The organism is Sphingomonas pollutisoli (genome assembly GCF_029167165.1).
GTDB lineage: Bacteria > Pseudomonadota > Alphaproteobacteria > Sphingomonadales > Sphingomonadaceae > Sphingomonas > Sphingomonas pollutisoli.
Map to the genome: position 1 here is coordinate 173,015 of NZ_JARFNJ010000005.1, position 112,666 is coordinate 285,680.

General features: G+C 65.2%; 109 protein-coding genes and 1 pseudogene (2 of these 110 cut by a window edge). 54 read left to right on the plus strand and 56 right to left on the minus strand.

Going from position 1 to position 112,666, the window contains the following annotated elements; all coding sequences use genetic code 11:
• Positions 1 to 1,168, plus strand: the 3' portion of a protein-coding gene (locus PX554_RS12615) for an outer membrane protein assembly factor BamB family protein (RefSeq protein ID WP_093222183.1). The gene continues 209 nt to the left of window position 1, outside the view; the window shows 1,168 of its 1,377 coding nt (coding positions 210–1,377); its start codon lies beyond the left edge, outside the window; it ends in the stop codon at positions 1,166 to 1,168.
• Between the two features lie 194 nt (positions 1,169 to 1,362).
• Positions 1,363 to 2,721, plus strand: a complete 1,359-nt coding sequence (gene der / locus PX554_RS12620; protein ID WP_275502212.1) for a ribosome biogenesis GTPase Der — start codon at positions 1,363 to 1,365, stop codon at positions 2,719 to 2,721.
• A gap of 146 nt (positions 2,722 to 2,867) precedes the next feature.
• Here der and PX554_RS12625 read toward each other — a convergent pair whose 3' ends face one another.
• Entirely contained in the window at positions 2,868 to 5,168 is a 2,301-nt protein-coding gene (locus PX554_RS12625; RefSeq protein ID WP_275502214.1) for a coiled-coil domain-containing protein, read from the minus strand.
• Positions 5,169 to 5,252: 84 nt separating this feature from the next.
• On the opposite strand from PX554_RS12625, the gene PX554_RS12630 reads away from it, so the two are divergent.
• From PX554_RS12630 to PX554_RS12645, 4 genes are all read left to right on the plus strand, one after another.
• Positions 5,253 to 5,546 (plus strand): Hpt domain-containing protein, encoded by a 294-nt coding sequence (locus PX554_RS12630; protein ID WP_275502216.1) that lies wholly within the window; start codon positions 5,253 to 5,255, stop codon positions 5,544 to 5,546.
• A gap of 113 nt (positions 5,547 to 5,659) precedes the next feature.
• Positions 5,660 to 6,820: a hypothetical protein gene (locus PX554_RS12635; RefSeq protein ID WP_275502218.1), complete on the plus strand. Its 1,161-nt coding sequence runs from the start codon at positions 5,660 to 5,662 to the stop codon at positions 6,818 to 6,820.
• A 35-nt stretch (positions 6,821 to 6,855) separates the two neighbouring features.
• Positions 6,856 to 7,959, plus strand: a complete 1,104-nt coding sequence (locus PX554_RS12640) for a DUF2336 domain-containing protein (protein WP_275502220.1) — start codon at positions 6,856 to 6,858, stop codon at positions 7,957 to 7,959.
• Complete coding sequence (locus PX554_RS12645) at positions 7,956 to 9,311, plus strand: sensor histidine kinase (protein ID WP_275502222.1); 1,356 nt, start codon at positions 7,956 to 7,958, stop codon at positions 9,309 to 9,311. Before PX554_RS12640 ends, PX554_RS12645 begins: the two co-directional genes overlap by 4 nt.
• A 21-nt stretch (positions 9,312 to 9,332) precedes the next feature.
• On the opposite strand, the gene PX554_RS12650 is transcribed toward PX554_RS12645, so the two are convergent.
• From PX554_RS12650 to PX554_RS12675, 6 genes are all read right to left on the minus strand, one after another.
• The gene (locus tag PX554_RS12650; protein ID WP_275502226.1) at positions 9,333 to 9,680 is read right to left on the minus strand and encodes an ArsC family reductase; all 348 of its coding nucleotides are present in this window, start codon (positions 9,678 to 9,680) and stop codon (positions 9,333 to 9,335) included.
• Positions 9,677 to 10,099 (minus strand): GNAT family acetyltransferase, encoded by a 423-nt coding sequence (locus tag PX554_RS12655; RefSeq protein ID WP_275502229.1) that lies wholly within the window; start codon positions 10,097 to 10,099, stop codon positions 9,677 to 9,679. The genes PX554_RS12650 and PX554_RS12655 overlap by 4 nt, the downstream gene beginning before the upstream one ends.
• Positions 10,096 to 10,566, minus strand: a complete 471-nt coding sequence (locus PX554_RS12660) for a GNAT family N-acetyltransferase (RefSeq protein ID WP_275502230.1) — start codon at positions 10,564 to 10,566, stop codon at positions 10,096 to 10,098. Before PX554_RS12660 ends, PX554_RS12655 begins: the two co-directional genes overlap by 4 nt.
• A gap of 143 nt (positions 10,567 to 10,709) precedes the next feature.
• On the minus strand, positions 10,710 to 11,129 hold the full coding sequence (locus tag PX554_RS12665) for a DUF1810 domain-containing protein (protein WP_275502232.1): 420 nt from the start codon (positions 11,127 to 11,129) through the stop codon (positions 10,710 to 10,712).
• On the minus strand, positions 11,126 to 12,763 hold the full coding sequence (locus PX554_RS12670; RefSeq protein ID WP_275502234.1) for an FAD-dependent oxidoreductase: 1,638 nt from the start codon (positions 12,761 to 12,763) through the stop codon (positions 11,126 to 11,128). Before PX554_RS12670 ends, PX554_RS12665 begins: the two co-directional genes overlap by 4 nt.
• A 59-nt stretch (positions 12,764 to 12,822) precedes the next feature.
• Positions 12,823 to 14,157 carry a chloride channel protein gene (locus tag PX554_RS12675; RefSeq protein ID WP_275502235.1) on the minus strand — a complete coding sequence of 445 codons (1,335 nt, stop codon included), beginning with the start codon at positions 14,155 to 14,157 and terminating at the stop codon, positions 12,823 to 12,825.
• A gap of 196 nt (positions 14,158 to 14,353) precedes the next feature.
• On the opposite strand from PX554_RS12675, the gene PX554_RS12680 reads away from it, so the two are divergent.
• A complete protein-coding gene (locus tag PX554_RS12680; protein ID WP_275502237.1) occupies positions 14,354 to 15,283 on the plus strand; it encodes a glutaminase in 930 nt (309 codons plus the stop codon).
• 208 nt (positions 15,284 to 15,491) lie between these two features.
• Positions 15,492 to 15,857: a YciI family protein gene (locus PX554_RS12685; RefSeq protein WP_093222226.1), complete on the plus strand. Its 366-nt coding sequence runs from the start codon at positions 15,492 to 15,494 to the stop codon at positions 15,855 to 15,857.
• A gap of 42 nt (positions 15,858 to 15,899) precedes the next feature.
• On the opposite strand, the gene arfB is transcribed toward PX554_RS12685, so the two are convergent.
• Entirely contained in the window at positions 15,900 to 16,325 is a 426-nt protein-coding gene (gene arfB, locus PX554_RS12690) for an alternative ribosome rescue aminoacyl-tRNA hydrolase ArfB (protein WP_093222228.1), read from the minus strand.
• Positions 16,326 to 16,374: 49 nt separating this feature from the next.
• Positions 16,375 to 17,022, minus strand: a complete 648-nt coding sequence (locus tag PX554_RS12695; protein WP_275502249.1) for an RluA family pseudouridine synthase — start codon at positions 17,020 to 17,022, stop codon at positions 16,375 to 16,377.
• 81 nt (positions 17,023 to 17,103) lie between these two features.
• Between PX554_RS12695 and PX554_RS12700 the strand changes: the two genes are divergently transcribed.
• Entirely contained in the window at positions 17,104 to 17,958 is an 855-nt protein-coding gene (locus PX554_RS12700; RefSeq protein WP_338061592.1) for a M15 family metallopeptidase, read from the plus strand.
• A 53-nt stretch (positions 17,959 to 18,011) separates the two neighbouring features.
• Here the strand turns inward: PX554_RS12700 and tatC are convergent, their stop codons facing one another.
• From tatC to PX554_RS12725, 5 genes are read right to left on the minus strand one after another with little or no spacing between them, the layout of a single operon-like run.
• Positions 18,012 to 18,788: a twin-arginine translocase subunit TatC gene (gene tatC, locus PX554_RS12705; RefSeq protein ID WP_093222233.1), complete on the minus strand. Its 777-nt coding sequence runs from the start codon at positions 18,786 to 18,788 to the stop codon at positions 18,012 to 18,014.
• Entirely contained in the window at positions 18,785 to 19,198 is a 414-nt protein-coding gene (locus tag PX554_RS12710) for a twin-arginine translocase TatA/TatE family subunit (protein ID WP_275502252.1), read from the minus strand. Before PX554_RS12710 ends, tatC begins: the two co-directional genes overlap by 4 nt.
• A gap of 30 nt (positions 19,199 to 19,228) precedes the next feature.
• Entirely contained in the window at positions 19,229 to 19,459 is a 231-nt protein-coding gene (locus PX554_RS12715; RefSeq protein WP_093222239.1) for a twin-arginine translocase TatA/TatE family subunit, read from the minus strand.
• 27 nt (positions 19,460 to 19,486) lie between these two features.
• Entirely contained in the window at positions 19,487 to 20,104 is a 618-nt protein-coding gene (gene scpB, locus PX554_RS12720) for an SMC-Scp complex subunit ScpB (protein ID WP_093222242.1), read from the minus strand.
• A complete protein-coding gene (locus PX554_RS12725; protein ID WP_275502258.1) occupies positions 20,101 to 20,829 on the minus strand; it encodes a segregation and condensation protein A in 729 nt (242 codons plus the stop codon). Before PX554_RS12725 ends, scpB begins: the two co-directional genes overlap by 4 nt.
• 391 nt (positions 20,830 to 21,220) lie before the next feature.
• On the opposite strand from PX554_RS12725, the gene PX554_RS12730 reads away from it, so the two are divergent.
• Positions 21,221 to 22,351 (plus strand): energy transducer TonB, encoded by a 1,131-nt coding sequence (locus PX554_RS12730; RefSeq protein ID WP_275502260.1) that lies wholly within the window; start codon positions 21,221 to 21,223, stop codon positions 22,349 to 22,351.
• Positions 22,352 to 22,377: 26 nt separating this feature from the next.
• Here PX554_RS12730 and PX554_RS12735 read toward each other — a convergent pair whose 3' ends face one another.
• The 5 genes from PX554_RS12735 to traA all read right to left on the minus strand — a co-directional run bounded on the left by PX554_RS12735 (position 22,378) and on the right by traA (position 31,714).
• Positions 22,378 to 24,537, minus strand: a complete 2,160-nt coding sequence (locus tag PX554_RS12735; RefSeq protein WP_275502263.1) for a peptidase domain-containing ABC transporter — start codon at positions 24,535 to 24,537, stop codon at positions 22,378 to 22,380.
• A complete protein-coding gene (locus PX554_RS12740) occupies positions 24,498 to 25,682 on the minus strand; it encodes an HlyD family secretion protein (protein ID WP_275502265.1) in 1,185 nt (394 codons plus the stop codon). The genes PX554_RS12735 and PX554_RS12740 overlap by 40 nt, the downstream gene beginning before the upstream one ends.
• 632 nt (positions 25,683 to 26,314) lie before the next feature.
• Positions 26,315 to 27,685 carry an IS1380 family transposase gene (locus PX554_RS12745; RefSeq protein ID WP_168844338.1) on the minus strand — a complete coding sequence of 457 codons (1,371 nt, stop codon included), beginning with the start codon at positions 27,683 to 27,685 and terminating at the stop codon, positions 26,315 to 26,317.
• A 239-nt stretch (positions 27,686 to 27,924) separates the two neighbouring features.
• Positions 27,925 to 28,689, minus strand: coding sequence for a DUF6118 family protein (locus tag PX554_RS12750; protein WP_275502266.1), 765 nt, complete (start codon positions 28,687 to 28,689; stop codon positions 27,925 to 27,927).
• 16 nt (positions 28,690 to 28,705) lie between these two features.
• A complete protein-coding gene (gene traA / locus PX554_RS12755) occupies positions 28,706 to 31,714 on the minus strand; it encodes a Ti-type conjugative transfer relaxase TraA (protein WP_275502272.1) in 3,009 nt (1,002 codons plus the stop codon).
• A gap of 173 nt (positions 31,715 to 31,887) precedes the next feature.
• Here traA and traD point away from each other — a divergent pair, with 173 nt between their 5' ends.
• Positions 31,888 to 32,193 (plus strand): conjugal transfer protein TraD, encoded by a 306-nt coding sequence (traD, locus tag PX554_RS12760; protein ID WP_275502274.1) that lies wholly within the window; start codon positions 31,888 to 31,890, stop codon positions 32,191 to 32,193.
• Positions 32,194 to 32,230: 37 nt separating this feature from the next.
• On the plus strand, positions 32,231 to 32,461 hold the full coding sequence (locus PX554_RS12765; protein ID WP_275502275.1) for a conjugal transfer protein TraD: 231 nt from the start codon (positions 32,231 to 32,233) through the stop codon (positions 32,459 to 32,461).
• Positions 32,462 to 32,553: 92 nt separating this feature from the next.
• On the opposite strand, the gene PX554_RS12770 is transcribed toward PX554_RS12765, so the two are convergent.
• Both PX554_RS12770 and PX554_RS12775 read right to left on the minus strand, forming a co-directional pair.
• Positions 32,554 to 33,237, minus strand: a complete 684-nt coding sequence (locus tag PX554_RS12770; RefSeq protein WP_275502277.1) for a DUF6624 domain-containing protein — start codon at positions 33,235 to 33,237, stop codon at positions 32,554 to 32,556.
• Positions 33,238 to 33,268: 31 nt separating this feature from the next.
• Positions 33,269 to 33,691 (minus strand): WYL domain-containing protein, encoded by a 423-nt coding sequence (locus tag PX554_RS12775; protein WP_275502279.1) that lies wholly within the window; start codon positions 33,689 to 33,691, stop codon positions 33,269 to 33,271.
• A gap of 103 nt (positions 33,692 to 33,794) precedes the next feature.
• On the opposite strand from PX554_RS12775, the gene PX554_RS12780 reads away from it, so the two are divergent.
• The 3 genes from PX554_RS12780 to PX554_RS12790 all read left to right on the plus strand — a co-directional run bounded on the left by PX554_RS12780 (position 33,795) and on the right by PX554_RS12790 (position 34,918).
• Positions 33,795 to 34,382: a hypothetical protein gene (locus PX554_RS12780; RefSeq protein WP_275502281.1), complete on the plus strand. Its 588-nt coding sequence runs from the start codon at positions 33,795 to 33,797 to the stop codon at positions 34,380 to 34,382.
• A gap of 11 nt (positions 34,383 to 34,393) precedes the next feature.
• Entirely contained in the window at positions 34,394 to 34,585 is a 192-nt protein-coding gene (locus tag PX554_RS12785; protein WP_275502282.1) for a DUF6771 family protein, read from the plus strand.
• A gap of 75 nt (positions 34,586 to 34,660) precedes the next feature.
• The gene (locus PX554_RS12790; RefSeq protein WP_275502284.1) at positions 34,661 to 34,918 is read left to right on the plus strand and encodes a DUF6429 family protein; all 258 of its coding nucleotides are present in this window, start codon (positions 34,661 to 34,663) and stop codon (positions 34,916 to 34,918) included.
• Between the two features lie 4 nt (positions 34,919 to 34,922).
• Here the strand turns inward: PX554_RS12790 and PX554_RS12795 are convergent, their stop codons facing one another.
• The 3 genes from PX554_RS12795 to PX554_RS12805 are packed head-to-tail and all read right to left on the minus strand — an operon-like array spanning position 34,923 to position 37,649.
• Positions 34,923 to 35,510 (minus strand): RNA polymerase sigma factor, encoded by a 588-nt coding sequence (locus PX554_RS12795; protein ID WP_275502286.1) that lies wholly within the window; start codon positions 35,508 to 35,510, stop codon positions 34,923 to 34,925.
• Positions 35,494 to 36,432 (minus strand): HEPN domain-containing protein, encoded by a 939-nt coding sequence (locus tag PX554_RS12800; protein ID WP_275502287.1) that lies wholly within the window; start codon positions 36,430 to 36,432, stop codon positions 35,494 to 35,496. The genes PX554_RS12795 and PX554_RS12800 overlap by 17 nt, the downstream gene beginning before the upstream one ends.
• Complete coding sequence (locus tag PX554_RS12805; protein WP_275502289.1) at positions 36,429 to 37,649, minus strand: M14 family metallopeptidase; 1,221 nt, start codon at positions 37,647 to 37,649, stop codon at positions 36,429 to 36,431. The genes PX554_RS12800 and PX554_RS12805 overlap by 4 nt, the downstream gene beginning before the upstream one ends.
• A 448-nt stretch (positions 37,650 to 38,097) precedes the next feature.
• Between PX554_RS12805 and PX554_RS12810 the strand changes: the two genes are divergently transcribed.
• Positions 38,098 to 38,673 carry a hypothetical protein gene (locus PX554_RS12810; RefSeq protein WP_275502292.1) on the plus strand — a complete coding sequence of 192 codons (576 nt, stop codon included), beginning with the start codon at positions 38,098 to 38,100 and terminating at the stop codon, positions 38,671 to 38,673.
• A gap of 195 nt (positions 38,674 to 38,868) precedes the next feature.
• On the opposite strand, the gene PX554_RS12815 is transcribed toward PX554_RS12810, so the two are convergent.
• On the minus strand, positions 38,869 to 40,611 hold the full coding sequence (locus PX554_RS12815; RefSeq protein WP_275502294.1) for a ParB/RepB/Spo0J family partition protein: 1,743 nt from the start codon (positions 40,609 to 40,611) through the stop codon (positions 38,869 to 38,871).
• Between the two features lie 734 nt (positions 40,612 to 41,345).
• Entirely contained in the window at positions 41,346 to 41,606 is a 261-nt protein-coding gene (locus PX554_RS12820; RefSeq protein ID WP_275502295.1) for a hypothetical protein, read from the minus strand.
• A gap of 202 nt (positions 41,607 to 41,808) precedes the next feature.
• On the opposite strand from PX554_RS12820, the gene PX554_RS12825 reads away from it, so the two are divergent.
• From PX554_RS12825 to PX554_RS12855, 7 genes are all read left to right on the plus strand, one after another.
• Complete coding sequence (locus tag PX554_RS12825; protein ID WP_275502296.1) at positions 41,809 to 42,036, plus strand: hypothetical protein; 228 nt, start codon at positions 41,809 to 41,811, stop codon at positions 42,034 to 42,036.
• A gap of 548 nt (positions 42,037 to 42,584) precedes the next feature.
• Positions 42,585 to 42,932, plus strand: a complete 348-nt coding sequence (locus tag PX554_RS12830; protein ID WP_275502297.1) for a hypothetical protein — start codon at positions 42,585 to 42,587, stop codon at positions 42,930 to 42,932.
• Positions 42,933 to 43,108: 176 nt separating this feature from the next.
• Positions 43,109 to 43,552, plus strand: a complete 444-nt coding sequence (locus PX554_RS26670; protein WP_420833450.1) for an RNA polymerase sigma factor — start codon at positions 43,109 to 43,111, stop codon at positions 43,550 to 43,552.
• Position 43,553: 1 nt separating this feature from the next.
• Entirely contained in the window at positions 43,554 to 44,573 is a 1,020-nt protein-coding gene (locus PX554_RS12840; RefSeq protein WP_275502299.1) for a FecR family protein, read from the plus strand.
• Between the two features lie 96 nt (positions 44,574 to 44,669).
• Complete coding sequence (locus PX554_RS12845; protein WP_275502301.1) at positions 44,670 to 47,324, plus strand: TonB-dependent receptor; 2,655 nt, start codon at positions 44,670 to 44,672, stop codon at positions 47,322 to 47,324.
• The gene (locus PX554_RS12850; RefSeq protein WP_275502667.1) at positions 47,242 to 49,263 is read left to right on the plus strand and encodes an NAD(P)/FAD-dependent oxidoreductase; all 2,022 of its coding nucleotides are present in this window, start codon (positions 47,242 to 47,244) and stop codon (positions 49,261 to 49,263) included. Before PX554_RS12845 ends, PX554_RS12850 begins: the two co-directional genes overlap by 83 nt.
• A gap of 5 nt (positions 49,264 to 49,268) precedes the next feature.
• The gene (locus PX554_RS12855; RefSeq protein WP_275502302.1) at positions 49,269 to 50,672 is read left to right on the plus strand and encodes a multicopper oxidase family protein; all 1,404 of its coding nucleotides are present in this window, start codon (positions 49,269 to 49,271) and stop codon (positions 50,670 to 50,672) included.
• A gap of 70 nt (positions 50,673 to 50,742) precedes the next feature.
• On the opposite strand, the pseudogene PX554_RS12860 reads toward PX554_RS12855, so the two are convergent.
• Positions 50,743 to 50,850: pseudogene (locus tag PX554_RS12860) on the minus strand (zinc-dependent alcohol dehydrogenase); the annotation flags it as partial.
• Here PX554_RS12860 and PX554_RS12865 point away from each other — a divergent pair.
• A complete protein-coding gene (locus tag PX554_RS12865; protein WP_275502694.1) occupies positions 50,851 to 51,423 on the plus strand; it encodes an alpha/beta fold hydrolase in 573 nt (190 codons plus the stop codon).
• A 22-nt stretch (positions 51,424 to 51,445) separates the two neighbouring features.
• On the opposite strand, the gene PX554_RS12870 is transcribed toward PX554_RS12865, so the two are convergent.
• Complete coding sequence (locus PX554_RS12870; RefSeq protein ID WP_275502305.1) at positions 51,446 to 51,985, minus strand: AAA family ATPase; 540 nt, start codon at positions 51,983 to 51,985, stop codon at positions 51,446 to 51,448.
• A 459-nt stretch (positions 51,986 to 52,444) separates the two neighbouring features.
• Here PX554_RS12870 and PX554_RS12875 point away from each other — a divergent pair, with 459 nt between their 5' ends.
• From PX554_RS12875 to PX554_RS12890, 4 genes are all read left to right on the plus strand, one after another.
• Positions 52,445 to 52,684 (plus strand): helix-turn-helix transcriptional regulator, encoded by a 240-nt coding sequence (locus tag PX554_RS12875; RefSeq protein WP_275502306.1) that lies wholly within the window; start codon positions 52,445 to 52,447, stop codon positions 52,682 to 52,684.
• A gap of 228 nt (positions 52,685 to 52,912) precedes the next feature.
• The gene (locus tag PX554_RS12880) at positions 52,913 to 53,197 is read left to right on the plus strand and encodes a toxin-antitoxin system TumE family protein (protein WP_275502308.1); all 285 of its coding nucleotides are present in this window, start codon (positions 52,913 to 52,915) and stop codon (positions 53,195 to 53,197) included.
• Entirely contained in the window at positions 53,182 to 53,535 is a 354-nt protein-coding gene (locus PX554_RS12885) for an HVO_A0114 family putative DNA-binding protein (RefSeq protein ID WP_275502309.1), read from the plus strand. Before PX554_RS12880 ends, PX554_RS12885 begins: the two co-directional genes overlap by 16 nt.
• Positions 53,536 to 53,558: 23 nt before the next feature.
• Positions 53,559 to 55,199, plus strand: coding sequence for a recombinase family protein (locus PX554_RS12890; protein WP_275502310.1), 1,641 nt, complete (start codon positions 53,559 to 53,561; stop codon positions 55,197 to 55,199).
• Positions 55,200 to 55,224: 25 nt separating this feature from the next.
• On the opposite strand, the gene PX554_RS12895 is transcribed toward PX554_RS12890, so the two are convergent.
• The 6 genes from PX554_RS12895 to PX554_RS12920 form a co-directional block, all read right to left on the minus strand.
• The gene (locus PX554_RS12895; RefSeq protein ID WP_275502312.1) at positions 55,225 to 56,232 is read right to left on the minus strand and encodes a glycoside hydrolase family 3 N-terminal domain-containing protein; all 1,008 of its coding nucleotides are present in this window, start codon (positions 56,230 to 56,232) and stop codon (positions 55,225 to 55,227) included.
• 384 nt (positions 56,233 to 56,616) lie between these two features.
• Entirely contained in the window at positions 56,617 to 57,336 is a 720-nt protein-coding gene (locus tag PX554_RS12900) for an SPOR domain-containing protein (protein ID WP_093222249.1), read from the minus strand.
• Complete coding sequence (gene argS, locus PX554_RS12905; protein ID WP_275502313.1) at positions 57,336 to 59,063, minus strand: arginine--tRNA ligase; 1,728 nt, start codon at positions 59,061 to 59,063, stop codon at positions 57,336 to 57,338. The genes PX554_RS12900 and argS overlap by 1 nt, the downstream gene beginning before the upstream one ends.
• Positions 59,064 to 59,291: 228 nt before the next feature.
• Positions 59,292 to 59,987: an HAD family hydrolase gene (locus PX554_RS12910; RefSeq protein WP_275502316.1), complete on the minus strand. Its 696-nt coding sequence runs from the start codon at positions 59,985 to 59,987 to the stop codon at positions 59,292 to 59,294.
• 28 nt (positions 59,988 to 60,015) lie between these two features.
• The gene (locus PX554_RS12915; protein WP_275502318.1) at positions 60,016 to 61,161 is read right to left on the minus strand and encodes a DUF1501 domain-containing protein; all 1,146 of its coding nucleotides are present in this window, start codon (positions 61,159 to 61,161) and stop codon (positions 60,016 to 60,018) included.
• Positions 61,162 to 61,164: 3 nt separating this feature from the next.
• Complete coding sequence (locus tag PX554_RS12920; RefSeq protein WP_093222259.1) at positions 61,165 to 62,583, minus strand: DUF1800 domain-containing protein; 1,419 nt, start codon at positions 62,581 to 62,583, stop codon at positions 61,165 to 61,167.
• A 209-nt stretch (positions 62,584 to 62,792) separates the two neighbouring features.
• Between PX554_RS12920 and PX554_RS12925 the strand changes: the two genes are divergently transcribed.
• Positions 62,793 to 63,080 carry a hypothetical protein gene (locus PX554_RS12925; RefSeq protein WP_093222262.1) on the plus strand — a complete coding sequence of 96 codons (288 nt, stop codon included), beginning with the start codon at positions 62,793 to 62,795 and terminating at the stop codon, positions 63,078 to 63,080.
• Positions 63,081 to 63,677: 597 nt separating this feature from the next.
• Here the strand turns inward: PX554_RS12925 and wrbA are convergent.
• Positions 63,678 to 64,280: an NAD(P)H:quinone oxidoreductase gene (gene wrbA, locus PX554_RS12930; RefSeq protein ID WP_275502322.1), complete on the minus strand. Its 603-nt coding sequence runs from the start codon at positions 64,278 to 64,280 to the stop codon at positions 63,678 to 63,680.
• A gap of 130 nt (positions 64,281 to 64,410) precedes the next feature.
• Positions 64,411 to 65,109, minus strand: a complete 699-nt coding sequence (locus PX554_RS12935; RefSeq protein WP_093222267.1) for a pirin family protein — start codon at positions 65,107 to 65,109, stop codon at positions 64,411 to 64,413.
• A gap of 223 nt (positions 65,110 to 65,332) precedes the next feature.
• On the opposite strand from PX554_RS12935, the gene PX554_RS12940 reads away from it, so the two are divergent.
• From PX554_RS12940 to ctrA, 3 genes are all read left to right on the plus strand, one after another.
• Positions 65,333 to 66,232, plus strand: coding sequence for a LysR family transcriptional regulator (locus tag PX554_RS12940; RefSeq protein WP_275502325.1), 900 nt, complete (start codon positions 65,333 to 65,335; stop codon positions 66,230 to 66,232).
• 4 nt (positions 66,233 to 66,236) lie between these two features.
• Entirely contained in the window at positions 66,237 to 67,277 is a 1,041-nt protein-coding gene (locus PX554_RS12945) for an AI-2E family transporter (RefSeq protein WP_275502326.1), read from the plus strand.
• A gap of 139 nt (positions 67,278 to 67,416) precedes the next feature.
• Positions 67,417 to 68,115 (plus strand): response regulator transcription factor CtrA, encoded by a 699-nt coding sequence (gene ctrA, locus PX554_RS12950; RefSeq protein WP_093222277.1) that lies wholly within the window; start codon positions 67,417 to 67,419, stop codon positions 68,113 to 68,115.
• Between the two features lie 87 nt (positions 68,116 to 68,202).
• Here ctrA and PX554_RS12955 read toward each other — a convergent pair whose 3' ends face one another.
• Complete coding sequence (locus PX554_RS12955) at positions 68,203 to 68,916, minus strand: CPBP family intramembrane glutamic endopeptidase, BDIM_20840 family (RefSeq protein ID WP_275502331.1); 714 nt, start codon at positions 68,914 to 68,916, stop codon at positions 68,203 to 68,205.
• A gap of 266 nt (positions 68,917 to 69,182) precedes the next feature.
• Here PX554_RS12955 and PX554_RS12960 point away from each other — a divergent pair, with 266 nt between their 5' ends.
• The 4 genes from PX554_RS12960 (at position 69,183) to mauJ (ending at position 72,183) form a co-directional block, all read left to right on the plus strand.
• Positions 69,183 to 69,533, plus strand: coding sequence for a DUF3147 family protein (locus PX554_RS12960; RefSeq protein ID WP_275502334.1), 351 nt, complete (start codon positions 69,183 to 69,185; stop codon positions 69,531 to 69,533).
• Between the two features lie 109 nt (positions 69,534 to 69,642).
• Positions 69,643 to 69,909, plus strand: coding sequence for a hypothetical protein (locus PX554_RS12965; protein WP_275502337.1), 267 nt, complete (start codon positions 69,643 to 69,645; stop codon positions 69,907 to 69,909).
• 138 nt (positions 69,910 to 70,047) lie between these two features.
• The gene (locus PX554_RS12970; RefSeq protein ID WP_275502338.1) at positions 70,048 to 70,458 is read left to right on the plus strand and encodes a hypothetical protein; all 411 of its coding nucleotides are present in this window, start codon (positions 70,048 to 70,050) and stop codon (positions 70,456 to 70,458) included.
• Between the two features lie 348 nt (positions 70,459 to 70,806).
• On the plus strand, positions 70,807 to 72,183 hold the full coding sequence (gene mauJ, locus PX554_RS12975; protein ID WP_275502339.1) for a methylamine utilization protein MauJ: 1,377 nt from the start codon (positions 70,807 to 70,809) through the stop codon (positions 72,181 to 72,183).
• 163 nt (positions 72,184 to 72,346) lie between these two features.
• Here the strand turns inward: mauJ and PX554_RS12980 are convergent, their stop codons facing one another.
• The 4 genes from PX554_RS12980 to PX554_RS12995 all read right to left on the minus strand — a co-directional run bounded on the left by PX554_RS12980 (position 72,347) and on the right by PX554_RS12995 (position 76,171).
• Positions 72,347 to 72,637, minus strand: a complete 291-nt coding sequence (locus PX554_RS12980; RefSeq protein ID WP_275502341.1) for a hypothetical protein — start codon at positions 72,635 to 72,637, stop codon at positions 72,347 to 72,349.
• Positions 72,603 to 73,394 (minus strand): serine hydrolase domain-containing protein, encoded by a 792-nt coding sequence (locus PX554_RS12985; protein WP_275502343.1) that lies wholly within the window; start codon positions 73,392 to 73,394, stop codon positions 72,603 to 72,605. The genes PX554_RS12980 and PX554_RS12985 overlap by 35 nt, the downstream gene beginning before the upstream one ends.
• A 55-nt stretch (positions 73,395 to 73,449) precedes the next feature.
• Complete coding sequence (locus PX554_RS12990; protein ID WP_275502345.1) at positions 73,450 to 74,283, minus strand: alpha/beta hydrolase; 834 nt, start codon at positions 74,281 to 74,283, stop codon at positions 73,450 to 73,452.
• Positions 74,284 to 74,524: 241 nt separating this feature from the next.
• Positions 74,525 to 76,171 (minus strand): amidohydrolase, encoded by a 1,647-nt coding sequence (locus tag PX554_RS12995; RefSeq protein WP_093222283.1) that lies wholly within the window; start codon positions 76,169 to 76,171, stop codon positions 74,525 to 74,527.
• 89 nt (positions 76,172 to 76,260) lie between these two features.
• Here PX554_RS12995 and PX554_RS13000 point away from each other — a divergent pair, with 89 nt between their 5' ends.
• From PX554_RS13000 to PX554_RS13015, 4 genes are all read left to right on the plus strand, one after another.
• Complete coding sequence (locus PX554_RS13000; protein WP_093222286.1) at positions 76,261 to 77,514, plus strand: threonine ammonia-lyase; 1,254 nt, start codon at positions 76,261 to 76,263, stop codon at positions 77,512 to 77,514.
• Between the two features lie 181 nt (positions 77,515 to 77,695).
• Positions 77,696 to 78,490: an arginyltransferase gene (locus tag PX554_RS13005; RefSeq protein ID WP_093222290.1), complete on the plus strand. Its 795-nt coding sequence runs from the start codon at positions 77,696 to 77,698 to the stop codon at positions 78,488 to 78,490.
• Positions 78,491 to 79,272: 782 nt separating this feature from the next.
• A complete protein-coding gene (locus tag PX554_RS13010; protein ID WP_275502350.1) occupies positions 79,273 to 80,142 on the plus strand; it encodes a hypothetical protein in 870 nt (289 codons plus the stop codon).
• Positions 80,142 to 80,753 carry an alpha-ketoglutarate-dependent dioxygenase AlkB family protein gene (locus PX554_RS13015; protein ID WP_275502353.1) on the plus strand — a complete coding sequence of 204 codons (612 nt, stop codon included), beginning with the start codon at positions 80,142 to 80,144 and terminating at the stop codon, positions 80,751 to 80,753. Before PX554_RS13010 ends, PX554_RS13015 begins: the two co-directional genes overlap by 1 nt.
• Positions 80,754 to 80,915: 162 nt before the next feature.
• Here PX554_RS13015 and PX554_RS13020 read toward each other — a convergent pair whose 3' ends face one another.
• The 4 genes from PX554_RS13020 to PX554_RS13035 are packed head-to-tail and all read right to left on the minus strand — an operon-like array spanning position 80,916 to position 86,317.
• Positions 80,916 to 81,851 carry an alpha-E domain-containing protein gene (locus PX554_RS13020; protein ID WP_275502355.1) on the minus strand — a complete coding sequence of 312 codons (936 nt, stop codon included), beginning with the start codon at positions 81,849 to 81,851 and terminating at the stop codon, positions 80,916 to 80,918.
• Positions 81,851 to 83,359 (minus strand): circularly permuted type 2 ATP-grasp protein, encoded by a 1,509-nt coding sequence (locus PX554_RS13025; RefSeq protein WP_275502357.1) that lies wholly within the window; start codon positions 83,357 to 83,359, stop codon positions 81,851 to 81,853. Before PX554_RS13025 ends, PX554_RS13020 begins: the two co-directional genes overlap by 1 nt.
• Positions 83,360 to 83,375: 16 nt before the next feature.
• A complete protein-coding gene (gene bla / locus PX554_RS13030) occupies positions 83,376 to 84,281 on the minus strand; it encodes a subclass B3 metallo-beta-lactamase (protein WP_275502359.1) in 906 nt (301 codons plus the stop codon).
• Entirely contained in the window at positions 84,278 to 86,317 is a 2,040-nt protein-coding gene (locus tag PX554_RS13035) for a protein-disulfide reductase DsbD family protein (RefSeq protein WP_275502669.1), read from the minus strand. The genes bla and PX554_RS13035 overlap by 4 nt, the downstream gene beginning before the upstream one ends.
• Positions 86,318 to 86,396: 79 nt before the next feature.
• Between PX554_RS13035 and PX554_RS13040 the strand changes: the two genes are divergently transcribed.
• Both PX554_RS13040 and acnA read left to right on the plus strand, forming a co-directional pair.
• Positions 86,397 to 88,049 (plus strand): alkaline phosphatase family protein, encoded by a 1,653-nt coding sequence (locus PX554_RS13040; RefSeq protein WP_275502360.1) that lies wholly within the window; start codon positions 86,397 to 86,399, stop codon positions 88,047 to 88,049.
• 556 nt (positions 88,050 to 88,605) lie between these two features.
• Positions 88,606 to 91,284, plus strand: coding sequence for an aconitate hydratase AcnA (gene acnA, locus PX554_RS13045; RefSeq protein ID WP_275502362.1), 2,679 nt, complete (start codon positions 88,606 to 88,608; stop codon positions 91,282 to 91,284).
• Between the two features lie 69 nt (positions 91,285 to 91,353).
• Here acnA and PX554_RS13050 read toward each other — a convergent pair whose 3' ends face one another.
• Both PX554_RS13050 and PX554_RS13055 read right to left on the minus strand, forming a co-directional pair.
• Complete coding sequence (locus PX554_RS13050; protein WP_275502363.1) at positions 91,354 to 92,226, minus strand: hypothetical protein; 873 nt, start codon at positions 92,224 to 92,226, stop codon at positions 91,354 to 91,356.
• Positions 92,227 to 92,321: 95 nt separating this feature from the next.
• The gene (locus PX554_RS13055; RefSeq protein ID WP_256326101.1) at positions 92,322 to 93,590 is read right to left on the minus strand and encodes a S8 family serine peptidase; all 1,269 of its coding nucleotides are present in this window, start codon (positions 93,588 to 93,590) and stop codon (positions 92,322 to 92,324) included.
• A 62-nt stretch (positions 93,591 to 93,652) separates the two neighbouring features.
• Between PX554_RS13055 and PX554_RS13060 the strand changes: the two genes are divergently transcribed.
• Together PX554_RS13060 and PX554_RS13065 are read left to right on the plus strand one after the other, a co-directional pair.
• The gene (locus PX554_RS13060; protein WP_275502367.1) at positions 93,653 to 94,141 is read left to right on the plus strand and encodes a sigma-70 family RNA polymerase sigma factor; all 489 of its coding nucleotides are present in this window, start codon (positions 93,653 to 93,655) and stop codon (positions 94,139 to 94,141) included.
• Positions 94,138 to 94,854, plus strand: a complete 717-nt coding sequence (locus tag PX554_RS13065; protein WP_093222324.1) for an anti-sigma factor family protein — start codon at positions 94,138 to 94,140, stop codon at positions 94,852 to 94,854. Before PX554_RS13060 ends, PX554_RS13065 begins: the two co-directional genes overlap by 4 nt.
• Positions 94,855 to 94,877: 23 nt before the next feature.
• Here the strand turns inward: PX554_RS13065 and PX554_RS13070 are convergent, their stop codons facing one another.
• Positions 94,878 to 95,348 carry a DUF1203 domain-containing protein gene (locus tag PX554_RS13070; protein WP_093222327.1) on the minus strand — a complete coding sequence of 157 codons (471 nt, stop codon included), beginning with the start codon at positions 95,346 to 95,348 and terminating at the stop codon, positions 94,878 to 94,880.
• Positions 95,345 to 96,379, minus strand: coding sequence for a bifunctional DNA-binding transcriptional regulator/O6-methylguanine-DNA methyltransferase Ada (gene ada / locus PX554_RS13075; RefSeq protein WP_275502371.1), 1,035 nt, complete (start codon positions 96,377 to 96,379; stop codon positions 95,345 to 95,347). The genes PX554_RS13070 and ada overlap by 4 nt, the downstream gene beginning before the upstream one ends.
• 80 nt (positions 96,380 to 96,459) lie before the next feature.
• On the opposite strand from ada, the gene PX554_RS13080 reads away from it, so the two are divergent.
• From PX554_RS13080 to PX554_RS13110, 7 genes are all read left to right on the plus strand, one after another.
• Complete coding sequence (locus PX554_RS13080; RefSeq protein ID WP_275502373.1) at positions 96,460 to 97,119, plus strand: hypothetical protein; 660 nt, start codon at positions 96,460 to 96,462, stop codon at positions 97,117 to 97,119.
• Between the two features lie 193 nt (positions 97,120 to 97,312).
• Positions 97,313 to 97,867, plus strand: a complete 555-nt coding sequence (locus PX554_RS13085; RefSeq protein ID WP_093222332.1) for a F0F1 ATP synthase subunit delta — start codon at positions 97,313 to 97,315, stop codon at positions 97,865 to 97,867.
• A 32-nt stretch (positions 97,868 to 97,899) separates the two neighbouring features.
• Positions 97,900 to 99,429, plus strand: a complete 1,530-nt coding sequence (atpA, locus tag PX554_RS13090; RefSeq protein ID WP_275502377.1) for a F0F1 ATP synthase subunit alpha — start codon at positions 97,900 to 97,902, stop codon at positions 99,427 to 99,429.
• A gap of 100 nt (positions 99,430 to 99,529) precedes the next feature.
• Positions 99,530 to 100,411, plus strand: coding sequence for a F0F1 ATP synthase subunit gamma (locus PX554_RS13095; protein ID WP_093222336.1), 882 nt, complete (start codon positions 99,530 to 99,532; stop codon positions 100,409 to 100,411).
• A gap of 46 nt (positions 100,412 to 100,457) precedes the next feature.
• Positions 100,458 to 101,912: a F0F1 ATP synthase subunit beta gene (gene atpD / locus PX554_RS13100; protein WP_275502671.1), complete on the plus strand. Its 1,455-nt coding sequence runs from the start codon at positions 100,458 to 100,460 to the stop codon at positions 101,910 to 101,912.
• Positions 101,913 to 102,037: 125 nt separating this feature from the next.
• Entirely contained in the window at positions 102,038 to 102,289 is a 252-nt protein-coding gene (locus PX554_RS13105) for an ATP synthase F1 subunit epsilon (RefSeq protein ID WP_275502381.1), read from the plus strand.
• Between the two features lie 231 nt (positions 102,290 to 102,520).
• Entirely contained in the window at positions 102,521 to 104,047 is a 1,527-nt protein-coding gene (locus PX554_RS13110) for a TadA family conjugal transfer-associated ATPase (protein WP_275502383.1), read from the plus strand.
• 130 nt (positions 104,048 to 104,177) lie between these two features.
• Here PX554_RS13110 and phaR read toward each other — a convergent pair whose 3' ends face one another.
• Positions 104,178 to 104,747 carry a polyhydroxyalkanoate synthesis repressor PhaR gene (gene phaR, locus PX554_RS13115; protein WP_275502384.1) on the minus strand — a complete coding sequence of 190 codons (570 nt, stop codon included), beginning with the start codon at positions 104,745 to 104,747 and terminating at the stop codon, positions 104,178 to 104,180.
• 96 nt (positions 104,748 to 104,843) lie between these two features.
• Between phaR and PX554_RS13120 the strand changes: the two genes are divergently transcribed.
• Complete coding sequence (locus PX554_RS13120) at positions 104,844 to 105,857, plus strand: alpha/beta fold hydrolase (protein WP_275502386.1); 1,014 nt, start codon at positions 104,844 to 104,846, stop codon at positions 105,855 to 105,857.
• Positions 105,858 to 105,893: 36 nt separating this feature from the next.
• Positions 105,894 to 107,066: an acetyl-CoA C-acetyltransferase gene (locus PX554_RS13125; protein ID WP_275502388.1), complete on the plus strand. Its 1,173-nt coding sequence runs from the start codon at positions 105,894 to 105,896 to the stop codon at positions 107,064 to 107,066.
• Between the two features lie 34 nt (positions 107,067 to 107,100).
• On the opposite strand, the gene PX554_RS13130 is transcribed toward PX554_RS13125, so the two are convergent.
• The 6 genes from PX554_RS13130 to petA all read right to left on the minus strand — a co-directional run bounded on the left by PX554_RS13130 (position 107,101) and on the right by petA (position 112,340).
• Positions 107,101 to 108,132 (minus strand): alanine racemase, encoded by a 1,032-nt coding sequence (locus tag PX554_RS13130; protein WP_275502390.1) that lies wholly within the window; start codon positions 108,130 to 108,132, stop codon positions 107,101 to 107,103.
• Positions 108,133 to 108,224: 92 nt separating this feature from the next.
• A complete protein-coding gene (locus tag PX554_RS13135) occupies positions 108,225 to 108,845 on the minus strand; it encodes a hypothetical protein (protein WP_275502392.1) in 621 nt (206 codons plus the stop codon).
• Positions 108,846 to 108,984: 139 nt separating this feature from the next.
• A complete protein-coding gene (locus tag PX554_RS13140; RefSeq protein WP_275502394.1) occupies positions 108,985 to 109,551 on the minus strand; it encodes an adenine phosphoribosyltransferase in 567 nt (188 codons plus the stop codon).
• A gap of 2 nt (positions 109,552 to 109,553) precedes the next feature.
• The gene (locus PX554_RS13145) at positions 109,554 to 110,426 is read right to left on the minus strand and encodes a cytochrome c1 (protein ID WP_093222365.1); all 873 of its coding nucleotides are present in this window, start codon (positions 110,424 to 110,426) and stop codon (positions 109,554 to 109,556) included.
• An 11-nt stretch (positions 110,427 to 110,437) separates the two neighbouring features.
• Positions 110,438 to 111,742 (minus strand): cytochrome b, encoded by a 1,305-nt coding sequence (locus PX554_RS13150; RefSeq protein ID WP_275502398.1) that lies wholly within the window; start codon positions 111,740 to 111,742, stop codon positions 110,438 to 110,440.
• 13 nt (positions 111,743 to 111,755) lie between these two features.
• Positions 111,756 to 112,340 carry a ubiquinol-cytochrome c reductase iron-sulfur subunit gene (petA, locus tag PX554_RS13155; protein ID WP_093222369.1) on the minus strand — a complete coding sequence of 195 codons (585 nt, stop codon included), beginning with the start codon at positions 112,338 to 112,340 and terminating at the stop codon, positions 111,756 to 111,758.
• Between the two features lie 157 nt (positions 112,341 to 112,497).
• Between petA and PX554_RS13160 the strand changes: the two genes are divergently transcribed.
• A protein-coding gene (locus PX554_RS13160; RefSeq protein WP_275502403.1) for a tRNA (cytidine(34)-2'-O)-methyltransferase crosses the window boundary here: on the plus strand, positions 112,498 to 112,666 show its start. Its footprint extends 302 nt past the window's final position; only the first 169 of its 471 coding nucleotides appear in the window; its start codon is at positions 112,498 to 112,500; its stop codon lies beyond the right edge, outside the window.

Consider the following 112,666-nt stretch of genomic DNA (forward strand, 5'->3'; position numbering starts at 1 on the left):
ACAGCCCGGCGGCAGCGCCGCCAAGTCGCTCGGCCAGCTCGCGCTCGGCACGTCGCTGGCGCGGCAATGGACCGCGCAGATCGACGGCGGCTCGAACCGCCAGCGGCTCGGCTCGGCGCCGATCGTCGCCGACGGCAAGCTGTTCGCGGTCGATGTCGATGCGACGATCCACGCCTTCGACGCGGCGAGCGGTGCCAAGATCTGGACCGCAGACATCGCCAAGGGATCGGAAAAGAAGAACCGCTCCGCCCGCTTCGGCGGCGGCGCGAGCTTCGACGACGGCAAGATCTTCGCGACCGACGGCCTCGGCGACGTCGTCGCGTTCGACGCGAAGGACGGCAAGGAACTGTGGCGCGTCAAGCCCGGCGGCCCCTTGCGCAACGCGCCGACCGTCGCGCTTGGGCAGGTCTATGTGTTGAGCCAGGACAACCAGCTTTTCGCGCTTTCGCAGGCGGACGGCTCGATCGTCTGGTCGGGTTCGGGCTCGCTGGAGACGCAGGGCGTGTTCGGCGTGGCCGCACCGGCGGTCGCGCAGGGTACCGTCGTCGCGGGCTTCTCCTCGGGCGAACTGACCGCCTACCGCTATGAAAACGGCCGCACGCTCTGGCAGGATGCGCTGTCGCGCTCGAGCATCTCGACCTCGGTGTCCTCGCTCGCCGATATCGACGCCGATCCCGTGATCGATCGCGGCACCGTGTTCGCGGTCGGCCAGGGCGGGCGCACCGTCGCGATCGAGATCGCCTCGGGCCAGCGCCAGTGGGAGCAGAATTTCGCGGGCATTTCGACGCCGTGGGTCGCGGGCGAGTGGCTGTTCCTGGTCACCGACGACGCGCGGCTGGTCTGCCTCGCGCGCGGCACCGGCAAGGTGCGCTGGATCGCGCAGCTCCAGCATTACAAGAGCGACAAGATCGTCCCCGACGATGCGCCCAAGAAGAAAAAGAAGAAGAAGGAAAAGCACAAGAACCCGATCACCTGGTACGGCCCCGTGCTGGCCGGCGGGCGTCTGGTGCTCACCAATTCGCTCGGCCAGATCGTCTCGGCCGCGCCCGAGACCGGCAAGGTGCTCGCGACGATCAACGCCAAGCAGGGCTTCACCCTGCCGCCGATCGTCGCGAAATCGACGCTCTACGTGCTCGATCAAAAGGGGCACGTGACCGCGTACAAGTGAGCGGCCCCAACACACCGTCCGTGCCGAGCGAAGTCGAGGGACACGCGAGCGCCTCCCACAAGCCGTTCGTGTCGAGCGAAGTCGAGACACCTGCTTTGGGCTGATCCCCCGACTACGATCGGGACGAACGGGGTAGCGGACAAGCATATCGGCACGGGGGTGACGAAACCGCGCGCGTGCCGTAAGGGAGCGCGATGCCCAATCTCCCCGTGGTCGCGATCATCGGCCGGCCCAATGTCGGCAAATCGACTCTGTTCAACCGCCTCGTCGGCAAGAAGCTCGCGCTCGTCGACGATCGCCCCGGCGTCACGCGTGATCGCCGCGAGGGCGATGCGACGCTGATCGGGCTCGATTTCCGCGTCATCGACACCGCCGGCTATGAGGATCAGGACGCCGCCTCGCTGCCCGGCCGGATGCGCCAGCAGACCGAGGCGGCGGTCGCCCAGGCCGATGTCGCGTTGTTCCTGATCGACGCACGCGCCGGGATCGTCCCGCTCGACGAGGAAATCGCGCGCTGGCTGCGCGGATCGACCACGCCGATCGTGCTCGTCGCCAACAAGGCCGAGGGCCGCGCGGGCGAAGCGGGCATCATCGAGGCGCTCGCGCTCGGCTTCGGCGACCCGGTGCAGCTTTCCGCCGAGCACGGCGAAGGCATGGGCGAATTGTTCGAGGCGTTGCTGCCGCACCTCGAACGTGACGAGGAAGCGCCCCTCGAAGAGCCCGAGGATGAAGAATTTTACGAACAAGGCCCGCTCAAGCTCGCCATCATCGGCCGGCCCAACGCGGGCAAGTCGACGCTCATCAACAAGATGCTCGGCGAGGACCGACTCATCACCGGCCCGGAAGCCGGCATCACGCGCGATTCGATTGCGATCGACTGGATGTGGGAAGGCCGCCCGGTCCGCCTGATCGACACCGCCGGCATGCGCAAGAAGGCACTGGTGCAGGACAAGCTCGAGAAGCTCTCGGTCGCCGACGCGCTCCACGCGATCGACTTCGCCGAAGTGGTCGTACTGCTGCTCGACGCCACGCGTGGGCTGGAGGCGCAGGATCTGCGGATCGCCGATGTGGCGTTGCAGGAAGGCCGCGCGCTGATCGTCGCGATCAACAAATGGGACGTCGCGGAAAACGCCAGCAGCCTGTTCAACGGCATCCGCAGCGCGCTCGAAGAGGGGCTCAGCCAGGTCAAGGGCCTGCCGGTGCTCACCGTCTCGGCGGCGACCGGCAAGGGCATCGACACGCTCATCAAGGTCGCGTTCGAAACGCGTGAGGCGTGGTCGCGCCGTGTCGGCACGGGCGAACTCAACCGCTGGTTCGAAAAGGCGGTCGACGCCAATCCCCCGCCCGCCCCCGGCGGCAAGCGGATCAAATTGCGCTATCTCACCCAGGCCAAGACGCGTCCGCCCGGCTTCGTGCTGTTCGGTACGCGCGTCGATCAACTGCCGATGAGCTACCAGCGGTATCTCATCAACGGCATACGGCGCGATCTCGGCTTCGGCGCGGTGCCCGTGCGGTTGACGTTACGCGCGCCGAAGAACCCGTTCGACCGGTAGCCGCGTCACCGTCGCCCCGGGCGCAGGCCGGGGCCGCTGGGCGTTGCGCGACCCGGGTGCCCGGCACGCACCGGCCTGGACCTGCGTCGGGGCGACGGCATCGTGGATATCACGCAGGGCGGGCGGCTGAGGCGACGCGTGGTGCCTCAGCTTCGCAGCCGCTCGATCGCCTGCGCCAGCGCCACATAGAGCTTGCCCATGTCCGACGACAGCAATGTCACGCCCAGCGGCGAGCCATCGCGTTGCGCGAGAATCGCCCGCAGCATAGCTTCGAAATCGTGGATGTAGCGGTTGACGTGGTCGCGGAAGCGATCGTCATCGTCGTAGAGCCGGGCGATTTCACGCGCCTCGCCGCCGTCGAGCAGCCGCACCGCGCGGCGCGTGAACACGCCGCGATCGCCGCGCAGATAGGCGGCCCAGGCGCTGTCGGCGACTTCGGTCGAAAAGGTCTTGGCGATGTCGATAGAGGCCGAATTAAGCGCTTCGATCAACAGCGAGACACGGCGCGCGAAACTTTCCTCCTCGGCCTTCTCGCGCTCGTTGCGCGCCTGTTCGACGCGCGTCTCGACGATCGCGCTCGCCGCGCTTATCGTGGTGATCTGCTCGGCGATCCGCGCGGCGACGCGTTCGGCGACACGCGCCGCCTCTTCCGCCGCCTCGCCGATCGCGGTGAGGTTGAGGTCGAGCGAGGAGGTCGCCGCGCGCTGCATCGCGTCCGCGCTCGCGGCTTCCAGCGCGGCGGCGGCCTCCGGGATCACGCTGGCGAGCGTTTCGCGCGCGCTCGCGGCGGCGGCGTTGGCGGTGTCGCGCACACGCAGCAACGCATCGACGAGGCGCGGCGCGGCATCCTCCGCGAACCGGTTGGCCTGTCCGATCGTCGCCTCGACCGAAGCGCCAAGCTCCGCCGCCTTGCCGGCACTCTCGGCGAGCGTCGCGCGCAGCGTGCCCGCGAGCGTCTCCGCCTGGTCGCGCTGGCCCGAGATGACGAAGGCGACCGATTCGATCGCGTCATGCGTGTCTTCGGCGGCGGTGACGAGCGCGGCCAACTCGGGCCGGGCGTCGCCGACCAGACGGCGGCTCGCGCCGATCCGCTCGTCGAGCCGGGCGAGCGCGGCGGGAACCGTCTCGTCGATCTCGCGCGTCGCCGAATCGAGCGCGACCAGCAGCCGCTCGGTCGTTCCGATCGTCGTCGTGGCGATCTCGTCGCCGGCGCGGACGGTTTCGGACATGCCCTGAGCCGAGGCGCGCAACGCCTCGATCGACACGGCGAGTTCGCGCGCGCGCGCGGCCTGACGGTCATGGAAGCCGTCGAACTCGGCGGACAGATGATCGGCACCGGCACCGAGCGTCTCGACCATGTCGGTGGTGGCGTCGCGCTGCGCCGCCAGCCGCGCGGCGATCCGGTCGATCACGGTCTCGATGTCGGCGATGCGTGCGGCGAGCGCCTCCGCGCTATGCTTGGCGGCATGGTCGAGCGCGGCCTGATGCGTGCCGAGCATCGCCAGCATCGCCTCGCCCTGCGCGCTGATCCCCTTACGCGCCTCGTCGACCGCGCCGGCGGTGCGATCGAGCAGGCCGTCGACCGATGCCGACATCTCCGCGCTCACCTGTTCGAGCCGCGCCGCCGCCGATTCGCTGGTCGCCTTCATCCGCATCAGATTCGCGGCGAGCTTCTGCGCGGCACCGCCCGCGACCTGATCCGCCTCGCGCCCGCGCGCGGCGAGCGCGGCGAGCTGCGCGTCGAGCGCGGTCGCGCTCTCGCTCGCCACGATCGCGGTGTGCTTGAGCTGGTCGGTCAGCGACGCCGTCTCCTCGCCCGCGCGCGGCAGCATCGCGATCAGCGTCTCGAGCTTGGCGCAGGCATCCGCCGAAAGCGCGGCGAGCGACTTGGCGTTGGCATCGGCCCGCGCGATCTCGGCGGCGATGCCGCTGCCGATGCCGCCGAGCCGCGCGGTCGCGGTCTCGCCCAGCATGGTCAGGGTCGCGGCCTGCTCGGCGAGCCGTTCGCGATTGTCCTCGATCGTGCGCGACAGCGCCGCCACCGTGGTTTCGAGCGACGCCGCCTCGGCACGCATCGCGCGCGCGGTGCCGGCGAAGCGATTCGCCTCGGCGCGGCTGGTGCGCAACGCGAGCAACAACCCGATGCCGATCAGCGCGGGCGGCACACACAGGGCGGCGATGAAGACCGCCAGCTCCATCGGCGGCGTCTCCGCGAGGCGGTTCCAGCTCAGCGCGAGCATCGCGCCGATCCAGCCGACCGACACCACCGCGCCGAGCACCGGCAGCACCCGGCCCGATCGTGGTTCCGGCGCCTCGTCGAAATCGAGCAAGTCTTGCGGCGTGTCCGTCAGCGGCTCTTTGATATGCTCTCCGCCTCCGGCGCGGTCGCCGGCCGAAAAATCGCCCGCGCTCGGGCGAAGATCAATGATGCGAGAACCCCCGTTCATTTGCCCGTGTTTACCATGATTCACGCACCGGGGAAGCGAATTGCGAAACCTTGCCTTAACGTTCGTCGTGATATTCGCTCCATTATGGCTTATGATCCCGGAGCAATCGATGCGACCCTGGCGGCGGCGGTGGGCGACGAGCCCGAGTTGATCGCGGAGCTGCGCGGCGCCTTCCTCGACAGCGCCAACCGCGCGCTCGACCAGCTCGAAGCGGCGCACCGCGCGCCGGAATGGCGGCTGGCGGCAAGCCGGCTCAAGGGTCTCGCCGCCAGCTTCGGCGCGGTCCGGCTGATGGCGGTGGCGAACGAAGCCGCCGAGGCTCAGCCGCTCGACATGGCGATCGTGCGCCGGCTGCGCCGCGCGGTGGAGCGGCTCTAACCCCCTCCGTTTGTCCCGGGCGCAGGTGCGTTCGGCCCCGCTCGACATGGGCGGCGCGCCCATGTTTCCGCATCACCTTTGCCTTTGCCGGCAACACCGCCTAATGGCCCCCGATGCTGGCGGGCCTGATTTTTGCGACGGAAGATGCCGAGGATCGTGCGGGGACGCTGGCGGAGACGCTGCCGTTCGGTGGACTGACGCTCATCGAATTCCAGGCGCGGCTGCTGATCGCGGCCGGCGCGACCCAGATCGTGCTCGCGGTCGCGCGCATGACGCCGGGGCTGCTCGGCGCGATCAGCCGGATCGGCCGGCGCGGTGTCACCGTCGATGCGGTGCGCACCGCGGCCGAGGCGGTCGAGACGCTCCATCCGCTCGCGCGCGTCGCGGTGGTCGCGGACGGCGTGGTCACGACCGGGGACACGGTGGCGCTGCTCGCCGCCGAACGGGGCGACACCTTGCTCGTCGCCGATGACGGCGACGACCGGTTCGAGCGGATCGGCGTCTCGACCGCCTGGGCCGGCCTCGCGCTGATCGAGGTCGCGCGGATCAAGGACGTCGCGGCGATGCCGCACGATTATGATTTCCAATCGACCTTGCTGCGCATCGTCGCGCAATCGGGCGCGCGCCAGATCCGCCTGCCGAAGAGCGCGGAGTCGACCCACGGCATCGAGCGCGATTCGCAGGCGCTGGCCCGCTGGGGCAATGCGATCGTCGCGACGCTGATGGCACGGCCCGTGCGGTGGGCCGATCGCTATGCCACCGCCCTACCCGCGCGCCTGTCGCTGCCGCCGCTGCTCGCGCGCGGCGCGCCGAGCTGGGCGTTCAGCCTGGGCGCCGCTGTCGCCGGGCTGGGCGGATTGGCCGCGATCCTGTCGGGCTGGCTCGCGATCGGCCTCGTCGTGCTGCTCGCGGCGATGCTGCTCGCGACGATCGGCCACACGCTCGCCTGGTTGCGCGACGAGGCGTTGCCCGCGCGCCTGCTCGCGGTCGCCGCGCCCGTCATGGCGGCGGCGAGCCTGCTCGCGGTCGGCGGCGCCACGCACTCCGCGCTCGGCTGGGCGCTGGCGCTCGGCGCGGTCATCGCCGGCGGACTGGTCGAGCGGATCGCGCTCGCCGCCTGGCCGCACCGCTGGTGGTCGAGCCTCACCGCCGCGCCGATCGTGATGCTGCCGTTCGCGCTGTTCGGCTATCCGCTGGTCGCGCTCGGCGCCGCCGGCCTATATGCCACCGCGACGCTTGCCGCCGCGATTGAGACGCTGATCGAAAAGCCTTAAGTCCGTCTTAACGATGCCCGGTTAAGCGTGCTGGCATGTCGATCAGCGATCGCGATCCGAATCCCGGCGGAAGGGCCGCCGCCCCCACGCTGCTGGCGCGCGCGGCGGCGGCGGATTTGCGCGCCGACCGGCGGCTCACCACCGCGATCGACGATATCTTCCTCGGCGACGACGGCCGACTCGACGATCGCGCGCGCGCCGCGCTCGCCACCACGCTCGAATCGGTGCTCGGCGCGATAGAGGCCGCGATTCGCATGCATGCCGCGCGCCTGCTCACCGCGCGCGCGCAGCCGCGGCTCGCCGAACTGATCGCCGATGGCGTGTCCGCGCTCGATCGGCTGCGCGCGGCCGGGCTGCTGCGCGACCCGGAGCTGATGCACGAGCTGATCGGCCGCGTGCGCCAGGGCCTGATCGCCGACGCGCTGCCGATCGAACCGCCGGGCCGCGCCGACCAGCCGAGCCTGCTCGCCCGCCTGTCGCGCCATGCCGATCAGCGCGTCGCGCGCGCCGCCGTCGCGCTGCTCGCCGCCGAGGGGCATCGCAAGGCGCCGATCCTCGTCGGCGCGGCGCCGCGCGGCGATCTGCCGGCGCCGATCCACCGCCGGCTGGCATGGTGGATCGCCGCCGCGCTGCGCGCGCGCCCCGCCTCGGGCGACATCGACGCGCTCGACCGCGCGCTCGCCGAGGCGGCGCAGCACAGCATCGCCGCCTATGACGAGAACGATCGCCTCGAAGCGGTCGCGACTCGCCTCGCCGCCGCGCTCGACGCGGGCGCGGAAGAGCTCGCCGCGCTGCTTGGCGATGCGCTGGCCGACCAGCGGCTGTCGCTGTTCATCGCCCTGCTCGGCCATGCGCTGGGCCTCGCTTATGCCGATGTGCGCGATCTGGTGCTCGAGCCCGATGGCGAGCGGCTGTGGCTGGTGCTGCGCGCGCTGGAGCTGGACCGCGCGGCGATCGCGGCGATCGGGGTGGCGCTGTGCGAGGCCGATCCGCGCCGCGACATCGAACGTTTCGCCGAGACGCTCGACACGATCGCCGCGATCGAGCCCGAGCGCGCGCGCGCGGCCGTCGCCCCCCTCACGCTCCCGCCCGAATATCGCGCCGCGATGGTCGCGGTCGCGCGGGGGACATGGGCATGAACGCGCACGATCCGGTGCCGCCGCTGGTGCGCGGCCTCGTCGATCCCGATGGGCGATTGGTCGAGGCCGACCAGCGGCTCGAGGATCTCAACGCGCGCGCGGGCGGCGCGATCGGCGAACCCGTGGCGGTGCCGCAACTGGCGCGGCTCGCGCGGCTCGCGCAGCGGCTCGGCATTCTCGTCTCGCGTGGCGTGGTCGCGGCGGACGGCGCGGACGATCTCGATCTGTGGGTGCGCGCCGAGCCGGGCGCGTCGGGCGTGTCGCTCGCCATCACCGGCTGGCGCGGCCGCCCCGCCTGGACCGCGCCCGATGCCAGCATCGAGGCCGATCACGCATCGCTCGCCACCGACGCGGACTGGCGCTGGGAGACCGATGCGGCGCTTCGGCTGACCTTCCTCACCCCCGATGTCGGCACGCGCCACGGCTTCGATGCCGATTCGCTGTTGGGGCAGCCGCTTACCGCCCTGTTCGTGCTCGGCGAGGACGAGAGCGGTGGCTTCCCGATCCTCGGCGGGCTGGCGATGCGCGAGCGGTTCGAGGATCAACCCGCGCGGCTGCGCGCGACGGGCGAGCCGCTGCGCCTCGCCGCCGCCCCGCGCAGCAACATGCGCGGCGAGTTCGTCGGTTTCATCGGCGCGGCGGCGGTCGATCGCCCGCAGGCCGCGCGGACGATCGACGATGCCGGCGGCGCGTTCGCCGCGAGGCTCGACACCGCGTTGCGCGCGCCGCTCGGACGGATCATCGCCAACGCCGACAGCATCAACGCCCGCTCGGACGGGCCGCTGCGGCAGGATTATGTCGATTACGCCGCCGACATCGCCAGCGCCGCGCGGCATCTGATCGGGCTGGTCGACGATCTGGTCGATTTGCAGGCGATCGAGCGGCCCGACTTCCAGGTCGCGGTCGAGACGGTCGACCTCGCCGATCTCGCGCGCCGCGCCGCCGGGCTGCTCGCGGTGCGCGCCGCCGATGCGAAGGTGCGGATCGACAAGCCCGCGCTCGGCGAGGCCCTGCCCGCGCGCGGCGAGTTCCGCCGCGTGTTGCAGATCTTGGTCAACCTGATCGGCAATGCCGTGCGCTATTCGCCCGAAGGCGGCGTCATCTGGGTGCGGGCCGAGCGCGACGGCGCGGCGGCGGCGATCATCGTCGCCGATCAGGGCAAGGGCATCGCCGAGGAGGATCAGGCGCGGATCTTCGAGAAGTTCGAACGCGTCGATCCGCGCGAACCCGGCGGCAGCGGCCTCGGCCTGTATATCGCGCGGCGGCTGGCGCGCGCGATGGACGGCGAGATCACGCTAGATAGCGCCCCCGGGCACGGCGCCCGATTCGTCCTGACCCTACCGGCAGCTTGATCCTTCCCGTCCCGGCAGGGATCACCCCAGCGCGGCCGCCGCGTAAGCCTCGGGCTTGAACCCCGCCAGCAGCGTATCGCCGCTTTCCAGGACCGGCCGTTTTATCATCGACGGTTGCGCGATCATCAGGTCGATCGCCTTGTCGCGGGTGAGATCGGCCTTGTCCGCCTCGGGCAGTTTGCGGAACGTCGTGCCAGCGCGGTTGAGCAGCGCCTCCCAGCCGAGCGCGTCGCTCCACCGCTCCAGCGTCGCCCGGTCGATCCCCGCCTTCTTGTAATCATGGAACGCATACGCCACGCCATGCGCGTCGAGCCAGCTCCACGCCTTCTTCATCGTGTCGCAATTGCGGATACCGTAGAGCGTCGTCATCGTACCTCATCACCCTCGAGAAAGCGCCCGAACACCACGACCGGCTGCCGCTCCAGCCCCAACGCCTCATAGAAACCGAGCGCGGTCGCATTGCCCTCGCGCACCATCAACTGCACCTTCGGCACACCGCGCGCGGCGAACCACGCCTGCGCCGCCGCCATCAGTGCGCGCCCCAGTCCGCTCCGCCGCCGCTCGGGCGCGACGGCGAGATAATAGATCCAGCCGCGATGCCCGTCGAACCCGACCATCGCGCTGCCGATGGCGTCAGTGCCGTCGCGCGCCACCAGCACCGTCGAGGTCGCGGTGGCGAGCGCGAGCGCGAAATCGGCATCGGGGTCGTTCCACGGCCGCGTCAGCCCGCACGCGCGCCACAGCGCGACCACCGCGGCCGCGTCGCTGGCGCTCGCCTCCGCGATCATGCGATGCCCCGCAAGTGCAGCTTGTAGCCGATGTGGCTACGCTCCCAGCCGAGCCGCTCGTAGAAGCGGTGCGCGTCGATGCGGTCGCGCTGCGTGGTGAGCTGCACCATCCCGCATCCCGCCGCGCGGCACTGCTCGACCGCCCAGTGCACCAGCTCGGCGCCCAGCCCCTGCCCGCGCATGTCGCTCGCGATCCGCACCGCCTCCAGATGGCCGCGCGACGCACCTTTGCGCGACAGGCCGGGCAGCACCGCGATCTGCACCGTGCCGACCACGAGCCCCTCGAACTCGGCCACCACCAGTCGCATCTTCGGGTCCGCCGAGATCGCCGCGAACGCCGCGAAATAGCCCGGATCGAGCGGCAGGCTGGCGTCCTCACGCGCGGCCCCCTTGATATCGTCGGCGAGCATCGCGACGATCGCGGGCAGATCGTCGCGCGTCGCATCGCGCATGTGCAATCGGGCCATCCGATCCTTCCGGCAAAGCGCGGCTGATAGCATAGCTGTAAGAAGACGAAAGTCCGTCGCCCCGGCGAAGGCCGGGGCCGGCTTGTTGTTTTGCGAGCCGGCTGACCCACACCCAACGGCCCCGGCCTCCGCCGGGGCGACGATCACCCGATCCGCGCCAGCGTCGCCGCGTCCCGCGTACCGTGATACCAACGATCGAGCGCCGCGCCGAACACCGCCCCACCGCCCGCCGCCTCGAACAGCGTCAGCGAGGAGCGCAATTTCACCGCGTCGAGCGGTCCGAACACCGCCTCGGGCGCGCTCGGCGGCAGATCCTGCAGCGCCGCGGTGATCTCGCGCAGCCGCGCGCCCAGCACGGGATGCGCCAGATACGCCCGCGCCTCGTCGAGCGACTGGATCGCGTAGCGCCGCGCCATCGCGCTCGATCCCAGCCCGGCGATCTGCGGGAAGATGAACCACATCCAATGGCTGCGCTTGGCGCCGCGCCGCACCTCGGCGAGCGCGGTCGCATAGCTGTCGGCCTGCGCCTCCAGGAAGCGCTCGAGATCGAATGGATCGCTCATTCGGCGAGCAAGCTGTGGATCTGCGACACCACCGCCGCGCCCTCACCCACCGCCGCGGCGACGCGCTTGGTCGATCCGGCGCGCACGTCGCCGATCGCGAACACGCCGGGCAGGCTGGTCTGGAGCGGCAGCGCCGATCCGCCGGTGACGATGAAGCCCTTGTCGTCGGTCTCCACACACCCGTCGAGCCAGTCGGCATTGGGGTCCGCGCCGATGAACAGGAACAGGTGGCGCAAGGCGCAGCGCTTGATCGCGCCGGTCGCCTTGTCTTGGAACAGCGCGGCGGTCAGCCCGGTCGCGCGGTCCCCTTCCAGCCCGATCACTTCGGAGCCGACATGGATCGTCACGTTGGGCAGCGCCGCGATCCGCTCAATGAGGTAGCGCGACATCGTCTCGCGCAGGTCGCGCCGCACGACCAGATCGAGATGATCGACCTTGCTGGCCAGGAACACCACCGCCTGCCCCGCCGAATTGCCGCCGCCGACCAGCGCGATCCGCTCGCCCTCGCACAATTTCGCCTCGATCGGTGAGGCCCAATAGGAAACGCCGTCGCCGTCGAACGTGGCGAGATTGTCGATCGCCGGCTTGCGATAGCGCGCGCCGCTCGCGACGATCACCGATCGCGCCTGGATCGTCCCCCCGCCCGCCAGCACCAGCGCGAGCGGATCGCCCGAGGCTTGGCGCTTGGTGCAGTCGAGCCGCTCCACCGCGAGCGGCACCGCCACCTCGGCGCCGAACTTGAGCGCCTGGCTGAACGCGCGCCCGGCCAGCGCACGCCCCGAAATGCCGGTCGGGAAGCCGAGATAATTCTCGATTCTGGACGACGCGCCCGCCTGCCCGCCAGTCGCGCGTTCGTCGAGCACCACCACCGACAGCCCCTCGGACGCGGCATAGACCGCCGCCGCCAGCCCCGCCGGCCCGGCCCCTACGATCGCGACGTCGTACAGCTTCTCGGGATCGAGCTTGGGGGTCATGCCTAGGCACGCCGCCGCCTCGGTGTCGCTCGGGCGCTTCAGGATCGTGCCGTTCGGGCACACCATCAGCGGCAATTCCTCGGGCAGCACGCCGATCCGCTCGATCAGCGCATGGCCTTCCGCGTCGGTCTCGGCGTCGAGCACGAGGTTGGGGTAGCCGTTGCGCGTCAGGAATCCCTGCAACCGCACGATATCGGCGCTCCCCGGCACGCCGATCAGGATCGATCCGGCCCCGCCTTCCTCGATCAGCCCGACCCGGCGCAGGATCAGCGCGCGCATCACGATCTCGCCGAGATCGGCCGATCCGACCATCAGCGCGCGCAGATGCGCCGCGTCGAACGGCAGGGCGGTGCAGCCGTCGGCGCCCGCCACCCCGGCGGCGATCGTCGGCCGCCCGGAAAGCTGCGAGACCTCGCCGCTGAACTGGCCGGCGTGATGGACGGTGATGCCCGCTTCCCGGTTGAGCCCGTCGCGCCGCGTCACGTCGATCGTGCCGTCCAGCACCAGCCACGCCGGCGCGCCGACGTCGCCGATCTCGTACAGCGCCTCGCCCGGCGCGAAATGCCGCGCCGGCCCGCTCGCGAAGCGGCGCGCGACCTCGATCTGCCCCGCGTCGAGGGTCGGAAACATCTGGTGGCTGCGCGTGTCGAGCGTGCTCATGCGCCGAGTATCGGCGATCTGGCGGCCACCGCGCAAGCCGATACCTTCGGTTGGGTCCGTTACGGGCGCGGCGGCGGTGCCGGCTCCAGGAAACCGCGCGACAGGCCGTGATACAGCCGCTCGGGCGAGATCACCGCGCTCACCGCGTCGGCGATCAGCGCGGTCGCGAACAAGGGCAGGATCATGCCTCGGCTCGCGGTCGCCTCGCTGATGATGATGACCGCCGTCAGCGGCGCGCGCACCACGCCGACGAAATAGGCGACCATGCCGAGCGTCACCACCGCTCCGCCCGGATCGTTCGGAAACGCCGCCGCGACGAGATGGCCGATCCCGGCGCCCACCGCCAGCGACGGCGCGAAGATGCCGCCCGGCGTTCCGCTCAGCGTCGTCGCGAGTGTCGCGATCGCCTTGCCCGGCCCGAACCACAAGGAACCGCTGCCGCCCTCGACGAGATGCTTGGTCGCGTCATAGCCGGTGCCCCACAATTCCCCGCCGCTGGTGATGCCGAGCACCGCCACCACCAGCCCGCATCCCGCCGAGAACAGCACCGGGCGCGACCGCAGCCGCTTCAGCCACGGATGCCGGGGCGAGCCGAACGCCAGCACGATCCGGCTGAACAGCCCGCCGCTCACCCCGCCGACCACGCCCGCGACCGGGCAGATCAGCATCACCGACAGGATCGGCAGCGTCTGCCGCATCGTCCCGAAATAGACGTAGTCGCCCGCGATGCCGAGGCTCACCAGCCCCGAGATCATCACCGCCGCCATCACCAGCACCGCGACGCGCTGTTCGTAGGCGGAGGCGAGTTCCTCGATCGCGAAGGCCACCCCGGCGAGCGGCGTGTTGAACGCCGCCGCCACCCCCGCCGCGCCCCCCGCGATCAGCACGCCCGCGGTGATCGGCACGCGCAGCAGCCGGTGGACCGCGATCATGATCGCCGCGCTGATCTGCACCGTCGGCCCCTCGCGCCCGACCGAGGCGCCCGCGAACAGCATCGTCACGGTCATCGCGATCTTGGCGATCGCGGTGCGCAGCGACACCAGCGGCCCCAGCGAGGATCGCTCGGGCGTGCGGCTCGCCGCGATCACCTGCGGGATGCCCGATCCGCGCGCCTGCGGCACCCACCGCAGCGTCGCCCAGGTGATGATGGCGAAAATCGCCGGGCTGAGCAGCAGCGGCGCATAGGGCCAGCGCGCCACGCCTTCAGCGAACAGATGCTGCGCCCAGTCGCCCGCCTTGGCGAACAGCAGCGCGACCAGCCCGAGCGCCACCGCGCCGATGCCGGTCGCGATCCGGCGGCGCAACACGCCGAGCGCGAGGTCGCGGCCGTCCTTGCGGCCACGCAGCCAGCGCAGCGCGCGCAGGCGTGCCACCGATATCCACGATCGCGTCATCCCCCGCCTGTGACAGATGGTGCGCCGCAGCGCCACCCGTGCGGACGCGGGAGATGACGTGAAACCTTCCTGTTCTCCCGCGCACGCGCGAGTCCCGGGCCGCAAGAGCCGCCAATCGTCGTTCTGCTTGGCGCTGGGTTCCCGCGTTCGTGCGAAGAGAAGCTGACGATCCCCGCCCCGCCCGCTACGCTGCCCTATGCCCGATCTCTCCGCCATCGTCGCCGACATCGCCGCCGAAATGGCCGACGCGCCCGATCGCGGCGCGGTCGCCGATTACATCGCGCCGCTCGGCGCGGTCGATCCGCGCCGCTTCGGTATCGCCGTCATCGACGCGGACGGCGTCTGCCACATGGCGGGCGATGCCGACCAGCCGTTCTCGGTGCAGAGCGTCGCCAAGGTGTTCGGCCTCACCCTCGCGCTCGGCGCGGGTGGGGACGCGGTGTGGACGCGCGTGGGCCGCGAACCCTCGGGCACCGCGTTCAACTCGATCGTGCAGTTGGAGACCGAACGCGGCATCCCGCGCAACCCGTTCCTCAACGCCGGCGCGATCGTCGTCTCGGACATCCTGCTCGGCAACCGCCAGCCCGCCGAGGTGATCGCCGAACTGCTCCGCTTCGTGCGCGCGCTCGCCGGCGAGGACGGTATCTTCGTCGACGAGTCCGTCGCCGCCGCCGAGCAGGCGACCGGGTATCGCAACAAGGCGCTCGCCAATTACATGCGCGCGTTCGGCAACCTCCACCATGATGTCGATCGCGTGCTCGGCGTCTATTTCCATCAATGCGCGCTCGCGATGAGCTGTCGCCAGCTCGCGCTCGCCGGGCGCTATCTGATGAGGGGCGGGCGCAATCCCTCGACCGGTCATTCCGTCGTGTCGCCCCAGCGCGCGCGCCGCATCAACGCGCTGATGCTGACCTGCGGCCATTACGACGGTTCCGGCGAATTCGCCTTCCGCGTCGGCCTGCCCGCCAAATCCGGCGTCGGCGGCGGCATCCTTGCGGTCGCGCCGGGCAAGGCGAGCATCGCGGTCTGGTCGCCCGGCCTCAACGAACGCGGCAATTCGCAACTCGGCACGCTGGCGCTCGAACGGCTGGTGCAGCGTACCGGCTGGTCGGTGTTCGAGGGGTGACGGTCGGCGCCCGCGTTATCCCTTCCGTTCGTGCTGAGTAGGGATCGAGTAGGCGCTTGCGCCGTATCGAGAGCCCGTATCGAAGCACAGATCGGACTCGTGGCCTGTGCTTCGATACGCTACCTCGATACGCCCTGCGGGCTACTCGGCAGCTACTCAGCACGAACGGAGTTTCTGGATTTCAGTCCGATAAATAGGGAGACGACACATGCGCGTGATGGTGATCGTGAAAGCCACCGAGGACAGTGAACGCCCCCTGCTCCCGACCGCCGTAGCGCTCGCGGAAATGGGCGCCTTCAATCAGCGACTGATCGACGCCGGCATCATGCCGCCGGGCACCGGCATGGGGCTCAAGCCGTCGTCGGAGGGCAAGCGCGTCGCCTTCGACGGCGCGGACCGCACCGTCATCGACGGCCCGTTCGCCGCGACCCGCGAGTTGGTCGCGGGCTTCTGGGTCTGGACCGTCAAGGACATGGAGGAGGCGGTCGCGTGGGTGAAGCGTTGCCCCAACCCAATGCCCGGACCGAGCGAGATCGAGATCCGCCCGGTCTATGAGCTGGAGGATTTGCGGTAACGCCGTCGGTACGCCTCGGCATGCCCCGCCGCCAGCAACCGCTCAATCCACCGTCACGCGCCCGCGCCCGGCCTTGATTCCGGATCGCTTGACCTTGCCCTCCACGCGGCGCGTCTGCGAGGCCTTGGTCGGCTTGGTCGGCCGGCGCTTCTTGGGCACGATCGTGGCCTCCTGGATCAGCGCGATCAGCCGCTCGCGCACCTCCTGGCGGTTCTCGTGCTGCGAGCGCGACCCTTCGCTGCGCAGCACCAGCACCCCGTCGCGCGTCAGCCGCGATCCCGCCAGCACCGCGATCCGGTTCTTCACCGGCAGCGGCAATCCCGGCGAGTTGCCGACATCGAAGCGCAGGATCACCGCGCTGTCGGTGGTGTTGACATGCTGACCGCCCGGCCCGCCCGAACGCGTGGTCGATTCCTGAAGCTCGCTATCGTCGATCGAGATCGAGCGCGTGATGGGAATGGCGACCATCGCGTGATGATAGCCGATCGCGACCGCTTGGAAAACGGGCGCGTCGCGTTCAGCCGCCGAACCCGGCCTTGACGAACCGCTCGGGCAGCGGCGCCTCGGCGATGATCGGCTCCTTGCCCGCGCGCGGCACGGTCAGCGCGGCGGCGTGGAGCAAAGTCTCGCCGCCGCCGCGCCCATAGATCGGATCGCCGACCACCGGCGCGCCGAGCGCCTCGGCGGCATGGACGCGGATCTGGTGGGTGCGCCCGGTCTCGGGGGTGAATTCGACGAACGCGCGCCCGTCCTTCACCGCAATCACGCGCCAGCCGGTGCGCGAGGGCTTGCCGGCGGGGTCGCCGCGCATCCGCCAGCCGGTCGCGGCGGTGCTCACCTTGGCGAGCGGCAGGTCGATCAGCCCCGATTCGCCGTCGGGCACGCCCTCCAGCACGGCGAGATAGCGTTTCTGCACCAGCCCCTGTTCGAACGCCTGCTGGAGCCGCGCGTGCGCCTTCGGATTGCGCGACAGCAGCAGGCACCCCGAGGTGTCGCGATCGAGTCGATGCACCGGATGCGGCCAGCGCTTGAACCCGAAGGTGAGGCTGTCGAGATGGTTTTCGAGGCTGATCGAGCCATCGCGCGGGCGATCGACCGGCAGCCCGGCGGGCTTGTCGATGACGAGCGCCTCGCCGTCGAGGAAGAGAACATGGTTGGCAAGCATGAACTCGCCTTGCCACCGCAAGCGCGCGCATGCCAGAGCGGTTCGACGATGCGACGCTACCTAACTTCCGGGAAGAGACTGTTGGCATGGGCTGCGCTCGCCGCGCCCGCGCTGGCGATGGCCGCCACCCCGGAGCAATTGTGCCCCGGCCAGTGGGTCACGCCCGGCCCCGACGGCCGCGTGCTCGGGCACATCCCGTACCGCGAGGCGCCGCTCAGCGATCTCGTGTCCGCCCCCGCCGGCTTCGCGCTCGGCCAGCCCTGCTATGTCCAGCGTGACGCCGCGCCCGATCTCGCGCGGATGCTCGCCGCCGCCGCGGTCGCACCCGGCGTCGGCAACCGGCTGCGCGGCGTGTCGTGTTTCCGCTCGATCGAGCATCAGCGCGCGGTGTTCTGCAGCCAGATCGGCCCTGGCAAGAAATGCCACGACGCCGCCGAGCGCGCGCGCTCGGTCGGGCCGCCGGGGCATAGCGAGCACGCCACCGGCTATGCGATCGACTTCGGAATCCGCCCCTCGGGCGGGTGCGGCGACGTCAACCCCTGCCTCGCGCGCACGCCGGCGGGGCAATGGCTGATCGCGCACGCCCATGAATATGGCTTCGAGCTGAGCTTCCCCGCCGGCAACGCGCAAGGCGTGACGTGGGAGCCGTGGCACTGGCGCTGGGTCGGCGCGTCGATCACCACGCCGGGCGCGGCGCGCGCGCGGCTGCTGTTCGCACGCGCGCGCCGTGAATTTCCGGCCATTCCGGCGGTCATCGACGTCGCCGACGGCTGGATCGGCGTGATCCGCCCGGCCGCCCCGGCCCCCGCGCCGAGCGTGCCCGCGCCGGGATCACCGTATCTGCAAGGCCATCCGCAAAGCTATTTCATCCAGCCGCTGCCCACCCCGACGCCACAGCCGAGCCCGCTCTATCGCCGGAACCGGCGGCGGGGGTGACGCCCACGTTCGTGCCGAGCGAAGTCGAGGCACGAACGGGTGAGATAAGGCACCTAAACCGCCTCGATCACGTCCTTGGCCGGCGCGCGGCGCCTCTCGGTGAACCAGATCGCGATCAGCGAGAGTTCGTAGAGCAGGATCAGCGGCACCGCGAGCATCACCATCGACCATGCGTCGGGCGGCGCCAGCACCAGAGCGATCGCGAAACAGCCGACGATCGCATAGCGCCGCGCGCCGGCAAGCTGCTTGCGCGTAACGATGCCGGCGCGTTCGAGCAGCATCAGCACCACCGGCAGCAGGAAGGCGATGCCGAACGCGAACAGGAACTGCATCACGAAATCGAGATATTTGTCGACCGCCGGAAGCGCGGTCTGCTCGATCCCGCCGACATTGCCCTGATAGCTCAGCAGGAAGTGCAGCGCCGCCGGCACCGCCGCGAAATAGGCCATCGCGGCCCCGGTCGCGAACAGGAACGGCGTCGCGATCAGGAACGGCAGCAGCGCGCGCTTTTCCTTGCGGTACAGGCCGGGCGAGACGAACTGCCAGAGCTGGTTGGCGATCACCGGGAACGAAACCATCAGCCCCGCGAACAGCCCCACCTTGATCTGGACGAAGAACGCCTCGAACAGACCGGTGTAATAGATCCGCTTCTGCCCCGCCTGGATCAGCGGGTGGACCAGGAAGCCGAAAATCGGCTCGGCGAAATACAGGCACACCGCGAACGCGACCGCGAGCGCGCCGAGGCTGTAGAGCAGCCGTCGGCGCAGCTCGGCGATATGCTCGAGCAGCGGCGCGCGCGACGCGTCCAGTTCATCGACCGGCGCGTTCACGACGCCGCCTTGTCCAGGTTCACCGGCGCCGGTGCCTCGGCGGCCACCACGGTCGGATGCTCGACATAGATCGGCGGCCCGTCCTCGCTATAGTGGCGTTCGGAATCCGGCAGCGCGGGCATCACCGGCGGCGCATCGAGCGCGTCCGTCTGCGGCGCGTCGAGCGCGGGGGTGGGCGGATGCTCGCGCATGATGCGCTCGTTTTCCGCCGCCCATTTCTTTTCCATCTCGTGCAGTTCGGCCTCGCGCACCATCGTGTCGAAGCCGCTGCGGAACTGCTGCGCCACCCCGCGCATGCGCCCGACCCAATAGCCGGCCACGCGCATCGCCTTGGGCAGATCCTTGGGCGGAATCACCAGGATCGCGACCGTCCCCAGGACGACCAACTCCATCGGCTGGAAATCGAACATGCTACGGCGCAACCTTCTTCGTGATACGCCTTAGCGGTCCTCGCGAACCTTCTCGCCGTGTGCGTCGAACGCAGGCTCGGCGGCGGGCTTCGCCTCGATCCGGCTCGGCGTGCGCGGCTCGTCGTCCTCGGCCATGCCCTTCTTGAACGATTTGATGCCCTTGGCGACATCGCCCATCATGCTCGAGAACCGGCCACCGCCCAGCACGAGGATGGCGAGCACGCCGAAAATGAGCCAGTGAATTGGACTACCGAAACCCATCATGTTTCTCCTAGGTATCCTTTCTATCTAGTCCTCTTCCAAGGGATTTGCCACCTCGTTCGTATCGGTGCCCGCATCCGCCGCGATCTCCAGCGCGAGATCGGCCGGATCGAGCAGCCCGGCCGCGCGCAAATCCTCCAGCCCCGGCAGGTCGCGGCGGCTGGCGAGTCCGAAATGGGCGAGGAATTCAGGCGTGGTCGCGTACAGCAGGGGCCGCCCCGGCACCTCGCGCCGCCCGGCCGGGCGGACCCAGCCCGCCTCCATCAGCACGTCGATCGTGCCCTTGGAGATCTGCACCCCGCGAATCGCCTCGATCTCGGCGCGCGTGGCGGGTTCGTGATAGGCGATGATCGCGAGCGTCTCGATCCCCGCGCGGCTGAGCTTGCGTGGCTCCTCGCGGTCGCGCCGCAGCAGATGCGCCATGTCGGCGGCGGTCTGGAAATGCCAGCGCTCGCCCCGCCGCACCAGCTCGATGCCGCGCCCGGCATAGTCGCTGGCGAGCGTTTCGAGCGCGGCGCGCACGTTCGCGCCCGCGCCGACATGCGCGCGGATCGCGTCGATCGTCAGCGGTTCGGTCGCCGCGAACACGATCGCCTCCACCGCGCGGACGAGATCGTCGGGCGCGTCGCCGCCGAAGCCGGTCATCGCGGCGCCCGCAGATAGAGCGGCGCGAACGGAGACTTTTGTTGCAGCTCGACCTTACCCTGCCGCGCCAGTTCGAGCGCGGCGAGGAACGACGACGCCAGCGCGGACTTGCGGAATACGCCGCTCGCGCTGTCGGGCAGGAAACTCTCGATCACCGCCCAATCGACCGCGCTGCCCACCAGCCGCGCGACCCGCTCCAGCGCCGCCTCCAGCGTCATCACCGGACGATTGGCGACGATGTGCATCACCGGCCGGGTCCGCGCGCTGATCCGGCCGTACGCGGCGATCAGATCGAAGATCTCCGCCTGCCACAGCGCCTTGCGCACGGTGCGCAAGCCCTCGGGGCTCCCACGCGGAAACACGTCGCGCCCGATCCGGTCGCGCGCCATCAGCCGCGCCCCGGCCTCGCGCATCGCGTTCAACCGTTCGAGCCGCAATTGCAGCCGCAGCGCGAGTTCCTCCGGGCTGGGTTCGATCTCGGGGTCGCGCGGCAGCAGCAACCCCGATTTGAGATAGGCGAGCCACGCCGCCATCACCAGATAATCGGCGGCGAGTTCGAGCTTGATTTCGCGCGCCTGCTCGATGAACGCGAGATATTGATCGACCAAGGCCAGGATCGAAATCTCGCGCAGATCGACCTTCTGGTTGCGCGCCAGCGCGAGCAGCAGGTCGAGCGGTCCTTCCCAGCCATCGAGATCGAGCGTGAGGATTTCGGGTTCGCTCATCGCGCGCGCTCACCCACGGCCCGCCCCCCCGCCCACGCGCCAACCGTCACCCGGCCAACAACCGTCACCCCAGCTTTCGCGGGAACACCTTTGTTGTAATTCGCTGGAGATTGCAATCTAATTAGCTGACCTCCCGAACGCTTCTCGCTCGCAGTTCATAGTCGCGGCGAATGCTACGGGGTAGGCGGCGATTCGGCCAGGCAATTACAAGCTATCGGGCATGACGCGCGCGATGGAACCGGGAGCGACGGATCATAGCAATAATGCTGGCGAGTGCGCCGACCTTCGTCATTTCAGCATTGATTCTGTGCTTGGCTTTATGGCTCCTTCTACGGGCTTGTGCTTAGCATGAAGCTGAAGCAAATTATGGTTCAACATAAAGGAAGCCTATATGTTTGCCCTTTTGCTGCTTCTTCAGTTTCCAAATGATATTGTCGTTACCGGCCAACGCCTTGTGGAGGCACAGGAAGAATGCGCTAGAGGAGGATGCTCTCCGTTGCGCGATGCGCAAACGACCATTGCCTTGGCTGAAGTGAAGTTCAGAGAAGGGGCGTATGTGGAAGCCAAACACCTGCTTGCTACAGCAATATCACGTAATCGTAACAAGGCCGCAGAGGCACCTAGGCCTGTTGCCGCACTTTATGAGGCTTATGCGACCGTGGCGTTACACGACGGTGATCAAACTACGTATCGACGCGCAGTCGCAAACCAAGTCCAGACGCTTCGAGAAAACCTACCAGCGAATGACCCTTCCGTCGTCTCCGCAGCGACGGCCCTGGGCGACATGTGGATCGAGCTTGGCAATTATCGCCAAGCAGACGCAACCTATCGCAGGATCGAAGATGATGCCCTAGATGCCGGTCAAGCCAAGCAAGCGATGTTGGCGGGTATGAAACGTGTTTGGCTCGCTGCGGCAATGGGGAAGAAGGCGGACTCTTCTCGAAAACTCAATGAACTCGAAGCACGTCCGATTGCCAAGGAGTCGGGTTTCAAAACCGCCCTTCGTGTCTTGCGTCTCCGGCTGGCGGTGCGCGAAGAAAATGGTGCAGATATTACAAAGCGCATAAGGGAACTTGGTCAGGGCGAGGATGCCGAGCCAGTGTTAATTTGGGCACCACCCTATCAGCTTGACGCGGCAGCAGCGGCCAACGCGAATGCACGAAAATTTAGCTTGAGTGACGCAGTTGATATCAGATCAACCGATTGGGACGGCAATCAGTGGGTAGATATTGGATTTTGGATTCGCCCGGATGGGCATACCGCTGAAGCTGAAATATTGCGTGGTTCGCGTTCGCAAAGCTGGGCAAAGTCAGCGCTCAATCAAATTGCTCGCCGTCGCTACACAATCAGCGGGGCCGATACTGAGCGGCAGATGGAAGAGGGCGTCTATCGCGTAGAGAGATTCACCAGAAAATCAGAGTACATCACTCCAAAAGGTAGCCTTATAAAACGCCGTGTAGCTGTTGGTGGATTTGAAGTCCTGGATCTCACTAAAGACCCTAAAGACCCACCGTCGAATTAATTTTTACAATGATTCTTCATGAAACATTATGCAATCTCCTTATTCCTTTCGTAAATGCCTCCATTTGCCATAACGAACACTCTGCCTGCGGCTTCAACGGTTTCTCTCCGGTGAGCTACTATTATTCTTGTTATGCCCATTTTAGCGATCTCCACATTAATAGCATGCTCATGCCCCATATCCAAATGAGCGGTTCCTTCATCCATAACTAGAACTCGGGGACGTCGATAGAGCGCCCTTGCCAGAAGTACCCTTTGCTTCTGTCCACCAGATAACGATGATCCCATCTCTCCAACAAGTGTATCATATCCCATCGGCATTTTTTCAATATCTCCATGAATTGATGCTGATAAAGCGGATAATATTACGCGATCCATATCAATATCGCTATCAAACGAAGCTATATTTTCTGCTAACGACCCCTCAAATAGATTATCGCTTTGGAGAACGGCAGATATTTGCCTATGATAGTTCCTATACCCAAATTTACTGATAGGAACATTGTCTATAAAGATATCGCCGCTGGTCGGCTCAATTAATCCAACGATGATTTTTATGAGGGTTGATTTCCCTTCTCCCGATGGCCCTGTTATCGCAACATGCTCACCTTCATTGATACTTATATTTACATTATTAATAACTAGACTATCCGTGGGTGAATATCTATAAGATACATTTTTTAATTCTATTTTACCAGTTAATCTCAAAGATGATATATCCAATTTTGAAAATGATCTATCCTCCGGCGATAGTGCTATGTCAGATATTCTATCCAAATGCAGGCGCAGCATCTTTATGGAAATAATTTGATCAATAAGTGATGATGCCTTCTGTGAAAATTGCATCTTATATGCCATAAATGCAAATATCATTCCCACACTAAAGCCATTTCCAGATATGACAAATTTTACCGAAACCCAAATGGAAACAATATTCTCAATTCCGAATATTACGCTATAAATTGAACTTTGAATTATTCCAATCTTAGCTCCTCTGACATTTGCGCCTATTGCTTCTGATAAGCGATTTTGCCAAAGAACATGCCGGAACGTCTCTTGACCATGCAAGCGTAAGGTTGTCATACCACGTAGAGTTTCTATTAGCGTTGTCTGCTCCTTCCCACCCGCCACAATCGCAGCTTCTTTTGCCTCCTTCTCAAAGGAGAAGCATATAATCCTAACTACCACGTAAAAAAGAAATGATAGTATCGAAATTGCAGTGAGAATTAAATCGTAAAATAACATCATAGTTAACGTAAAAATTACCATCAAACCATCAACTATCGCCGCTACGCCGCCCTGAGTTAAAAGATTTTGAATAGGAGCAACTGACTGAAATCTTGAAAGTATGTCACCCGTATGACGCTTTTCAAACCAATCTATTGGCAGCCTAAATAATCTTCTGGCAATATTAGATGATAGGATGAATCCTAAATTAGTTCCAACTGATAAAAGTACCATCGATCTAAGTGTGGATACTCCGGAACCGATTAAAATAAACAAGCCGAAGCCAAGCGATAACACAGTCATTAAATCTAAATCTAATGATGGAATAGCGTTATCGATAGCAATTTGCATGTAATAAGGAGATTTAATTGCAAGTATCTGCATTAATATTGACAAGGCGAAAATTTGTATAATGGCACGCTTCGCGCCTACCATCTTCTTCCAAAGCTGGAATAGCTTCAGTCTTTGACGAAAATCTCCTGTTTCAAAATCCTCACTCGGACGAAGTTCGAGCGCTACTCCAGTGAAATGATTAGATATCTCCTCTTGTGTGAGCCATTTTGAACCGCCATCGGGGTTATGAATATAAGCTCGATCACGCTTGGTTCGTTCAAGCACAACATAGTGATTCATATCCCAATGTAATATAGCTGGAAGATGGAGATTGGAGATACGATCTAAGGGTAACTTAACTGCTCTCGGTATCATTCCCAAATCGTCTGCCGAAATCATCAGCGCACGCAGAGTTGTACCACGTAGGGAAGGGGGAAATCGTCGCCTCATTGTCGCCAGATCAATATTTAGGCCGTGGTAATTGGCAACCATCGATAGTGACGCCAATCCACATTCGGCGGTTTCACTTTGACGGATCAAGCCAACACGATGACGATCTGACAAGTTAAAATTTAGCATGATGACCTTCACCTCTTGCTGACAGCGAATATTGGCTGAAACAGCCATTCTATAAGAGATTGTTTTTGAACAACGATTCTTACATTAATACTCATACCAGGCAAAAGATGTTCAATTTTACCAAATGCATCTATTGAATTTCGAGACAGAGAAATCGTTGTGGGATAGACAGAAATCGCCTTTCCATCCGTTGATGTCTCGACTATTGTGCTGGATGATACAGTAAGGACTTTTCCTGCTATCGTACCAAAACGTTGGTACGGAAAAGCATCTATCGCTACGCGAACCTCCTGCCCCACCTTGATAAATCCTATAGCTGTGCTGGGAATCGAGAGTTCGCCTCGAAGGTGAGAATATGCAGGAATAATGGTCATTAATGGCCGCCGGGAATCTACGGCTTGGCCGGGGCGTGCCGTTAGAGCCGTCACCTGGCCGGACATGGGAGCTCGCACAGCATAAGAACGACTCCCTTTTGTATTTTCCAATTGTTGAACGATGCCAGCTTGAGCGCCGTCAAGTTGGGCTATTGCAACCATCGCTTGGGCATGTTGACGTTGTTTATCGGATTTTGCCTTTTCCAGGGCAGCTTTCTTTGAAGTGAGAGATTGATTTAGCTGGGATAACGACTGCTGCCGTGTAAGCACAAGATCTTCACGCGCCTGCATATCTCTCCCACTTATATAACCTCGGCTATATGCCATCTGAGCCTTATCAAGATGATTCTGTGCCGACAGTAGGAGGTCCTTTTGAGTGGATATTTGGCTATCTATCTGTAATAATTCATCTTCTAATCCAGAAATATCTGAATCAATTATTTTTTGATCAGATATATTTGAAATTATTGTCGCTTCTTTCTGAAGTATTATACTTCTTTCCTGATTATATAGTGATTCTTCAACTTTTTCAGATGACGATAATTCATCTTCACCATCTTCTTCTGATCTAATAAATGCGAGGATCGCGCCTTTTTTGATCTTTTCTCCTTCATGAACGTCCAGCCTCGTTAATATTCCATTTCGGGTAGGTATGATTGCTGCCAAGCCTGTATCAGGTGTAACAATCCCTGCTACTGTTTCCACACGTGAATAAGGCACGAAAGAGAGAAATGCTAATACCGAAAATGTGAAAAGAAATAACGAATAAGATGCAATGTGCCATGAGGCAGGCAGGGTTATTACAACTTCGCCTGACAATCTATCCGATCTAAATTCAATTACTTCTCGCCTAAACAAGAAATGTCCTTTAAATTTTAGTATCCGGCACATTTTTTGCCGGATACTAAATAGTAATAATTTTTATGGATATTATGGATAATGTATTCTTTATAAGAGGTAATATATTGACGCCATTACCGATATACGAAAATCGGCGGAGAGCCAGCAGCGGCTATCTGGTTTAGAAAACCCTGCGTATCTGGAAGGGGATAGGTAGGTTGAGCAAAGTAGTCTGTATAATATTCTGGATTTCCATCCACTATGAAATAGTGTGTTCCAACAAATGTCACATTTTCATAGGCTATTCCATTAGGGCCAGTCCAAGTGAATGCAGACCCATCGGTCAACGCATAGCCAGGCTGTGCGCCGCCGGAAACCATCTCTATTTCTGCATCCGTCAATTCTGAAATGTCTTCGGAAGATTTAAGTTCAGAAACGCCTAGCCCGGGTTATTCACGAGCCCGCCGCTCTGGTGTGTCCCGAGCTCGATCGGTGTTTGGCGGCTTGACTTGGGCGAGCGCCGGCGCCGGTGTTTTTACCGCGTCAGGAGCAATGGGCTTTTCGAGATTGAAGGGACGAGGGCTCGGGTTTCGGCGGCATGGCCGCGCTGGCTATGTCGGCGCTGGCCGAAGACCGGTGGCGATGGCTTTGAACACGCCGGCGTCGGGGCATGCTGACGCGAAGGCGACACGGATACGCGAGGCGCTCTCGATGACGCGGGCAGCGACCTTGAGCAGCCGCAGGCGCAGAGTCGCGAACTCGGCAGCGGCCAGCGCAGTGGCCTTGGGGATGGCCTGCTGGATGCGCCACATCAGCCAGTAGGCGGCGGTATGCAGGATGAGGCGCATCTGGTTGGCATTGGCCGAGCGGCACGAGGTGCGATCGCTGGCCAACTGGGTCTTGTGGCGCTTGATCAGGTTTTCGGCTTGGCCGCGCGCGCAATAGAGCGTGCCGTAAATATGCTCGGCCGAGCCTTCTGTCAGCGAGGTGACGACATAGCGGATGTCCATGCCCAGCGTGCTGGCTTCGATCCGGGCGACGACGCGGCGTTGGCCCTTCCAGCTTTGGGCGCCGTAGCGGGTCTCGGTATAATGGCGCAGGACCGGGCATTGGCGCTGAGCCCGCTTGACCGCGCAGGCGTCGGCGACGGCGACAATGATCGGATCGGCCCGCAGCGCGGCGTTGGTCGGCAAGCCGAACACGTAATCGACCCCGGCCGCCTCGCAGAACGCCATGATCTCGGGCCGACCGTAGTGCCCGTCTCCGCGGATAGTGATGTGGGTATCGGGCCAGTGCTGGCGGATATGACGCACCAGGCGCCGGATGTGGCCGGCACCTTCGGCACCCGACGGCGTCTTGCCGGTGCGCAGCAGCATCGCGACCGGACGGCCGGTCGCAGTGTCGTAGACGTGGATCGGCAGAAAGCAGCGTTCGCCGTGATGGCCATTCCAAAACGAGAGCTGCTGATAGCCGTGCACGACATCGCAGGTATCATCGATATCCAGCGTCACCGCCGCCGGTGGGACCGGATAGCTAGCACAGTAGACGCCGATCATCGCGGCCATCATCCGGGCCAGTTCGCGCGTGGTCGGTGCATTCTCCCAGCGGCTCATCGTCGGTTGGCTCGCAAGCCCCGCGCCCGATCCCGGCAACTTGCCCAGTGCCAGGCGGAACCCCGGATCGTCGCGCAGGGCGTCGAGATCGTCAGCATCCTCGTAGCCACACGTGATCGCGAACACCCGGGCGCGCAGGATGTCATCAAGGCGATGGGTCACCCGCGTCGGGTCACGCGGATCAGCGATGCAAGCCGCAAGCCTCCGGCAAATTCCCATCGCTCGCTCGGCTTGCGCCAGCAGCAGAACGCCGCCGTCCGAGGTCAGCCGGCCACCGTCGAACTCGGCTGTGATCTTCTTCCCGCCAACCGCTGGAAACGAAAATCCCGGTGCGCTATCATCGCTCCCGGCGGGTGTGGTCCGTGGCATAAATTGCCTCGCTGCAGGACTGGTATAGACACCCATTTTCCTACCGCAAAGCAAAGGCTTACGCCACTCCCGCCAACCCATTCACCCGCCCCGGTGAATAAGGCAGGCTAGGTTGCTCATCTGAATCTCCAGAGTATTTTTACGGCGAATATTGCCGTGCTATATACATCTCATCGGTTAGAGAGAGCGTCAAGCCCGATACATTTTTATAGCATGAATTATTAAGTAACTGATAAAATTCAATATTTTATCCTTTGTCCCACCTTAATGGTACATCGTATTTTCCGTTTGGTTGTGCTAGCAGATTTTTGACATGCGGCGATGGCGTCGCGGTTTTCCTGCCGCATGTTGGCGGCATCCACGATAGCCTGCCATCCCTCCGGGTTCCCGGCGCGCATCATACGAATGCCTGCATTCCACAGCGTCGGCTCGCCCATGGTGTGCCGCGCGACCCGTTCGGGCCAATGCCAGCTTTGCGGGCCAAGGCTGGCTGCCCAACCCGGATAGAATAGCCATAGGAGCGAAATGGCGAGGATCGTCCCGCTGATGGCATAGAGGATATGCCACCGCTGTTCCTCCCTGGTGCGGAGCGTGCCGATGCCCCTGTTCATGGCGGCGATGGCCTCGCGATGAAGCTCCCGCGCGTCCTTGATGGCGATCCTGTCGGCCTCGCGCGCGGCTTCCGCCGCCGCTATGATCCGCTCGGCCATGCTCTCCGGGGTCATCTTGAGCGCTTCGGACTCCTTGATCGCCTTCATATGCTTGGCAAACTCCGCGATATCGCCGTTGATTCGGCCCAGCGTGGGATTGTAGTCGGGAACGTCGAGGCTCTGCTTCTCGACGGCGACGTGCTCCAGGGCGTGGGTCATCATCGCCATGCGCCCTTCAAGCCGTTCCTCCATCTCGGCCACGCGCGCCACAAGGCGCGCAAACGCCTCCACCGCTGTTCCCGCCTGCGGCTCACGGCCCGGTTGGTTCGGCTTCGTCTCGTCATTGTCGTCCATATCGTTTCCTCCTGGTTTATCGTTCCATGCCGCGGCTGATGTCGCGGCCATGATCGAAGGGGATGGAAGCGGCGAGGTCGCGGCCGATGCTGCGGCCCATGTCGTGACCGATCTCAAGGCCAAGCTCGCGGCTGCGCAGGCCCAGCACGGATTCAAGCTGGGCGTCGCGCTCAAGGCTCTTCGCCATGTCGGCCATGTGCTGCGCGGCGGTTTTCGCGCCCCGGAAATCGCCGTCGCGCACCAACTCCCCATGGGCGCGCTGCAATTGCTGCCAGCCCTCTATGAAGCGGTCGGCGCGCTGGAATGGGTCGATGCGGATTTCCGCTTCCATCTGCATCGCCCGTATGGCGGCCTGGCTGCGCCCTTCCGCCGCCTCGCGGATCAGTTCCGGGCCGCCCCGGAACGCGCTGTTCAAATCGGTGGAGCCTTGGGGCCGGATCGCGTCCAGAGCTTCACGCGCCTTGTCCAGCGCCTCGCGCTGGTGGGGCATGGCGTCGATGCCCTGCGCGCGGGTCTGCCGGATCGCGTCAACCGCCCTGGCGTAGCGCTCGACCGCGCCGCGCAAGCCGCTTGCCCGTAGCGGCTGCGGGTCGCGGTCGTGCTGCTGCTGGCGGGCAGGATCGGGCTGGGACACGAAACGGCCAAGGTCGAGGCCGTCGAACATGCCGCGCCGGGGTTCGGGTGCGGCCGATGCCCCGCGATCCTGACCGGGCAGGGAGAGGCGCAGCCCGTCGAAGATCCCGCGTGCCTTCTCTGCGCCTGCACGGGCCATTTCCGCGATGCGCTCGCCAAGGCCGATGCCGCGCCGTTCCGCAAATTCCTTGGCCGGATCAACGCGTGCATAGTCGCTCGCCATGTCCTTGGTGCGCTCGCGGGACAGGATGCGGACAAGACGGGAGTCGTCCTTGAAATCATCCCTACCATAATGAAGCTGCACGCCGTCCCGATGGCGGGACATGCCGACGTAAGCCCCGTGACGATTCATGCCCGGCGTTGCCAGCACATGCGCTCGATCCACGGTCATGCCCTGGGCCTTGTGGATCGTGGCCGCATAGCCATGATCCACATGGGCATAATGTTTCGTATCGAAGGATACGGAACGCCCGTCATCGGTGCGGACGGTCATGCCCTGCTGGTTCACCTGCTCGACGGTGCCAAGTGTACCGTTCTTCACCTCAAGCCCGCGCTCGTTCTTGAGGAACATCAGACGGTCGCCGGTTGCAAAGGCGCGGTCGCCACGTTCGGTTTTCACCAGCACGTCATCGCCAAGCTCGCCCGCCGCCCGCATCCGATCGCGCGCCGCCTCGTTCAGTTCGCGCACCTCGTCATTGGTGTGGGTGAGGATGATGCGGGTTTGATCCGGCATAGCGATGCGCTCACGGTCCCACCGCTCGACAAGCTCGCCGCGTGCCTGTTCGCGCGTCTCGGCTGCATGGACCATGCCGCGATCCGCATAGGCCCGGATCGCCTCGCCGGTCCTGCCGGTCGCCAGATGGCGGGTGGCGTCCTGCTGCCAATCCTCATGCTGGCGGCGAACCTCGGTGATCTCGACGCCGCCATGACGCTCATGGATGGCGCGGAACGCCGCGCCTGCCTCGATCGCCTGCAACTGCTCGGCGTCACCGACAAGCACGACCTTGGTGCCCGCCGCTTCGGCGTGAGAAAGAACACGCTCCATCTGGCGCGTGCCGACCATGCCCGCCTCGTCGATTACCAGCACGTCGCGGGACGTGAGCAAATCGCGCCCCTGCGACCAGCCATGTTCCATGCTGGCGATGGTCCGCGACGCGATGCCGGAGCCGTTCTCAAGCCCTTCGGCGGCGATGCCGGACAGCGCCGCGCCGCGCACCTCGAACCCCGCGCGCTCCCACGCCTCCCGCGCCACGCCAAGCATCGCGCTCTTGCCCGTTCCGGCGTAGCCGACGACAACGCTCAAGCCGCGCTCGCCCGTCACATGCTCGAACGCCGCGCGCTGCTCTCCCGTCAACGCAAGCCCGCGCTGCTCGGCCTGCGCCAAGGCGGCGGCGCGGTCCTTCTCATCCACGCGATGCCGTTCGCGCTCGGCCATCAATTCGCTGGCGCGCTGCAACCGCTGCTCGGTCTCGATCATCTCGCGCGACGTGAACCGCTCGTCGCCGCGTCCGTCCTTGCCCAAGGCGACAAGCTCCGGCGACGCGCGAACGGCGCTCATCGCCCGGTCATATTGGTCCTTCCCGTCCGTATGCCGATGCACGAACATCGCAACGTCGCGCTTGGTAAATGTGGCTTGCTGGTGGGTGATCGCGTTAAGCGCCACGGAAGGGTCGACAATGATGCGTTCGCCGTTGCGCTGCGCGATGGCGCGGTGATCCTCGATGCGCTCGGACTCAAGCCCGCGCTCGTCCATGCGCTGCGCGGCCGGGCCAATCTTGTCTTGCGGTTCAAGCCCGATCCCCTGCGCCTCCAGGGATCGGTGATCTATGCGGGCGTCTATATCCAGTTCGGTAAGTCGCGTGTTGACGTGATCGGCCCAACGCTCGCGCCATTGCTCGACAAGCTCGGTGCGGTTCCAGTCGCGGACCTTCGCGCCAAAGCCCTGCTCGTTCACCTCGCGCATGGTGAGCATGACATGGGCATGGGGCTTCGCCATGCCGTCCGCCCCAATATCCCAATGGATATTCAGGTCCGCGATCATGCCGCGCTCGACAAACTCTTGGCCTACGAAGTCGCGGGCCAGTTCGATGCCCTGGGCCTGCGTCATCTCGCGCGGAATGGAAAACTCGACCTCGCGGGATAGCTGCGCGTCCTTGCGCTTCTCGGTCGCCTCGACCTCGTTCCAGAGCGTTTCCCGATCCGCAAAGCGTTCGGGCGCACCTTCGGGCAGAAGGATTTCCGAGTGGACGACGCCCGACTTGTTTGTGAAGTCATGGTCGCGGTCCAGCCGTTCGTCGTGCAGGCGCTCGGCGGCACGATAGGCCGCCGCCGCGACGGCGCTGCGCCCTTGCGCGCGGCCAATGACCTGAGCCGAGAAATGGAAGATCGCCATAACGATCGTCCATTTACTACCCTGAGCGCACGTCGGCACGACGTATAAGCGCGCCCTCCTCGAAATAAATCCGAGCAGGGACTAGGCGGTGTCATCCCGTCCCAGCGACTCTACTGCGCTACCGCCTGCCTTCTTCTATCATGATCGCATCGTCACTCAATGGAGACTTTACGATGCGCAAGCCCAAGGACTTTGATTTGGAACTGAAAGCCCTTGCCGACAAGGCGAAGGCGATCAAGGAACGCCGCGTGCGCCAGCTTGGCGAACTGGTCGCGGCAACCGGAGCCGACGCTCTCGATGCTGACTTGCTCGCCGGGGCGCTGTTGCACGCCGCCGCCAGCAAGGATGCCGCGACAAAGGAGGGCTGGCGCAAGGCGGGCGCGGTCTTTTTTCAGGGCAAGGCACGCCAGCCTGCGCCGCGATCTGAGCTACAGTCGGAAGGCGCTCTACCGCTTCAGGGGGGCGCGGCACCGCGTTGAGGCGCGAAAGGCGAGAACGGACACGCGGGAATGGATGATGAAGCGGCGTGAGAGAACGAGGATGCTCATTGAGTTGGGCGGGCTGATCGTGAAAGCGGGACTGGTCGATCTCACCGACGATGATCGGGCCACGCTATATGGCGCATTCCTTATGAGTGCGGAGAGGCTTCGGGGTGAGGAACGGACGACGGCATTGGCGCTGTGGAAGCGTAAGGGCAAACGTGCGTTCGAGACGGAGAAGCAAATGCCCCGGAATGAAAAGGCTTGATGAGCATCGACATCCGCCAGGACAAAGCGAATGGGCAAAGAGTTACGCAAAATAAGTCGGCGCGATTTGCTCAGGAGACGGCATGCGATCGATCAACCCGCCCCGGCACATTGGCTATTGTCGAACATCTCAAGATATTGCTTAACAGTCTGGTTCATACCGATTGATTTGCGCCGCTCATTGACGCTGGCCGGGTCCTCAAGGTCGTTCGGCTGCCATTGGCCGGAAATGCACCTGACCTGCGTGCCATATCGCTGAGGCCGATGATCAAATTCCAGTGCGATGCGATCATAGAGCATTGCGTAGGCTTGCCCCTCAGCTTCGCCCTCCGCGACCAATTTTTCGAGCCGGACAAGAGTGTTTCGCATCAGTTCCTGGTCGTTGACAGCATGTTGGACGATCAGGAACGCGGCCCGGGCGGCTTCCTTGCCATAGACGCTGGTTCGAAACCAACCTTCAGCGGGCATCAGCTTTTTCAGTTCAATCTGATACTGGAGATCGTGCCGCCCGATCTCCGCGAAAATCTGGTGCCGTACGGATGCGCGACTCGCTTCGGGAAAATCGGAAAGATCAACCCTCATAAAGGCCATACGGCCCGCCTGGTCGAGCTTTCCAAGTCTTATCAGCTTTTCGGCAACGGTCGTCGCTGGCGGCAGCTTTGCATTTTCTGCTTCCACATCTTTATAAGCTTGCTCAATTTGCCTCACAAATTGTTCGGCCGGCGGGGCCGAATGAGGCGCTGAGACTGCAAGCAAGAGGGACAAGGCGAAAATCATGGTTGATCCTTCCGTCTAGCGTGTTCGGAAGTTACGCGTCATCTCGCACGGTCAGGACGACGCCATAGCGCGCATCGGCAAGATCGAGGCCCGGCCAAGGCCTCAAGGTTCGCCCGATCAGGGCAATATGTTGCAGACCCGAGAGGCGGAAGCTCCCGAGTTTCAGTTCACTCGCCTGCGTGGCATTTCGCTGCGTTACCACCGCATCACAATAAAGGCTGTCCTTTCTGAGATAGATGACCTGCGGATCGACTTCCATTGTCGTGCCGTTGTAAGCCCAGTTCAGACATAACCTCTGTTTGATTGCCTGGGTGACCAGTGCGAGCGCATCCACTTCCTTTTCTTCGGGAGACTTCGCTTCGGCTGCCGGGCTCGGGATGACCTGTGGCTGAACCTCTTTGTACTGCGGCGAACGCATGTTCAGGCGAAGAGTTTTGCGTGGCCGGTCTGTCATGCTCAAATCATTGTCGGTTCGACAGGCTGGGGCAAGCCTTCTTCTCTCCATGCCTGTCTTCTTATACTGTCCCGGCTTGGACCGAACGTGATACAAGTCGGCAATGCTGATTGATCCCGCCTTTCCCATGGTCCTGCGTAATGACGCCGTGCGCCTTCATCGCAATGCCGTTCGGCGGGATTTCACGATCAGCGCGGATACCTATGACCTCTACGCGCTGTCGGGTCTTAGCAGAGGAGAGCAGAATCTCTGGGCAAAATTTTCTGCGCTTGGACAGGGCGAGCCACGATATGATCTGCTGCAGAAGCTGATTGCGCGCCAGCCCGCTCTTCGTCTGGGATTGCTGCTCGACGATCTCGCCGAAGCCTTGCTCATCGTGGGCGTCGCCGATCTTCGCACGCGCGAAGGCGCGCTGCTGGTGCTGGAATGGATAGACGACAATTTCGGCGCGCCGCTGCTTCCACCATCGGTTTTAAATGATTTCAGGCCCAAATTGCGGGCGCTTCGGCGGCGACGTTTTGGCTGGGTGGTTCCACCGCAAAGCAGGGGCAAGGACCATGGAGCGGCAAGAGAAGGTGATGGCCCGATGGAATATCCCCGCGTGTGGCTATCGGAAGCGCAACTCGAACGTTATCGCGCCGATGCTGATTGGGCCGCAATTTTTGATGACGACAGGTCTCGCGGTGCATAGAGCGATGCGCCATGGACGAACATTTTCAGGCGATCATTCTCGCCGTAGTGGAACGTGCGCCGCAATGGGTCCGGCGCGATCTCGAAGCGAAGGATATCGGTGTCCGCGCGCGTGCGGAAGAGACGCTGGCGGCGATGATTGCCGCTGCCCTCAAGGGTGAAACGGCACAAGCGACCCGAACGGCTGCAACCATGGCGGACTGACTGCCCTCTACAGCTCCGTGACGTCTGCTTCTCCACGCTGTATCATGCTTGCCCGATACCCTCGGGAGATAGCGCATGGAAGACGCGGATATCGACACCGACCGGATCGATGAAGCGGTCCTGGCGCTGATGTTTCTCACGCTGCACAGCGAGGACCGATTGTTCGGCACGGCGAGAGCCTGGAAATCCTTCGACTGGGACGCGCTGGATCGCCTGCATGCGCAGGATCTGATCCTCGACCCGGTGGGCAAGGCAAAATCTGTCGTGCTGACACCCGAAGGCCGCCGCCGCAGCGAGGAACTTTTCAACCGGATGTTTGCCAAGGGCGGCTGATGTTTCAGATGTCAGCGCCCAGCGTTCGCAACCAATCCTCAAAGCGCTTTGGGCCAATCTCGATCGTGTCGAGTACGCTCGACATGCGCTTGACGACGGTCTCCCTCGTGGTCCCCATCTTCGCGGCGATCTGATCCAGGGTCAGTTTGTCGGCAGAGAAGAGAAGGACAGTTTCCCGCAGCGGTTCGGGCAAGGTTTCGATCAGCACGATGGCAACCGCAACGTCATCGTCCATCCGTCGCTTCCACATGACTGGTATGTCGATGCCCATGGCGCGCAAATGATCAGCGCAATAGTGGCGATGCCGTTCGCGCAACGCCCGCTCTGCGGGGCTGATCTGGGCGGCGCGCCAGCGCCTCGGCCTGTCACCATCGAGCATGGCGACGATCATCGCCAACGCCTCCGACAAACAGGCCATGACGGCCGTCATCTCGATGGACAGGCGGCGGGCTATTTCTTCAAAAGCGAGATCGTCGTTCTGATGCATCCTTAGTATCACGCGGGAAAGCACCGGCAGGCGCTTAACGGCATCAAGATAGGCCGCACGCATTTCCGCCGTGGGGTCGGAGGTGGCGTCAGGCGAACTGCACATGATCCGCCTCCTGCGAAATCTCATTCAGCGCATCCAGCCGTTCGACGCAGACCGACTGCACCAGCTTGTAGAGAGCGGCGGTGCAATCCATTGCCCATGCCACCTCTTCAGGCGCGATCCGGTATGTGCGCCCGTAGCGGACCTCGACATAGGCGCGCCGGATACAGCCGAAGACACGCCGCTCGAACGGCGTTTCCTGCGGCCATGCGAGGACAAGACGGCTGTCGAGATATTCGGCGACCTCGCGCAGTTCGTCGAGGGCGTGCGTGCGTAGCCCATTGAGAGTCAGCGACCAGGCGACGCATTGATAGAGATGCTCGTTGGCCTGATGCAGCAACAGGGCCGCCATCGGCGCATTGCCGCGCTGTTCGAAGAAGGCAGCGCCTATGAGAAAATCACCGGCCCGTTCGTACCAGCGTGTGAACTCGGTATGCCCGCGCTCTCGCCGCCGTGCGGCAGGCAGCCTTCGCGGCGCTTCGAGGCGCGCACTGCTGGCCTGATAGAGCGCTATACCGTCGCTCGCGATCGTGACGAACCACGGGACGCCATGAACGAGGGCGTGGTTCACATGGCTGAGCGTGTGAACGCACAGCCGGACCGGGTGAAGTATCTCGCCCACTTCCCATGCGCGCCGCAGGCGGTCGCGGATCGGGGCCCAATCATCCCGGCGCGCAGCAATCCGGTTATGGTTGACGATGACCAGAAGCCGGATGGGCGCAGGCGTGAGTATGGGGCTCGCCCCCAGATCCCGGGCCGCGTGCGCGCCGTAGAGGATAAGCTTGTCGATGCGGGCCGTCCTGTAGCGCTGTGCCCGCTTTTGGGCGCACAGGTCATCGAAGCCCTCGAACAACAGGGCAGTGACCCGGCGCAGTTCCTCGCGCATGGAACCGGAGAGATGGTCGAGGTCGGTATGCAGCATCATGCTTCCTCCCCCGGCAGACCGGCGTAGCCGGTGATGGTCCCCACATCGGCAACGAGCGTTGCCGCCGTTTCGACGATTTCGGCGGGAGGGAGTGCAACGAGAACCGCTTGTGCCTGATCCGGCTCTCTGCCGCCGTGATGATAGTCCGATAACGGCGTAATCAGCCGTTCGAGTTCTGCGCTGGGCGGACCAAGCCCATTTGCACGAGCATGTTTCAGCGCGGCTTCCAGATCGAGCCCGATATGCCTTCGGTTCCAGTCATCGCCGTAGCCTGCATGGAGCAGCAGGGCTTTGAGCGCGAACTCCGTGGCATAGGCGGCCTCCTGCACGACCTTCGAGGCACGGTCGCGCGCATGGGCCTCGACCATCATGCCGACATGATCCACGGCGCGGCGGTAGAGGGTGACGGCAAGCAGGAGGTCGAAGTCGCCGGGGCGGTGGTAGAGATCGAGATTGTGGCGGGGATGGTTGCCAAGGTGGGAACGCAGGGATCGTGGCCGCACCTCGTCGCCAATCTCGGCCAGAAGCGTGCCGAACGCCTCGGCAAGGATCATCCTCGCCTCGGCCTCGCTTGTACGCAGGGGGCGGGATATCCGGCCAAGGTCGAGGCCATAAGCACGGTAGCGCTGGAAGGCGATCCGTTGCGGCTCGTCCAGAATTGTCAGAGCCGCCGTAATGCGGTCGTGGGCCGCTAGGCCTTCAGCATTTCGCGGCGGGTCCATCGTCCGATCGAACAGGACGATGCCGCCCTCATAGCGCTCCGCCAGCCATGGATTGGTCAGGGCAAAGCGCTCGGCCTCATCGACGGTGAAGACGGATAGCTCGACCTCCACGGCCCGCACGAGTTGGGACTTGAGGACGGCCTGGGCGCGGCCCCAATAGCGCTCCTTTCCCTTGTAGGCCTCATGGTCGACGAAGGCCCAGATTTCCAACAGGAGTGGATCGCGGCCCCATGTAATCCTTGCTGATGCATCGGCATTCTTGCCCACCAACATCAAGCCTTCGAGCGTGCCGCGCCGGGGTGCGCGGTCGCGCCGATCGATGAAATAGGCGCGAAGCACGCGCACCGCGCGCTCGATCGCCAATCTGGGATAGCGATCGAGGTGCAACACGCGGGCGACAACGCGGTCTCGCATCTCATTGTGATCGGGCAACTCGCGATCATACTTCGCGTCAGCGGCAAGCGTCGGCGCACCTCTGTCATGGTTCTCGTCCATGGGAACCTCCGGTCCGCATCCAGGCGGATGAGGCGGAAGGAACGGGGCGGATGCGGTATACGGTCCCGAAACTCCCGCGCACTGGGCACGGGAGTCACCGGGGCTGCGAACATGATCCGAAGACATGCGCCGCCGTTTTTAGCCCGAAGGCCTGGACATATACGACGGCACCCCGAAAACGATCTGTTTTCGAGGAAGTCTATTTCGGATCAGGATTCGCAGTCCCGGCGCTGCCCTGTGCGCAACGCATGGGCAGCCTATCAGAAAATGACCACGAAACAAAGAGTCGGCTGAAGCGATGGGCTTTGGTTCGGTTTCAAAGAGAGCCGATCGTCAATGCCACTTGGCGCACTATTCGCGCCAGCGAATGGACGCCTATCCGTCAAAAACGCTGGCCTTTAGCGCAACCAGGTAGTTCAATTTCTTCGAATCGCAGTGGGAGGCCCATTTGATCCTGTTTGCCACTTTATTAGCCGTCAGTGTCGCTATACCGATTCAAGCAGAAGGGTTGGATGGAAACTGGGCCTCGGATTGCACTCCAATCGGCAAGGGCGGCCGACATGGGATCATCACCCGGATCGCCATCAAGGACGGGGCGATAGAAGCCAGTGCTCGATTATATGCCAAGAATGACTGTCAAACACCCACGCTGGACGTGGACTATCATGGCATAGACCTCCAAACGAACAAGAACGAGGACGGCATCCTGTTTCATCATACGGTGGCATCGATCACGCTGACGCCACTGTCCGAGGCAGTCGTAGCCCAGTATAATCTGGTCGATGGGGAGGTGCATGGCTGCGGATTGAAGGGGTGGGCGCTCAATGTCCCAAAATCGGTCGCGGGGCGGACATGCGATCCGTTCTACTTCGCGCAGGAGCGAACAACGCTGTATGATAAAGCCTGGATCGCTGACGGCGCGGTTCAGTTTGCAAGTCTGCCTATGATTTGGACCAACACCGACGCGGGTCGGCGCACAAGTAAGCCGCTTCCCATCCGTTACAGCCGGACAGCTTCGAAATGACCGTTGCGAGAGGCTTTCTATGGCCCCAGTAGTTGGACAGCAGTGAAATATTCCGTTCATCGCAAAACCGCTCCTCCGGCATTTTGGCGGTGGAGCGGTTTTTCAGATCTGCGTTCGTCAGGCTCGTCCTTGGTGGCTCTTCCCGCCGAGCGGTAGAAACCCCGGAGGCGATACCGCCTTCGGGGTCATGCAAGGTCAAGCGGCTTGCGCCATCGGCTGATCCACGGTTTCTGCGGTATCAAGCAACGAGGCAATCTCACTCCACTGCTGGACGCTGCCAACGCCACCCCGCTCAGTATAGGTGGACGGCAGGAAGGTCATCCAGCGCGGCACCCAGCCATCAACCTTCGCCCGCCCGTTGGTCCCGGCAACGCAGTCGCGCACGATCTGCCGCTGGACCTTGGCGCTTTCTCCGGCATTTGCGGTTGCGACCGTGTTACCGGCGACATCCGCGACGATCTTGCCCATAATCTCCTTGTCGCGGATGCTGTCGAGCAAGGCGTCGTCGGCCTGCCAGACCGCCGCCATATCTACCTTGAGCAGCACGCCCAGCAATTCGACCATCGCGCTTCCCGCCGTCAGCGTCTCGCCCATGACGACAGTGAGGACCGACATGACGGCCTCATCGGATAGCCCCAACAGGCGGTTGAACAGCCCCGGCAAGCCATGATCGCCTGCATAGCCGCCCGTGACGGTGGGCGTCTCGGGATCGAAGCCGAGCAGGTCCAGAACGGCGCGCAGCTTGGCATCAAAGATGGCTTCCGATGCGCTAGCCTCCACGCTCTCCGCGATGGCATCGGTATTGGCTCGCTGCTTCTCGACATCCACCCGCCACAGGGGCGAACCGACAATGGCATGGGCCAGCATCAGGCGAAGGGCCATGGCAGGCTGCGAAATCAGGGAAGCGCGCACGGCGGCATGCCGGTGAAGATCGATATAGTTCTGGATAGGAGCGCTGACCTCAGGGCGCACGGGCTTGGATAGGTTGTTTTCTCCTGCCTCGCGCTTACGGGCTTCCTTCCCGGCGATGTAGCCCTCATGGAAGGTCACTTCGCCGCGATGGCTGATCGCCACATAGACCCGACCGCCTTTCTGCTTCTGGCAGCGCTCATGCTCCCATGTGTGGAAATATTCGCCGCGCCCCATCACGACAACCTCCGGCCAACCTGCCTCCCGGAAAGCTTCCGCGCGTTCCTCGGTCGCCGCCATTTGCGCCGTCCAGAAATCGGCGGCACAGGCGAAATAGCTGTCCTCGCCGAACAGGTCGGAGACGACCTCGCCGGAATAGCTCGCAACATCGAACAGCGCGACCTTGGTGGAAATGGCCGCACCGCCCATGAGCCACGCCTTGAGGTTCTGGCCCAAGGGGGCTTGGTCGCTCTCGCTGTCAAGCAATGCCAGCCATTCACGCTGCTGCGCCTTCGTGGCAAGGGTCAGGTGCCGCACGGTGACGGCATCGATACGATCAGCCCGATAGAGATTGCGGATGCGCGGCATCAGATTGCCCAGCGCAAGGGTCCGCTTCACCTGTAGCGCAGTCAACCCGAAGGTCAGAGCGATGTCGTCCACGCTGCGCCCCTCCCGAACAAGCCGGGTGAAGGTTTCGTGGCGGGTCATTTCATCGGGGTCCAACCTTGCGATATTCTCGATCAGCGAGGCTTCCAGCGCCGCCGCGTCGTCACCTGCTTCCATCACCGCACAGGGCAGCGGATCGACGGCCCCGCTCTCCTGCACGATGGCCAATGCGGCATGATAGCGCCGCTTGCCTGCTACGATCTCGTAGCTGTCACCATCCTTCTCCCGCACGATCAACGGCACGAGGATACCCCGTGCGCGCACCGAAGGCAGGATGTTGGTCAGATCAGGAGCCTTCTTTCCCCCGCGCATGTTGGCAGGCGAAACCGAGAGACGGGCAATGTCGATATGCTTGAGTTCCATGTCCTTTACTCCTCTTCGCATCATCCCGGCCCCGGAATGCGGGGTGGGCGGCAAGAGCGCACCGGCAGGCGCGGCGGCAGAGGCGGGTTGCACCCCCGGGGTCCCCATTGCGCTTGCGCAATGGGGTGGCTTGTAGGGCTGGAACGAAGAGAAAGACCCGGCGCAGCCGGGTTGCGGCCCGCCGCGACGCGCCTAAAGGGTAGCGACGCCCACACCGCTTGCCGGAGCCGGTTTTACGCCATCGCGCGCATGCACGATGTACGCATGGAAGCGGCGCAGCCACTTCCCCCGCGTCATGCGATCGTCACGCCGTGAGGCGCCGAGACACAAGCGCAGCGTGGCTCGGTGGAGTGAAGCGGAATAGAGCGCGGCCCGCGCCATGGCGTGGGGACGCCCGACTTCCTTCCTGACATCCAGATTGGATAATATTTTCGCGTGTCGTCCTGAGCGCTGGCGGGAAGGGAGGTACTGGCGTAATCTGTAAAAAGGCAGTGCGAACGAACAAGCCATTAACGAGTTTTTAATAATGATGCCGGAATTTCTTAAGGCGTCTTGATTTCTGTCTCCACCGTCAAGACGTACTTCGATCGGCCCCGGCGTCTCCCCCCGGCTATGACGCCGGGGTCAATCGACCACCCCATATTGCCACCTATGATGGCGCCTCTAGCCAGGCGGGGGACCTGTATTTTCGCGTCTTACCGGAGGAGGAGGACCGTCCATGCTTCAAATGCCGTTCAGCAAGGAGCGGATGGGCGCAGAAACAGCAACGCGCATCGCCTCTCGGTTCTTGCACTGATGATGCCGCTGGCTTCCAGCTTGCCGACCACGACGCTGACTGGTTCGTTCAGGGGAGGCACCCCTTTCCCTGAAAACACGATGCCGTGAGCGGTCACTTTGTGAATGGTGATCGGGTTTACAACCGGACCACAATGAAGCTCAGCTGCCATTGCACCGGGCTTTGCTTCAAATGCTGATATGATGGACGCGGCGTCCACAAATTTTCCTTTTGCGAGATAGCCTCAATTGAGAAGTGGCTCGCTGAATCTCCGCTGTATGACCGTGGTTAACAAGGGTGAGCGGCCGCATGCGCAAGGCCGATTGGCAGAGGTTCTTTCGGACCGTTCGTCCATAATGGAAAGGAGACGGGACCTTCAATTGATTTGCGCGCTCCATGTGGGTCAACAAGGGCTTTCCGACATGTTCACCGAGATATTTGGTGCCTTTATCGGCTCGAAGATCGACCAGCAGGATGGCGACAGCGGTCTGAAAGGCGCTGTGCTGGGCTATGTCACGCCCCGGGTGGTGGGAGCCGTGGTGAAAGTCGGCGCATTCGCTGTAATCGGATATGGGGCGGTCAAAGGTGTCCAAATATTGCGCCGATACAATGGGGACGGGTCGCGGCCGGGGCTGAAGAAAGGCATATGATGCCTGCCTGACCCGCATATATGCGGGTCAGGCATTGCGTTATCCGCCTCCCGACGCAGCGGCCGGTTTAAGCGGGATACGTGTTGCCGCCGTTCCGCTCTCGACACCAGCTTGTAGCACGGATATCGTCCTCCTGCTCCCGCCCCATGGCATTTTCGCGGCGATCGTGGCGGGAGTACTCCTTCTGTAGTGTTACGCAGTGATTTACCTGCGAGTATGGTTGTGCCTGCTATCCTAACAAGGCCTGCTCATGTCTTGAGGCGGGCCTTTTTTCACGCGATCTTATGTGAGAACCAACATGGGCTGTCAGGTAACCGCCTTCAGTCCCTGGATGATCGGCAGTAACCGCAGGGCTGACCACTTCGAGGCTGCACGCCGCGCTCCCAATCCCACACAAGATTGCGCGACAGATTGAGAGATGCGGCAAGCACCATTGCATTTCGATTGAGGATTTAACCAGTCTTTTCGTCTTAACTTATGGATTTTTCGTCCATCGCAAGCCTAGGAACAAAGCGCGTCCCCTGATCTGCTCCGAAGTGGAATTTTTCATGTCGATGACGCCTCGCTCAAGCTACTTCGCTTCATGGCTTCGAAGCCCGTTGTATGACTTCTTGATTCCTGATTACTCCTGTTGTGCATTCACCGTCATGCATCTGTTCGATGAGGTGCAAGACATCAGAAGCCCCACCAAATCCATATTTCCCAAGGCTATTGTCGCTTTTTCCCTGGACGCTGTGTTTTCCGCGCGAGCCGTCTGCAAAGCCGTGCAAAGCAGCCTGCAGAGGCAAAAATTTCAGTCACTCAAACAGTTCATCCTGCATACCTATATTTCTTCGAACGACCGACAAATTTGTCGTCGCGCCGATTTTGTGCGGGGTGGCCGGGCGGTAACATGATCGAGGACGCCATCCCTGGTCAGTTATCGATGCGCAATAAGGCGCGCGAGCGTGCCCGATGGCTGGCCGATCATATCCTGCCCCACGAAATCTGGCTGCGCGGTCGATTGCGTGTTGGGACCATGGCGGGATGCGATATCGACGATGTGATTCAGGAAAGCTATGCGCGCCTCATCATGCTCGATAGCGTTACACATATTCTCGAACCGCGGCGTTATCTGCTCCAGATAGCGCGCAACGTCCTGCTTCAGTACATCCGTCATTCGAAAGTAGTACCTATTGAACTTGTTGGCGATCTGGAGATTTTGCATCAGGCAGCCGACGAGCCCTTGCCAGACCGCCAAGCCGAAGGGAGGCAGGAATGGCAAATGTTTCAGGATGCCATAGCCTCGCTTCCACCCCGGTGTCAGCAGGTTTATCGTCTGCGCAAGATTGACGGCCTGTCCCAGCGCGAAGTTGCCCAGAGGCTGAAGATGAGCGAAAGCAATGTCGAGAAGCATCTTGGCCGGGGTGTCGAGCGGCTGATGGCAATGTTCGGTCGGAGCAGGCAAGGTTCCCGTCCCGATCGCGCGAAGCGTGAGGATGAGGATAGGGAACGGCATGTCCGAACCCGGAAATAATATGGAGATCGACCGGATCGCGGCCGACTGGGCCGCACGGGAGGATTTGCGCCCGCTGCATCAGGATGAGGAGCAGGAGCTTGAAACCTGGCTGCAGCAGGATGCGCGCCATCTGGGCGCCTATGGCCGTGCCAAGGCGATATTGCTGCGGACCCAGGCCGTGCAGGCGGACCGGCCGATGGCGCTTGATCCTTCACTTCCCCTTGCTGCGCAGGAAGCGCCTTTGCCGGCCGTGCCCGACGATTATGCAGCCGCCTCGGCCCGGATGGCGCGGCGGCGCCTGTTGCTCAGCGGGCTGGCGGCGTCCGTCGTGGCGGTCGCGGGCGGATCGGTCTGGCTTCGCGGTCGGGGCGGGCTGGAAGCGGGCCAGCTTTACCGGACCGCCCATGGCGAGATCAGGACCATTCCGCTGGAGGATGGTTCGGTCCTGACGCTCAACACCGCCAGCGCGGTGCGGGTGGCGTTCCGGCCGGAGGCACGCGATGTCGAACTGATCGAGGGAGAGGCCTTTTTCAAGGTCGCCAAGGATCGTGCGCGCCCCTTTACCGTGCGCAATGCCGACCGGGCCGTCCGCGCCGTCGGCACCGCCTTTTCCGTGCGCGCCTTTGACGATGCGGTACAGGTGCTGGTGCAGGAAGGGCGCATCCGTTTCGGTCCATCCCGCCCGGACGCGGGGGCGCAGGCGCTCTATGCGGACGCCAATATGGAAATTGTCGACCGTCTTGGGCAGGGCAAGCCGTTGGTGCGCACAATGTCGCCGTCAGACCTCGCCCAGTCCCTGGCCTGGCTGGACGCGACCCTGTCGTTCAATGAAACCAGCCTGCAACAGGCGGCGCTGGAATTCCGCCGCTACAGCAGCACGCCGATATTGCTGGCACCCGGCATCGACCATATGTCGATCACCGGTCGCTTTTCTTCGAACGACCCGGTCGGCTTCGCCGAAGCTGTCGCCCAGGTGCTGGATCTGAAGGTCGAGCGCACCGCGCAGGGCATCAAGCTCAGCCCGCACGAGGGGCGATGAGATTTTTTTGACCGGCATGTGTGGATCGGGCATTCGGCCCGCATCTTCCCCCTTGCCCTCCCGAAAGAATGGCGGGCGATCGAAGGGGGACTTATCATGACGTCGAGAGCGCGATCCTATCTCTTTGCCGGTGCGGCCATTGGCCTGTTCTTCAGCCAGCCGGCGCTGGCCCAGCAACGCAGCTTCAGCGTGCAGCCGCAGCGCCTGTCGAGCGCCATTGCCGAACTGGCGCGGCAGGCCAATGTCAGCATCGTGGCACCGCCCACCGGTGCCCTGCGCTTTTCCGACTCCCTTCAGGGCACGATGGATGTGCCTCAGGCGCTTGCCCGCCTTTTGAAGGGCACCGGCCTTGTCTGGACTGTGGGCGCCAATGGCGTCTACCTCGTCAAGCATGAGGATGTCCGGCCGCGTCCCGCCAGCTTCACCTTCGTCGGCACCACTGCCGCCGCCGCCGCCCCTGCGGCCACCTCTGCCCGGCTCGCGCCGCTGGAGGCGGACGAACCAATTATCGTCACCGGCACGCGCGATCCCAATCAGAAGGCGAGCGCCAGCACCAGCCCGATTACGGTGATCAGCGGCGACAAGCTGGCCGCCACGGGTCAGGCGGATCTGCGCGACGCGCTGGTCCAGCTCTCGCCCTCGATCACCCGCTCCAGCGTCACGTCGGGCAACGCCAATATGGTGGACAAGATCAGCCTGCGCGCGCTGACCTCCAATCACACGCTGATCTTGGTCAATGGCAAGCGTCGCCACACCACATCCGTCATCACTGACGCGACGGGGCCGGAAGACGGCACGGCGCCGGTCGACATCGGCCTCATCCCCACTTCGGCCATCGACCATGTCGAAGTGCTGCTGGACGGCGCGGCGGCCATCTACGGGTCGGACGCGATTGCCGGCGTCATCAACATCATCCTCAAGAATAACGATAGCGGCCTGACGCTCACGACCAACAACGGCCTTTATTATGAGGGCGACGGTTTCACCTCCGCCTCCACCGTCAATTGGGGTACGAAGCTGGGGGAGGATGGCTTCCTTAGCCTGAGCGGCGAATATCGGCATCAGGATCACACCAACCGCGGCGGGCCGGACACGCGCGTGGGGGAGAAGGTGAACCGCTACTTCGGCAATTCGGAACAGGACCGGATCGCCCTGTCCTATAATGCGGGCTATAATCTGTCGGACAGCGTCCAATTCTATTCCTTCGCGACCTATGCCTATCGCAAGGCCGGGTCGTTCCAGAATTATCGCGTACCCACCCTGCTGCCACAGGTCTTCCCCAACGGCTTCAGCCCGCTCAGCCAGGTGACGGAACATGATTTCAGCATCACAGGCGGCCTCAAGGGCAAGCTGTCGGGCTGGGACTGGGATCTCAACGCCACCTATGGCGAAGATCATACCGACTATAATCTGTACGACAGCGTGAACGTCTATCTCTACAATGACACCGGCAGCACGCCGACCCAGTTCAACGTCATGTCCTACGCTAATTCGCAGCTCACGCTGGAAGGCAGTCTGCGCCGCTATATCGACCTGCCGGGCCTGGCCGAACCGCTCAACTTCGCGATCGGCGGTCAATATCGCCGCGATACCTATGATGTGAACCCGGGCGAGCCGGCTTCCTATTATGGCGCGGGGACGCAGGGGCAGTCCGGTCTTCAGCCCAGCAGCTATGTGCGCGCCTCGCGCGACATCAAGGCCGCCTATATCGACCTGTCGGCCAAGCTGGTACCCGGCCTGCAACTGGCACTCGCGGGCCGTTACGAGGATTATAGCGATGCGGGCGATACGCTGACCGGGAAGGCGTCGGTCCGCTATGATTTCAGCCCGGCGGTCGCGGTGCGCGGTACCATCAGCAATGGGTTCCGCGCGCCCAACATGCAGGAACAATATTATACCAGCCTGGGCACCACGCCCAACGGGGCACAGGGCGTTCTGGCGGTCAACTCCATCGCGGCCCGCCTGCTGGGCGCGCAGCAGCTCAAGCCTGAAAAATCGACCAACTATTCGCTCGGCATGGTCTTCCGCCCGGTCGACCGGATGACGATCAGCATCGACGGTTATCAGATCTCGATCAAGGATCGCATCGTGAAGGGCGGCGCCTATAACGGGCAGGCGGCGATCGATGCGCTCGCCGCGCAGGGGATCACCGTGGACTCCAGCGTGCTGCCCTCGGCGGTGTCGGCCCAATATTTCTCCAACGGCGCCGACACCCGCACCCGCGGCCTGGACATCGTCGCCAACTACCGCACCCTGTTCGACGGCTTCACCGTCGACTGGGATGCGTCGGCCAATTTCAACAAGACGAAGATACAGCGCGTCGGCATCGACCTTAACGGGCGGTCGCTCCTGACCCGGCAGGGTCAGGCCTTCCTGTCTACCTATTTCCCCCGCAACAAATTCATCTTCGGCGGCCATCTGGAGGCCGGGAAATGGGATTTCGATCTGCATGAAATCCGCTGGGGTAAGGTCAACACGCTGCGTCAATATGTGACGGGGGCCGATGCCTATTCCACCACCGTCTTCTACGAGATGTACAATGCGCCCAAATGGCAGACCAATGTCGAACTGGGCTACAAGCTGATGGAATCGTCCAAGATCGCCGTCGGCGCCAGCAACCTGTTCGATGCGCGGCCCAGCGTCGTGCCGCTCAACACCCGGTTTGCGGGTGTCGCCCTCAACGATACCGGGATGCAGCAACTGGGCATCAATGGCGGCTATTATTACATGTCGCTCAAGCTGGGTTTCTGATCGGATGACGATGGATCAGGGGGGGCATGGCGCCCATGGTGACGCCGGCCTGGGAATGAACAGCGACATTCCCCGTTACGATATTGTCGATGGCAAGGCGTCCGTGATCAGGCGGCCGCTGCCTTTGGCTGGCATGGATGCCGGGGCCGACGACCCCGGCTATCCCCCCGCCCTGACGGGTATGCGCGGCAGCGGCGTGCCGCGCGCCTATCTCAATGGCCACGCCCTGCGCGAAGGCTGGCTGATGGACGCGCTTCCAAAGGCAGCGGTCGATCCGCAACATTATGATCTCGTCGTCGTCGGCGGCGGGATCAGCGGACTGGCCGCCGCCTATTTTTTCCAGAAGCGCTGGGGCAAGGACAAGAAAGTCCTGATCCTCGACAATCATGATGATTTCGGCGGCCATGCCAAGCGTAACGAATTCACCATCGGCGGCGACACGCGGCTGTCCAACGCGGGCAGCTTCAACATCTACGAACCGGGCACCGATGCCGAACGCGAACTGTTCGCCGACATCGGCGTGGATGTCGGCGCATTGGCCCGCGACAATGTCGATACCGGCTTTTATTTCCGTCAGGGCATGGGCCAGTCGGTCTTTTTCGACCGCGAGAATTTCGGGGCCGATACGCTGCTGAAGGATCCTGCGCCCTGGACCGATTTCGTCTTTCTCTACAGCCCCAATGTCCCGCCCGATGCGGATGCGCGCTGGGTGGCCTTCATGCGCGACGCGCCGCTGCCTGAAGCGGTCCGTCAGGACTTATTTCGGCTCTATCATGACCGGGTCGATTATCTGCCTGGCGTGACGGTGGAACAGAAGGTCGAAAAGCTGACCTATATGAGTTACGCCGATTTCGTGACGCAGGTCGCCAAATGCGATCCGATGGTCGTCACCTATCTGCGCGACCGCGTGTTTGGCAGCGGCCGTGGCCTCGACGCGACGACTGCGCTGGCAGGCTATATGCGCAATCTGCCCGGGCTTGACGGCATGAACCTGCCGCCGCGCCGCGAACGCGCCGCGCGCTATCATTTTCCCGAAGGCAATGCGACCATCGCCCGCCTGCTGGTGCGCAAGCTGGTGCCACAGGCGCTGCCGGGTAACAGCGTCGCGGATTCGATGACGCAGCGGGTCGATTACAGCAAGCTCGACCGCCCCTCCAACACGGCGCGCATCCGCCTCAATTCCACGGTCGTCAATGTCCGCAACGTGACCCGCGCCGGTCAGGACGGGGGGCAGGACGGGGTCGACATCGTCTACATGACTGACGATCAGGTGCATCGGGTGACGGCCGATCGCTGCGTGTTGGCCTGCTGGTTCCACGTCATTCCCTATCTCTGCCCGGACATGCCGTTGGAACAGCGTGAAGCGCTGCACTACAACGTCCATGTGCCCAATCTCTGGGTCAATGTCTGGCTGCGCAACTGGGAAGCGTTCAAGCGCGCCGGGGCCTGCCTCATCAACGCACCGATGGGCTATTATGCCTCGCTCGCGCTCGAATTCCCGGTGTCGGTGGGCGATCACAAACATTCGCAAAGCCCAGACCAGCCCACCAAGTTGTCGATGCTGCGCGGCTATGGTTCGCCCGGCCTGCATATCAAGGACCAGTTCCGGCTGGGCCGGATCGAAATGTATGAAACGACATTCGAAACCTATGAGCGCGAAGCGCGCAAGCAGTTGCAGGCGACGCTTGGCCCCTATGGCTTTGATGCCGCGCGCGACATTGCGGGCATAACCGTCAACCGCTGGGGCCATGGTTATTCTTACTGGTATTCCCCGCTCTACGACGATTTCCTGAAACAGGGGGGCGAGCCGCCCCATCTGCGCGCGCGCAAGCGCTTCGGGCGGATTACCGTGGCCAATACGGATGCCGGTGGCACCGACACCACTGCGCTGGCCATCAGCATGGCCTCGCGCGCGGTCGATGAATTGCGGGACGAGTGAGCGCTATGCAGGGCAAGGATATTTCGCGCGCATTGCTGGGGCGTCGGGCCTTCATGGCCCAGGCGCTGGTCGCATCGGCCGTGCCGCTGGTGGCGATGGGCGCCACCCGGCGCGGCCGGAACCTGCTGTTCCCCAGGGAGCCGATCCGCTTCGCCATCGAGAAGACCAATCTCGACCTGGGCGGCGGCGTGATCATCCCCACCACCACTTATGGCGGTACCGTGCCGGGCCCCCTGCTGCGGATGAAGGCGGGGGAAGAGGCGCGCATTCAGGTGCACAACCGCTCCGGCGCGGACGAACTGGTCCACTGGCACGGCCTGCATGTGTCGAGCGAGATGGACGGCGCGGAAGAGGAAGGCAGCCCCATCCTCAAGGCCGGGGCGTCGGGCGAATATGCCTTCGTACCCCGCCCGGCGGGCACCCATTGGTACCACAGCCATATGATGGCCCATACCGACCTCAACCGGGGTGGCTATTCAGGCCAGTCGGGCTTCCTGTTCGTGGATGATGGCACCGATCCGGGTTTCCATGATCAGGAACATTTCATGGCGATCCATCACTGGCAGGGTCGCTTCCACCAGATGGGCCGGCCGATCGGCAATGTCATGGTCGATTATGCCCATGCGACCTTCAACGGCAGGCTGGGCAGCGCGGCGGACCCCATCAAGGTCAAGCAGGGGCAGCGGGTGCTGTTCCGCTTCCTCAATGCCAGCGCCACGCAAAATGTCCGCATCGTCCTGCCGGGCCATCAGTTCCGGGTCATCGCGATGGACGGTACGCCGGTGCCCAATCCCGCCCCCGTCCGCGTGCTCGAACTGGGCGTGGCGGAACGGGTGGATGCCATCGTCGACATGAACAATCCGGGCATCTGGCAAATGGGGTCGACCGATCCGGCCGAACGGGCGGCGGGCCTGACCCGGGTGGTGGAATATGCCAATATGTGCGGTGCGCCCGTCTGGCGCGAGCCGCCGGGCTTCGACTGGAGCTACCGCCGCTTTACCGATCCGGCGGCCCGGCCTCCCGCACCGGTGGACGGGATTTTTTCGCTGGTCTTCGCTAAAGAATTTACCTCGCCTGCCAGCATGGGCGGCCTCGACCTGTGGCGCATCAATGGCAAGAGCTTTCCCGACACCCCGGTGATCAAGGTGCGCGAGGGGCGCCGCTACCGCTTCCGCCTGATGAACGCCACGCGCGAAGCCCATCCCTTCCACTTCCACCGCCACAGTTTCGAAGTCACCGCCATTTCGGGCGTACCGGTTAGCGGACTTGTGAAAGATACCGTCATACTACCGGTGTACGGATCCCTAGAGATGGACTGGACTGCCAGCAACCCAGGATTGTCTCTGTTTCACTGCCACCAGCAAGTCCATATGGATGCGGGGCTTATGCAGATGGTCGAGTATCTGTGACAGCGCGCATCAAGCGCTATCCAGGTCGAGAACCACCCTGACTTTAATTTCGCCCTTATGCATACGGATGGGGAAAATCGTCGGGCGGCAGCCCATTGAGCGATACTGTCCCACCGCGCCGCGCCTTATCCGTTGCCCGCTGGAAGGCTTTCGGCGAGACAGCGGTAACGAGCGCCCCTTGCGTACGTATCGACGGCAGGATGCTGTTGGGGGCCGGAATCTTCTTTCCCCCGCTCATGTTGGCGATGAGAAGATTTGCGGGGTGATCCTTATATCGACACCCAGCAGGCCTTTGGGACAGGTGTTGGATGAGCAGTTGAAAGCTAATCCGGCAAATTCACCTATTTTAGATGAAGCCGAAAGAATAATTTCCGAACTCGAAGCAGGGCATCGCGTCGACAAGGCCAGCATAAGTCCCGTCCTGCTTCCATTGTTTCACCCGGCGGTTCAGGGATTTCTCATCAGTCAGTTTGCCATCGACCCGGCAAAGCTTGCTGCAAAATGCTCGAAGCCGGTTCTGATCCTTCAGGGCGAGCGTGACATTCAGGTCGGTCGCAGGGATGCGCAATTGTTGAGAGGCGCGCAGCCCAAGGTCAAACTGATCCTGTTACCCGCCACCAATCATGTATTGAAAGAGATAGCCTCCGATGATCGGAGAGCCAATATTGCGACTTACTCAGACCCCGGCTTGCCGTTGGCTCCCGGTGTAGTGTCCGCTATAGCGGACTTCATCAAAGCACCCCCTCGTTAAGACAAGCCTGCCAACGTAAAAGTCATGCATTGATCCGAGACCGGACGAAGGCCGCGCGCTCCGACACGGATGCAAGAGGCAAGTGGACGAGTTGGTATCCCAACGACGTGTACGTATCAACCATGGCGTCGAAAGTGGCCTTCGCTTCCATTTCGCTCTGCATCCGCTCGGCATCCTGCCTGTAAATCGCAGGCCAGTGCGGCGCGATGAAGACCTGCTCGGCGTAGCGAAGGACTTCTACCGCGTGCATTACCGTGAGGGGAACGTCCAGACCGTTGAGTTGGAGGTACCCCACGATATCGGGAAGACCCCGGTCGAAGATGACAGGCCCTTCGCACAAAGCTGCTGCTTTGTAGGCGTGCAATTCCCAGTCCAGCATCATACTGGCGAACGCAGCGCGATCCGCCCAAGGGAGAGCCGTGCCCCCGTTTGCGACCTGCTCCTGAATGATCGCACGCCCCCCTTCGGGCATACAGCATAGCCCCTGCATCGCGAGCAGTCCTACCAGGCTGGTTTTGCCGGAACCCGGTCCGCCGGTGATGATATGGAAACGCGCGGACATGCGTTGCACCTCCAAGCCGCTCGCAGGCTTAACGGTCGTTGATTTGATGGCACCCGAACCTGCGCGATACCCGCGCCGCCGCATTCGGCATGGCATCACAGCCTCTTGCGTGAAGGACGTGATTCGCGCAATCTTCTTCCTTGGCGGGCAGGCCATCGGGGAAAGGACCGATGGATATGCCGAATACATCATAGCTCAAATGGTCTGACGCGGATCGGCGAGCGTAAAAAGCGTGGCAATCAGGCAACAATGCCTGAGAAAAACGCATGCGGAAATGAAGCGGGCAAGTTCCCGCCAAGTCCCGCTATGGCCGCCGATGTCCCTCTACGTCCCTCCATAGCCCTACAATTGGCATCCGGCCTACAGCAAGGTCGGGGGCGCGCATCTTGTCTTGCGCGGAAACTGCGCCATTCTGGGCTTTAGGGGGCATCGCCAACGCATGATTTGAAAGCCTCCCCTATGTCGAATGCAGAACGTATTATCCGTCTCGATACCGTCCGCGCCCGCACCGGCCTTTCCCGGTCGACCATCTACCGCAAGATGGCGGACGGAACCTTCCCTGCCCAACTCAAGATCAGCGTTCATGGCGCGGGCTGGCACGAGTCCGCCATAAATCGCTGGATCGCTGATCCCGCTGGCTACAGGGCCAACAACGACAACCCGCCATCGCAGGGAAAGGCGGGCCATGGAAAGGGATGACGATACCGCGCCCCCTGATCGCCTGCGTGTCGCCAACGACAATGAGCCTGACATCCGACCACCCGCTCTGGACGTGGAGGCGGCGCTGACGCGCATAGCGGAGGCCATTGGGCGCCACATCGCGCGAGAGCATGTCCGCGCCCGAAAAGCAGCCAATGACAATGAGCCGGAGACAAGCAAATAATGGATTCATTGACATCGATTGACAATGATGGTATATAAGCCATCATGAAGGCGGAACCGTTGCTCAATGAGCGGCACCAGCTTGATGCAGTCTCCTTCGTGGAACTGCGGATATGGCGGGTGCCGAAGTCGGTGAAGGGGTCGACGCACGATCTCAAATACGCCCTTGCCTATGTCGTCGATAGCGTTTGCGTGCTGCGCTACGACAATGAGGCAGGCAAGGGTGATCACCGGCACATCGGCGGGGTGGAAACGGCCTATGCCTTCACGACGCCCGCCGCGCTGCTGGCGGACTTCTGGAAGGATGTGGATCAATGGAAACCGACATGAACACCGTGACGCTCTCGGTCGCCTGCCGTGAAGAGGTGACGCGCCGTGCGCTCGCCGCGTTCGAGGGCAAGGCCCAGGGCGCGCATCACAGCTTTGCCAGCCCCGATCTGCTGTGGCAGACGTTCACGCGCAAGCGCTGGGACCTTATTCAGGCCATGACCGGCCAGGGCGTCATGTCGATCCGCGAGGCGGCGCGCCGTGTCGGTCGCGACATGAAGGCGGTGCATGGCGACGTGCAGGCGCTCCTTGCGGCAGGCGTGATCCGGAAAGAAGGGCGCGGCATCGTGTTTCCCTTCGATGCCGTCCATGTGGATTTCATGCTGACCAAGGCCGCCTGACGGCGCGAAACGGGAGATATGTCATGATGCGTATTGCCCTCTATGCCCGTTACTCCTCCGATCAGCAAAGCGCGGCCTCGATTGAGGATCAGCTTCGCGTGTGCCGCGAGCGCGCGACACGCGAGGGCTGGCATGTCGTTGGCGTCTATGAGGATGCCGCGATCTCAGGGGCCAGCATGATCCTGCGTCCCGGCATCCAGTCGCTGGTGCAGGATGCTCAGGCGGGCAAGTTCGATATCGTGCTGGCCGAAGCTCTGGACCGGGCGTCGCGCGATCAGGCGGACGTGGCGACGCTCTTCAAGCATCTCCAGTTCGCGCGCGTTCCCTTGGTGACGCTCGCCGAAGGCGAGATTTCGGAACTGCATGTCGGTCTCAAGGGCACGATGAACGCGCTGTTCCTGAAAGACCTTGCCAAGAAGACCCATCGCGGGCAGCGCGGGCGGGTCGAGAAGGGCTTTTCGGCGGGGCCGGTCGGCTACGGCTATCGGGCCGTTCGCCGCCTATCCAGTGAGGGCGAACTGGTGCGCGGCGAATGTCGGATCGAGCCGTCAAAGTCGCCCATTGTGGAACGCATCTTCCGCGAGTTCGCGGCTGGCAAGAGTCCGCGCGCTATCGCGCGCGATCTTAATGCCGATGGCATTCCGGGGCCATCAGGCCGTCCGTGGAGCGACACCACCATACGCGGCAAGCGCAGCCTCGGGATCGGCATCCTCAACAATGAACTCTATGTCGGCGTGCGCGTGTGGAACCATAAGCAGGCCGTCAAGGACCCGCGCACCGGCCGAACCGTGCGCCGTCCCAATCCTGAGGCCGAATGGGTTCGAGCCGAAGCGCCCCAACTACGCATCGTCAGCGATGATATGTGGCAGGCGGTAAAGAATCGACAGGACGTGCTTGGTGAGCAATACAAGCCGATGATCGACGGCGTCCACGCGGCGCAGGCAAGCCGAATGCATCAGGCCCGCCGTCCGGTTACTCTGCTGTCTGGTCTGGTCGAGTGCGGTGTATGCGGCGGCAAGGTCGGTCTGGCGGTCAATAGGCGCTTTGGCTGTATCAATCATCATCGCCGCCATACTTGCGACAACAACCGAACCATCCGCCGCGAGAAGCTGGAAGAGCGGGCGCTTGCGGGCCTGCGCGAACGGCTGGTGTCGCCGGACAAGGTGCAGGCAGCAGTCGCCTCCTATGCCGAGCATATCAACCGCGAGAACCGCGAGGCGCGCGCGCAGATCGAAGCCGATGCCCGCGCGCTGGACAAGATCGAGCGCGCCATTGCGGGGATCATGACCGCGATCGAGGACGGCCTGTATCAGCCGACGATGAAGGCCCGCATGGCGGAACTGGAACGGCAGAGGGTCGAAATCGCCGCGCGCATGGCACAGGCCCCGCAGGCAATTCCTGATGTGCATCCCGGCATCGCCGAAATCTACAAACGTGAAGTGGACCGGTTCTGCCAAGCGCTCGAAGACCCGGAAACCCGTCTCGATGCCTTCGACGCCATCCGTTCACTCATTCATCGAATCGTCCTGCATCCAGGCGAGAAGCGCGGCGAAATCCATGCCACGCTACATGGTGCCCTCATGGGCATCCTCGATTTTGCACAGGAAACCTCTCGACCCGCTACCGTTGTTACGACAAAGGTGGCCCAGGGTTCGCTGGGGTGACGGAGTGGACCCGTTCCGGGAAGGATCACGCCAGCGCCAGCAGCGCGTCGCGCTTCGCGATCAGATCCGCGAACGCCACGCCGCTTCGCCGCCCGGCCACCGAGGCCATCGCGCGATCGAGCCGCGCGCGGGACACATCCGAGATCTCGCCCAGCCGCGCCGCGATCTCGACCATCTCGTCCATCCGCCCCCAGCAATCGAGCACCACGTCGCAGCCCGCCGCGATCGCCCCCGCCGCTTTCTCGCCAGCGGTCCCCGACAGCGCCTTCATGTCGATATCGTCGGTCATCAACAGCCCGTCGAACCCGATCCGGCCGCGAATGATCTCCTCGACCACCACCGGCGAGAGCGTCGCCGGGCGCGCGGCATCCCAGGCATCGAACACGATATGCGTCGTCATCCCCATCGCCGCGCCCGCGAGCCGGCGGAACGGCTCCAGATCGACCTCCAGTTCAGCATCGCCCGCCGTGACGCGCGGCAGTTCGAGATGGCTGTCGACCAGCGCGCGGCCATGCCCCGGCATATGCTTGACCACGCCCACCACCCCGGCGCGCGCCAGCCCGTCGAGGATCGCGCGCCCCAGCGCCGCCACCCGCATCGGCTCATGCCCGAGCGCGCGGCTGGCGATGATCTCGGCGGTATCGCCCTGCGCGACATCGAGCAGCGGCCAGCAATCGACCGTCACGCCGACCTCGGCCAGCATCGCCCCGGTCGCCTCCGCATGCGCGCGCGCCGCCTCGATCGCCGAGATCGGCGCGACATCGTAGAGCGCGTCGAACGCCGGCCCGGCGGGAAACGCGGGCCACTCGGGCGGCCGCATCCGCGCGACCGGCCCGCCCTCCTGGTCGATCAGGATCGGCAGATCGCCCCGCCCGGTCAGCGTGCGCAGATCGTCGGTCAGCGCCCGCACCTGCGCGCGGGTCTCGATGTTGCGGCGGAACAGGATGAAGCCGACCGGCTGGCTCTCGGCGAAGAACCGGCGTTCGTCGGCGGTAACGGTAAGGCCGGACAGGCCGAAGATGACGGGCTTCATGCGAAGCGCATATCAGCGGCGCGTGCTCAGTGCCACCACCCCAACCGTTCGTGCCGAGCGTAGTCGAGGCACCCGTGCGTAACCGCCCGCCCCGTTCGTGCTGAGCGAAGTCGAAGCAGGTGCCGGAGGCGGAGCGTATGTGGCACGTGCTTCGACTACGCTCAGCACGAACGGACTGACGGTTTCAGCCGCGCATATCAGCGGCGCGTACTAAGTGCCACTACCCACCGCTCGTGCCGAGCGTAGTCGAGGCACCCGCGCGTAACCGCCCGCACCCGTTCGTGCTGAGCATAGTCGAAGCACGCGCACACACACTTCGCCTCGGGCACGTGCTTCGACTATGCTCAGCACGAACGGCGTGGCGGTTTCAGCCGCGCCGGCCGTTCAATCCCGCGCCACGAAGCACGCCTCGCCCGCGACCTTGAGCTTGCCGCACAATTCGCTTGCCTGGCTCGCGCTGCCCGCGTTGACGCGCAGCCGATAGGTGGTGGCGCCGTTGACCTCGGCGACCTGCACCGATTTGCCGAGCGGCGCGAGATACGGAATCCGCCCCGACAACTTCGTCCACGCCGCGTTCGCGGCCGCCTCGGACGGGAAGGCGCCGAGTTGGACGAGCGCGCCGCCGGCGGTGCCGTGCGCGACCGGCGGGGTCGCCGTCTTCGCCACGAGCTTGCCGTGCGAGGGCGGCAGCGCCACCACCGCCTTGCTCGCGCCAGCGCTTTCCTTGGGCGAAGGCGCCGCCTTTTTGCCGACGATCGGCGCTTCGGGCAGCGCCCTGACGTTGATCGAGGCGTTGCCGGTGCCCGCGCCGTTGCTCGTCGCGATCGCGCTGTCGCCTTCGCCCTCGACCTTGAGCCCGCCCGGCTCGTCGGGCTTGACCTTGTAATCGCCTTCCTGCGCGGCGATCAGCGCGCCGTTGCCACCGGCATCGCGCGCGCCGCGCAGCAGTTGATAGCCCAGGATCGCCGCCGCGATCACCGCGAGCAGCGCCGCCACCACCAGCACGATATGCAGCGCCGATGGGCCTCTGTTGTCATAGTCCTCGGCGGTTTCGAGCCACGGCAGCCGGTCCCCGTCGTCCGCATCGATCTTGCCGAAGGCCATCAGTTCATCTCCTCGACAGCGACGACCCCCATGATGCCGAGGCCGTTGCGAATGATCTGCCCGATCGCGTCGGCCAGGAAAAGCCGCGCGCAGGTGATCGCGGGATTATCCGCGATCAGGAAGCGCCGGTCCACCCGGTCGTTGCCGACGTTCCATTGCGCATGTAGAGACGCGGCCAAGTCATAGAGATAGAAGGCAATTCTGTGCGGCTCGCGCGCCGTCGCGGCGGTCTCGACGATGCGCGGGAACTGCGCGGCGAGCTTCACCAGCGCGAGGTCTTCCGTGTCAAGCTGGGACAGGTCGACGCCGTCGCACACGATATTCGCCTCCGCCGCGCGCCGGTGCAGCGAGGCGATGCGCGCGTGCGCGTACTGGACGTAGAACACCGGATTGTCCTTCGACGCCTCGACGACCTTGGCGAAGTCGAAATCCATCTGCGCGTCGGCCTTGCGCGTCAGCATCGTGAAGCGCACCACATCCTTGCCGACCTCGCGCACGACGTCGGCGAGCGTCACGAAATTGCCCGAGCGCTTGGACATCTTGACCGGCTCGCCCGCGCGCAGCAGCCGCACCATCTGGACGAGCTTGACGTCGAAGCGGGTCTTGCCCCCGGTCAGCGCCTGCACGGCGGCGGTGATGCGCTTGACCGTGCCGGCATGGTCCGCGCCCCAGATGTCGATCAGCGCGTCGGCCGACTGCGCCTTCTGGTAATGATAGGCGAGATCGGCGCCGAAATAGGTCCACTGCCCGTTCGACTTCTTGATCGGCCGGTCCTGATCGTCGCCGAACTGGGTCGAGCGGAACAGCGGCAGCACCACCGGCTCCCAATCTTCCGGCTCCTGCCCCTTGGGCGCTTCGAGCACGCCGTCATAGATCAGCCCGCGCGCGCGCAGTTCGGCCTCGGCCGCCTCGGGCTTGCCTTCCGCCTGCAACTCGGCCTCCGACGAGAACAGATCGTGGTGGATGCCGAGCAACGCGAGATCTGCGCGGATCATCTCCAGCATCGCCGCCACCGCCGCCTTGCGGAACAGGACGAGCCAGTCCGCTTCCGGCGCGCCCACGAAGCGGTCGCCAAATTCGGCGGCGAGCGCCTGCCCGACCGGCACCAGATACTCGCCCGGATACAGCCCCTCGGGGATCGTGCCGATATCCTCACCCAGCGCCTCGCGGTAGCGCAGATGCACCGACCGCGCGAGCGTATCGACCTGCCCGCCGGCATCGTTGACGTAATATTCGCGGATCACCTTATGCCCGGCGAATTCCAGCAGCGCGGCGAGCGCATCGCCCACCACCGCGCCCCGGCAATGCCCCATGTGCATCGGCCCCGTCGGATTGGCGGAGACATATTCGACGTTGACCGTAATGCCCCGCCCGATCGTCGCGCGCCCGTAATCGGCGCCGGCATCGCGGATCGCCGACAGTTCGGCGCGCCAGCTATCGTCGCTGAGCTTCATGTTGATGAAGCCCGGCCCCGCGATCGACACGTCCTCGACCTCGTCGAGCCTGCGCAATTCCGCCGCGATCTTCTCGGCGAGCGCACGCGGGTTGGTTCCGGCCGGCTTGGCGAGCACCATCGCCGCGTTGGTGGCGAGATCGCCGTGGCTCGCATCGCGCGGCGGCTCGACCGTCACGGGCGCGCGGTTCAGCCCGGCGGGCAGATCCCCGGCGGCAACCAGCGTATCGAGCGCCGCGTCGAGATGCGCGGCAAAACGGGCGTAAAGGGTCATCTGAATTCCGGTCGTATCAAGCGAGCGCGCGCCTTAGCGGAACAGCGGGCGCGGTTCAAACGGCGCGCCATCCGGTGGCGCAGGCGATTCAAGCAGCCAACTGTATCGCGTTTTCCCGCGAACGCGGGAATCCAGAGCCAAGCAAACTACGCTTTCGGTTCCTGCTGCTTTGGACTCCCGCGTTCGCGGGAGAACAAGAAGCGTCTTAAAATTCCGCAACCGCCAGCATCACTTAATCTCGTCGATCCACCCCGGAAGCTCGGTCAGCGCCGCCAGCCGCCGGAAGCGCGGATGCTGCTCGGGCGTATCCCCCGCCTCATGCTGCCACGCATCCGGCTGCGGAATGTACGCCGCCCACGCCCCCGCCCCGAGCGCAGGCAGCACGTCCGATCGCATCGAATCGCCCGCCATCACCGCGCATTCGGGCGCAACCCCGAAGCGGTCGAACAGCCGCTCGAACGTGGCGACCGATTTGTCGCTGACGATCTCGATCGCGCTGAACAGCTCGCCCACCCCCGATGCCGCGATCTTGGTTTCCTGATGGAGCAGGTCGCCCTTCGTCACCAGCACCAGCCGCCCGCGATCGGCGAGCGCGGTCAGCGTCTCGGCGGTGCCGGGCAGCAGCTCGACCGGATGCGCGAGCAGATCGCGCCCGACCGCGAGGATATCCGCCACCGCGCGCCCCGCCGCAGCATCGCCGAGCAGATCGACCGCCGTCTCGATCATCGACAAGGTGAAGCTCTTTGCGCCATAGCCATACTGCGCGAGGTTGACCGCCTCGACCGCGTGCAGCCGCTCGCACGCGACCCCCGCCTCGACGAACGGCGCGAGGATCGCCGCGAACGCCGCCTCCGCGCCGTTGAAGTGGCGCATATTGTGCCACAAGGTGTCGTCGGCATCGAGGCAGATGAGATCGATCGTCATACCCGCTTCGCTAAAGCCCGCCCGTCGCTCACGCCAGCCCGGTCACCGCCTTGCCGCCGCGCGCGCCCGGAAACAGCGCCGCCATCGCCCGCCCGCCCGGCAGCCCGAAGTGCGCCGCCGTCGCGCCGGCAATGAAGCCGTCCAGCGCCATCGTCGCGCGCAAGTCGCGGTTCTCGTACAACGCGCCCTGCCCCAGCCCCGGCCAATCGGCGATCACGCGCCCGCCCTTCACCGCGCCACCGAGCAGCATCGCGCACGCGCCAGTCCCGTGATCGGTGCCGCCGGTGCCGTTGACCGCGACGGTGCGACCGAACTCGGTCGCGACCAGCACCATTGTGTCGGCCCACACCGGCCCGAGCCCGGTCTGGAGCGCGCCGATCATCGCGTCCAGCCCCTTCAACTGCGCCGCGAGCCGCCCGCGCTGGTTGGCGTGGGTATCCCAGCCGCCGGTCTCGATCATCGCGATCCGCGCGCCATCGGCGGGGGCGAGCAGCTTGGCGGCGAGCGCGCCGGTCGCGGCGGCGGTCTTGCCGTTGTCGGCGGCGAGATCGCCGGTAAGGTTGCGCGTCGCCAGCGCCTCGCTCCACAGCCCGTGCAACTGGCTGTCGCCCGCATAGAGCATCGACACGCGCTGCAGCAGATCGTCCGACGCCTGCGGCAACGCCGAGGGTGCATAAGACGCCACCTCATGCGGCCCGCGCAGCGCCATCGGCACCGCCGTCGCGATCGCGATCGCCTTCGCTTCGCCGGGCGAGAGCAGCCCGAGCATCCGGTTGAGCCAGCCGTCCCGGAGTTGATACGCGCTCGCCCCGCCCGTCTCGAGCACGTTCTGCCCGTCGAAATGCGACCGGTCGCGATAGGGCGAGGCGACCGCATGCGCGAACAGCGCCTGTTTCTGCCCGTACAGCGCGTTCACCCCCACCAGCGCCGGGTGCAGCGCGAAGGTCGCGTCGAGCTTGGGCGCGGTCGCGAAATCCTGCGCGAAGGCCCCCCGCGCGCCCGCGAACGCCGGATCACCGACCGGCGCGACGATATGCAGCCCGTCCGCCGCGCCGCGCTGGATGATGAAGATGAAGCGGCGGTCGGTCGCCGCCTTGGCGAACGCCATGCGCGGTGCGAACGCGGCGGCGAGGCCGAGCGCGCTGGTACCGATGAAGCTGCGACGGTCGAGCATGTCCTATCTCCGCTGGAATTCGGGCGCGACGAGCAGCAGCGCGAGCGCCTGCCCCTGGCTTTCGGCGCGCGCCAGCGCCTGTGTGGTGGCGGGGCTGAGCGCGCCGGGGAACAGCTTCGGCGCGAGCGAACGCGCGTCGATCGTGGTCGGCGCGCGTTGCGCGAACCGCTCCGCCGCCTCGACCCGCCGCATCACCGCGTCCGATCCCGCCCAGCTCGCGGCGATATCGTCATAGCCGACCGGCTGGCCGGGCTTCCACACCGGCTGGCCGAGCTGGGTCATCAGCCCCGTCACCGCCTGCGCATCCACGGTCTTCTGCCCGAGAGCGCGCATCGCCCCGATCGACCATTCCCAGGGGGTACGGAACTTGGCCGGCGTCTCGACCCACGCCTCGGGCGAGTCGATGATCGCACGGTACACGGTCGGCAGATCGCCGTGCGATTGCAGGTACGCCGCCTGCAACCGCGAAACCATCGCCGGCGGCGGCGAGTCGCCGGCGAAATGCCGCGCGAGCTTGGTGGCGAGATGCGTCGCGGTCGCAGGGTTCATCGCCACGTCGTCGAGCACCGCCTGCGCCTGCGCGACGCCGCCCGCCGGATAGACCTTGCCCAGGATCGTGCGATCGCCGGGCTGGTGCATCGCATCCACGAACAGGAAATCGCCGGGCAGGCCGTCGGTGCCCGCGAGCTTCGCCCCCGGCGCGCGACCGATCCCCGAGACCGTCCAGCCGGTCATCGCGCGGGCGAACTCGGTCACATCGGCCTGCGTATAGCCGCTGCGCACGCCGAGCGTGTGTAGCTCCAGGATCTCGCGCGCCAGATTCTCGTTGAGGCCGACCTTGCCGCCGCGTTTCTGCCCGATCACGCTGTCCGGCCCGACCGACACCGCCTGATCGAGATAGAGCAGCATCGCCGGATGCCGTTCGACCGCGCCGAGCATGTCGCCGAATTTGCCCAGCACATGCGGGCGGATCGCCTCGAATTCGAGCGTGCCGGCCAGCCCGGTCAGTTCGAGCTTGTCGGCGGAAACTGCGAAATGATTCGCCCAGAAATACACCAGCCGCTCGACGAACGGCGTGTCGGTGACGAGCGCGGTCTGCGCGCGCGCGCCGATCGCACCGGCATAGTCCTGCCGCCCGGCGCGCCGCGCGAACTGCGCCGCCGCGCGCATCGCATCGGTGCGCGGCGGGATCGCGCCGGGTGACGCCGCCTTCGCCTGTTCGCGCAGCGCCCGCTGGTCGCGGAAATAGGCGGCAAGCTCGGCCGACACGCCCGCGCTGGTCGGCGCGGCGAGGATCGCGTCAGGCTTGGGATCATATTTGGCGAACTGCCCGGTCAGCCACGCCTTCGGGTCAGCCGGGACCGGCTGGTCCGGGCGATTGCCGAGGCCGAAACGGTTCAAAGCGATACTCGCGGCGCTCATCAGCCATGCTCCTGCGCCCCCGGTCATCGCTACATAGGCCGGAATTGTCGCAAAATCATGCCGCGCCCGCGTTCTGGCGTTCGTTTCGTGCAACTGGTCGCGCAATCTTTGCGGTTGGCGATTTTGCTGCACCGCAATATCAGGTCTCTCGACAACGAGAAAATACAGGATGCTGATCTGGCTTTCGAACCCAACCGAAAGGAAAGATCATGAACAAGACCCTCCTTCTCGCCGCTTCGCTTTTCGCGGCCGTTTCGACCCCCGCTCTGGCCGACACCGCGCCGCAGCACACCTTCACGCGTGATGGCGACACCTATGTCTACACGACCAAGCAGGTCGCTGGCCGCACGATCATCTCGGGCCGCGTGCTCAACACCGGCGACACGTTCGAACTGGCCGTGCGCGGCAACCGCGTGACCGGCTTCACCGGCCGCCGCGAAGTCGCCTTCAACGTGCCCGCCGCTTCGGCCCGCGCCGTCGCTTCGACCGCGAACTGATCCAACAACAACGCCGCCGCGCGGAAACCCCGCACGGCGGCGTTCGTTTTCCTGGCGGGCGCCCGCCCACGGCGCCGCCCCTCGCCCCACGCCCCTCCGTTCCTCCCGAGCGAAGTCGAAGGACAAGCTCCGGGCGCCAGCGTCTCGACTGCGCTCGACGCGAACGGTGGTGATACGATCCGGCCCGCCTGCACAGCAACGCCGCCGCGCGGAAACCCGCACGCGGCGTTCGTGTTCCTGAAGACCGCCCACAGCGCTGACTCTAGCGCCTCCCCACCGTTCGTCCCGAGCGAAGTCGAGGGACAAGCCCCGCGCGCGAGCGTCTCGACTACGCTCGACGCGAACGGTGGTGATACGATCCGGCCCGCCCGCACAGCAACACCGCCGCACGGGAACCCCGCACGGCGGCGTTCGTGTTCTTGGTGAGCGCCCGCCCACGGTGCCGACCCTCGCCGCCCCCCCGGTTCGTCCCGAGCGAAGCCGAGGGACTGGCCCAAAGCGCAGGTGTCTCGACTTCGCTCGACACGAACGGTCGGGGGCTGTGACGCGAACGACGATGGTAACGCCCCCGCCCGCATCGGGCGGGGGGCATCCGCATCAGCCGAACAGTTTGGCCGCCGTCTCGGCGATCCGCTTGCCCTGGTGGCGCGCGCCGCCCAGATCGACGTCGCTCGGCTGGCGGCTGCCGTCGCCGTCGGCGAGCGTGCTCGCGCCATATGGCGTGCCGCCATGGACTTCCTTCACGCCCATCTGGCCCTGATAGCCATAATCCAGCCCGACGATCGTCATGCCGTGATGCATCAGGTTGGTGATGATCGAGAACAGCGTGGTCTCCTGGCCGCCATGCTGGCTCGCGGTCGAGGTGAACGCGCCGCCGACCTTGCCGATCAGCTTGCCGGTGAACCACAGCCCGCCGGTGGTGTCCCAGAAGCTCGCCATCTGGCTCGGCATGCGGCCGAAGCGGGTCGGCGCGCCGACGATGATCGCGTCGTATTCGGCGAGCTTGTCAGGGCTCTCGATGACGGGATGCGCGGTGTCGGTCTTGAAGTGCGCGGCTTCGATCGCCGCCTGTGGTGCGGTTTCCGCGACGCGGCGGATATCGACCTCGGCACCGGCCGAGCGCGCGCCTTCGGCGACGGCGTCGGCCATCTGCTCGATATGGCCGTAGGACGAATAATAGAGCACCAGAACTTTAGCCATGTGTATGGTCCTTCGTCTAATCTCCCCTCCCGCTTGCGGGAGGGGCTGGGGGAGGCATGTCCTGAAACGCTAACGGGTGAGGTTGGACACGCCCTCCCCCGCCCCCTCCCGCAAGCGGGAGGGGAGTACCTTACTCCGAATCGACCAGCACCAGTTCGGCGTCCGCGATCGCGGTGATCGCGATCGTCTCGCCGCCGCCGATCGCGACGCCGTCGCGCGCCTCGTAGCGGACGCCCGCGATCTCGATCGCGCCGGTCGCCGGCACCAGATAGGCGTGGCGGCCCGGGCCGACCGCGTGGGTGATCGTCTCGCCCGCCTTCAGCGTGGCGGCGAGCAGCCGCGCGTCGGCGCGGATCGGCAGCGCGCCAGCATCCTCCGCGAAGCCGCTCGCGAGCGTGACGAACTGGCCGCTGCGGTCGTCCTTGGGGAACGGCTTGGCGCCCCAGCTCGGCGATCCGCCCGTGCGCTTGGGTTCGATCCAAATCTGGAAGAGCGTGGTCGTCTCTTTCTCCAGATTATATTCGGCATGGCGCACGCCGGTGCCCGCGCTCATCACCTGCACGTCGCCCGCGCCGGTGCGGCCCTGGTTGCCCATCGAATCCTGATGCGTGATCGCGCCGGTGCGGACATAGGTGATGATCTCCATGTCGCGATGCGGATGCGGCGGGAAGCCACTGCCGCCGGCGATCTCGTCGTCGTTCCACACGCGGATCGCGCCCCAGCCCATCCGGGTCGGGTCATAATAATCGGCGAAGGAAAAATGGTGGCGCGCGTTGAGCCAGCCGTGATCGGCATGGCCCAGGCTCTCGAACGATCGTTTCTCGATCATGGCGGTGCTCCCGAAGGACTGACTATGCCGGGAAGATAGAGATTTCTATCAACTCGTAAATGGAAACACTGGAAACCAATCGTTTCCAACGATAAGCATTCCTCCCCTCCCTGGAAGGGAGGGGTCGGGGGTGGGTCGGCTCGTGGCCGACGAAACATATCCTCGCGAACCAACCCACCCCCAGCCCCTCCCTTCCAGGCAGGGGAGTGAAGAAGGGACATCCATGCGCCTTCCCGATCTCGAAGCCTGGGCGATCTTCGCGAGCGTGGTCGAACACCGCTCGTTCAGCGCCGCCGCCGATGCGGTCGGCACCTCCAAGGCCACCATCTCCAAGGCGATCAGCCGGCTCGAGGCGCGGCTCGGCCAGTCGCTGTTCCACCGCACCTCGCGCCGGCTCACGCTCACCGAAAGCGGCACCGCGCTGGCCGAACACGCGCGCCGCATCCTCGCCGACGCGCAGGCCGCGGAGGAAGCGGCGCACGACGCCGCCACCGCGCCGTCGGGGCTGATCCGCATGACCGCGCCGACCACGCTCGGCATGGTCCAGCTCGCGCCGATGCTCGCCGATTTCCTGGCCGCGCATCCCGGCATCGAGATCGACCTCCAGCTCTCCGACACCAAGGTCGATATCGTCGCCGAGGGGATCGACATCGCGTTGCGGATCGCCAACCTGCCCGACAGTTCGCTGCGCGCGCGCCGGCTCGGCCCGATCCGCACCTTCGTCGTCGCCGCGCCCGCCTATCTCGACCGGCGCGGGCGCCCGACGCATCCCGCGCAGCTCGGCGAACATGCCTGTTTCGCCTATACCAACGTCTCCGGTCCGTGGCGCTTCACCGGCGCCGACGGCGAGGAGGCGGCGCTGCGCCCGAGCGGGCCGATGCGTTCGAACAGCGGCGACGCGATGCTTCCCGCGCTGCGCGCCGGGCTCGGCATCGCGCTGCTCCCCGATTTCATCGTCGGTGAGGATCTCGCGCGCGGCACGCTCGAGGCGATCCTCCCCGGCTGGTCCGCCCCGCCGATCGCGCTCCACCTGATGACCCCGCCCAGCAACCTGCGCCCGGCGCGCGTCGAAACGCTGATCGCCTTCCTCACGGAGCGGTTCCGCGCCGTCTGCGTTACCTGACACCATGAACCGCCTCCGCCCCGACGCAGACGATACGCGGTTCGTGCGCCGCTGCATGCTCCTGATCCTGATCGTCGCGGTGCTCGTCGCGCTGTGGAAAGCGAGCGACCTGCTGATCCTCGCGTTCGGCTCGATCCTCGGCGCGATCGTGATCCACGCCTTCGCCGATCTCTACGCCGAACGCCTGCGCCTCGCGCGCCGGGGCGCGCTCGGCCTCGCCATCGCGACGATCCTCGCGGCGATCGCCTTCCTCGTCTGGCTGTTCGGCATCCAGTTCGGCGCGCAGATCAACGCGCTCGTGCTGCGGCTGCCCTCGCTGCTCCAGCAGCTCGGCGCATGGGCCTCGCAGAGCCCGGTCGGCGCCAAGATCGTCGATGCGGTGCAGGCCGCCTTCGCCGGTTCGCGCGTCGCGCGCGACATCGGCGGGCTGGTGACGGGCGGCGGCGAGCTCATCCTCAACTGCCTGCTTCTGCTAATCGGCGCGCTGTTCTTCGCCGCCGATCCCGGCATCTACAAACGCGGCGCGCTGCTGATGATCCCGCGCGGCATCCGCCCCGCCATCTCGGACGCGATCGACGATGTCGAGGGCAACCTCCGGCTGTGGCTGCGCGCCGAACTGATCCTGATGACGACGATGGGGCTGCTCGTCGCCTTCGGCCTATGGCTGTCGGGCGTGCCGTCCTGGGCGGCGCTCGGGCTGCTCGCGGGGCTCAGCGAATTCGTCCCCTATATCGGGCCGGCGGCGGCGATGCTGCCCGCGCTCGGGCTGGGCGCGAGCGTCGGCACCGGCCCGCTGGTCGGCGCGCTCGTCACCTATGCCGGCGTCCGCCTCGTCCAGACCAACTTCCTCACCCCCTGGGTGCAGAGCCGCGTCATCGCCATCCCGCCGGCGATCACGGTGTTCGCGATCATCGGCATCGGCACGGTGTTCGGCCTGTTCGGGCTGTTCTTCTCGGCGGCGCTGCTGGTGGTGATCTTCACGCTGGTACGCAGCCTGTATCTGCGCGAGATGCTGGGCGAGGATGTCGCCGCGCCCGAGGATTAACCGCGCGACTCGTGGATACAGGCCGGTTAGCGCTAAATTAACCTTTTGCGTTCACATCCGTTGCGGTTACTGTAACCGTCTTGAACGCGCCGAGCCTTAAGGGGGCGTCCGGGCCGCGAGACGACAGGGGAACTGCCAGATGCGCGTGCTACTGATTGAAGACGAGCCGACCACCGCCAAGGCGATCGACTTGATGCTCTCCGCCGAGGGGTTCAACGTCTATATGACGGACCTGGGCGAAGAGGGCATCGATCTGGCGAAGCTGTATGATTACGACATCATCCTGCTCGATCTCAACCTGCCCGACATGAGCGGCTATGACGTGCTCAAGAAGATCCGCGCCGCCCGCATCCAGACGCCGGTGCTGATCCTGAGCGGCATCAACGAGATGGATTCGAAGGTGCGCGGCTTCGGCTTCGGCGCCGACGATTACGTCACGAAGCCGTTCCACCGCGAGGAACTCACCGCCCGTATCCACGCCGTCGTGCGCCGCTCGAAGGGCCACAGCCAGTCGGTGATCCGCACCGGCAAGCTCGCGGTCAATCTCGACGCCAAGACGGTCGAGGTCGACGGCAGCCGAGTCCATCTGACCGGCAAGGAATATGCGATGCTCGAGCTGCTCTCGCTGCGCAAGGGCACCACGCTCACCAAGGAAATGTTCCTCAACCACCTCTACGGCGGCATGGACGAACCCGAGCTCAAGATCATCGACGTCTTCATCTGCAAGCTCCGCAAGAAGCTCAGCCTCGCCTGCGACGGCGACAATTACATCGAGACCGTCTGGGGCCGCGGCTACGTGCTGCGCGAGACCGAGGACGTCGTCGCCGCCGTCGCCTGACGCGCGCGCATACCGGCTACCGCGAGGCGGCCGCGATGCCGGGGGGCGTCGCGGCCGCTTTCGCGTTTGCCGGGAAGGACGCGGATTTCAGATCAGCAGCGACAAGGAATTGCCGAAATTGTGAAGCAGGACGGGCAGCACAATGCTCCCGGTCCTCAGCCGCAGCCACACCGCGATGAAGGACGGCAGCGCGGTGAGCGCCATCGTCATCGCGTCGAACGAGAAATGGCCGCCGGAGAAGCCGAACGCATGCGCCATTCCGAACAGCATGCAGGATAGCACCGCCCCCCAGCCCCACTCGACGCCAAACAACCGCAGCCGGCCGGTGAAGGCTCGGTCGAGCGCCAACAGCAGGATGCCACGGTAGAAAACCTCCTCCTCGAAACCGGGCATGGTGAGTTGGAAAGCGATTTCCTCCGCATCGACCTTGCCGCCCGGAAAAGCCAGCGCGACCGCGAGAAAGAAAGCGCAATACAGCGCGGCGACCGGCACCGCCGCCTTCAGGCTGCCGGCGTCCTGCGAAAACCTCAGGCCCGAGCGGCGCCAGCCGAATGTCGGAAGCGCGGCTATGCCCAGGCTCGCGGCGAGCGCGAGCAACTTGCCCTGCCAATTCCAGTCCCCGCCGACGAGATCCGGCACCAGGCCATAAGCGCGCGTCATGCAGGCATCGTTGACCGCCACCACGAGGCTCGCGACCAGCAGCCAGCGCGGAGCGAAGGCCCGCCGGTCGACGAACCCGATCGCGCCACCCAGCACCAGCAGGATCACCACCGTTCCACCCAAGCCGATCAAGCCATCCACGCCGCCGCCCCCGGACCCGTATTGCCGATGCAACACGGCATATCGGTCTGAAGTCGTCCGGGCAATGGCGGGTTTGCGGGACGGACCAACGCTCTCGAGTCCGGCCATACGTGGGGCCGCCGGGCAGCCTTTCTTCCGGTTAGCCGCCGGTGGGCTTTCGGACTGGGTGGCCGTACATTTGTGGCGGGAACGGGGAAACTGGTGGCAAGCCGACCTCGTGTATCCAATGCGCTAGCGCGCTCGATGACGGCGGCTATGATGGATCGATGCTGTACCTCGCCCTCAAAGCCGCCATTTCGGGCATCCTCGTCGCGCTGGCGTCCACTCTGGCCAAGCGCTATCCCGGCCTCGGCGCCTTGATCGCGTCGCTTCCTTTGGTTTCCGTTCTGGGCATGATCTGGCTTTGGGGCGAGCGACCGGATGCGGCGAACATGGCCGCGCACTCGCAGGCGACCTTTTGGTACGTCCTGCCGTCGCTCCCGATGTTCCTCGTGATCCCCGCTGTGTTGCGACACGGAACACCATTCTGGGCGGCTTTGCTTATTGGATGCGGGCTCACCGTTGCGCTGTACGCTGCCATGACGTGGATCGCTCCTCGCCTCGGCTTGCAACTCTAAATGGCCGACTGTGGGCGGCAGCCATCCATCCGCCTTGTCGATCGCGAACGCCGTGATCTGGTGGAAAACGGGCGTTGGACACAGCGGTGAGTAGCCTTAGGTTAGGCTCATGGCACGAGCGCAGCACACCTTCGTCAATCGAAAGGATCGTCCGATCTATGTCTCAGTCGAGCCTTGGCCAAAGTGCTTTGAACTGGAACCCGGCGATAAGCTGACACTCATCTGGGACGGCCCAACTTCTGGCGACACGTTGGAGATCGACTTCATCAACGAACGCGAGTTGGTGGTCTGGCCGAACGGAAACATCGACGATATTCGGTACCTCTTCAACGGCGAACCCGGTGAGGATCGAAGCTGGACGTTCAAGCATCAATGATGTCCGCTGTTGGGCGGGAGCCGTCATCCGATCGCGAAGGTGTCGAGAACGGCGAAAAGTGGCGGATAGCGGAAAGGCAGCTTCAGGTGGACAGGTGGCCGGAACTGACGTCAGGTGCGGGTACAGAAGGATGATCTCATGCGGTTCGCTGCGTTACTGATGTTTAGCGTATTGGGTTTGGACGCCGCTGCTGCTGCGGAACGGCTAAATTTTTTCCGAGTGCGTCAGGGCTATGCGACGGGTACCGTGAAAAATGGCGTGGCCCGCGTTCATAGCCAGGTAGATCGAGGGGCGCCGCAGGGGATGGCCGGTCCGATCGCGCTTTACCAAGTTGCCCGGCTAGCGCGAGCCGCAGGCGAATCGCATTTCGTCATCGTCAAGAACAGTTGCGGGGCGCTGGTGATCAGCGGCGTTCGAACCAGCGACATGTGCGACGTGAAGGCGCGGTTCGGCGCGGCAACACTCCCCGAGGATGTGACAGCGCCGGTGAAGGTCGCGGACACCATCGCAGAATTCGAAGGAAACGCTGCCTATTATCGGCCTTACTGAACGGATTGATGCCATTGGCCGGTTCAGGATGACATCCGACCGGCTAAATGGCCGAGTTGGGCGGGAGCCGCCGGGCCGCTTTTCTCCCCCGACTGCGGAAGGGCCGCTTTCAAGCGGCCTGACTTTGGCGGTGCCTGGCGCGGCGGAGGAGCCCTCCGCCGCGCTTTCACCGCAGCGTCGGATTTCGGGCGCGCTCCGGGCTAAAAGGTCGTGATCGTACCCCCGCGTTACCCCTTTCGGGCGGCGGCTCGTACACGCGAATGTCTCGTCCTGGTGAGGAGCAGACTGGCCGCTTCTTGGCGACCGATCGCTTGAAGCAGACGCTCGTTCAGCTACGGATTGATTTAGATGCGCTTGAAAATTGCGCTTGGTCTCGGAGAACATCGAGCGGTGCTTAACCTGAAAATGAGTTCGCTCAACAAGATCGTCGCGGACACACCCGGGCTGCTCGTGAACGGCGATTGGGTGTGCATTAATATCGATACCCGCACCGCCTGGCCGACCAAGCCGCAATCCTTCGTATTCGACGGGCGCCAAGTTTGGGTCATGCCACTCACGACGGACCACTATCCGGGACTAGCCGCGAACAAGCCGGCCGATATGGACCGCGATGAATGCTTTGCCCTGCTTCACCGCGCCTTGAGCGTCTTGGCTTGGCTTCAGGATACGGGCGCAATCGTCGTCCACATGAGCGGCGGAAATTTGCCGCGCATGATGGGGCGCCAGCAATCGAGCGGCAACGCAATTCGCGATGAATTTGATTTGTCTGACTTGCCGGCGATTGAAGGCGGGTCAGGAAAGTTGGCTTTGGCTCTTATCCGCGAAGGCCGCGGCCTGAACCATCCCGGCTATTCCTTTTTGTCGTTCTTTCGCGCGCTCGAAACGGCAATCCCAAACGGGCCAGCGCGGGGCGCTTGGGTCACTGCGAACATCGATCGCGTTGAGGGCCACCGCGCGAAGGACGCACTCGATAAACTCAAAGCTGTCGTTCAAGGCGACATCGGCAAACATCTTCGGGAATCTGGTCGGCATGCAATCGCGCACGCGAAGTCCGACCCTATCATCAACCCCGACGACCCGCGCGATGCCCGGCGATTGGAAGCGGAACGGCCGATTATTGAAGCATTGGCGGTGTTGGCGATCGAAGATCATCTAGGAATTCAGACGAGCCATAAAGCTTGGCGCGAGCACCTGTATGAATTGCGCGGTTGGAAGGGCATTCTCCCGCTTCCGGTCGTCCAAGCCAGCCTGCTCCCCGAACCGCCGGACGTGCAAGCCCACATCGACCTTCCTCAAATCAATTTTCGGTTGCGACGCAGCGACCCGTTTCCGCTGCTTGAGGGTATGATGCCGGTGCATGCCGGGCTGTCGAACCAGCGCGTTGAATTGGTCTACCGCAGCGTCGATGGCTTGGCCGAAATTATGTTTTGGCTGAACTTCACGGAGGAACGTCTCGAATTCGACCTCGACCATAGTTTCAAAGTGTATGACGACGGCAGTGTCTTGGCCGCTAAGAATGGGAAGGAGCGATGCCGGTTTATTTGGGACTATTTCGGCAACGGAGAAATTCAGATTTGGGACGCGGACAACGGGGCACTGATCTCCCGTGTCGATGCCTATCTTCCGCTTAACATGATGGCGAACTTCGATGGTCATATGGCGGAGCTCGCTGCATGGGATAAATTCATTGCAGACCGGGAGCAAGCTGGGGCTGCGAACGAATAACCGATGTTGGGGGTGCTTAGCCGCCGTATGAGGCTGCGATGAACAAGCGTCCGGTTCGCGGGAGATGGGAGGACGGTCTGAATGACCGTATGTGGGCGCAAGCCGCCAATGCGACCTCCCGCAACGATCCTTGATCGAGACGCCCTTACGCTGCCCGGTACGATTACCGCGATCCGCTGGTTTGGCACTCGCCGGCCTGCACTTCCGCTGCGAGCACGCCTCTTAAAATCGTCTCCGATCTGCGCTGACCGTAGCCGTGCCCATAGGCGGAAGACGTGATGGCAACCACAAGATGGCACGCTGGGATGACGTAAATCTTGTTGCCGCCATTGCCCGATGCGAACGACACCGGAAGGGCCTTGCCTGCGACGTGCTGCACCTTTCCGTACCAGAAATAGCCGTACTGATCGGCGTAGGGATCATCTGCCCCGATGCTGACATGCGGGGCGAGCATCGCCGCGATCCAATGGGCGCTGACGATTTGGCGCCCCTGAAACCGTCCATTGTTGCGGACCATCTCGCCGATCGATGCAAGCTCGCGCGGTCAGGGAAAGATTGCCCTGACCCTTCGTCATGCCGGAAGCGTCGCTCTGCCAGTTCCAGCGGGTGATCCCGAGCGGCCGGAACAGGCGCGCGCGCGCAAAGCTGCTCATCGTCTCTCGGGTCGCCTTCGCGACCACCACGCCGGCCGAGTAGGCGGTCGCCGAATTGTAGCGATAGCGCGTGCCGGGCGCGTCGGCGGATGGAATGTGGCGGACGAAGGCCATGGGATTGCCCGACGCATCCATACGATCTTCGTTACCGGGAGAGGCGGGGTCTTCATCGAACGCCGCCAGGCCGGAGCGCATCGACAACACATCGCGAAGGGGGACCGCGCCGATAGCGCTGCCGGACGCCTCCGGCCAGTATTTCGATACGGGATCATCAACCGAAGCGATCGCGCCGCGGTCGATGGCGATGCCCACCAGCAGGGCGGTAATGCTCTTACCGGCTGACCGGATATCGTGTAGCTCGCTCGGGGATGCCCCGTCGTAATATCGCTCCGCGACCCGGCGGCCGTCACGTACGACGACGACGCCGCGAAGGTCCGGATGCTCGTCGCGATCCCAACGCGCCAGAACGGCATCCAGGTCGGGTCGCCCGGATGCGTGAGCGGGGGCGGCGAGAAACCCGGCAAGCGCAGCAAGCCCAAAGGCGACACCAACCCTCATCCCCTCCCCCACCGCAGCCTTGCGTCCTGTCCCTAGCATCGCGCTCTGCTGCGGGTCAGCCCTTCCCGAAACCATGCGCGCCGATCCACGCGCCGATCTTCGCCACCACCGCGTCCTCGATCCCGTAATAGCCATGCGGCGTCAGCGAGCCGCAGGCCTTGGCCGATCGCGTCACCCCGCCCGAGACCATCAGCACGCGCACGTCGCGGCTCGCCTTCATCGCGGCGGCGATTCTGGGCGCGGCCTGCGGCGGCGCGACATCGCAGCGGTCGTCGCGGTTGGCGACGATCAGCGCGGGCGCACGCACGCGCTCGGGGCTGGCATCGAACACCGTCTCCCCGCTCCCGCCCCGCACCGAGACCGATTCGGTCAGCACCACCCCGGCGATGCTGCCGGCGGGCGCGTGCGCCGCGCCGTTCATCGCCGCGATCGCGCCCTGGCTGGTGCCGAGCAGGAACACCGGCCCGGCGACCTGCCGATGCGCGAAGCCGACCAAATCGCCGACAAGCCGCGCATAGCCCGGCGAACTGCGCACGCCGCGAAGATTGGCGCGGTCGATCGTGTCGGGGATCAGCACCGCATAGCCGCGCCGCGCCCACAGCGCGCGCGTCCGCACCACGAAATTGTCGCCGTGCCGGATATCGCCGTCGCGTTCGAGCCCGACATCGCCCGCCCCGCCCGGCAGCATCACGATCGTCCCGCGCGCGTGCGGCGGCATCACCAGCAGCGCCTTCTGCGTCGCGCCGCCCGCCAGCGGCAGATCGAACAGCCGTTCGGAGACGCCCTGATCGTCCCCGCGCGCACGGTGCTGCGCGAACCCCGCCGCCGGCAGCAGCGCCAGCGCGAGCGGCGCCAGCAGCATCGGTGTGATCTTCGAACGCGAACCCATCATGTCATCCTTCACCATCACCCCCGCCCGCGCCTTGCGCCGCCCGACATGGCGCCCGCATGACACGCGCGTGTGATCTCGCGTCGGAATCGGCGCGCCCCTGTCCTACACGCGCCCGCGCTGGCATGTTCGCGGCCGCGCTTTCCCATCGTCGCCGCCACCGCAATCGTGGCAAACGTCGCTCGGGCTGTCACGTTTCGTCCCGCGCGCGGCATAGGCAACGTTAGCCATCTTTGCCGCGCTACTTGCGGACCCACACCTTCTCGCCGCCCACCCAGGTCTGCAGCACCTTGGTCGCACGCAGATCGCCGGGCGAGGCGAGCAGCGGGTCGCGATCGACGATGATGAAGTCCGCGCGCTGGCCCGGCGCGAGCCGTCCGAACTTCGCCTCGGCGAACCCCGCATAGGCCGCGTCCATCGTATAGGCGCGCCACGCCGCCTCGCGCGAGATCGCCTCCTGCGGCTGCCACCCGCCGGAGGGCTGGCCGTCCGCCCCCTGCCGGGTGAACGCCGCCGCCCAGCCCGCGAACGGATCGGGGCTTTCGACCGGATAGTCGGTGCCGAACGCGAGGCCAGCGCCGTTCGCCAGCATCGATTTCCAGGCGTAAGCGCCCGCCAGCCGCGCCGGCCCGAGCCGCGCCTCGGCCATCACCCGGTCCGACGTTTCGTGGACCGGCTGCATCGAGGCGATCGTGCCATATTTGCCGAAGCGTGGCAGATCGGCGGGGTCCACGATCTGCGCATGTTCGACGCGCCAGCGCCGGTCGCCCTTATAGGTCTGCGCCATCTCATCGATCGCGTCGAGCACCTGCGCGTTGGCCTTGTCGCCGATCGCATGGACCGCGACCTGATAATGATCCATCGCCGCGCGGCTCATCAGGTTGCGGATCACGTCGTCGCTCATGAACCCAGCGCCCGACTGGCCCGGCGCATCGCTGTACGGCGCCTTCAGCCACGCGCCGCGCGAGCCGAGCGCGCCGTCGGCGAACAGCTTGACGCCGCCCATGCGGAGCTTGTCGTTGTACAGCCACGGCGTCGGCCCGGTTCCCCCGATTCGGATCGCGGTTTCGACCCCGCCCGCGTAGCTCATGATCCGTACGCGCAAAGCGCCAAGATCGCCCATCCGCCGGTACGAGAGCCATTCGTCGAGGCTCGTGCCCATGTCCGACGTGGCGGTGATGCCGTAACTCAGCAGCGTCTCCTGCGCGCGCAGGAAGGCCGCGTCTAGTTCCTTGGGCAGCGGCTGCGGCACGACTTTCTCGACCAGGTTCTGCGCGGCGTCGACGAACACCCCGCTCGGCGCGGTACCGGTCTTCTCGATCCGCCCGCCGGCCGGCGAGACGCTCTTGGGCGTGACGCCCGCCGCCTTCATCGCCGCGCTGTTCGCCCAGCTCGCATGGCCATCGACGCGCGACAGCCACACCGGCCGGTCGGCGACCACCGCGTCGAGATCGGCGGCGGTCGGGAACCGGCCCAGCCCCCACGCCTCCTGATTCCAGCCGCCGCCGATAATCCACTTCCGCTCCGGATTGGCGGCGGCATAAGCGGCGATCTTCGCCTTCGCCTCGTCGAGCGAATGTGTGTCGGACAGATCGAGTTCGAGCGCGCGGAATCCCAGGCTCATGACATGGCCGTGCGCATCGACGAAGCCGGGCAGCAGCACCTTGCCCTTCTCGTCCGCGCGCCAGTCGAGCCGCTCCGGCCGCTTGTCACCGGCTTGCAGCAGCTTGAGAACCTTCCCGTCCGGGCTGATGAGCAAGGCGTTGAAGCGGATAACGCGACCGTCCTTGTCCAGCGTCATGCCGTTGACGTTATCGACCAGCGCATCGGCGAAGGCGGGAGTGGGGGCGAGCGCGACGAGCGCGACGAGAGGGATGAGCGAACGCATATCGATGTGCGATAAGGCGTGTTCCTTCGCTGCGCCAGATGGTCTAGGGCGCGCGCTCGGCCGCGCTCTGGCCGCGCACGGAACGAACGATGGCGACGCAAGCGAAGATGGACACGGAAACCCTCCCCGTCACGATCGAGGATGTGCGCGCCGCGCATGCGCGCATCGCCGACGCGATCGTCCGCACGCCGACCTTCATCAGCCGCACGCTCTCGAACCTGACCGGCGCGACCGTCTATCTCAAGTTCGAGAACCTGCAGTTCACCGCCGCCTATAAGGAGCGCGGGGCGCTCAACACGCTGCTCCAGCTCGGGCCGAACGCGATGGGCGTGATCGCCGCCTCGGCCGGCAATCACGCACAAGGCGTCGCCTATCACGCCAGCCGGCTCGGCATCCCGGCGACGATCGTGATGCCGACCACCACGCCGACCGTGAAGGTGATGCAGACCGAGAGCCACGGCGCCAACGTCGTTCTGTTCGGGCAGACCTTCGATGCCGCTTACGCCCATGCCCGAGAACTGGAGGCGGAACGCGGCTATACCTTCGTCCACCCGTTCGACGATGCCCGCGTGATCGCCGGGCAGGGCACGGTCGCGATCGAGATGCTCGCCGACGTGCCCGCTCTCGACACGCTGATCGTGCCGATCGGCGGCGGTGGCCTGATCTCGGGCATGTCGACCGTCGCGCGCGCGATCAGCGCCGAGCGCGGCGGAGCGCCGATCGAGGTGATCGGCGTGCAGGCCGAGTTGTTCCCTTCGATGTACAACCGCATCCACGGCACCGACATGCCGTGCGCCGGGGATACCTTGGCCGAGGGCATCGCGGTCAAGGAACCGGGCACGATCACCTCGGGCATCGTGCGCTCTCTGGTCGATGACATCGTGCTGGTGAGCGAACGTAGCCTCGAAAGCGCGGTCAGCCTGTTGCTCCAGATCGAGAAGACCGTCGTCGAGGGCGCTGGCGCCGCCGGTCTTGCCGCGCTGCTCCAGCACCCCGAGCGGTTCCGCGGACGCACCGTCGGTATCATCCTGTGCGGCGGCAACATCGACACGCGGCTGCTCGCCAACGTGCTGCTGCGCGACCTTGCCCGCTCGGGGCGGCTGGCGCGGCTGCGGATCGTGCTGCGCGACCAACCCGGTGCGCTCTACGGCGTGGCGCGGATCTTCGAGCAGGAGCGAGTCAACATCCTCGAACTCGCGCACCAGCGGATCTTCACCAACTTGCCGGCCAAGGGGCTCAGCCTCGATGTCGAGTGCGAGACGCGCGACCTCGCGCATCTCGAGCGGCTCAAGGCGGCGCTGCGGACCGAGGGCTATGAGGTGAGCGCGGTCGAACTTGGCTGACGGTGCGGATGCCGCGTGTCTTGCGCCCCGTTCCGGGGCGCGGCTCCGCGAATCGGCACGACAGGACGCTTTCGGCGCGTTAACTCTCTTTGGTGGTAAAGCCGCTTTTCATCACGCGTGGAGCGATTCATAAGAGCTTCCAGCCCCGCATCCGTGGCGGCGGTGAAAGGACCATCCGGCGGTGAGTGCGCCTTTTCGTTTCCCCCGATTCTTCGTCACAAGCCCGTCGCCGTGCCCGTATCTGCCCGGCCGCCACGAACGCAAGGTCTTCACCGAACTGCGCGGCCCGCACGCCGGCGATCTCAACGACGCGCTGGGGCGGATCGGCTTCCGGCGCAGCCAGTCCGTCGCCTACCGGCCGAGTTGCGCGGGCTGTTCGGCGTGCGTGTCGGTGCGCGTGATCGCATCCGAATTCGCGCCGAACGCGACCCAGCGCAAGCAGATCCGCCGCAACGCCGATCTCGACATCGCGGTGTGCCGCCCGTGGGCGACCGAGGAGCAGTTCGACCTGCTGCGCCGCTATCTCGGCGCGCGCCACCCCGGCGGCGGCATGGCCGAGATGGACGAGCAGGATTATGCCGACATGGTCGAGCATTCGCCCGTCAACAGCTTCGTCATCGAATATCGCGAGCCGGCGGCGAGCGGCGCGGCGGGCAAGCTGATCGGCGCTTGCCTGACCGACCAGCAGGCTGACGGCCTCTCGATGATCTACAGCTTCTTCGACGCCGATGCCGGCGCGCGGCCGGGCTTCGGGAGCATGATCATCATGGATCATATCCTGCGCGCGCGGGCCGCGGGGTTGGCCTATGTGTATCTCGGCTATTGGGTGAAAGGCTCCGCGCGGATGGCGTACAAGACGCGCTACCGCCCGATCGAGGCGCTCGGGCCGAAAGGCTGGGCGCTGCTCGTCGACGAGGACGCGACCTACCATCCGCCGGCGCAACATTATTCGATGCTGGCCGACGAGATCGCCTGACCGCGTTCGGCGCAACGTGGCAAAGGTTGTCCATCCGCGTCGCGGTTCGGCGGTGCGACGTTTGGCCATCCCCGGCGCGCGGGCACGCGCCGCGCGGCGCGTTGAAGGAGGCGAGACTGTCGAGGAGCATGGCCGCCGGTCTGCCGGAAACGGAGCCTGTAGGACAGGCCGGCCGCCAAGCCGGGATCAGGCGCCGTGTTGCCGCCACGTCACCGGGATGCGCAGATAGGTGACGCCATTTTGTCGGGCTGGTGCGAGATGGCGAAGCTGCTGCGCGTAATGCCGTGGAACCGGCGCGGCGTCGCTTGAGGCGATCATGAGCGGCGGCGCCCGCTCGTGGGCATGCTTATGATCGAGGCCGGAATGTCGATGCTGGGCATACGATATGCCCCCCAATGTTTAAGCGCGGCGTATGAGCAAGCCGCCCTGTGAGCCAGAAAGCCCCCGACCTGGTATCACGCGAGCAATGACCGCGCGTGACCTGACAGTCACGCAATGCCCTTCCGACGCAGCGAGCGGGCCGTCCAACGTTGGATGTGAGCCGTCTAGCCGCTTTCGGGAAGAACAGGTATCGGATAGTCGATACGCCTGCAGAGATGAAAGAACTTCGCGCGCGACAGCGCCGCTCGCCTTACGCACGCGGTAATTGAGAGAGAGCAGGAGGGCTATGGGGTCACAGCGCGCTCATCCTCGCAAATCTCCGCAAGTTGCAGATCACGGGGTCGGCGCCTCTCGACCAACACATATAAAATGATAAGCTTATGAAAACAGGGAGGCTGAATGTGACGCTGTTCGAGCTTGTGAAGGTCGCGTTGGATGAGTTGTATGACGAGGGCAAAGCGCAGCACGGCGCATCACTTGATGACAAGATCAAGGCAAAGATTAGCTACCTAGCGGGTGGTTACAGAGGCCTGACCGATTCCAGCCGACGAGCGATCAGCTATCGCGATCCTGCGACCCGTTTTGCCTACGTGATGAAGTATGTCGCGACACACGGCGATTACGTCGTCCAAACTCTCGAAGCTCTCCGCGACGTGAATGGGGGCAAGGTATTTAGCGCTGAGTCTGCTCGCCTATCGTGCGTCGGCGGTGGGCCGGGCAGCGACGTTATGGGCGTCCTAAAGTACCTTTCGGAAAACAAGAAGGAGCCTGTCAAGAAGCTGACGTGTTACCTTTTAGATGGAGAGCAAGCTTGGGCAGATACGTGGACCGAGATTGGCGACGCACTCCAAAGCCCGGTGCCCATCAATGTCAATTTTCAACCTCTTGATGTGACAAAACCTGAATCGTGGAATAGTCAAAAGAAGTTTCTTTTGGCCGATCTGTTCACATTCAGCTATTTTGTCTCAGAGGTGAAAGCTTTCGATAAGGGCGGTGTTGTTGGCGATTTTTGGGACAAGATATTCACAGAGGCATCTATTGGAGCTAATTTTTTATACATTGATAACGGCCACAAAGAGTTCAATGAATTTTTTGATAGTTTTTTGAGGGGTATAAAAGACGTAGAGTGCCTTTATGAGGATGATAACCAATGGACAACACCTCGCGGCTCCGAGCAATCCGACGAACTTGGTGAGTATAAAACCAAATTTGGCCAAAGCCCTAAACTTAAATCTATGATCTCGACCCGCATACTTAAGAAGATCAAATAGTGGACCTATTCTCTGCCTTCACCGATCTTGAGCGGATACCACTTCCCGGTGCCGAGGTCTACTATCAGTCCTCGTTCGATATCGGCTTACCTCACGACGTTATTCTTAAACGATTGATCGACGAAGTGCCTTGGCGGCAAGAAGATGTGAAGTTTTGGGGAAAGACGTTCAAACAACCTAGGCTTGTCGCTTGGTTTGGCGATGAGGGTACGGCTTACCGTTACTCCGGCATATATCTCAGCCCATTACCTTGGACGGATATCCTCATTGACATCAAACGGAGAGTTGAAGCTGTAACAAAAAATAAATTCAACAGTGTATTGCTAAATTATTATCGCGATAACAACGATAGTATGGGAATGCACAGCGACGATGAGAAAGAGCTTGGACATAATCCGACTATTGCGTCGGTGTCTCTGGGGGCTGAGCGCCCACTTCTCCTTAAGAGCAAACGCATTCCCGAATCTCGGACAATCAAGATCGTTCTAGCTTCGGGAAGCCTTCTGATCATGAAGGGAGAAACGCAGCATAATTACCGACACGGTATCGCAAAAGCGCGTCAGGCTATAGGGCCAAGGGTCAACCTGACATTCCGAACCATTCTCGTATAGTCGGCAAAGGCCCTGCCGCATGTTACGTTGCCGAGTCAGCGTTGCGACACTCTAAACCAAACTCCATTTTCGCATATCCGTATGGCGTCGCGAACGTCTGAGTTGCGGGCGACCGCCGCCCTCGCCGACCGGCGCCGTCGCCCCCCGGCGAGCCGTGCCGGCTCACCCGAACCGGAACTGTCCCGCGATCGCGAAGTGGAGTTCGTCGTTCTCGGCGAGGAAGCGTTCGAGATATTGGTGCAGCCCGCCCGCGATCACCGCTTTCGAATGGGTCTTGAGCATGCGGGCGTGGCGGTCCCGCGCCATCTGGTCGGCCTCGCCGTGCAGGCCGGTGCGCCTGGCGAGCAGATCGAGGATCTCGACGGTTTCCTCCGCCGAGGCGGCGAGGCTGCGCGGCAGCTCGGCGCGGGCGATCAGCAGGTCGATGACGTTCGCGGGCTGGAGGCCCTCCGAATAGAGCCAGCGATAGGCGGTGACGGCGGAAACGGTCTGCAGGATCGTCGTCCACTGATCGCGATCGACCACGCCGCCGACCGGCTCGCCGGCGGGCAGCAGGATGTGGTATTTGACGTCGAGCAGCCGCGCGGTGTTGTCGGCGCGCTCCACCGCCTGCCCCAGCCGGATGAACCAGGTCGTCTGGTTGCGCAGCATGCGGTGGATCGCGCCTTCGAAGCCGCGCGTCGCGGTCTTGACCGCTTCGGTGAGCGCGAGCGTGGCGGCGGCGCCGCCGGGCATCGCGCGGTTCTGGAACAGCAGCCACGCCTGATTGATGCCGGTCCACGCCTCGCGCGTGAGCGCGGTGCGGACCGCGCGGGCGTTGTTGCGCGCCATGTCGAGCGAGCGGACCAGCGAACCCGAATGCGTCGCATCGAGCGTGAGGAAGCGCGCGACCGCATCCTGTCCGACCTCTTCGCCGGTCTTGGCGAAGGCGGCGACTGTATCGGTGACGGCGAGCGCGCTTTCCCACGCGACCCGGCCTGCCGGGCGCGGTGAGAGCGCGTCGAGGCGGATCGTCGCCTCGACGAGCCGCGCGATGAAGTCGGCGCGCTCGACATAGCGCCCGAGCCAGTAGAGCGACGAAGCGGTGCGCGCGAGCATCAGTTGCCGCCCATGCGCTGGGTCATGCCGCCGATCGACTGGGTCATGCCGCCCGGCCCCTGCGCTTGCAGCATCGCGCCGTCGTCCATCAGGACGAAACTGTCCTTGGTGCCGCCGCCCTGTGACGAATTGACCACCAGCGACCCTTCCTTGAGCGCGACGCGTGTCAGCCCGCCGGGCACGACCTGGACCCCGCACGATCCGGTGAGGACGAACGGGCGGAAATCGACGTGGCGGGGCGCGAGCCCCGCGTCGCCGAGCGTGGGGACGGTCGAGAGCGCGAGCGTGGGCTGGGCGATGTAGCGGTGCGGCTCGGCGATCAGCGCGGCGCGGAACGCCTCGATCTCGGCGCGGGTCGCGGTGGGGCCGACGAGCATGCCGTAGCCGCCCGAGCCGTCGACCAGCTTGACGACGAGATCGTCGAGATTGTCGAGCACGTAGCGGAGCGCCTGGGGTTCGCGGCAACGCCAGGTTTCGACATTGGGGAGCTTCGCCGCGCTGCCGGAATAATATTTCACGATCTCGGGCATGTAGCTGTAGATCGCCTTGTCGTCGGCGATGCCGTTGCCGGGCGCGTTGATGAGCGCGACGTTGCCGGCGGCATAGGCGCCGATCAGGCCCGGCACGCCGAGCATCGAATCGGGCCGGAACACGCGCGGATCGAGGAAATCGTCGTCGATGCGGCGGTAGATCACGTCGACCTTCACCAACCCGCCGATCATCCGCATCCAGACGACATCGTCCTCGACGACGAGATCGGCGGCCTCGACCAGCTCGATCCCCATCGAATCGGCGAGGAAGCTGTGTTCATAATAGGCCGAGTTGTAGTGGCCCGGCGTCAGCACCACGCAGACCGGCGCGGCGACGCCCTCCGGCGCGACCGAGCGCATCGTTTCGAGCAGCCGGTCCGGGTAGGAATCGACCGCCGCGACGCGGAAATGGTGGAACAGCTCGGGGCACAGCCGCAGCATCGCCTCGCGGTTTTCGAGCATGTAGCTGACGCCCGAGGGCGTGCGGGCATTGTCCTCCAGCACGAAGAAGTCGTCCGGGCCGGTGCGGACGAGGTCGATCCCGCAGATATGCGCCCAGATGCCGTGCGGCGGGCGGATGCCGGCGATCTCGGGGCGAAATTGCGGGTTGCCGAGGATCAGGTCGGCGGGCAGCACACCGTCCTTGAGGATACGCTGCGCGCCGTAAATGTCGTCGAGGAAGGCGTTGATCGCCTCGACGCGCTGGACCAGCCCTTCGGACAGCCGCGCCCATTCGCTGGCGAGGAAGATGCGCGGGACGATGTCGAAGGGAATGATGCGTTCGCTGGCGTCGCTGTCGCCATAAACGGCGAAGGTGATGCCGAGCTGGCGGAAGGTCGCTTCGGCGGACTGCTGGCGGCGGCGCAGATCCTCGGGAGGCGTGCCCGCGATCCAGGTGCCAAGCGCCGCGAGTTCGGATCTGGGTATCGTCGACCCGGCCTGCCCCATGATCTCGTCGAACGCCTGACGTATTCCCATCGAACCGGTAACGCTCCTATGTGCCGTTGGCCCCATGCTGCGACGGATTATTGCGGCGCACAAGACGGTTTCTTGCGGAGAAACCTTCGGCGTGGACGCTCTTGTCGAAATCGTCCCGCGCCTCGGCGACGATCCGCCGCAATAGCGCCGGATCGACGAACGCCGCAGTGCCCGCGCCGGCGCGGGCGCGGGCCGCGCGGCCGAGCACGTCGGCGATCTCGGGGTGCATCGGCAGGACGATGTCGGCGGGCATCGCGGCCATGCGCGCGAAGCTGCGGCGATAGTCGGCGACGATGCCCGGATAGGCGCGGTTGCCGCGCAGCACGTTGCCCGCGACGGTGATGCTGCACGGGAACACCACGCGCAGCGTACGCCCGCGATCGGCGACGGGCATCGACCATGTCGTGCAGCCGGGCGTGTGGCCGGGGGTGAGCGTGGCGGTGATGCCGACGCCGCCGAGCCGGATCGTCTCGCCGTCGCGGACGATGCGATCGACCGGCACGGCGGGGAAGCGGGTGTGGCCGTTCTCATTGTCGGCTTCGTGCCGGCCGCGCCGCAGCGCGGGCGCGTCGGCGGCGGAGGCGACCAGCCGCGCGCCGGTGTCGTGGCGGAGCGCGGCGAAGGCGGCGGCATGGTCGAAATGCGCGTGCGAGTTGAGCATCAGCTTGAGCTGCGCGGGCGCGATGCCGATGCTCTTGAGGTTGCGTTCGACCAGCGGCGCGCTCTGCGCGAGCGGACCGCTGACGAGGATCGCGCCGGCGTCGGTCTTGATCGCATAGACGGCGAGCCCGCGCGTGCCGACATACCAGATCGGGCCGACGATGTGGAACGGCGCGACTGGCTGCGACCAACTGGCGGGGGACTCCGCCAGCGCGGGAGTCGCCACCAGCGCGAGCAGCGCGACAAGGGTGCGTCGGATCATAGTGCGGCCAGCATCCCAGAGGTCAGCACCTGCGGCAAGACCTGCGGTTCGGCCGCGCCGGGGGCGTAATAGAGGTACAGCGGCACGCCGGCGCGGTTGTGCGCCTCAATGAAGCGGCCGAGCGCGGCGTCGCCGTTGGTCCAGTCGCCGACCAGCACCGCGACGTTCTTTTTCGCGAACGCAGCGCGAGTCGCATCGGTCTCGATCGCCGCCTTTTCGTTGACCTTGCAGGTGAGGCACCAGTCGGCGGTGAAATAGGCGAACACCGGGCGGTTGGCGGCGCGGAGCCGTGCGAGCCTGGCGGTGCTGAACGCTTGCTCATCGGCGCTTGCCACCACCGGGGCCGGGGCATGGAGCCGCGCGGCGGAGGCGCTGGAGACCGTCACGACCGCGACGATCCCGACCAACGCCGCGACGCCGAAAGGCTTGCCCTTGCGCTGGCGCAGCCCACCCCACCACAGCAGCAGCGCGACCGCCAGCGCGGCGACCATGCCCGCGGTCAGACCATTCACCCCGACCTGCCGCCCGAGCACCCAGGCGAGCGCGATCGCGGTGAGCCACATCGGGATCGACAGGATGCGCCGGAACGTCTCCATCCAGCCGCCGGGCTTGGGGAGCAGCTTGCGCAAAGCGGGCACGAAACCGAGCGCGAGGAACGGCAGCGCGAGGCCGATGCCGAGGCCGGCGAACACCGCCAGCGCGGCATACCAGGGCAGCACCAGCGCCGCGCCGAGCGCCGCGCCCATGAACGGGCCGGTGCAGGGCGTCGCGATGAACGCCGCGAGCGCACCGGTCGCGAACGCACCGCCCGCCCCGCCCGCCGCGTTGACGAAGCGCGGTGTCGGGATTTCGAACAGCCCGGCGAGATTGAGCGACAGCGCGACGACGAGCAGGAGCAGCACGACGATCGCCCGCGGGTCTTGCAACTGGAACGCCCAGCCGATCGCGCTGCCGCCGGCGCGCAGCGCCAGGATGACCGCTCCGAGCGCGACGCACACCATGACCACGCCCGCCGTATAGGCAAGCGCCTCGTGCCGCGCCGCACGCTCGTCGAGATGGCCGCGCGCGAGGCTCAGCGCCTTGAGGCTCAGGATCGGGAACACGCAAGGCATGATGTTGAGGATCAGCCCGCCGAGCATCGCGCCGCCGAACGCAAGCAGCACGGCGAGCAGCGCGCCCGGCGCGGGCGCCTCTGCAGGCGCGGCGCTCGGCGCGGCGACGATACCGGGCTTGCCATCCACGACCAGCCCCTGCCCGCCGCCGATCGCCAGCACGCCACTGAGCGTGCCGCTCCCGCCTGCGCCCGGCTTGGTGGTGATGACGATCCGGTCGCCGTCGCGCGTGATCGTCTGCGGGGCGGCATAATCGACGAGACCGGTCGAGGCCGGATAGAAATAGGCGTCCGCGAGCGGGGCGCCCCCCGGATACGGCACCGCGATCCGCAACGCGCCATTCGCAGACTGGACCGTCGCCGCCGCGCCGAGCGGCTTGGGGATGGCGCGCCGCCACGCGTCGAAACGCGCGCGGGTCTCCGCCGTCGCCGCGCCGTCGCCGACGGTCAGGTCGGTCGCGAGATCGGCGGCTTCGGGCACGCACACGGTCTGCGTGCAGACGAGGTACGACATGTGGAGCTTGACCGGCAGCGCGGTTCCGGCCGCCAGCCCCGCCGGGACATGCAGCTTTACCAGCGGCGCATAGGGTTTCTCGAACACATAGTTCATCAGCCCAGCGACAAGCAGCCGCTCGGGCACCGGATATAGCGGCGGATCGGCGGTGACGCCCTTGGGCAAGCTCCAGTCGAGTTTCGCCGGGAAGCCCGCATCGCCCGGATTCTGCCAATAGCCGTGCCAGCCGGGCTCGGGCCGGGTGTCCAGCGCAAGCGTCACCGTGCTGCCGGCCGCCGGTGTCGCGCTCTCCGCGACCAGGCGGATCGCGAGGTGCGGACCCGCCCCGAGCGCGCCGGGGGCATCGGCGCGCGCCGCGCTCGCGGCGAAGACCGCCAGGATCGTCACGAACAGGTAATGAAGCGCACGCATCGGGCAGTCCTTGTCGGCAAACCACGTCTCGGCCATAGCCGCGCGCGGGAGTGCTTCGTTACGCCGCGAAAGGAAAGCCATGAATCGCCTCACCTCCCTAATCGCCCTTTCGCTCGCGCTCGTCGCCGTACCGCTTGCTGCGCAAACCGCACCGCAGGCGCCCTCGCCCGAGACGCCGCCCAAGCTGATCGTGGCGATCTCGGTCGATCAGTTCTCGGCCGATCTGTTCGCCGAATATCGCAACCATTTCACCGGCGGGTTCGCGCGGCTGCTGACCGGCGACGTCTTTCCCGCCGGTTATCAGAGCCACGCCGCGACCGAGACCTGCCCCGGCCATTCGACGATCCTCACCGGCTTCCGCCCCGCTCGCACCGGCATCATCGCCAACACCTGGTACAACCTCAAATCGCCGCTCGCCGACAAGGTGATCTATTGCGCCGAGGACGAGAGCGTGCCGGGCAGCACGCATGACGCCTATACCGTCACCGACCAGCACCTGCTGGTGCCGACGCTCGGCGAGCGGATGAAGGCGGCGAATCCGGCTTCGCGCACCGTCTCGGTCGCCGGCAAGGACCGCGCGGCGGTGATGATGGGCGGGCACAAGGCGGCGCTCGACCAAATCTGGTGGTGGGATGGCAAGGCCTTCGTCAGCTATGCCGGGCGCAAGACGCCGGAGATCGTCACGCGCACCAACGCGGTCGTCAACGCGCGCATCGCCGAGGCGCAGCCCGCGTTCGAGGTGCCCGATTTCTGCGTGAGCCGTGACCGCGCGATCCCGATCGGCGGCGGCAAGACCGTCGGCTCGGGCCATTTCGAGCGCGAAGCGGGCAACCGCACCAAGTTCCGCGCATCGCCCGAGTTCGACAACGCGATCCTCGCGCTCGGTGCTGGCATGGTGCGCGAGATGAAGCTCGGCCAGGGCCCGGCGACCGACATCATCGACATCGGCGCCTCGGCGACCGATTATGTCGGTCACACCTATGGCACCGAAGGCGCCGAGATGTGCATCCAGCTCGCCAATCTCGACCATTCGCTCGGCGAGCTGTTCGATCAGCTCGACCAGACCGGAGTCGATTACCTCGTCGTGCTGACCGCCGATCACGGCGGCCATGATTTGCCCGAGCGCAACCGCGAACATGCCGCGCCGACGGCGGTGCGGATCGACCCCGCGTTCACCACCAAGGCGGTGAGCGACTCGGTCGCGGCCAAGCTCAAGCTGCCGGGGCAGGTGCTGTTCGGCGATTCGGGTTCGGGCGACATCTGGGTCGACCCCAAGCTGAGCAAGCCGCAGCATGACGCGGTGCTGGCCGAAGCGCTCAAAATCTATCGCGCCAACCCACAGGTCGCCGCCGCCTTCTCGGGCGCCGAGATCGCCGCCTCGCCCGAACCGAGCGGGCCGCCGGAGACCTGGCCGCTCATCATGCGCGCCAAGGCATCGTACAATCCGCGCGTCTCCGGCGACATCGTCGTCGCGCTCAAGCCGCGGGTGATGCCGATCGCCGACCCGACGCACGGCTATGTCGCGACCCATGGCAGTTTCTGGGACTATGACCGGCGCGTGCCGATCCTGTTCTGGCGCAAGGGCATGACCGGATTTGAACAGCCATTGTCGGTCGAAACGGCCGATATCGTGCCGACGCTCGCGGCCGCGATCCACCTACCGCTGTCGGCACCGCTGCCGGACGGGCGCTGTCTCGATCTCGACGGCGGGGTGGCATCGACCTGCCCGTAAGGGCGGCACGCGCACCCGTTCGTGCCGAGCGTGTCGGAGCACTTGCCCGAAGGGCTGCCGCTTCGGACGCGCACTTCGACTTCGCTCAGTGCGAACGGTGGGTTTGCTGTGCTCAACCGCCTCGACCTGGGTAAAGGTGCCGGCTCGACCCGGTTCTTGAATCCTCCCCGTTCGTGCTGAGCTTGTCGAAGCACGTGCCCCGAGTGCCGCGCTTGCTTTGGGCACGCCCTTCGACACGCTCAGGGCGAACGGTGGGTTCGTTGCTCTGCGGTTGATCGACCCAGTGCCGTAAACTCATACAAAAGCTTGTCCAAGCGCGGCTCGGCACGGTATAGGCATTGCTTGCTGCGAGTTCATCGCAATAGCACGTGCGCGCGAGCGATGGTTCGCGGCGACGCGCATTTTGCCGTGTCGCACACCCTTCCCCATTGGGCGCACCATTGCTAAGGCCACCCGCGACTCTTGCATTCGCCCTAACCGGGGCGCGCTCGTGCGGCCCACCCGGCCGTCTTCCCGCCGCGCTCCCGTCTCGGGGCTTCACTTGGGAAGGACTAGCATGACCGCCATCGGCCAGGATACGCTCGGGGCCCGCGCCACGCTCGACGTGAACGGGATCACCTATGATTATTACTCGCTGGCCACCGCGGCGGAAAAGCTCGGCGACATCAGCCGCCTGCCTTTCTCGATGAAGGTGCTGCTCGAGAACCTGCTGCGTTTCGAGGACGGCGTGACCGTCACCGGCGACGATATCCAGGCGATCGTCGACTGGCAGACCGAGCGCAAGTCCGATCGCGAGATCCAGTATCGCCCCGCGCGCGTGCTGATGCAGGATTTCACCGGCGTTCCCTGCGTGGTCGATCTCGCGGCGATGCGCGACGCGATCACCAAGCTCGGCGGCGATGCGGCCAAGATCAACCCGCTGGTGCCCGTCCATCTCGTCATCGATCACTCGGTGATGGTCGACGAGTTCGGCACGCCCAAGGCGTTCGAGGATAACGTCGAGCTCGAATATCAGCGCAACAACGAGCGCTACGAGTTCCTCAAGTGGGGCAGCAAGGCGCTCGACAATTTCAAGGTCGTGCCCCCCGGCACCGGCATCTGCCATCAGGTCAACCTTGAGAACATCGCGCAGGCGGTGTGGTCGTCGGTCGCGCCGGACGGCAAGAAGATCGCCTATCCGGACACCTGCGTCGGCACCGACAGCCACACGACGATGGTCAACGGCCTCGGCGTGCTCGGCTGGGGCGTCGGCGGGATCGAGGCCGAGGCGGCGATGCTCGGCCAGCCCGTCTCGATGCTGATCCCCGAAGTGGTCGGCTTCAAGCTGACCGGCACGCTCGCGGAAGGGATCACCGCGACCGATCTCGTGCTCACCGTCACGCAGATGCTGCGCGCCAAGGGCGTGGTCGGCCGCTTCGTCGAATTCTACGGCCCCGGCCTCGACGCGCTCAGCCTCGCGGATCGTGCGACGATCGCCAACATGGCGCCCGAATATGGCGCGACCTGCGGCTTCTTCCCGATCGACGACGCCACGCTCGACTATATGCGCCTGACCGGCCGTGACGAGGACCAGATCGCGCTGACCGAAGCCTATGCCAAGGCGCAGGGCTTCTGGCGCGGCGCCGATGCGGTCGAGCCGGTCTTCACCGACACGCTCGAACTGGACATGGCGAACGTCGTGCCGTCGCTCGCCGGGCCGAAGCGCCCGCAGGACAAGGTGGTGCTCACCGAAGTCGATGACACGTTCAACGCCGATCTCGCCAAGGTCTATCATCACGCCAGCGCCAAGCGTGTTCCGGTCGATGGCCGCGAGCATGACATCGGCGACGGTGACGTCGTGATCGCCGCGATCACGAGCTGCACCAACACCTCGAACCCGTCGGTGCTGGTCGCCGCCGGTCTGGTCGCGCGCAAGGCCAATGCGCTCGGTCTCAAGCCCAAGCCGTGGGTCAAGACTTCGCTCGCACCCGGCTCGCAGGTCGTTACCGATTACCTCAACAAGTCGGGGCTGAGCGCCGATCTCGACGCGGTCGGCTTCAACCTGGTCGGCTATGGCTGCACGACCTGCATCGGCAATTCGGGTCCGCTCGCCGAGCCGATTTCAAAGGCGATCAACGGCAACGACATCGTCGCCGCCTCGGTGCTGTCGGGCAACCGCAACTTCGAAGGCCGCGTCTCGCCCGACGTGCGCGCCAACTTCCTCGCCTCGCCGCCGCTGGTCGTCGCCTATGCGCTGAAGGGCACGGTGGTCGAGGATTTCACCACCACCCCGATCGGCCAGTCGAGCGACGGCAACGACGTGTACCTCAAGGACATCTGGCCCTCGAACGCCGAAGTCCGCGAACTGATGGACGCGAACATCGACCGCGCGATGTTCCAGTCGCGTTACGCGAGCGTGTTCTCGGGCGATGCGCGCTGGCAGGCGATCGACGTTACGGGGTCTGACACCTACGCATGGCGCGCCGGTTCGACCTATGTCGCCAACCCGCCGTACTTCGAAGGCATGACAATGACGCCGGTGCCGACCGAGGACATCGTCGAGGCGCGTCCGCTCGCGATCTTCGCCGATTCGATCACCACCGATCACATCTCGCCGGCCGGATCGATCAAGGCGGACAGCCCCGCCGGCAAGTTCCTGCTCGACCATCAGGTCAGCAAGGCGGACTTCAACAGCTACGGCGCGCGCCGCGGCAACCATGAAGTGATGATGCGCGGCACCTTCGCCAACATCCGCATCAAGAACGAGATGACGCCGGGCATCGAAGGCGGCGTGACCAAATACGTGCCGACCGGCGAGGTGATGCCGATCTACGACGCGGCGATGCGCTACAAGGCGGATCACACCCCGCTCGTGGTGGTCGCGGGCAAGGAATATGGCACCGGCTCGTCGCGCGACTGGGCGGCGAAGGGCACCAACCTGCTCGGCGTGCGCGCGGTCATCACCGAGAGCTTCGAGCGCATCCACCGCTCGAACCTGGTCGGCATGGGCGTGCTGCCGCTCCAGTTCGCCGACGGCGTGACGCGCCAGACGCTCAAGCTCGATGGCACCGAGACCTTCACGATCATGAAGGTCGCCGAAATCCGCCCGCGTCAGGACGTCGATGTGACGCTGACCCGCGCCGACGGCACCGTCGAGACGTTCAAGACGCGCTGCCGCATCGATACCGTCAACGAGCTCGAGTATTTCCTCAACGGCGGCATCCTCCAGTACGTGCTGCGCAAGCTGGCGGCATAAGCCGACGAACTCCGGCCCGGACGGTGTCGTCCGGGCCGGAGCGTTTTTCGACGATCTTCGCGGAGCGCGTTACTTCGCGGCGTTCTGTACTTCGCCCTGCCCCATTGCCGAGACGAGCAGGTTGCCGTTGCCGCTGAAATTGGCGGCCGGCAGGGTGGCGAGCTTGTTACCGACCTTCATGGTGATCGTCTCGATGCGCCCACGCGCATCGGTTGCCACCGCGTTGACACGTCCAATCACGTTGCCGGCGGTATCACGCACCTTCATGCCGCGCGTAACGGTGAAACCGCTTGATCCGGCAGCATCGCCACCGCTCGCCAGCCCAAGCCCGTCGGCACCGCCATCCGCGCTGCCTGCCGCACTCCCGCTCGCCGACCCGTTCGTCGTACCCGAGCCGGCCAGGTTGGCGGCGCGGTCGCGCAGCGTGCCGACGGCGGTGCCGGCGCGATCGCCAATCGCACCAGCCGTCCCGCGCGCCGTGCCGACCGCACCGCGTGCCGCGTTGCCGACAGCATCGGTGCCGATCAACTGCGCGCTGCCGTTGCCCGATGCCGAACCGCTCGCGGTGCCAGACGCGGCGCCGCTGACCGGGCCAGTCGCATTGGCGACGGTGCCGCCCAGCGAACCATCGACCGAACGGCTGGCGGACACGCTGCCCTTGCGGCGATCGACCTTGGTCGAGCCACTGGTCGATGCGGTGTTGTCGAGCGTGCCCTGCGTGGTCGAACGCAGGCTGCGTGAGACCGTCGATGTGCCGTTCAGCGTGCCGCCGAGCATGCCGGTGCCGTTGCCGCCGATGCCGCCTACCCCGCCGCCGAGCGCACCGCTTAGGCCGCCGCCCAGTCCGCCACCAAGTCCGCCACCACCGAGCAACTGAGCCGATGCGGGAACTGCGCCGAATGCGAGAACGATCGCGGCCGTACCGATGAGGAACGTCTTCATGATGCTGTCCTTCCTGTGGTCTTGCGGGCAGCTTTCGCTACCCTCACAGAAAGAACGGATGCCGCGTGCGGTTTAATCCGCCGCATCCGAAAATCTTATTTTGCGGGTGTCCGGCAGCTCTCACACAGGATGCCGCGGCCATAGCGGCTGGCGGGGCCGGCCTTGCGCGCTTCGCTGTCGGCCGCCTTGACCGCCGCCGCCCTGTTGCCGCCCAGGCGCGCGAGCCGCGCGGCGACGAGCGGCGCCGCGAACGACGTGCCACGCACCGGCGCCGAACCGCCCTGCGCGGTGGCAGCGAGCATGTCCGCACCCGGCGCCGCGTAATCGAGATGGAGCGACCGCCCCGCCTCGATGAGCGCGCGCCCGCGCCCATCGACGCCGGTCACCGCGATCACGCCGGGGTAGGATGCGGGATAGGATGGCGGCGCGGCGGGACCATCGTTGCCCACCGCCGCGACCACGATCATACCGCGCGTCTGAACCGCCGCCACCACCCGCGCGAGCAACGGATTGGCGGGTCCGACCAGGCTGATGACCGTCACCGGCACATGGACGCTGGCGAGCCACGCCAGGGCCTTGGCGATGGCGAGCGCATTGCCGCCAGCGGGATCTTTGCCATAGACATCGGCCGCGTACAGCCGCGCGCCCACAGCGGCGCCGCGCACGCCGCCGCCGCCGATCAGCAGCGACGCGATCGCCGTGCCGTGGTTGTCCGGCGAGGGCGCGCCCGCAGCGAACCCTCGGCGCGTGACCGGCGCATCGACCGCTCCCACCCCGCCGTCGATCATCCCGATCGCACCGGACATCGGCCCTTGCGCCGCACTTGCGGACGGCGTGGCGGCGTGCGCGACGGCGCCGCTCTCGAAATGCACCTGATCGGCCGAGACATCATGCCCCCGCGCCAGCTTTCGCATCGTGCGGAGACCATCGACCAGCGACTTGCCTAGCGGCACGTCGAACCGGGCGAAGCCGATGCCCAGCCCCTCCAGGTCACCGCGTTCCGCCAGCACGAAACCCGCCGCTGTCGCGGCCGCGATCAGCGCGTCATCGGGGTCGCTCACCAGAACGGTGCCGGCGCGCGCTGGGTCGCCGTGATCGTCGGGCGCGAGGTCCGTGCGATGCTCGCGCAACATCGTGGCGATGCGGTCGAGCCGGGTCTGCGCCAGCGCGGCGACTCGCGACGGGATTTCGGGCGCGGCCCGGACGGTATCGGTCACCGTCCGCAAGGTGCCACTTACGACATCCGGTATGTGCGGCAGCGCCAGTTGCGCCGCCACGGGCGTCGCGGTCAACAGCAAGGCAGGGATCATCGCGCGCCGCACCATCGTGCGCACGACCCTAGGCGGATCGGGAAGATCTGTCATGTCCCGGATGAAACGGATCGGGCCGTTCGTTTCATCCGCATCGACAGGCGAAAGGAGGGCGCGTGCGTTTCGAGGACGAACTGATCGGTCTGCTGCCGCGCCTGCGGCGGTTCGCCCGCTCGCTCGCGTTCGCGCCCGCCGATGCCGACGATCTGTGTCAGGCGACCATCGAGCGCGCGCTGAAATCGCGCGACCAGTGGCAGCCCGGAACACGACTGGATAGCTGGATGTACCGTATCATGCGCAACACCTGGATCGACACCGCCCGCGCGAGCCGGCGTCGCGGCGAGACCTTCGTCGCGGCGGAAGCCGGCGAGAGCATTGGCGACGCGGGCGATCGCGCGATCGAGGCGCGTGTCGAACTCGGCAAGGTCGGACGGGCGATGGCGATGCTGCCGCCAGAGCAGCGCGAGGCGGTCGCGCTCGTCCTGGTCGAAGGTCTCGCGTACAAGGAAGCGGCGATGGTGCTGGAGATTCCGATGGGCACGCTCACCTCGCGGCTGGTGCGCGGCCGCGAAGCCTTGATGCGAACGTTGGAGGAAGCGGCATGAGCGGCGAGATTGATCCCGAAATGCTGATGGCCTTTGCCGATGGCGAACTCGATCCGCTCGCGGCCAAGCGCGTCGAACACGCCATCGCCGGCGATGCCGAGGCCGCCGCGACGGTGGCGCGTCATCGCGCGCTGCGCGCGACGCTGACGCAGGCGTTCGATCCGGTGACGGCGGAACCCGTGCCGCCGGCCCTGTTGGCCGCCGCGAAAAGCCCGAACGTGGTCGATCTCGCCCCGATCCGAAACGCGCGGCGCGTGTCCGGCAGACGCTGGTGGCCGGTCGGCGGCGCGATCGCGGCGAGTCTCGCTCTCGGGCTGGTCATCGGCGGACAGCTTGGCGGCGGCGCGCCGGTGACGAACCGCGACGGTGCGCTCATCGCCTCGGGCAACCTCGATCACCTGCTCAACACCCAGCTCGCCGCAACGCAGGACAGCGCTGCGGCGATGCGCGTGCGCGTTACCTTCCGCGACCGATCGGGCGCGATCTGCCGGACGTTCACGACGCCGGCGCTTGGCGGGATCGCCTGTCGCGACGGGGATGCGTGGCTGTTGCGCGAGACCCGTAACCGGGTTGCGACGGGAACCACCGAATATCGTCAGGCCGGTTCCGATGACGCGGCGATCATGGCCGATGCCGAAGCCGCGATGTCGGGCGAACCGCTCGACGCTGCCGCCGAAGCGCGCGCGCGGGCGAACGGCTGGCGGCCGCAGTAGCGCGCACGCGCCGAAGCGCGATCTCAGCCCCGGTCGATCCGCGCCGCGAAGCAGCCGCGCTTGGCGTTGTGCGCGTGCAGGTAGGCGACCGTCGGATCGGCGAACATGCGTGCGATCGCCGGCGCGAGGTCGGCGCCGTCGATCACGTCGGCGTCGGTCATCATGCCCGCCGCGTCGAACGCGCGCAGCGACAGCAGCCGCCGGGCGAGCACGTCGGGCACCGCATCCTCGTATCGCGCCGGCGCGTCGGCGCCCTCGCGCACGAAGATCGCGTGGCGCGCGCGATACGGCGTCGCCACCGGCAGATGTTCGAAATTGAGCAGCAGCACGTCCGCGCTGGGCGCGACATCTTCCAGCGTCACCCGACACGGAAAGCCGGGATGGGCATCCACCCGCATCCGGACCACACCCCGGTCGGCGAGCGCCGCATCGCTCAGGCCGTAGAGTTCCCGGAACGGCGCGGGATCGAGGCCCTGGATCACGAAGCCGCTCACTCCACGCCCTCGCGCTTGCGCAGCGCGACCTTGCGGTCGATGCCCCAGGCATAGCCCGCCATCGACCCGTCGGCGCGCTGCGCGCGGTGGCAGGGAATGACGATCGAGACCGGGTTGGCGCCGCACGCGGTTCCCGCCGCGCGCACCGCCTGCGGGTTGCCGGCCGCGGCGGCGAGTTCGCGGTAGGTGCGCGTCTCGCCGAAGGGGATCGCGCGCAGCGCCTGCCACACCGCCTCCTGGAAGGCGGTGCCGCGCACGTCGAGCGGCAGATCGATGTCGCGCTCGGGCGATTCGACCGCCGCCACCACCTGCGCGGCGAGATCGGCGAGCGCCGCGCCGCCGGGGACGATCTCGGCGTTGGGGAAGCGCGCGCGCAAGGCCGCCTCGCCCTCATCGAACGACACGCGGCACAGCCCCTTGTCGGTGGCGGCGACCAATAGCGGGCCGAGGCTGGTCGCCGCGATCGTCCAGCGGATCACGACGCCCGCGCCGCCCTTCCGCCACAGGCTCGGGGACATGCCGAGCCGCGCCGCGCCCTGTTCGTAGAAACGGCTCGGCGCGGAATAGCCAGCCTCGTAGATCGCGTTCGTCACGCTATCCTCCTCGGTGAGCGCCTGCGCGGCGCGGGTCGCGCGTAGGCCGCGCGCATAGGCGGCGGGCGTCACGCCGGTCGCGCGCTTGAACAGCCGGTGGAAATGGTGCGGCGCATAGCCGACCGCCGCCGCCAGCGCGTCGAGCGCGGTCGCGGCGTCCGCCTCGATCAGCGTGATCGCGCGCGCGACGGCGACCTGATCGCGCGCCGCATCGTCGGGCTTGCAGCGCAGGCAGGCGCGATAGCCGGCCGCCTGCGCCGCGGCGCCGTCATGATAGAAGGAGACGTTCTCGCGCTTGGGGCGCCGCGCCGGGCAGCTCGGCTTGCAATAGATGCCGGTGGTGTGGACCGCAACGACGAAGCGGCCGTCACGGCGACGGTCACGCGCATCGAAAGCGGTCCAGGCGGCGTCGGTGTCGATCGGGAGCGTCTCGGGCATGCCGCCGGTATAGGCGTGTCGCAGCGCGCGTCACATCCCGCCGCTTGCGGTCAAAGCCGGGTTGCGGGTAGCGGGGGCGCATGCCCGTTCTGCCCCTGATTCCGGTTGCGACCGCCGCCGATGCGACCTGGCCCGATACCCGCATCGCCCGGCTGGAAGCGCTGGCGATGGTGCAGGAGCTTGAACTCGCGCTCCTGACGCATGACAGCGCGACGCTCGTGCTCGACGATTGGTGCGTGCGCCATGATCTCGCGCCCGCCGGCACCCAAATCGTCGCCGATCGCCAGCCGGGTGCCGAACGCCCCGCCCCGCCAGAGGTGCGCGCGGCGCTGCACGTTGGCGCGGACGAGCCGGTTCGCTATCGACTCGTCCATCTGCGCTGCGGCGCGCGTGTGCTGTCGGTCGCGGAAAACTGGTACGTGCCCGCGCGGCTGACCCCGGAGATGAACCACGCGCTCGATTCGACCGACGTGTCGTTCGGGCGAATCGTCCGGCCGCTCGGCTTTCGCCGGGTGGGGCTCGGTTCGCGGATCCTGTGGGCGCCGCTCGGCGAGGATTGGGACGCGCGCACAGCTGATAGCGCTATCAAAGATCGCACCGGCAAAAACCTCGTGATCCCGGCGCGGGTAATCGAGAACCGCGCGGTGCTGGTGCTGCCCGACGGCACGCCGTTCTCGCAAGTCATCGAGAACTACACCGGCGCGGTGCTGGGTGCGCAACCACCAGGGGCGCGCCGCTGAATTCATCACGCACGCGCACCGATTGCCTTCGCGCGCGCGCCATGACTATCCACAGGACTTGACCGCCCCGCCCCGCTTGCGCATTGCGGAACCCGATGCTAACCGCCCGCCAACCCATCGGCAGGCGCTTCGCGCCAGCCTGTTATCGCATGGGGCCATCTTTTGTTCGCCCTTACCTGAGGAACCTGATCGCGTGGAGACATCCGGCGGTATTCAAGCCAGTTTAAGCGGTCGCTACGCGACGGCTTTGTTCGAGCTGGCACGCGAGACCAAGGCGATCGACACCGTCGAGGCCAGCCTCGCGACGGTGCGCGCCGCGCTCGACCAGTCGGACGATTTCAAGCGGCTGACACAGAGCCCGCTGGTCTCGCGCAAGGACGCCGCGCATGCCGCCGCCGCGGTCGCCGACGAACTCGGCCTCGACGCCACGACCAAGAATTTTCTCGGTGTGCTCGCCGACAACCGCCGGCTGTCGCAGCTTCCCGCCGTGATCCGCGCGTTCCGTGAGCTCGCCGCCAACTTCCGCGGCGAGACGACCGCCGAGGTCACGTCTGCGCACCCGCTCGCGCCCGATCAGGTCGATGCGCTCAAGCAGCAGCTCCGCACCCGTGTCGGCCGCGACGTTTCCGTCGACCTATCGGTCGATCCCTCGCTCCTCGGTGGGCTGGTCGTCAGGATCGGCAGCCAGATGATCGATTCGTCGATCAAGACCCGTCTCAATACGCTCGCGCACGCAATGAAAGGCTGACAGCCGAGGCTGTCAGTGGGAAAGGCTGAAACATGGATATCCGCGCCGCAGAAATCTCGAAGGTCATCAAGGACCAGATCGCCAGCTTCGGCACCGAGGCGGAAGTCTCCGAAACCGGCCAGGTGCTGTCGGTCGGTGACGGCATCGCGCGCATTCACGGGCTCGACAACGTCCAGGCGGGCGAGATGGTCGAATTCTCGAACGGCGTGCAGGGCATGGCGCTCAACCTCGAAGCCGATAACGTCGGCGTCGTGATCTTCGGGTCGGACTCGGAGATCAAGGAAGGCGACGTCGTCAAGCGCACCGGCACGATCGTCGACGTGCCGATCGGCAAGGGCCTGCTCGGCCGCGTGGTCGATGGCCTCGGCAACCCGATCGACGGCAAAGGCCCGATCGTCGCCGATCAGCGCAGCCGCGTCGAGGTCAAGGCGCCGGGCATCATCCCGCGCACCTCGGTCCACGAGCCCGTCCAGACCGGCCTCAAGGCGATCGACGCGCTCGTTCCGGTCGGCCGTGGCCAGCGCGAGCTCATCATCGGCGATCGCCAGACCGGCAAGTCCGCCGTCGCGATCGACACGTTCATCAACCAGAAGACCGCCAACGCCGGCGATGACGAGAGCAAGAAGCTCTATTGCATCTACGTCGCGGTCGGCCAGAAGCGCTCGACTGTCGCCCAGCTCGTCCGCACGCTGACCGAGAATGGCGCGATGGACTATTCGATCGTGGTCGCCGCGACCGCATCGGACCCCGCACCGCTCCAGTTCCTCGCGCCCTACACCGGCACGGCGATGGGCGAATATTTCCGCGACAACGGCATGCACGCGCTGATCGTGTTCGACGATCTTTCGAAGCAGGCGGTCGCCTATCGCCAGATGTCGTTGCTGCTGCGCCGTCCGCCGGGCCGCGAAGCCTATCCCGGCGACGTGTTCTATCTCCACTCGCGCCTGCTCGAGCGCGCGGCGAAGATGAACAAGGACAATGGCTCGGGCTCGCTGACCGCGCTGCCGATCATCGAGACGCAGGCGGGCGACGTGTCGGCCTACATCCCGACCAACGTGATCTCGATCACCGACGGCCAGATCTTCCTCGAAACCGATCTGTTCTTCGCGGGCATCCGCCCCGCGATCAACGTCGGCCTGTCGGTGAGCCGCGTCGGCTCGGCCGCGCAGACCAAGGCGATGAAGAAGGTGTCGGGCTCGATCAAGCTCGAGCTCGCGCAGTATCGCGAGATGGCGGCGTTCGCGCAGTTCGGCTCGGACCTCGACGCCTCGACCCAGAAGCTGCTCAACCGCGGCGCGCGCCTGACCGAGCTGCTCAAGCAGCCGCAGTTCTCGCCGCTGCCGTTCGAGGAGCAGACCGCATCGATCTTCGCGGGCACGCAGGGCTATCTCGATACCGTGCCGGTCGCCGACGTGGTGCGCTATGAGGCGGCGATGCTCGCCGATCTGCGCGCCAACCACGCCGACGTGCTCGCGCTGATCCGCGACACCAAGGATCTCGGCGACGAAGCGAAGGGCAAGCTCAAGGGCGCGCTCGACGCGTTCGCGAAGACGTTTGCGTAAAAATCCGTCACCCCAGCGCAAGCTGGGGTCTCCGGTCGCACGCGCGCGGCCAGAGGCACAAGATCCCGGCGTACGCTGGGATGACGAAGTGGGAAGCTAAATGGCGTCGTTGAAGGCCCTCAAGATCCGCATCGGCTCGGTGAAGTCGACGCAGAAGATCACCAAGGCGATGAAGATGGTCGCCGCCGCCAAGCTGCGCCGCGCGCAGGAAGCGGCGATCGCCGCGCGTCCCTATGCCAGCCGGCTCGAAAAGGTGATGGCGAGCCTCGCCGCGAAGGTAACGGTCGGCGAGAGCGGGCCGAAGCTGCTCGCGGGCACCGGACGCGATCAGGTGCATCTGCTGATCGTCGCGACCTCGGAGCGGGGTCTGGCGGGCGCGTTCAACTCGAACATCGTCCGCGCCGCGCGCCGCAAGGCCGAGGAGCTCGAGAACGCCGGCAAGACCGTCAAGATCTACCTCGCCGGCAAGAAGGGGCGCGTCATCAAGCGCTTCTACCCGACGCAGGTCGTCGTCGATCACGAGATGAGCCACATCAAGACGGTGTCGTTCGCCGACGCCAAGGCGATCACCGACGACGTGATCGCGCGCTACGAAGCGGGCGAGTTCGACGTTGCGCACCTGTTCTACGCGCGCTTCCAGTCGGCGCTGGTGCAGGAGCCGATCGGCCGGCAGATCATCCCGGTCGCCCTCCCCGCCAACGACGCGGCGGTGGTGGACGACGGCGGCGCCGCGGTCGAGTACGAGCCCGACGAGGAATCGATCCTCGCCGATCTGCTGCCGCGCAACATCGCGATTCAGATCTTCGGCGCGCTGCTGGAGAATGCCGCGTCCGAACAGGGCAGCCGCATGACCGCGATGGACAACGCCACGCGCAACGCCGGCGACATGATCCAGAAGCTGAGCATCCAGTACAACCGCACCCGCCAGGCGGCGATCACGACCGAACTGGTGGAAATCATCTCCGGCGCGGAAGCGCTGTAAGAATCGCAAGAAGGTAGGACGAGCAATGGCAACCGCCCCCGACATGATCGCTCCGGTAGCGACCACCAACAACGTAGGCCGCATCAGCCAGGTGATCGGCGCGGTCGTCGACGTGGCGTTCGATCAGGGCAATCTGCCCGCGATTCTGAACGCGCTCGAGACCAACAACAACGGCACGCGCCTGGTTCTCGAAGTCGCGCAGCATCTCGGTGAGAACACCGTCCGCACGATCGCGATGGACTCGACCGAGGGCCTGATGCGCGGCCAGACCGTGACCGACACCGGCGCGCAGATCCGCATGCCGGTCGGCCCCAAGACGCTCGGCCGCATCATGAACGTGATCGGCGAGCCGATCGACGAGCGTGGCCCGATCGGCAACACCGAGACCGCCCCGATCCATGCCAAGGCGCCGCTGTTCGTCGATCAGTCGACCGAGAGCGCGATCCTCGTCACCGGCATCAAGGTGATCGATCTGCTCGCGCCTTACGCCAAGGGCGGCAAGATCGGCCTGTTCGGCGGCGCCGGCGTCGGCAAGACCGTGCTGATCCAGGAACTCATCAACAACATCGCCAAGGGCCACGGCGGCACCTCGGTCTTCGCGGGCGTGGGTGAGCGCACCCGCGAGGGCAACGATCTCTATCACGAGTTCCTCGACGCCAACGTGATCGCCAAGGATGCCGACGGTAACGCGATCTCGGAGGGTTCGAAGGTCGCGCTGGTGTACGGCCAGATGAACGAGCCGCCCGGCGCCCGCGCCCGCGTCGCACTTTCGGGCCTGACGATTGCCGAATATTTCCGCGACGTCGAAGGCCAGGACGTGCTGTTCTTCGTCGACAACATCTTCCGCTTCACCCAGGCGGGCGCGGAAGTGTCGGCGCTGCTCGGCCGTATTCCGAGCGCCGTGGGCTATCAGCCGACACTGTCGACCGACATGGGTGCGCTCCAGGAGCGCATCACCTCGACCAACAAGGGCTCAATCACCTCGGTGCAGGCCGTGTACGTGCCGGCGGACGATCTGACCGATCCGGCGCCGGCGACCTCGTTCGCGCACTTGGACGCGACCACCGTGCTCAACCGCGCGATCTCGGAACTCGGCATCTACCCGGCGGTCGATCCGCTCGATTCGACCAGCCGCGTGCTCGAACCGCGCGTCGTCGGCCAAGAGCATTACGAGACCGCGCGCGCGGTGCAGTCGACGCTCCAGAAGTACAAGTCGCTGCAGGACATCATCGCGATCCTCGGCATGGACGAGCTTTCCGAAGAGGATAAGCTGACCGTCAGCCGTGCGCGGAAGATCCAGCGCTTCCTGTCGCAGCCGTTCCACGTCGCCGAGGTCTTCACCGGCATTCCGGGCAAGTTCGTCCAGATCGAGGACACGGTGAAGTCGTTCAAGGCGGTGGTCGAGGGTGAATATGACCACCTTCCGGAAGCCGCGTTCTACATGGTCGGCGGCATCGAGGAAGCGATCGCCAAGGCCGAGAAGATGGCACAGGAGGCGTAAAGCCGCCTCTACGCCCCATCCCGTTCGCGGGAGGGGCTGAGGGAGAGCCTGTGGGCATGGCTCTCTCGACATGACACGCCCTCCCCCGACCCCTCCCGCACGCGGGAGGGGAGTAGGAAACTGAAATGCTGCACTTCGAACTCGTCACGCCTGAAAAGCTCGTCCGCTCGGAAGAGGTTCATATGGTCGTCGTGCCCGGCACGGAGGGCGATTTCGGCGTGCTCGAAGGCCATGCGCCGGTGATGTCGACGATTCGCGACGGCGCCATCCAGATCTACCGCACCGACAAGGGTGAACCCGAACTGCTCGCGATCGAAGGCGGTTTCGCCGAGGTCAATGCGCGTGGGCTGACCGTGCTCGCCGAGCGGGTCGGCTGAGGCTTTTCCCGAGGCAGAGCGGCGGCCGGGCATCACGATGCTGATGCCGTCGCTGAAACGTTCAACAGCAAATATCCTCTGCGCGCGGGCGATGCCCGCGTCCGGCTGACGCCCTCGCCGCCCCGATCGTCGTCCTCTCGGCCGGTCACGGCGCGCGATGCTTTCCGGGCGATTCAGCAAATCTCAAGCCTTCGCGCTTAGCGGTGCGGTCTTCATGAAGGACCGCGAAGAATGAGTGCATTTGGCCGACGCCCCGGCGCCGCCGGCAACCGCCCCGCCTTCGGCGTCGCTCGCCCGATGCAGGGCGCCGCCCGCCCCGCCCCCGACGCCGATACCTACGCCGACTCATTCCCGTCGCTGATCGACCTGCCGATGCCCGGAGAGATCGACGGGACGGCAATGAGCGCCCTGGCCGGCGCCTCGCAGGACGCGATGCTGCGCCTCGCCGAGCGGCAGGCCGCCTCCGGCGAGGCCGGCAACAGCCGGGTCGAAGGGTTCGAGGCGTCGATCCACAGGATCAAGGAACAGGTGCTGCCGCGCCTGCTCGAACGGGTCGATCCCGAGGCCGCGGCGACGCTCGACAAGGACGAACTCGCCGAGGAATTCCGCCCGATCATCGGCGAGGTGCTCGCCGAGTTGAAGTTGACGCTCAACCGCCGCGAGCAGTTCGCGCTGGAGAAGGTGCTGGTCGACGAGTTGCTCGGCCTCGGGCCGCTCGAGGAATTGCTCAACGACCTGAACGTGACCGACATCATGGTCAACGGCCCCAATCAGACCTTCGTCGAGCGCAAGGGCAAGCTCGAACTCGCGCAGATCCAGTTCCGCGACGAGGAGCATCTGTTCCAGATCGCACAGCGCATCTGCAACTCGGTGGGGTGCCGGGTCGACCAGACCACGCCGCTCGCCGACGCGCGTCTGAAGGACGGCAGCCGCGTCAACGTGATCGTCCCGCCGCTGAGCTTGCGCGGGACCGCGATCTCGATTCGCAAATTCTCCGACAAGCCGATCACGCTCGATATGATGGCGGGCTTCGGCTCGATGAGCGTCAAGATGGCGACCGCGCTCAAGATCGCGGGAGCCTGCCGGTTCAACATCGTCATCTCCGGCGGCACGGGCTCGGGCAAGACGACGATGCTCAACGCGCTGTCCAAGATGATCGACCCCGGCGAGCGCGTGCTGACGATCGAGGACGCCGCCGAATTGCGCTTGCAGCAGCCGCACTGGCTGCCGCTCGAAACACGCCCGGCCAATCTCGAAGGCCAAGGCGAGATCAGCATCCGCGACCTCGTCAAGAACTCGCTGCGTATGCGGCCCGACCGGATCATCCTCGGCGAAATCCGCGGCGCGGAATGTTTCGACCTGCTCGCCGCGATGAACACCGGCCATGACGGCTCGATGTGTACGCTTCACTCGAACTCCCCGCGCGAATGCCTCGGGCGCATGGAGAACATGGTGATGATGGGCGACATCAAGATGCCCAAGGAGGCGATCAGCCGCCAGATCGCCGATTCGGTCGATATGATCGTGCAGGTGAAGCGCCTGCGCGACGGCTCGCGCCGGGTGACCAACATCACCGAAGTGATCGGCATGGAAGGCCCGGTGATCGTCACGCAGGAGCTGTTCAAGTTCGAATATCTGGAGGAGAGCGCCGACGGCAAGATCATCGGCGAGTATCGCTCGATGGGGCTACGGCCTTACACGCTGGAGAAGGCGCGGCAGTTCGGGTTCGACCAGGCGTATCTGGACGCGTGTTTGTAAGGGCGGCATAGGGGCGAGTCCCTTACGGTCGCCCCGGCGCAGGCCGGGGCCGTCGCGAATTCGGCGAGCCACGCTCCCACACCGTAGCGGCCCGGCCTGCGCCGGGGCGACGGTACCTCGCCTGTTTCGCTTACTCGCCGAGCTTGTCGATCTTCTCGACCAGCTTGCCCAGTTCGGCCTTGAGCGCGGCGATTTCCTCGTCCTTGCTGAGCGGCGTGCCCTCCTCCGCCGGCTTCGCGGGGGGCGCGCCGGCCGCGCCGGGCTTGAACGCCTGGGTCGCCGCCTCGAACATCGCCATGTTCTGCTTGGCGAGTTCGGCGAAGGGCGAGTTGGCGAACGCGCCTTCGACCGCCGACTTGAATTGGAGCTGGTTGCGGCGGAAGCTGTCCATCGAGGCTTCCAGATAGCCCGGCACCATCGCCTGCATCGAATCGCCGTACATCGAGATCAACTGGCGCAGGAAATTGACCGGCAGCATCGTCTCGCCCCGGGCTTCCTCCTCCATGATGATCTGGGTGAGGATGTTGTGCGTGATATCCTCGTCGCTCTTCGCATCGACGACCTTGAAGTCGCGCCCCTCGCGCGTCATCGCGGCAAGGTGTTCCAGCGTGATGTAGGATGAGGTTTCGGTATTATAGAGCCGGCGGTTGGCGTATTTCTTGATGATCGCCGGGCCATCGCCCGCAGTGTGTTTTTTCATGAAGAAAGGCCCCGAGCCCCAGTGGTTGTCTCACGTCTAACACCTTTCGATACCGCATCGCAACACGGACCGAGGCCACTGCCGTTATTCCTGGAAATGCTGCAAAGCGAGACTGCGGAATCGCCCGAGCGTCGCGCCGCGGCACTTGCCGGCTTGCGCGCTTTTCAGGAGGCGCCGCGCGGGCGGCCGCGCAGGCTCGCGCCGGTGCGGTTCCGCAAGGGCCGCGCGCGGCTGCGCGATTATGGCGTGAAGGGCGAGACGGGGCGGCCGGTGATCGTGGTGCCGTCGCTCATCAACGGCCCGAACATTCTCGACCTGACGCCCGAGGTGTCGCTGCTGCGGTGGCTGGCGAGCACCGGCGTTCGCCCGCTGCTGGTCGATTGGGGCACCCCGCCGCCGCGCGACCGCGGCATGGACCTGACCGGGCATGTCGAAGATTTGCTGCTGCCGCTGATCGCGAAGGTGACCGAGCGGCTCGGAACACCCCCCGTCCTCGCGGGCTATTGCCTCGGCGGCACGATGGCGCTGGGCGCGGCCTGTGCCGCCGAGGTGGCGGGACTGGCGCTGATCGCCGCGCCGTGGCGCTTCAGCGGATTCGGCCCCGGCCGCGCCGACATCGGATCCTTGTGGACCGCCGCCAAGCCGAGCTGCGAAATCATGGGGCTGGTGCCGGTCGAGGTGCTGCAAAGCGGATTCTGGCGGCTCGATCCCGCCAAGACGATCGCCAAGTACGAGGCGTTCGCGCGGATGGAGCCGGGCGGTTCCGCCTGGAAGGCGTTCATCGCGGTGGAGGACTGGGCCAATGGGGGCGCGCCCCTGCCCTATGGCGCCGGTCGGCAGTTGATGGAGGATTTCATCGCGCGCGACCTGCCGGGCAGCGGGGCGTGGCGGGTCGCCGGCGCCGCGACCGACCCGGCACGGCTCGCATGCCCGGCGATCGAGTTCGTTTCGCGCCATGACCGGATCGTCCCCGCCGCGAGCGCCGCCGACCTGCCCGACCGGCACGATGTCGCGGCGGGACACGTCGGCATGATCGTGGGCAGCCGGCGCCGTGCGACGCTGTGGGAGCCGCTTGCGGACTGGCTAAGCGCCCTGCCGCACCCTAGATAACCGCCATACGTTCCACCTGACGGAGACTCAGCAGACATGACCGATATCGTCATCACCGCCGCCAAGCGCACCCCCGTCGGCAGCTTCCTCGGCGCTTTCGCGGGCGTGCCCGCGCATGAACTCGGCCGTCAGGCGATCGTCGCCGCGCTCGCGCAGGCGGGCGTGTCGGGCGAGGAGGTATCGGAGGTCATCCTCGGCCAGGTCCTGACCGCGGGGCAGGGCCAGAACCCGGCGCGGCAGGCGTCGATGGCGGCGGGCATTCCGCGCGAAGTCACCGCGATGAACGTCAACCAATTGTGCGGATCGGGCCTGCGCGCGGTCGCGCTCGCCGCGCAGGCGATCGTGGCGGGTGATTCGAGCATCGTCGTCGCGGGCGGGCAGGAATCGATGTCGATGGCGCCGCACGCGCAATATCTGCGCGGCGGGCAGAAGATGGGCGATCTCACGCTGATCGACACGATGCTGAAGGACGGTCTGATCGACGCATTCAACCAGTATCACATGGGGATCACCGCCGAGAACCTCGCCGAGCAATATCAGGTGACGCGCGGCGAGCAGGACGCTTTTGCGGTGCGCTCGCAGAATCTCGCCGAGGCGGCGCGCGGCAGCGGCCGTTTCAAGGATGAGATCGCGGCGGTGACGGTCAAGGGCCGCAAGGGCGACACCATCGTCGATGCCGACGAATATATCCGTGCCGGCGCGACGCTCGAGGGCATTTCCGGGCTGCGCCCCGCCTTCAAGAAGGACGGCAGCGTCACCGCCGCCAACGCATCGGGCCTCAACGACGGGGCCGCCGCGGTCGTGGTGATGACCGCCGCCGAGGCCGCCAAGCGGGGCGCGCCGGTGCTCGGGCGCATCGCGAGCTGGGCTACCGTGGGCGTCGATCCGTCGATCATGGGCATCGGCCCGGTCCCCGCGACCCGCCGCGCGCTGGAGAAGGCCGGCTGGACGCTCGCCGATCTCGACCTGATCGAAGCGAACGAGGCGTTTGCGGCACAGGCGCTGTCGGTCGGCAAAGAACTCGGCTGGGACGCGGAGAAGGTCAACGTCAACGGCGGCGCGATCGCGATCGGCCATCCGATCGGCGCGAGCGGCGCACGCGTGCTGACCACCCTGCTCTACGAGATGGGCAAGCGCGACGCGAAGAAGGGCCTGGCGACGCTGTGCATCGGCGGCGGCATGGGCATCGCCATGTGCATCGAGCGCTGAGGCAGGCGCACGGGGGCGGGCGCGCGGGCGCCCGCTACCCGACCCATCTCCGATCGAACCGCCGGCCCAGCCCGGTCAGCAACTCATATTGCGACATGCCCGACAGCGCCGCCGCCTGCGGCAGCGCATAGTCGATCGTCACCCAATCGCCCTCGGCGAGATCCGGCGCCGCATCGACCGAGATGGCGGTGAGGTCCATCGAGACACGGCCTAGCACGGGAAGGCGCGCGTCGCCGTGTCGCGCCGCGCCCCGACCGGAGAAGCCACGCCAATAGCCGTCGGCATAGCCGAGGTTGAGGATCGCCACCTCGGTCGGGCGCTCGGCGGTGAACAGCGCGTTATAGCCGATCACGTCGCCAGGCTGGAGGCGGCGGCGCTGGAGGATCTGCGCTTCTGGCGTCACCACCTGACGCAGCGTGCCGGCAAGTTCGCCACGCGGCACGCCGCCGTAGAGCGCGATGCCAGGGCGGGTGAGATCGAACGCATAGTCCCGACCGAGCGCGATCGCGGCGGAATTGGCGAGACTCATCCGCGCGGACGGGTGGCGCCCCTTGAGCGCGGAGAATGCGGCGAGCTGGCGCGCGTTGAGCGGGGAATCCTCGTCGGCGCTGGCGAGATGGCTCATCACCGTGCCGATCTCGAGCCCGTCGAGCGTGCCGTCCGACACGGCGGTTGGAGAGATGCCGAGACGGCTCATGCCGGTATCGACCATCACATCACACCGCCCGCCCCCGGCGGCACGCCAGCGCGCGACCTGAAGGTCGGTGTTGAGCACCGGCCAAGCGAATCCTGCGCGCGCGCGCGGCATGTCCTCTTCACGGACGCCGTGCAGCACCGCCACCGGCAGGCCGAGCGGGGCAAGCGCCTCGGCCTCCGCCCAGGTGGCGACGAAGAAGTCACGGCAGCCGGCCTCCGCCAAGCGACGGGCGACTTCGACGGCGCCGAGGCCGTAGCCATCGGCCTTGATCGCCGCGCCACAGGCGGCGGGGCCGCTCAGCGCCGCGAGGGCGCGCCAGTTGGCGACGAGGGCGGCGCTATCGAGCCGCAAACGATGGGGAGCGTTCATGCCGCCCGATTAGCGCCGTGGCGCGGGCGGGGCCAGCGCCGCGCATACCCAGTTGCCGTCAAATCGCCGCCGGACGCGGCGATCGGTTCGTATCAGCGACGCTCACCGCCGCCGCCGCGATGGCCGCCGCCGCCGTGCCAATTGCCACCACCGGGCCGGCCACCACCGTTGCCGTGCCAATTGCCACCACCGGGCCGGCCACCACCGTTGCCGTGCCAGTTGCCGCCACCGGGCCGGCCGCCGCCGTTACCCTGCCAATTGCCGCCGCCGGGCCGGCCACCGCCGTTGCCCTGCCAATTACCGCCACCGGGCCGGCCACCGCCGTTGCCCTGCCAATTACCGCCACCCGGCCGGCCGCCGTGCCAGCTATTACCGCCGCGGGGGCCGCCGAAATCGCGCCACATCGGGCGGATGTCGCGATGCGCGTTGTTCCAATGTTGCGAGCGGTTGCGCCAATAATTCTGCTGGCTGCTGTTCCAGCGATAGCGGCGGTGATCGCGGCCATAGACGTAATAGCCGGTTCCCGGATAATAATAGTCGCCGTACCAGCCCCAATAGGGATCGCCGCTGAAGCCGCCATAATAGGGATCCCAGCCGGCACTGGCGTATCCGATACCGCCGCCGCCATATCCATAGCCGTCATCCACACAGGCGGAGAGGCCCAATGCGGCGCTAAGGCCGAGGCCAGCGATTAAGAGTTTCCTGGGGATCATGCTGCGTACTCCGACAGGATGCGGAGCCGAGACCCTGGCGGCGCATCGTGTGGAAGAAACGATGAAGCGCGGCGACGGTTCCGTTCTTGAAACATCGCAGACACATACCGGCGCGCACGACGTGCGTGTCAGCGAGGGATCAATGCCCCTCGAACGCGATCAGCGCATCCACCGACAGCCCCTCCGCGCGGAGCGCGTCGGCGCCGCCGAGATCGGGGAGGTCGAGCAGGAATTGCGCCTGCTCCACCACCGCGCCCGCCTTGCGTAGCAGCCGCACTGCTGCGCGCGCGGTGCCGCCCGTGGCGATCAGATCATCGACCAGCAGCACGCGCTGGCCGGGTACGAGCGCGTCCTCGTGCATCGCGATCCGGTCGGTACCATATTCGAGCGCATAGTCCTCGGCGATCGTCGCGCCGGGCAGCTTGCCGTCCTTGCGGATCAGCAGCACGCCGGCGCCGAGCGGGGCCGCCAGCGCGGCGGCGAAGATGAAGCCGCGCGCCTCGATCCCCGCGACGAGATCGACCTTGCCAACGGTCGCCGCCGCCATGCGCGCGATCGCCTCGGCGAACCCTTTGGCATCGAGCAGCAGCGTCGTGATGTCGCGGAACTGGATGCCGGGCTTTGGGAAATCGGGGATGGTGCGGATCAGCGCCTTCAGATCGTCGTTGCGCTGATCCTGGCGGGCCTCGGTCTCGACTGCGATCATTCTCAATGTTTCATGTTGCGCCAGACATTCTGATACGCGCCGTATGCGAGGAAGCAGAACACCAGCAGGAACCCGAGCACGGCAAAGCCGGCGCCGTGGCGGGTATCGAGATTGGGTTCGGCTGTCCACGTCAGAAACGCCGCGACGTCCTTCGCCATCTGGTCGACGGTCGGCTTGGTGCCGTCGAGATACTGGACCTGCCCGTCCTGCGTCAGCGGCGGCGGCATCGCGATGTTGAGGTTGGCGAAATACTGGTTGTAGTGGAGGCCCTTGGGCGTCTTCGCATCGGGGAACTTCGCCAGCAGATCGGCGGGCTGGTTCACATAGCCGTGGCCGACCAGCGAATAGACATAGTCCGGCCCCTCGTGGCGCGCCTTCGTCATCAGCGACAGATCGGGCGGAACCGCATTGTTGTTGGCGGCGCGTGCCGCCACGTCGTTGGCGAACACCAGCGGGAAGTGATCGGACGGCAGGTTCTTGCGCGTCGCGACCTCGCCGGTGTCGGGGTTCACGCTCGGCTGCTCGATCTGCCATCCCTGAGCGATCGCCTTGACCTGACCATCGTCATAGCCGAGCTGCTTGAGGTCGCGGAACGCCACGAGCCGGATCGAATGGCACGCCGCGCACACTTCCTTGTAAACCTGGAAGCCGCGCTGGAGCTGGCGCAGGTCGTATTTGCCGAACAGCCCTTCGGAGGGAAGCTCCGCGTTGAGCAGCGGGCGCTGCGCGTGGACATAATGTTCGGCCGAAGCGGGCGCGCCCGTCCAGGTCTTGGCGGACGAATCCCCGGCCACGCCGACGATGGTCCATAGCAGCGACCAGCCCAGCACGGCGACAATGCCCGCGCCGATGACAGCGGAAATCCAGCGGATCATGGTCGTCCCCTTTATTCTGCTGCGAGCGGCGAGCCGCTGACGGCGGTCTCACTCGGGCTGGTGCCGCCCTTCTTCGCCAGCACCGCCTCGGTGATCGAGTTCGGCAGCGGCCGGGGCCGCTCCATCCGCGACACGATCGGCAGGATGACGAGGAAATGCGCGAAGTAATAGGCCGCGCAGATTTGCGCGAGCACGATGTAGAGCGGGTCCGCCGGCGAACCGCCGCACCAGCCGAGCACCAGAACATCCGCCACCAGCACCCAGAAGAAGGTGCGATAGACCGGCCGGTAGTTGGTCGACCGGACGGGCGAACTGTCCAGCCACGGCAGGAAGAACAGCAGCACGATCGACCCGAACATCGCCAGCACGCCCCACAGTTTCGCGGGCAGGATGAAGTCCGACGTGAACGAGCGCAGGATCGCGTAGAATGGCCAGAAATACCATTCGGGCACGATATGCGCGGGCGTCGCGAGCGGATTGGCCGGGATGTAATTGTCGGGGTGGCCGAGATAATTCGGCTGAAAGAAGATCATGAAGGCGAAGATCAGCAGGAAGATGCCGAGCCCGAACCCGTCCTTGGCGGTATAATAGGGGTGGAAGGGCACCGTATCCTGCTCGCCCTTCACGTCCACGCCGGTCGGGTTGTTCGAGCCGGGGATGTGCAGCGCCCAGATGTGCAGCACGATGACGCCCGCGATCACGAACGGCAGCAGATAATGGAGCGAGAAGAAGCGGTTGAGCGCGGCATCGTCGGGCGCATAGCCGCCGAGCAGCCACACGCGGATCGTGTCCCCCACGATCGGGATCGCCGAGAAGAAGCCGGTGATGACCTGCGCGCCCCAGAAGCTCATCTGCCCCCACGGCAGCACATAGCCCATGAACGCGGTCGCCATCATCAGCAGGAAGATGACGACGCCGAGCAGCCACACCATCTCGCGTGGCGCCTTGTACGATCCGTAATAGAGGCCGCGGAAGATGTGGATGTAGACGACGATGAAGAACATCGACGCGCCGTTGGCGTGCGCATAGCGCAGGAACCAGCCGGCGTTGACGTCGCGCATGATATGCTCGACCGAGTCGAACGCGACCCCGCCGTTGGCGGCATAATGCATGGCCAGCACGATGCCGGTGACGATCTGCGCGGCGAGCGCGGCGCCGGCGAGTACACCGAAGTTCCAGAAATAGTTGAGGTTGCGCGGCACGGGATAGCCGGCGCCGACCGCATTATAGACGAGGCGCGGCAACGGCAGCCGTTCGTCGACCCACTTGGTCAGCGCAAATTTCGGTTCGTAATGTTTCGCCCAGGGAAAGCTCATCTCTGTGACATCCTCAACCGACGGTGACCGTCGTGTCCGACGAAAAGGTGTACGGCGGCACGGCCAGGTTCTTCGGCGCCGGGCCTTTGCGGATGCGCGCGGCGGTATCGTATTGCGACCCGTGGCACGGGCAGAAATACCCGCCGAACTGGCCGCGGTTCTCGCCTTCGTGGATGCCGAGCGGGATGCAGCCCAGATGGGTGCAGACGCCGAGCGTGATGAGCCAGTTGGTCTTGCCGGGCTTGGTGCGCTGTTCCAGCGTCTCGGGATCGCGCAGCTCGCCGAGCGGCACCGCATCGGCCTCGGCGATTTCCTTGGGCGTCAGATGGCGCACGAACAACGGCTGTTTGCGGAACGACGTGACGACGCCCTGCCCGGCTTCGATCTTGGACAGATCGACCTCGGTGGTCGACAGCGCCAGCACGTCGGCGGAGGGGCTCATCTGGTTGATGAGCGGCAGCACCACGATCGCGCCGCCGACGCCCGCCCAGGCGACCGCCGCGATGTTGATGAAATCGCGCCGGCGCGGATCATCGACCGCTTCGTGGAACGGTGCCGGATCCTCTCCAGGTGGCACGGCATTATCGACTGTTGCCATTTCTCTGCCCTTGTCTTCGCCGTGTCGACGATCGGGTTTGCTCTTCGGATGACGATGCCGCCGCCCTGATCTCCTCCGTCCCCACGGGAAGCCCAGACCTGATAGACGGAGCCAACGGGCTTTGCCAACAGCATTTTGCCCCTGTAACGACGCGCCCGTGCGCATCGCCCTCCACCAGCCCGAAATCGCCGGCAATGTCGGCACGATCCTGCGCATGGCCGCGTGCTTCGGCGTCGCGGTCGATCTGATCGAGCCGATGGGGTTCGCGTTCAGCGATCGTGCGCTCGCGCGCGCCGGGATGGATTACGCGCGCGCCGCCGAGGTCC

What these genes read in the sequence shown, in the direction of transcription:
- PX554_RS26670 (WP_420833450.1), top strand. Translation starts at nt 43,109, where the DNA reads ATGCTCGATAGCGTTACACATATTCTCGAACCGCGGCGTTATCTGCTC.
- PX554_RS13150 (WP_275502398.1), bottom strand. Translation starts at nt 111,742, where the DNA reads ATGAGCTTTCCCTGGGCGAAACATTACGAACCGAAATTTGCGCTGACC.
- PX554_RS12675 (WP_275502235.1), bottom strand. Translation starts at nt 14,157, where the DNA reads ATGACGCGATCGTGGATATCGGTGGCACGCCTGCGCGCGCTGCGCTGG.
- PX554_RS12910 (WP_275502316.1), bottom strand. Translation starts at nt 59,987, where the DNA reads ATGACGATCGATCTCATCTGCCTCGATGCCGACGACACCTTGTGGCAC.
- PX554_RS12625 (WP_275502214.1), bottom strand. Translation starts at nt 5,168, where the DNA reads ATGAACGGGGGTTCTCGCATCATTGATCTTCGCCCGAGCGCGGGCGAT.
- arfB (WP_093222228.1), bottom strand. Translation starts at nt 16,325, where the DNA reads ATGGTCGCCATTCCCATCACGCGCTCGATCTCGATCGACGATAGCGAG.
- PX554_RS12765 (WP_275502275.1), top strand. Translation starts at nt 32,231, where the DNA reads ATGAAGCGGCGTGAGAGAACGAGGATGCTCATTGAGTTGGGCGGGCTG.
- argS (WP_275502313.1), bottom strand. Translation starts at nt 59,063, where the DNA reads ATGACCCTTTACGCCCGTTTTGCCGCGCATCTCGACGCGGCGCTCGAT.
- bla (WP_275502359.1), bottom strand. Translation starts at nt 84,281, where the DNA reads ATGATCCGACGCACCCTTGTCGCGCTGCTCGCGCTGGTGGCGACTCCC.
- PX554_RS13040 (WP_275502360.1), top strand. Translation starts at nt 86,397, where the DNA reads ATGAATCGCCTCACCTCCCTAATCGCCCTTTCGCTCGCGCTCGTCGCC.
- scpB (WP_093222242.1), bottom strand. Translation starts at nt 20,104, where the DNA reads ATGACCGGCTTCGGCGGCGACGCGCCCGACGATCTCGTCCGCGCGGTG.
- PX554_RS12805 (WP_275502289.1), bottom strand. Translation starts at nt 37,649, where the DNA reads ATGGACGAGAACCATGACAGAGGTGCGCCGACGCTTGCCGCTGACGCG.
- PX554_RS12960 (WP_275502334.1), top strand. Translation starts at nt 69,183, where the DNA reads ATGCTGTACCTCGCCCTCAAAGCCGCCATTTCGGGCATCCTCGTCGCG.
- PX554_RS13110 (WP_275502383.1), top strand. Translation starts at nt 102,521, where the DNA reads ATGAGTGCATTTGGCCGACGCCCCGGCGCCGCCGGCAACCGCCCCGCC.
- PX554_RS12770 (WP_275502277.1), bottom strand. Translation starts at nt 33,237, where the DNA reads ATGATTTTCGCCTTGTCCCTCTTGCTTGCAGTCTCAGCGCCTCATTCG.
- PX554_RS12665 (WP_275502232.1), bottom strand. Translation starts at nt 11,129, where the DNA reads ATGAGCGATCCATTCGATCTCGAGCGCTTCCTGGAGGCGCAGGCCGAC.
- PX554_RS12945 (WP_275502326.1), top strand. Translation starts at nt 66,237, where the DNA reads ATGAACCGCCTCCGCCCCGACGCAGACGATACGCGGTTCGTGCGCCGC.
- PX554_RS12645 (WP_275502222.1), top strand. Translation starts at nt 7,956, where the DNA reads ATGAACGCGCACGATCCGGTGCCGCCGCTGGTGCGCGGCCTCGTCGAT.
- PX554_RS12925 (WP_093222262.1), top strand. Translation starts at nt 62,793, where the DNA reads ATGAACAAGACCCTCCTTCTCGCCGCTTCGCTTTTCGCGGCCGTTTCG.
- PX554_RS12800 (WP_275502287.1), bottom strand. Translation starts at nt 36,432, where the DNA reads ATGATGCTGCATACCGACCTCGACCATCTCTCCGGTTCCATGCGCGAG.
- traA (WP_275502272.1), bottom strand. Translation starts at nt 31,714, where the DNA reads ATGGCGATCTTCCATTTCTCGGCTCAGGTCATTGGCCGCGCGCAAGGG.
- PX554_RS12710 (WP_275502252.1), bottom strand. Translation starts at nt 19,198, where the DNA reads ATGTTCGATTTCCAGCCGATGGAGTTGGTCGTCCTGGGGACGGTCGCG.
- PX554_RS12890 (WP_275502310.1), top strand. Translation starts at nt 53,559, where the DNA reads ATGATGCGTATTGCCCTCTATGCCCGTTACTCCTCCGATCAGCAAAGC.
- PX554_RS13140 (WP_275502394.1), bottom strand. Translation starts at nt 109,551, where the DNA reads ATGATCGCAGTCGAGACCGAGGCCCGCCAGGATCAGCGCAACGACGAT.
- PX554_RS13035 (WP_275502669.1), bottom strand. Translation starts at nt 86,317, where the DNA reads ATGCGTGCGCTTCATTACCTGTTCGTGACGATCCTGGCGGTCTTCGCC.
- PX554_RS12830 (WP_275502297.1), top strand. Translation starts at nt 42,585, where the DNA reads ATGTCGATGACGCCTCGCTCAAGCTACTTCGCTTCATGGCTTCGAAGC.
- PX554_RS12795 (WP_275502286.1), bottom strand. Translation starts at nt 35,510, where the DNA reads ATGTGCAGTTCGCCTGACGCCACCTCCGACCCCACGGCGGAAATGCGT.
- PX554_RS12875 (WP_275502306.1), top strand. Translation starts at nt 52,445, where the DNA reads ATGTCGAATGCAGAACGTATTATCCGTCTCGATACCGTCCGCGCCCGC.
- PX554_RS12780 (WP_275502281.1), top strand. Translation starts at nt 33,795, where the DNA reads ATGCTGATTGATCCCGCCTTTCCCATGGTCCTGCGTAATGACGCCGTG.
- atpA (WP_275502377.1), top strand. Translation starts at nt 97,900, where the DNA reads ATGGATATCCGCGCCGCAGAAATCTCGAAGGTCATCAAGGACCAGATC.
- PX554_RS12870 (WP_275502305.1), bottom strand. Translation starts at nt 51,985, where the DNA reads ATGTCCGCGCGTTTCCATATCATCACCGGCGGACCGGGTTCCGGCAAA.
- PX554_RS12715 (WP_093222239.1), bottom strand. Translation starts at nt 19,459, where the DNA reads ATGGGTTTCGGTAGTCCAATTCACTGGCTCATTTTCGGCGTGCTCGCC.
- PX554_RS12685 (WP_093222226.1), top strand. Translation starts at nt 15,492, where the DNA reads ATGCGCGTGATGGTGATCGTGAAAGCCACCGAGGACAGTGAACGCCCC.
- PX554_RS12920 (WP_093222259.1), bottom strand. Translation starts at nt 62,583, where the DNA reads ATGAGCGCCGCGAGTATCGCTTTGAACCGTTTCGGCCTCGGCAATCGC.
- PX554_RS13080 (WP_275502373.1), top strand. Translation starts at nt 96,460, where the DNA reads ATGCCCGTTCTGCCCCTGATTCCGGTTGCGACCGCCGCCGATGCGACC.
- ctrA (WP_093222277.1), top strand. Translation starts at nt 67,417, where the DNA reads ATGCGCGTGCTACTGATTGAAGACGAGCCGACCACCGCCAAGGCGATC.
- PX554_RS12880 (WP_275502308.1), top strand. Translation starts at nt 52,913, where the DNA reads ATGAAGGCGGAACCGTTGCTCAATGAGCGGCACCAGCTTGATGCAGTC.
- PX554_RS12990 (WP_275502345.1), bottom strand. Translation starts at nt 74,283, where the DNA reads ATGGGTTCGCGTTCGAAGATCACACCGATGCTGCTGGCGCCGCTCGCG.
- PX554_RS12825 (WP_275502296.1), top strand. Translation starts at nt 41,809, where the DNA reads ATGTTCACCGAGATATTTGGTGCCTTTATCGGCTCGAAGATCGACCAG.
- PX554_RS13120 (WP_275502386.1), top strand. Translation starts at nt 104,844, where the DNA reads ATGCTGCAAAGCGAGACTGCGGAATCGCCCGAGCGTCGCGCCGCGGCA.
- PX554_RS13105 (WP_275502381.1), top strand. Translation starts at nt 102,038, where the DNA reads ATGCTGCACTTCGAACTCGTCACGCCTGAAAAGCTCGTCCGCTCGGAA.
- PX554_RS12655 (WP_275502229.1), bottom strand. Translation starts at nt 10,099, where the DNA reads ATGATCGCGGAGGCGAGCGCCAGCGACGCGGCCGCGGTGGTCGCGCTG.
- PX554_RS12735 (WP_275502263.1), bottom strand. Translation starts at nt 24,537, where the DNA reads ATGGCTGTTTCAGCCAATATTCGCTGTCAGCAAGAGGTGAAGGTCATC.
- PX554_RS12680 (WP_275502237.1), top strand. Translation starts at nt 14,354, where the DNA reads ATGCCCGATCTCTCCGCCATCGTCGCCGACATCGCCGCCGAAATGGCC.
- PX554_RS13020 (WP_275502355.1), bottom strand. Translation starts at nt 81,851, where the DNA reads ATGCTCGCGCGCACCGCTTCGTCGCTCTACTGGCTCGGGCGCTATGTC.
- PX554_RS12935 (WP_093222267.1), bottom strand. Translation starts at nt 65,109, where the DNA reads ATGATCGAGAAACGATCGTTCGAGAGCCTGGGCCATGCCGATCACGGC.
- wrbA (WP_275502322.1), bottom strand. Translation starts at nt 64,280, where the DNA reads ATGGCTAAAGTTCTGGTGCTCTATTATTCGTCCTACGGCCATATCGAG.
- PX554_RS12895 (WP_275502312.1), bottom strand. Translation starts at nt 56,232, where the DNA reads ATGAAGCCCGTCATCTTCGGCCTGTCCGGCCTTACCGTTACCGCCGAC.
- PX554_RS12915 (WP_275502318.1), bottom strand. Translation starts at nt 61,161, where the DNA reads ATGCTCGACCGTCGCAGCTTCATCGGTACCAGCGCGCTCGGCCTCGCC.
- PX554_RS12630 (WP_275502216.1), top strand. Translation starts at nt 5,253, where the DNA reads ATGGCTTATGATCCCGGAGCAATCGATGCGACCCTGGCGGCGGCGGTG.
- PX554_RS12785 (WP_275502282.1), top strand. Translation starts at nt 34,394, where the DNA reads ATGGACGAACATTTTCAGGCGATCATTCTCGCCGTAGTGGAACGTGCG.
- PX554_RS12815 (WP_275502294.1), bottom strand. Translation starts at nt 40,611, where the DNA reads ATGGAACTCAAGCATATCGACATTGCCCGTCTCTCGGTTTCGCCTGCC.
- PX554_RS13095 (WP_093222336.1), top strand. Translation starts at nt 99,530, where the DNA reads ATGGCGTCGTTGAAGGCCCTCAAGATCCGCATCGGCTCGGTGAAGTCG.
- PX554_RS12900 (WP_093222249.1), bottom strand. Translation starts at nt 57,336, where the DNA reads ATGGCCTTCGGCAAGATCGATGCGGACGACGGGGACCGGCTGCCGTGG.
- PX554_RS13050 (WP_275502363.1), bottom strand. Translation starts at nt 92,226, where the DNA reads ATGAAGACGTTCCTCATCGGTACGGCCGCGATCGTTCTCGCATTCGGC.
- traD (WP_275502274.1), top strand. Translation starts at nt 31,888, where the DNA reads ATGCGCAAGCCCAAGGACTTTGATTTGGAACTGAAAGCCCTTGCCGAC.
- der (WP_275502212.1), top strand. Translation starts at nt 1,363, where the DNA reads ATGCCCAATCTCCCCGTGGTCGCGATCATCGGCCGGCCCAATGTCGGC.
- PX554_RS13065 (WP_093222324.1), top strand. Translation starts at nt 94,138, where the DNA reads ATGAGCGGCGAGATTGATCCCGAAATGCTGATGGCCTTTGCCGATGGC.
- phaR (WP_275502384.1), bottom strand. Translation starts at nt 104,747, where the DNA reads ATGAAAAAACACACTGCGGGCGATGGCCCGGCGATCATCAAGAAATAC.
- mauJ (WP_275502339.1), top strand. Translation starts at nt 70,807, where the DNA reads ATGCGCTTGAAAATTGCGCTTGGTCTCGGAGAACATCGAGCGGTGCTT.
- PX554_RS12995 (WP_093222283.1), bottom strand. Translation starts at nt 76,171, where the DNA reads ATGCGTTCGCTCATCCCTCTCGTCGCGCTCGTCGCGCTCGCCCCCACT.
- PX554_RS12775 (WP_275502279.1), bottom strand. Translation starts at nt 33,691, where the DNA reads ATGACAGACCGGCCACGCAAAACTCTTCGCCTGAACATGCGTTCGCCG.
- PX554_RS13055 (WP_256326101.1), bottom strand. Translation starts at nt 93,590, where the DNA reads ATGACAGATCTTCCCGATCCGCCTAGGGTCGTGCGCACGATGGTGCGG.
- PX554_RS12725 (WP_275502258.1), bottom strand. Translation starts at nt 20,829, where the DNA reads ATGAGCGAACCCGAAATCCTCACGCTCGATCTCGATGGCTGGGAAGGA.
- ada (WP_275502371.1), bottom strand. Translation starts at nt 96,379, where the DNA reads ATGCCCGAGACGCTCCCGATCGACACCGACGCCGCCTGGACCGCTTTC.
- PX554_RS12940 (WP_275502325.1), top strand. Translation starts at nt 65,333, where the DNA reads ATGCGCCTTCCCGATCTCGAAGCCTGGGCGATCTTCGCGAGCGTGGTC.
- PX554_RS13025 (WP_275502357.1), bottom strand. Translation starts at nt 83,359, where the DNA reads ATGGGAATACGTCAGGCGTTCGACGAGATCATGGGGCAGGCCGGGTCG.
- PX554_RS12970 (WP_275502338.1), top strand. Translation starts at nt 70,048, where the DNA reads ATGCGGTTCGCTGCGTTACTGATGTTTAGCGTATTGGGTTTGGACGCC.
- PX554_RS12985 (WP_275502343.1), bottom strand. Translation starts at nt 73,394, where the DNA reads ATGAGGGTTGGTGTCGCCTTTGGGCTTGCTGCGCTTGCCGGGTTTCTC.
- PX554_RS12980 (WP_275502341.1), bottom strand. Translation starts at nt 72,637, where the DNA reads ATGCTCGCCCCGCATGTCAGCATCGGGGCAGATGATCCCTACGCCGAT.
- acnA (WP_275502362.1), top strand. Translation starts at nt 88,606, where the DNA reads ATGACCGCCATCGGCCAGGATACGCTCGGGGCCCGCGCCACGCTCGAC.
- PX554_RS12965 (WP_275502337.1), top strand. Translation starts at nt 69,643, where the DNA reads ATGGCACGAGCGCAGCACACCTTCGTCAATCGAAAGGATCGTCCGATC.
- PX554_RS12845 (WP_275502301.1), top strand. Translation starts at nt 44,670, where the DNA reads ATGACGTCGAGAGCGCGATCCTATCTCTTTGCCGGTGCGGCCATTGGC.
- PX554_RS12745 (WP_168844338.1), bottom strand. Translation starts at nt 27,685, where the DNA reads ATGCCACGGACCACACCCGCCGGGAGCGATGATAGCGCACCGGGATTT.
- PX554_RS12695 (WP_275502249.1), bottom strand. Translation starts at nt 17,022, where the DNA reads ATGCTTGCCAACCATGTTCTCTTCCTCGACGGCGAGGCGCTCGTCATC.
- PX554_RS12660 (WP_275502230.1), bottom strand. Translation starts at nt 10,566, where the DNA reads ATGGCCCGATTGCACATGCGCGATGCGACGCGCGACGATCTGCCCGCG.
- PX554_RS12840 (WP_275502299.1), top strand. Translation starts at nt 43,554, where the DNA reads ATGGAGATCGACCGGATCGCGGCCGACTGGGCCGCACGGGAGGATTTG.
- PX554_RS13145 (WP_093222365.1), bottom strand. Translation starts at nt 110,426, where the DNA reads ATGATCCGCTGGATTTCCGCTGTCATCGGCGCGGGCATTGTCGCCGTG.
- PX554_RS12885 (WP_275502309.1), top strand. Translation starts at nt 53,182, where the DNA reads ATGGAAACCGACATGAACACCGTGACGCTCTCGGTCGCCTGCCGTGAA.
- PX554_RS12650 (WP_275502226.1), bottom strand. Translation starts at nt 9,680, where the DNA reads ATGACGACGCTCTACGGTATCCGCAATTGCGACACGATGAAGAAGGCG.
- petA (WP_093222369.1), bottom strand. Translation starts at nt 112,340, where the DNA reads ATGGCAACAGTCGATAATGCCGTGCCACCTGGAGAGGATCCGGCACCG.
- PX554_RS12640 (WP_275502220.1), top strand. Translation starts at nt 6,856, where the DNA reads ATGTCGATCAGCGATCGCGATCCGAATCCCGGCGGAAGGGCCGCCGCC.
- PX554_RS12855 (WP_275502302.1), top strand. Translation starts at nt 49,269, where the DNA reads ATGCAGGGCAAGGATATTTCGCGCGCATTGCTGGGGCGTCGGGCCTTC.
- PX554_RS13125 (WP_275502388.1), top strand. Translation starts at nt 105,894, where the DNA reads ATGACCGATATCGTCATCACCGCCGCCAAGCGCACCCCCGTCGGCAGC.
- PX554_RS12790 (WP_275502284.1), top strand. Translation starts at nt 34,661, where the DNA reads ATGGAAGACGCGGATATCGACACCGACCGGATCGATGAAGCGGTCCTG.
- PX554_RS12635 (WP_275502218.1), top strand. Translation starts at nt 5,660, where the DNA reads ATGCTGGCGGGCCTGATTTTTGCGACGGAAGATGCCGAGGATCGTGCG.
- PX554_RS12670 (WP_275502234.1), bottom strand. Translation starts at nt 12,763, where the DNA reads ATGAGCACGCTCGACACGCGCAGCCACCAGATGTTTCCGACCCTCGAC.
- PX554_RS13135 (WP_275502392.1), bottom strand. Translation starts at nt 108,845, where the DNA reads ATGATCCCCAGGAAACTCTTAATCGCTGGCCTCGGCCTTAGCGCCGCA.
- PX554_RS13000 (WP_093222286.1), top strand. Translation starts at nt 76,261, where the DNA reads ATGGCGACGCAAGCGAAGATGGACACGGAAACCCTCCCCGTCACGATC.
- PX554_RS12730 (WP_275502260.1), top strand. Translation starts at nt 21,221, where the DNA reads ATGTTTGCCCTTTTGCTGCTTCTTCAGTTTCCAAATGATATTGTCGTT.
- PX554_RS12750 (WP_275502266.1), bottom strand. Translation starts at nt 28,689, where the DNA reads ATGGACGACAATGACGAGACGAAGCCGAACCAACCGGGCCGTGAGCCG.
- PX554_RS13130 (WP_275502390.1), bottom strand. Translation starts at nt 108,132, where the DNA reads ATGAACGCTCCCCATCGTTTGCGGCTCGATAGCGCCGCCCTCGTCGCC.